Origin of the sequence: Roseibium sp. FZY0029, assembly GCF_036350355.1 — a bacterium.
Taxonomy (GTDB): domain Bacteria; phylum Pseudomonadota; class Alphaproteobacteria; order Rhizobiales; family Stappiaceae; genus Roseibium.
The window spans coordinates 1-115,103 of the sequence record NZ_JAZDVZ010000009.1 but is presented as its reverse complement, the minus strand read 5'-3'; the positions used below and the strand labels follow the sequence as shown (position 1 = coordinate 115,103).

Sequence of the window (115,103 nt, the reverse complement as noted above, 5' to 3'; positions counted from 1 at the left end):
GCTCATCGACAGTGAAGTCATCAGTGCGCGCATGCTGGTGGCGGAGCTTGCGACGCGCAATGTCCACATCACCATGGACTATGTCGCCCACCATTTCCTGGGCCGAAGCTATCCGGTGGTTCTGCAGCAGATCCGGCAGGAATTCGGCGTCGACCTGCCGCCGGAGTTCGAAGCCGCCTACCGGGCAAGTCTTCTCAGCGCCTTTGAAGCGGAACTCCGGCCGGTCGAGGGGGTGCGGGAGGTGATCGAGGGCCTTGCCGTCGACTATTGCCTAGCCACCAGTTCCAGCCCGCCGCGCCTTGCCAGATCGCTGGAAATCACCGGACTGACAGACCTCTTCGCCGGGCGCACGACGACAGCTTCCGAAGTTGCCCACGGCAAGCCCGCCCCGGACCTGTTTCTGTTGGCCGCGGAAAAACACGGCGTTGCGCCCGAGCGCTGCCTCGTGATCGAGGACAGCGAAAATGGCATCAAGGCAGGCCTTGCCGCCGGTATGGAAGTCTATCGTTTCATTGGCGGATCGCATCTCACAAGCCTTGCGACCTCCAGCACTGCTGCGGCCGGTTCCGCGCAAGTGTTTGCATCTTTCAGCGAATTCTTTCAGCTTAGGCCGGATCTGAAGAAAAACGGCAACTAAGATGAAACATAAAATCCCTGCCGAGGCCTCCCGTCTCGACGATGCCGCCCGCGCCGGCTGGTTATACTATGTTGCCGGCAACACCCAGGACGAGATTGCCCGCAAGCTCGGCGTTTCCCGGCAGTCGGCACAGCGGCTGGTGTCGCTTGCCGTCAGCGAACGTCTGATCAAGGTACGGCTCGATCATCCGATTGCCCATTGCATGGAATTGAGCAGCCGCCTGACCGAGCGTTTCGACCTGCAGAGCTGCGAAATCGTGCCGAGCGACCCGGACGCGCCGTCCTCCACCGTTGGCATTGCACTGGCCGCGGCAGCCGAGATGGAGCGTCACTTCCGGTCCCAGACACCGAAGATCATCGCCTATGGCACAGGCCGTGCCCTGCGCGCCTCGGTCGATCAGTTGCCGATGATGGATTGTCCGCAGCACCGCATCGTCTCACTTCTGGGCAACATGATGTCGGATGGCTCGGCCTCGGCCTATAACGTCATCATCCGGCTTGCGGACCGCATCAACGCCCGCCATTACCCGATGCCGCTGCCTGTCTTTGCCCGCTCCCGAGAGGAACTTCAGCTTCTGCATAACCAGGAAGCGGTGCACAATATCCTCGATCTCATCCGCCAGGCCGACGTCACCTTCGTCGGTATTGGCAATATGGGGCCGACGGCTCCGCTGACGGTTGACGGATTCGTCAGTCACGACGAAATGCGCGCCCTGGAAAAAGCCGGTGCCATCGGCGAGATCACCAGCTGGGTGTACGACCGGAAAGGCGCGCTTGTCGAAGGACTTACCAACGACCTTGTGGCCAGTGCGCCCCTGCTGCCGGCGGGGGAAAAACCGGTCTACGGAATTGCAGCGGGCGAAGGCAAGGTGCCGGCCATGCTGGGGGCCTTGAACGGCAAATTCATCAACTGCCTGATCACCAACGAGACCACGGCTGAGCAATTGCTCAAGCTCTGAGCTATTACCCACTTCAATCAACTATCTGTTTTAAAAAGGCTTTTCGCAGTGCAGCGAGAAGCCTTTTTAGTTTTAGGCGATTCACGTCTTGACTCGTGTCGCGAAATTGGGCGAATATTTGCCCGCAAGAATGGCAAATGCCCAATCTCGCTTGGGAGGAAAATATGGCATTTCATACTCGTGCGCTGCTCAGCGCATGTGCAATGGCGGCTCTGTGCGCATCCGCATCTGCAGAAACCATCACCATCGCAACTGTGAACAACGGCGACATGATCCGCATGCAGGGTCTGACGAAGGACTTCACGGACAAGAACCCCGACATCGAAGTCAAATGGCTGACCATGGAGGAGAACGTCCTCCGCCAGCGCGTCACCACTGACGTCGCCACCAAAGGCGGTCAGTTCGACGTCATGACCATCGGCACCTACGAGGTTCCGATCTGGGGCAAACAGGGCTGGCTCGTGTCCCTGAACGACCTGCCGGAAAGCTATGACGTGGACGATCTCCTGCCGGCTATCCGCGGCGGCCTGACCGTTGACGGCGAGCTCTATGCTGCCCCGTTCTACGGCGAAAGCTCCATGGTCATGTATCGCACCGACCTGATGGAAAAAGCCGGCCTGGAAATGCCGGAAGCCCCGACCTGGGACTTTATCGTCAAGGCCGCAAAGGCAATGACGGACAAGGACAACGAAATCTACGGCATCTGCCTGCGCGGCAAGGCCGGCTGGGGTGAAAACATGGCGTTCCTGACGGCCATGTCGAACTCCTTCGGCGCGCGCTGGTTCGACATGGACTGGAACCCGCAGTTCAACACGCCGCAGTGGAAAGAGACCATCACCACCTATCTTGACGTGATGAACGAAGCAGGCCCTCCGGGCGCTTCTTCCAACGGCTTCAACGAAAACCTGGCTCTGTTCCAGACCGGCAAATGCGGCATGTGGATCGACGCCACCGTGGCGGCCTCCTTCGTGACCAACCCGAAGGACAGCCAGGTTGCCGATAAGGTCGGCTTTGCACTGGCACCGGACAACGGTCTCGGCAAGCGCAGCAACTGGCTGTGGGCTTGGTCCCTGGCCATTCCGGCAGGCACCCAGAAGGAAGCCGCGGCGAAGAAGTTCATCGAGTGGGCAACTTCCAAGGAATACCTGGAACTGGTCGCAGCCGAAGAAGGCTGGGCGAACGTCCCTCCGGGAACCCGGACGTCTCTCTATGAGAACCCGGAATACCAGAAGGTTCCCTTCGCCAAGATGACCCTGGAGAGCATCAACTCCGCTGACCCGAACAACCCGACTGTCGACCCGGTTCCTTACGTCGGCGTGCAGTTCGTGGCTATTCCGGAATTCCAGGGCATGGCAACCGTCACGGGCCAGGCATTCTCCGCCGCCCTTGCAGGTTCCATGGACGCTGACGCCGCCCTGGCCGCAGCACAAGCTGCGACCGAACGCGAAATGAAGAAGGCCGGTTACCTCAAGTAGAAGCCTTCGCGGACCGGCGGGTGCCTGCCCGTCCCGCCGGTCTCCTCCTCTTCCGCGTGAGCTCTGACCGAGCAAAGGTCACACCATGGCTACCCAACACTCACGGGCGGCGGCCCGTTTGATGATCTCCCCGGCAGTTCTGCTGCTGCTGGGCTGGATGATCATCCCGCTGTCGATGACCCTCTATTTCTCTTTCCTGCGCTACAACCTGCTCATTCCGGGAATGGAAGAGTGGACCGGCTGGACCAATTACGAGTTCTTTCTCACCGATCCGGCCTTTTTCGCAGCACTGACCAACACCCTGCTGCTTGTCGCCGGCGTCCTGCTGATCACGATCATCGGCGGTGTGCTGCTGGCCTTGCTCTTGGACCAGCCCTTCTGGGGCCAGGGGATCGTGCGCATTCTGGTGATTGCCCCGTTCTTCGTCATGCCGACGGTTTCCGCGCTGGTGTGGAAGAACATGTTCATGAACCCGGTCAACGGCCTGTTCGCCTATTTTGCGAAGTTTCTCGGGCTGGAACCGTTCGACTTTCTCTCCCACGCACCGCTCTTCTCGATCATCCTGATCGTCGCCTGGCAGTGGCTGCCCTTTGCAACGCTCATTCTGCTCACCGCGCTTCAGTCGCTGGACAGCGAACAGCTGGAAGCGGCCGAAATGGACGGCGCCAACTTCCTGAACCGCTTCGTCTTCATCATGGTGCCGCATCTGGCCCGCTCGATCACGGTCGTGATCCTGATCCAGACGATCTTCCTGCTGTCGGTCTTCGCGGAAATTCTCGTCACCACCAATGGCGGTCCAGGTTATGCCTCGACCAACCTCACCTACCTGATCTATGCCCAGTCGCTGTTGCAGTTCGACGTCGGCGGCGGATCGGCCGGCGGTGTGGTCGCCATTATCCTCGCCAACATCGTTGCGATCTTCCTGATGCGGATGATCGGCAAGAACCTGGAGGCCTGACCCATGGCGCGCGCAGTCTCCACCCGCCGCAAGGCCCTCGTCACCATCTGTGCATGGGCTGTCGGCATCGCCATCTTCTTCCCGATCCTGTGGACCGTGCTGACCAGCTTCAAGACGGAAGCGGAAGCCATTGCGTCTCCTCCCAGCTTCCTGTTTTTCGACTGGACTCTGGAAAACTACAGCACGGTCCAGGAGCGCTCGGACTATTTCCGGCACTTCTCCAACTCGGTCATCATCTCCTTCGGCTCCACCTTGCTGGGCCTTCTGATCGCGATACCGGCTGCCTGGTCCATGGCCTTCGTGCCGGGCAAGCGCACCAAGGACGTGCTGATGTGGATGCTATCCACAAAGATGCTGCCGCCGGTCGGCGTGCTGATCCCGATCTATCTGCTGTTCCGGGACACGGGCCTTCTCGACACACGTGTCGGCCTCGTGATGGTGCTCACGCTCATCAACCTGCCGATCATCGTCTGGATGCTGTTCACCTACTTCCGTGAAATTCCGGGCGAGATCCTGGAAGCCGCGCGGATGGACGGTGCGGAGCTCTGGTCCGAGATCATCTACGTGCTGACGCCCATGGCGGTGCCCGGCATTGCCTCAACCCTGCTTCTCAACATCATCCTGTCCTGGAACGAAGCGTTCTGGACCTTGAACCTGACGGCCGTCGACGCCGCCCCCCTCACCGCTTTCATTGCCAGCTATTCCAGCCCGGAAGGCCTGTTCTACGCAAAGCTGAGCGCTGCCTCGACGATGGCGATCGCCCCGATCCTCATCATCGGTTGGTTCAGCCAGAAACAGCTCGTGCGCGGCCTGACATTCGGCGCGGTTAAATAGGAGACCTGAAAATGGGTCAGATAACCCTCAACCAGATTACCAAGAGCTTTGGCGACGTTCAGGTTATCCCGCCGCTGGACTTGCAGATCGATGATGGTGAGTTCGTGGTGTTCGTCGGCCCATCCGGCTGCGGCAAGTCCACGCTCCTGCGGCTGATCGCAGGCCTGGAGGACGTTTCCTCCGGCGACATCAACATCGACGGCAGGAATGCCACCGAAGTGCCGCCGGCAAAACGCGGCCTTGCCATGGTGTTCCAGTCCTATGCGCTTTATCCGCATATGTCGGTGCGCAAGAACATCGCCTTCCCGCTGCGCATGGCCGGCATGGACAAGGCGGCACAGGACGCCAAGGTAACCGCGGCCGCCAAGGTGCTGAACCTGACGGATTATCTGGACCGGCGCCCGGGCCAGCTTTCCGGCGGTCAGCGCCAGCGTGTTGCCATCGGTCGTGCCATCGTGCGCGAACCGGCCGCCTTCCTGTTCGACGAACCCCTGTCGAACCTCGATGCGGCGCTGCGCGTCAACATGCGCCTCGAAATCTCCGAGCTGCACCAGTCTCTCAAGACGACCATGATCTACGTGACCCATGACCAGGTGGAAGCCATGACCATGGCCGACAAGATCGTGGTGCTGCAGGCAGGCCGGATCGAGCAGGTCGGCTCGCCGCTGGAGCTTTATCACACGCCGCGCAACAAGTTCGTGGCCGGCTTCATCGGCTCGCCGAAGATGAACTTCCTGACGGGTTCCTTCGCTGGCGAATATGATGCCGCCACCATCGGTGTGCGGCCAGAACATCTGACCGTTTCGCAAAGCGACGGCAAATGGGTCGGCAAGGTTGGCGTTTCGGAACACCTTGGCTCCGACACCTTCCTCTATGTCGACATGGACGGCGTCGATGAACCGATCACCGTGCGCTCGTCCGGCGAGATCGGTTTCCGCCACGGCGACATCGTTCACCTGACCCCGGCCCCGGACAAGATCCACCGCTTCAACAATCAGGACTTGAGAATCGCATGAGCCGACTTGCAGGAAAATCCGCGCTGATAACCGGGTCTGCCCGGGGTATCGGCAAGGCCTTTGCCGTGCGGTTTGTGGAAGAAGGGGCCCAGGTGGCGATTGCCGATATCAACCTGGAGGGCGCCGAGGCCGCAGCCCGGGAAATCGGCCCGAACGCCTATGCTCTGCAGCTGGACGTTACCGACCAATCCTCCATCGATGCAGCCGTTGCGGCCGTGGAGGAAAAGACCGGCGGGCTCGACATCCTGGTCAACAATGCGGCGCTGTTCGATCTTGCACCGATTGTCGAGATCACCCGCGAAAGCTACCAGCGCCTGTTCGACATCAATGTCGCCGGAACCCTGTTCATGATGCAGGCCGCGGCGAAATCGATGATCAGGCGCGGCCAGGGCGGCAAGATTATCAACATGGCCAGCCAGGCGGGCCGGCGCGGCGAAGCGCTTGTGGGTATCTATTGCGCCACCAAGGCCGCCGTCATCAGCCTGACCCAGTCGGCCGGCCTCAACCTGATCGAACACGGCATCAACGTGAACGCCATCGCCCCCGGCGTTGTCGACGGCGAGCACTGGGACCACGTGGATTCGATGTTTGCAAAATACGAAGGCCTGCAGCCCGGCGAAAAGAAGGCTCAGGTTGGAGCCTCCGTGCCGTTCGGGCGCATGGGCACCGCGGAAGACCTCACGGGTATGGCTGTTTTCCTGGCGTCGAAGGACGCGGACTACATCGTATCGCAGACCTACAACGTCGATGGCGGCAACTGGATGAGCTGACCAATGACCCAGAAACTAGATGAAACTGTGCTCTCCTCTCTTCCTGAAACCGTCAAGGCGCCGGCTTACCGCCGGTCGGACCTTTCCCCCGGCATTCTTCACATCGGCGTCGGCAATTTTCACCGCGCGCATCAGGCCATCTACCTGAGCAAGCTGTTCGATCTTGGCGAAGGCCATGACTGGGCCATCGTCGGCGCAGGTCTGAAGCCCTACGACAAGGCCATGCGCGAACGCCTTCAGGGCCAGGACTGGCTGACAACCGTGGTCGAGCTCGATCCGGACGGCCTCAGCGCGCAGGTCTGCGGTGCCATGATCGACTTTGTCGATGTCGACCCGCAGGCTCTGATTGCGCGCCTTGCCGACCCTGACATCCGAATCGTCTCCCTGACGATCACGGAAGGCGGCTATTTTGTCGATCCGAACACCGGCGGCTTTGACGTCAACCACCCTGAAATCCAGGCGGATCTGGCGTCTCCCGATGCCCCGCAAACGGTTTTCGGCGTGCTTGTGGCCGCCCTGCTGGCGCGCCGCGACAAGGGCCTTGCCCCCTTCACCGTGATGTCCTGCGACAACCTGCCGGAAAACGGCCACATGGCGAAACAGGCCGTTGCCGGGTTTGCCAAGGCGCTGTCGCCGGAAGCGGGAAGCTGGATTGCCGACAACGTCGCCTTTCCGAACGGAATGGTCGACTGCATCACGCCGGCGACCGGCGACCGCGAACGCAGCCTGGTGCAGGAGCGTTTCGGCCTGACCGATGCCGCGCCCGTCGTCTGCGAACCGTTCCGCCAATGGGTGCTGGAGGATCATTTCCCGGCAGGCCGCCCGGCTCTTGAAAAAGTCGGCGTCGAATTCGTTGATGATGTAGCGCCGTACGAACTGATGAAGCTGCGCATTCTCAACGGCGGCCACGCGGCCATCGCCTATCCGGGTGCATTGCTGGGGCATTACTTCGTTCATGATGCCATGGCCGACCCTCTGATCCGCGCCTTCTTGCGGAAGCTGGAAGAAGACGAAATCCTGCCGACCGTTCCGGAAATCCCCGGCGTCAGCTTTCAGACCTATCTCACCACTGTGATGGAGCGGTTTTCCAATCCGGCGGTGGGTGACACGATCCCCCGTCTTTGCCTTGACGGCTCAAACCGGCAGCCGAAGTTCATCCTGCCGTCGATCCAGGACCGTCTCGACAAGGGACTGCCGATTGCCGGTCTCGCTCTCGAAACGGCGCTTTGGTGCCGCTACTGCCTCGGTCAAAACGAGGCTGGCGAGCCGCATGTCATCGAAGACAACAACGCCGGCCTTCTCAAGTCCTGGGCGCAAAGCGTTTATGCCAGCAAAACGGATCTGATCGAAATGCCGGAACTCTTCGGCAACCTCGCCTTCGACGGCAACTTCCTGAGGGCGTTCAGCTACGCCGCGGAGATGATCTCTGCCGAGGGCGTTGCCGAAACCCTGAAGGCCTATATCGACGGCCGGTTCCAGAGCGGCGTGGCCTCGCTTCAGGCCAGAGCCCACTAGGGTGTGGACCCATAAATGACAGGGGATCACGCTCGCGCCACCGTGTGCGCAATGTGATCCCTTTTGCCTTTCAATTTGCCCTGCCGCGCTTACCTTTGCCATCACTGGCAGGCGAGGTTTTGACCGTTGCCTGTACGACAGATCGCGGCTAGGCGGGAATACGGGCATGAGACACTTGAACCGACGGGACTTTCTGGCAGGCAGCGCGGCAATGGCGGTGATGCCGGGAACCGCGTTTGCGGCAGGCAACGACTTCTACCGGCTTGGCCTGGCCGAACCGGCATTTGCCATCGAACCCAAACTCGACCTCCCCGATCTTGGCGGCACGGTCCACACGCTCTCCGACTATTCCGGAAAGATCCTGCTGGTGTCGTTCTGGGCGACTTGGTGCCCGCCCTGCCGAAAGGAAATGCCTGGGTTGGCGCGGCTCAACCGGGAACTTGGCCCCGAAGGTTTTGCAGTGCTTGCCGTCAACGTCGGCGACCGGCAGGACCGGATCGAAGGGTTTCTGGATGAGATCGACGACGACGGCCTCACCATCCTGATGGATACGGAAAAGGCGATGCCGAGTACCTGGTTCCTGCGCGGCTTGCCGGTGACCTACATTCTGGATGGCTCCGGCAAGATCGTTCTTGCCGCCATCGGAGACCGGGTGTGGGATTCGGACGAAATGATCGCCGCGCTGCGCACCTTGAAAAGCACCTGATGGCAAGGCTGCGACCCTAGGTGACAGGTGACGGGCGTCAGCCGTTATCCAACGGCACGATCACCGGCCGTCCCCCGCCCGGACGCGTCAGGATCTCCAGCGGAAAATCGTAGGCCTTCGACAGCAGCCCGGCCTGCATCACCTCGTCACGCGCGCCGAAGGCGAGACGCCGCCCGCCCTGCATGACCAGCACACGATCGGCGAAAGCAGCGGTCAGATTGAGATCATGCATCACAGCCACGACGCCGCCGCCGCGCTTGGCGTAATCGGCCGCAAGCCGCATGATCTGGACCTGATGCTTGATGTCGAGACTGGACACCGGCTCGTCCAGAAACAGCCAGCGTGGCAGGCCATCCTGCGGAATCGGCTCCCAGACCTGACACAAGACGCGCGCGAGTTGCACCCGCTGCTGCTCTCCGCCGGAAAGGTCCTGATAGCTGCGCCCTTCAAAGCCCGAAAGGCCCACCTTTGCAAGCGCCTCGGCGATGCGACGGGCACGAAAGTGTCTGTCCCGGCGTCCGCCGGTGACGCCCAGTCCGACCACTTCGGCCACATTCAGCGGAAACGAGATCTGGCTCGCCTGCGGCAGCACCCCGCGCATGGCTGCCAGAACCTCCGGCGACAGGCCGCTGACCTCGAGCCCGGCAAGGGCGATCCCCCCGGAATAGGGCATGTCCCCTGTCATCGCCTTCATCATGGTGGTCTTGCCGGAGCCGCTCGGCCCGATGATCGCCAGCACCTCGCCTGCCTTTGCATGGAAGGAGAGATCCTGCACGATCCAGGTCTTGCCCGCTGAAACAGAAACCTGTTCGACAACAAGATCCGCCGTCAATGCCGTTCCGGTTTCAATTGTACTGTGCAACATGAGTCCACCCCCTAAAGGCCGGTCAAGCCGCGCTTGCGCAGCAGGATCCAGAGGAAGAACGGCGCGCCTGCAAAGGCGGTGATGATGCCGATGGGCATTTCCGCCGGTGCCACGATGGTTCGCGCCAGCGTATCGGCGGCAATCAGCAGACAGGCACCAAGAAGCGCTGCGGCAGGCAGCATGAAGCGGTGGTCCGGACCGATCGTGAGGCGCAGCAGATGCGGCACGACAATGCCGACAAACCCGATGCCACCACTGACCGCCACGCAGGCCCCCGTTGCGGCTGCCACCAGCAGAATACTGAGGTTCTTGAGCCGCTGCACCTTGATGCCGATGTGAGAGGCTGCCGCCTCGCCCAGCGTCAGAGCGTTGAGACCCCGCGCCAGAAACGGCACACTGACCAGCATGGCCAGGATGATGGGCGCGGCGGAAGCGACCTTTTGCCAGTTGGAGCCGGCGAGCGAGCCCAGGCCCCAGAACTGCAGGTCGCGCAGTTCCTGATCATCCGCCACATAGACCAGCAGACCGGTGATCGCGCCGGTGAGCGCCCCAAGCGCAATGCCCGCCAGAAGCAATGTCGCCACCGAAGTGATGCCGCCGCGCGTGCCGATCCGGTAAAGGATCAGCGTCGTCACCAGACCACCGCCGAAGGCCGCCAGCGGAACCGCGTAAATGCCCAGAAGCGCCATGACCGGGGCAAGCAGCGAATTTCCCAGAACGATGAACACCGCAGCGCCAAGCCCCGCCCCGGCGGAAACGCCCACAATACCGGGATCCGCCAACGGGTTGCGGAAGAGACCCTGCATCACCGCACCGGAGACAGCCAGAGCCGCCCCGATCAGCGCACCCAGCGTGACGCGTGGCAGGCGGATATCCATGAGCACGATCCAGTCTCTGGCCGAAACACCGTCCGGAACCTGCTCCCCTGCCCCCACGATATAGGACGGCACATGCGGGAGAAGCTCCAGAACGGGGATCGAGATCGGGCCGATGGCAAGGCTTGCCAGAACGACAAGACAGGTGAACGCCGCGAGCAGCACAATGACCGCCCGCGCGAGGGGGGCCCGGTCTCCGTGTTTGAGATCGGCAAGCCCGAGCAGCGCGGAAAGCCGCCCGTTTCTCCCGGCCATCGTCGTTTCACTCAGCAAGGCCATCAGCTTGCCGTGTCCGCCAGGTGGTTCGACAGTTCGCGGACAGCTTCGGCCGTGCGCGGACCGAACCCGAGAAGGAGCTGGCCGTTCATCCGGACCAGCCGCTTGTTCTTGCCGGCCGGCGTTTGTGCCAGCGCCGGATGATTGAACAGGGCTTCGCCGCTGGCATCTTCGTCACCATCGCCGTGCCGGTCCATCATCAGCACCACATCGGGCGCCGCGCTGATGATGGCCTCGTCACTGAGGATCTTGTAACCGGAAAATCCGGACGTGGCGTTTTCCGCACCTGCCAGTGTCAGAATGCCGTTGGCAGCCGTATCCGATCCAGCCGCAAGAATACGCCCGGCTTTTGTCGACAGAACAAACAGGACGCGCACCCCTTCGGTCCTGCTTTCCGCAGCACGTTGCGCCTCGGCGAGATCCTCTTCAAGCTTGGCCGCAAGAGCGTCGGCTTTCGGCGAAACCCCGAGCACCTCGCCAACGACACGCACCTTCCTGAGGATACCCTCGGCGGTGTAGGCCTCCGGCACATCCGCCAGCGCCACACCGGACTTGTGCAACACGTCCAGCGCTTCCTGCGGACCGCTGCCTTCCAGCATGAGGATCAGATCCGGATTGACGGACAACACGCCTTCCGGTGATAGCGCGCGCATGTAGCCGACGTCCGGCAGGCTTGAAGCTTCTGCCGGGTAGATGCTCGTGCTGTCGCGGGCAATCAGCCTGTTGTCCTCACCGAGGGCATAGACGATCTCCGTCACCGAGCCGCCGATAGTCACGATCTGGCGGCTATCCGGATGGTTTGTCCCTTCGGCGAACAAGGGTTTGCCGGGCAGGACTAGCGCCGCGGCAGTCAGAATGACAGCCGCGGAAACGCTGCAAATACGCGAGACAGACCCGATCATTCTGCTGCTCCCAGCCGGACGGCACGGTCGAGTTTCGGCATGTTTTCGGCAAGCCCGCGCCAGTCGGTCCGCTCCCGGTTGCCTTCACCGCGCACGCCGAAGAACTGGATGATCTGCTGGCCTTCGCTGTCATAGGCCTCGATGGAGGTGACGTGCCCGATGTCCGCCGGCTTGCGCACCGCCCAGACCTCGTAGATGTGATCGGTCCGCAGATGCAGATGGAAGGTCGGATCCATGACGTTGATCCAGGGGCCTCTGTCCATCACGGTTTCCACCGGGCCGGAGTGGATCTGGATGCAGCCGCGGTTGCCGACGAAGCACATGATCGGGATCTTTTCCGAAGCGGCCAGACGCAGCAAGGCCGGGATCGCACCGCGATCGAGCGGCCAGGCCCAGGCGTCTCCCGCAAGCTCGAACGCGCTGACCCGGTCGATGTCCAGATCCTCCAGAAGTCCGTGGAACTGATGCGGATCGGTCATGGCCTGCCAGCGGTCGCGCAGCACCGTTTCAGCACCCTCGGACGGTGGCTTGCGGCGGAACGGGTCTGCCTTGGTCACCTCTGGCAGCACATCCGGCGTCTGGTCTTCCAGGACCAGTTTCTCGACCAGAGCGTTCCAGGCGTCCAGGTTCGTTTCCGCACGGGTGTGGATCTTCATCACCGCGTCGCCATGGGCATCGAAGAACTGCAGCGACCGGCGGATGTCGTTGCCATCAGCCTTTTCGACGGCAAAGCCATGAACCCAGTTGGCCGGGAACATGCGTGTGTCGATCTGCTCGCCCAGCATCAAGGCGGCCCGCTTGCCATTCACGAATTTTTCGAACGCTCCGATCTTTTCGTGCACCGCACTCTCGTTGCGGGTCAACGCCATGACGGTGCCAACGCTCTGCAGCCCCGGAAACAGATCTTCGAATCGCGGCGCGATCCGGCGGACTCCATGCCCCACGAAGCTGGCGACAAGCTCCGCTTCCGTGATGTCGAGGATCTGCGCCAGATCCCGTTCGCGCATCTTCGGATTGTTCGCACGTGCTTCCCTGATGCTGGCTGCGCTTTGCCTGGGTTCAGAAGAAATCTGATCGGCATTCATGAGTTTTGCCCCTAATCGCTATGGTCTTCCTGCTGCGCGTCTTCAGTTTGCCGCCTCATCATCCCGTTGCGTAACATTCTGGGATCATTGGGTATTTTGGATTCATTCCAAAGAAACGGTTTTCCTCAAGCGACGCAATCTAATACTTGACTCCTATATTCATATTTCATTAGGAACACAATACCTGAGTCAATGACTCATGTTTATAACGCTGTGTGAGAGGCAGCGAAAAGGACGCGAACAACGCGCACTCTTGGAGAATTTTTATGGGGCTAAAGAAGACCGGTAACTCCCGCTTGATGGGGGGTGTTGCCCTTTGGGTTCTGGCTTTTAACTGCGGGGCAACCGCGCAGGATCTGGCACCGGACGCTGCGTCGTCGGCACCTGCCGCCGGACAGGATCAGTCGGTGTCGGTGTTGCAGCAGATCGTGGTCAGTGCAGGCGTTCCGAAAGTCGCCATCGACACGCCGCAGGCCGTCACGGTGCTGGACCAGGAACGCATAGACGATCTGCAACCGCGGTCGATCGGCGACGTATTCGAGGAAATTCCGGGCGTTACGCCCATCGGCAGCAACTCGATCCTTGGCGAAAGCATCAATATCCGCGGTATCGGCGAGGCCCTTTCGGGCGACGAGACCCGGATCATCATGCAGGTCGACGGGGTCAACAAGTTCTTCGAACAGTACCGGATGGGATCGTTCTTCTCCGATCCGGAGCTTTACAAGCAGATCGAGGTCCTGCGCGGACCGGCGTCCTCGACGCTCTATGGTTCCGGCGCCATGGGCGGTGTGATCACCTTCACCACCAAGGACGCCAGCGATTTCCTGGATCCGGGTGACCTGATCGGCGGACGGCTGAAAACCTCCTGGGACTCCAACGGCAACGGCTGGCTTGGCAGCGCGATCATCGCGGCAGAACCGGTCAAGAACCTCGAGTTGCTCGGTGCCCTCAACTACCGGCAGTCTCAGGACATCACGGACGGCCAGGGCAACGAAGTTCCGGACACCGATTTCAACTCCATCAACGGCCTGATCAAGGCCCGTTACACCTTCGGGGAGAACGACGACCAGTCCGTTTTCGCCAGCTACCAGAACTGGTCGAGCGACGAGGACAACCAGAACTACGACCAGATATCCTGGGAGAACACTTTTGGAGACGTCGACCGGACGGTTACCGACCAGACCGCGATCATCGGCTATCAAAACGCCTTCACCGGCAACGATTTGCTTGATGTGAAGGCCCAGGTCAGCTGGTCAGACACCCGGGTTGAACAGAAAAACCAGGACCAGATCTGTTTCGGTCCCTTTACCTGCACCTACCCCTTCGGCATCAGTTCGGAATACTCGTATGAAACCTGGCAGGGCAAGGCGGACAACGTTGCCACGTTCCAGTTGGGTGAAGACTGGATGGCCTATGTGACGACCGGGATCGATGGCCAGTATCAGGAGCGGCTCAATCCACGCCATTTTGCGAACTATACTCAATCCGGCTCGGGCTCTCACCCGGAAGGCGAAACGGTCAATGTCGGCGGCTATGCGCAGGCCGAACTGGTCTGGAACGACCGCATCACCCTCATTCCCGGCATGCGGATCGACTACAGCAACGTGTCTGTCGGCAGCTATGTGAACAGCAGGGGTGCGACCGTCGACCTGAACGAAGACAAAAGCGCCGTCGGCTATTCTCCCAAGCTTGCAGCCATGATCAAGATGTCCGACTGGCTCGGCGTCTTCGGCTCCGTCGCCCATACCGAGCGCCTGCCATCTCTCGACGAGGTGTTCTCGAATTATGTCGTCAACGACCTCGACAAGGAACTGTCGAACAACTTCGAAGCCGGTGTCACGCTGTCCTTCGACGACCTGATCATGGGTGGCGATGCCTTTCGTCTGAAGGGAACGGCGTTCCGCAACAACGTCACCAACTATTACGCCAGCTACTGGAACGGCTCGACGGTTGTGACGGAAATCATTCCGAAGGCCCGATACGAAGGGCTTGAACTGGAAGCCTCCTACTGGACGGAAAGTGTTTACGGATCGCTTGGCGCCTCGCTGATCCGGGGCAACAACGTCAGCACCGGTGGCTACATGAATGCCGTTCCTGCCGACAGTGCGTTCCTGAAGATCGGCTACGTCTACCGTCCCTGGAACCTCGACTTCGGCTGGAAGGGCGACTTCTACGCCGCCCAGGACCGCGTGGGGTCCGACGAACAGGAAACCGCCGGTTATGTGCTGCATAACCTTTATGCCGCCTGGAAACCGGAAGAAGGCTTCATGGCGGACAGCGAGGTCCGCTTCAACGTCGACAACGTCTTCGACAAGTCCTACCGGAACCACCTGAGTGAAGACGAAGGTGCCGGTCGCAGCTTCAAGCTGAGCTTCGCCAAGAAGTTCTGACTCATGACCCGCCGCCTGTGGGCACAGGCGGCGGGTTTCAAGCCGGGCTTGGGCGAACGCCTACACCTTAAAAAGCGCCACTTCCACAATTTGGAAACGCTTTCATCAAAGTGACATCGACGCCCTGTATTCAATCTTGGAAACGTTTCCAAGATTGAGGGAGCCAGGGGTGAGATCGCGACCACCGACGATCAAGGATGTTGCCGAGCAGGCCGGCTGCGGCATTGCAACGGTGAGCCGCGTTCTCAACGGCACCGGCTCCGCAAGCGCCGACACACGCCGAAAGGTTCTTTCGGCAGCAGACGCGCTCGGCTTCGAATTCAGCGCGCTTGGCCGGTCCCTGCAAAGCAGCTCGACCAAGACCATCGGCTGCATCGTCCCCTCCCTCGCCAATCCCGTATTTGCCGAAGTCGTGCAGGCTGCCCAGCAGGAAGCTCACCGCGAGGGCTACCAGCTCATTCTGGCCTGTTCGGAATACGACGAGACGCAAGAACTTCAGGCTGCGCGCACCCTGATTTCCAAACAGGTCGACGGCCTGGTCCTGACCGTCAACAACGCTTCGGACAGCGAAGCCCTGGAACTGATCCGGGCGCGGCAGCTTCCCTGCTGCCTTGTCTACAACCGTGCGTCTTTCGGCCTGCCCGCATGGGCCGTCGACAACCGAGCGGCAGCACGCGAGGTTGCTCAGGCCTTCCATGACCAGGGGCACGTTCAAACGGGCTTCCTCGCCCTGCGGTTCCACCGCTCCGACCGCTCGCGCGAACGCTACGAAGGCTTCGCCGCCGCCTGCCGCGAGTTCGGCATGGCGGACCCGCTCCTGCTGGAAATCGAGGAGCAGGACGGCAACCTTCTGGAATTGCTCGGCACGCTTCTGGCCGAACATCAGGCCCTGACCGGCATTTTCGCGTCGAACGATTTTCTGGCCCTTGCCGCCATGAAAGCAGCACGGGCCCTCGGCAAACGTATTCCCGACGATCTGTCGCTGGTCGGCTTCGACGGCATTTCAACCGGCCTGCTGGTCGACCCTCATCTGGCGACCGTCGAAACCGATCCGCGCACAATGGGTCAGGGCGCGGTCCAATCCGTCCTGGCAAGGCTGCTGGACCGGCCAACACCTGAGCTGCCGTCCGCCGCCGCCACATTCAGTTTCCGCACCGGAGGCAGCCTCGGGCCTCCCGTTCGCGGAAAAGCCGATGGCAGAGAAGCTGCCACTTCCCTGCCATCCCATGAGTAACCCCGAGACCTGCTTGAGATCGCTTAGGAGTCACTGACATGAAACGTACACTTTTCGCATTGGCCATGACAATGGCGGCCGTCGTGCCGGCAAAGGCCGAAGATGCCGTTTGCTACAACTGCCCGCCGCAATGGGCCGACTGGGCATCGATGCTGGAAGCCATCAGCGAAAAGCTCGGCATTGCCATGCCGCATGACAACAAGAATTCCGGCCAGACCCTCAGCCAGCTTCTGGCCGAGAAAGCCGCTCCGGTTGCCGACGTTGCCTATTACGGCGTGACCACTGGCATCAAGGCCGGCAACGAAGGTGTCGTCACCGCCTACAAACCGGCCGGCTTCGATGACATTCCCGAAGGCCTGAAGGACCCGGAAGGCAAGTGGTTCGCCGTTCACTACGGCACGCTCGGCCTGTTCGTGAACGTTGACGCCCTCGGCGATGCACCGGTACCGCAGTGCTTTGCCGATCTGAAGAAGCCGGAATACCGCGGCATGGTCGGCTATCTCGATCCGTCATCCGCATTCGTCGGTTATGCAGGCGCGGTTGCCGTCAACCTGGCCTTCGGCGGTGATCTGGAGAACTTCGATCCGGCCATCAGCTACTTCAAGGAGCTGGCCGAAAACGACCCGATCGTTCCCAAGCAGACTTCCTTCGCACGCGTCGTTTCCGGCGAAATCCCGATCCTCTTCGATTACGACTTCAACGCCTACCGCGGCAAATACGAAGAAGACGGCAACTTCGAATTCGTGCTGCCGTGCGAAGGCTCCGTGCGCGTTCCCTACGTGATGAGCCTGGTGGCAGGTGCGCCGCATGAAGAAGCCGGCAAGAAGGTTCTGGACTTCATCCTCTCCGACGAAGGCCAGGCCATCTGGACCAACGCCTATCTGCAGCCGTCGCGCCCGGTGGAACTGCCGGCTGAAGTCGCCGCGAAGTTCCTGCCTGCAAGCGACTACGAGCGCGCGGTCGCCGTCGACTATGCCCACATGGAACGCGCCCAGGCCGGTTTCGGCGAGCGTTACCTGAACGAAGTCAAATAACGTCCTGACCTTGCGGGCCGAAGCGCATCGGCGTTCCGGCCCGTTTTCCCGAAGGCATCCTTCATGTCCGACAGAACATTCGTGACCGCCTGCCTTGTGCCGCTGGCGGTCTTCGCTCTCGCTTTTCTGGCACTGCCACTGGTGCGTCTGGTTCAGGCTTCCTCTGAATCGGAAGCCGGTTGGCAGATCTACCTGCAGATCCTGCAAACGCCGCGTTATCTGGAAACCCTCGTCAATACGGTGCTGGTGTCGCTGGCGGTCAGCCTTGCCGCGCTGGTGCTGGCGACCACCGCCGGTCTTTTCCTGGCGCGGAACCGGTTTATCGGACGCGGCCTGCTGCTCTCCGTTCTCACGCTGCCGCTCGCCTTTCCGGGCGTTGTCATCGGCTTCCTGATCATCCTCCTGGGGGGACGTCAGGGGCTGTTCAACCAGCTTTTGCCCGGGCACATTGTCTTTGCCTATTCGCTGACCGGCCTCTTCCTCGGCTATCTCTATTTTTCCATTCCGCGCGTCCTGCTAACGGTGATGGCGGCGGTGGAAAAACTCGACCCCGCGCTGGAAGAAGCTGCCCGCACCCTGGGCGCGTCGCCGTGGCGCATCGTCGTCGACGTGATCCTGCCCGGTCTTGCGCCGTCCCTGGTCGCCGCCGGCGCCATTGCCTTCGCCACTGCCATGGGCGCCTTCGGAACCGCCTTCACGCTGGCCACCAACATCGATGTGCTGCCGATGGTGATCTACACCGAGTTCACCCTGTCGGCGAACATCGCCATGGCGTCCGCCCTCTCCGTTCTGCTGGGCGTGGTGACCTGGGCCCTGCTATATGTCGCCCGCAGTTTTGCGGGAACGACGGTTGCGGCGGGAGGCTGATATGAAAAGATCTCTCGCCTGGTGGCTGCAAGGCGCGGTCACGCTTGTCATCGCCGCCTTTCTGCTGGTCCCCGCCGTCCAGTCGATCCTGGCCGGGGTGACAGTCAACTATTTCCGAGGTCTTTCCTCCGGCCTGACGCTGAAATGGATCGAGCGAGTCTGGGAGCTTTATTCCGCCAGCATCTTCCTGTCACTCTGGCTCGCGATTGCCTGCCTTGCAGTCACACTGGTGATCGGCGTTCCGGCCGCTTACGCCCTTGCCAGAAATCCCGGCCGTCTGTCGCGCATGCTGGAAGAATTCATCTCGCTTCCCCTCGCCATTCCCGGCCTTGCGCTGGCGCTCGCGCTCCTTCAGCTTTACGGGACCTTGTCCGGCTTCCGCACGTCCTGGACCTTCATCCTGGTCGGCCACGTTCTCTACACGCTGCCGTTCATGGTACGCTCCGTCCTGGCCGTTCTGATGGCCATGGATTTCCGCAGCCTTGAGGAAAGTGCAGCTACGCTCGGTGCATCCGCCTTCACGCGGTTCCGAACGGTGATCGTACCCAATGCCATGCCGGGCATCCTGGCAGGCGCCCTGACCGTGGTGACGCTCTCCATCGGCGAGTTCAACCTCACCTGGATGTTGCACACGCCCTATCTGAAAACCCTGCCCGTCGGCCTTGCCGACAGCTACGCCTCCATGCGGCTGGAGGTTGCCTCCGCCTATACGCTGGTCTTCTTCGCGATGATCGTGCCGCTGTTGATGGCCATGCAATGGGCCTCCGCCAGAGCGCAAAGGATCGCTCAATGACCCTGACAATCGAAAACGCCGCCAAGACGTTCGCCGACGGCACGCGGGCGCTGTGCCCGACCAACCTGACCGTCGGTCCCGGTGAAATCCTGTCCCTGCTCGGCCCCTCCGGCTGTGGCAAGACGACCCTGCTGCGCATCATCGCCGGACTGGAACGCCCGGATGCAGGCAGCCGGATCCGGTTCGACGAGACCGACGTCACCGGACTTGCCGTGGAACACCGCAATGTCGGCATGGTGTTCCAGTCCTACGCGCTCTTTCCCAACATGAGCGTGCGCGCGAATGTCGGCTACGGCCTCAAGGTACGAAAAGTCCCGGCGGAGGAACGCCGGCAACGTGTCGACGAGGTGTTGCGTCTCTGCCGCCTCACCGACTATGCTGACCGGCCGACACATGCCCTGTCGGGCGGCCAGCGCCAACGCGTCGCCCTGGCACGGGCCGTGGCACCGCGCCCGAAGATCCTGCTGCTGGACGAACCGCTGTCGGCCCTCGACGCTGCCTTGCGCGACAGCCTGCGCGACGAACTTGCCGCCATGCTGCGCCAGTTCAGGATCACGGCGGTTTTCGTGACCCACGACCAGAGCGAAGCCATGGCGATAGCGGACCGGATCGCGGTAATGTCGAGCGGAACCATGCTGCAGGTCGGCCGCCCTGAAGAGCTCTACCACGCACCGGCGAATGCCTTCGTCGCCCGGTTCATCGGCAACGCCATGCCTCTGGCAGGACAGATGGAAAACGGTGTCCTTCATCTGCCGGGTGGACGCCTGCAGCTTCCGGCAAGCGCCGCCGGCAAGACGGCCTACATACGCTCGGAAAACATCCGGCTCGACCGGTCAGGATCACTGGAAGGGAAGGTTGAAACCGTTACCTTCTCCGGCGGTCATTTCCGTCTCGCTGTCGGCGGCGTCCTGCCGGACGGCAGCCTTCTCTATCTTCAGCACCCCGGTAGAACAGCCCCTGAAAGTGGCAGCACCGTGCGTCTCACCATCGACCCATCCGACCTCATCTATCTCGCAGACCAGACATCGACACATTCATGACCAAGATCATTCAGATTTCCGACACCCATATCGTTCCAGAAGGTTCCCTCGCCTACGATCAGGTCGATACTGCCGCAGCCCTTTGCGAGACAGTCGCCACAATCAATCGCCTGCTGCCTCGGATCGGGTCTGTCGATCTCGTGATCGTCACCGGCGATCTGACGGAACATGGAACACCACAAGAATACGACCTCTTCAAAAACCTGATGGCAGATCTCGAACTGCCCTATCGGGTCTTGCCCGGCAACCACGACCGGCGCGAACCGATGCGGGAAAGCTTCTCCGGCGAGACCTGGATGCCCCGGACAGGCCCCATCAACTGGCAGATCGATCTTGAGGACTTTGCCGTAGTCGGGCTCGACAGCCTCACGGAAAATGCTGCACACGGCACCCTGGAGCCGGCAACCCTGTCGTTCCTGACGGACGCATTGTCAGATCTTCGCGACAAACCGGCCCTCGTCGGCTTTCATCATCCTCCCTTTGCCGTGGGCATAGAGGCGATGGACGCGCAGAATCTGCACGATGCGAACAGCCTCGGCAGTGCCCTCTCCCTGCACTCCGGGCAGGTCCGGCTTGTCTGCGGCCATCTGCACCGGTCAATTGCCGGACTTTTTTCCGGCAGCCTGTGTCAGGTCTGCCCCGGCACCTCGCATGCAGTCACGCTGGACCAGCGCGCCAATGCCGGCAACAGCTTGACCATGGAGCCCGGTGGCATGCTGCTTCACGAATGGCGCGACGGCGGTTTTCTGACCCACCTCATTCCGGTCGGGACCTATCCGGGGCCTTATCCCTTCCTGGGCGTCTCCTGAGAGACTGCAGCAGAGACAATCCGACCTTAGCTCCGATGCCTCATGGCCCCGGAAACGTCGATCGCCAGCGGCGCAGAAACGTTTCCCGGGTCAGGGCATCGAGCGCGACCATGAGAGCGGGTGACAGCCCGATGGGCCGCAGCGCGGTCGAACTCAGCCCCTCGCCCTCATTGCCTTCTTCCGTTTCCAGAAGCGGACTGATCAGCAAGGCCGTCCTGAGCGCAAGCGTGCCTTCCGACGACAGAAGGAAATCCAGGAACGCTTTGGCCTCTGCCTGATTTTGCGCCTGCTTCGGGATCATGAAGGTACGTGACAGAACCAGCGTGTAGTCGGATGGCAGCACGATGCCGATCCGGTCGTCGTTGAGCTGATAGCCCTGGGCGTAGGAGCCAAGCACGTTGTAGGCAATCAGATAACGCCCTTCGGCCACGCCCCTGATGATGTCGACCGAGCAGCAGGTGGAAATGGCCTGCGACCGGCCGAAGGATTCCTGCAACGCGCCGAATGTGGTCGCCTCCTGCGCATCGGCGAACGCAAACAGATAGCCGAGCCCGGATTGCTCGATGTCGTAGGTCGCGACCCGCCCGGCATAGGGGGTGCCGGACGGTCTCAGAAGATCGAGCAGGTCGAAGCGGGTTTGCGGAATATCCTCCACGGGCACCAGCTCACGGTTATAGACGATCACCGCAGGTTCCCGGGTGATGCCCCACAATTCGTCGCGCCAGCGCAGCGCCTCCGGCAACTGTTCGGTCAACCGCGAGCTGTAGGACGCCGCGCAGGCCTCGTTGACCAGTTGCACCATCTGGTGAACACCGGAGCTGATGACGATATCGGCACCCGCAACGCCGTCACGGCACTCTCGCCGTGTCAGCCGGTAAAGCTCGTTCGAGCCCCATTGTTCGTAGCGCACCTGCAAACCGGGCCGGGTTTGCAGGAAGCTTTCGACAACGGGCCCGAAGATGGCGATATCGGTGGTCGACCGCAGCACCAGCATCCTGTTGGTCGCCTGGGGTCCGAAAACCTCCACCAGCTCCTGAGCCGACACGGGCCGAGCGGTGGTGAAGAGAACGGCCAATGCGGCGAGGCCCTTCAGGACAGATACAAGCTTCATGCGCGTCCCTCCGGGAGGGCTGCAAAAACCAGGGCGGCTCGAAAGCTGCCGCTGGCGGTTTTTTCCAGCCGCAATTCACCGTCGAAGGAACGGGCGACAGAATGGGCAATCGCAAGACCGAGCCCGGAACTGCTTTGCCGTGACAAGGTGCCCTTGTTGAAGCGGGACCCAAGCTCCGCAAGAACGCCATCCACCGGCCCGCTGCCCGCATCTTCCACCCAGATGCAGGCTCTCTCACCTTCCAGCGAAGCCCCGATGCGCACCGGCGAGCGACCGTATCGGAGCGCGTTGTTCAAAAGGTTCTTCAAGGCTTCCTTGAGCGATTGCACATCGGCCAGCATTTCGACGGGGTCCTCGCCGATATCAAGTATGACGTCGAACTCCGGATTGAGAACCGCGTGATCGCCTTCCTCGAAGACGTCGAGCGCAATATCCCGCAGATCCACTCTTTCCCGCCGGGCGCTGTCGCCCCGGTGGATCACCAGAGCCTGGCTGAGAAGCTGGTCCAGCAGACGGCCGAGACTGGCCGTGCGGGTCTGGATCCGCTCGACGATCTTTTCCTTGCGGGCCAGCTCCGGTTCGTCGGTGAAGAGATCGGCCTGCGCCCTCAGGGCCGCGACCGGAGTTCTCAGCTGATGCGCGGTGTCGGAGATCAGATGCCGCATGGAATTCATCTGTCTGTCGAGCCGGGCCATGAAGCCGTTGAGGGCATTGATCATGACCGCCGTTTCCCGCGGCACCGAGGTATCGAGCGGCGTCAAGTCGTGCGGATCACGCGCGGTGAGGCCACCGGCGATCCGCTCCAGAGGTTGCAGCACCGAGCGCACGACGACCACCGACAGAAGCACCATCGCAAGCCCCGAGGCTGCCAGCACGTAGAGCGCCTTGCGGGTGATGTCATAGGCCATTTCATTGCGGGCGCGGAGCGTCTGGCCGACCACCACCTTGACCGTGCCATTCAGTGTGCGCTCGGCGAACCGACGCGAGACGACGGCAAAACGGGCTGGTTCGCCAAAGAACACACCGTCGAAAAACCCGCCCCGGATATCCCGCCTGCCCGTCGGCAGGGCGATTTCGTCATAGCCGGTCAGGGTTTCGCCCTCCACACCGATGATGCGGTAGCCGATCCTGTCGTCGGGAGCGAGGGCCAGCAGCTCGAACGCGGAGACCGGCAGCTCGATGACGGGCCGGCCATCCTGCACAGTGATTGATGAGGCGATGCCGGTCGCTGCTCCCAGAAGCAGCCGGTCGTAGGCGCTTCGGGCGGCTTCCCGACCATAGGCAAAGGCGGCGATGGAAACGATCACCCCGCCGGAGATCAGCAGAAAGGCGATACCGAAGGCGACACGCGCGGTGAGCGAGGAGGACGCCAGCCTGCGGATGAGATCAGTCATCGACTTCCAGCTTGTAGCCAAGCCCTCTCTGGGTCTCGATCCTGACAGACCCGCCCGAGAGTTTCTTGCGCAGCCGCGCGATATAAAGCTCCAGCGCGTTCATGCTGACATCGGTATCCTGAAAACTGAACACGCCCTCGAACAGTCGCTCCTTGCTGACGGTCTTGCCGCGATTGCGGACCAGGATCTCCAGCAGCGAGAATTCGCGTCGGGTCAGAGTGATCGGGCTGCCGTCCTGCCGGACAACCCGCGCGGAGGCATTGAAGGTGAGGCTGCCGAGCGTCAGTTCCTCCGCCTTGTCGCCCTGCTCGCGGCGATAGAGCGCACGGATGCGCGCTTCGAGCTCGCGGTGGTCGAACGGCTTGACCAGATAATCGTCCGCGCCGGAATTGAGCGAGGACACCCGGTCATCGACGGAAAACTCGGCTGTCAGCATCAGCACCGGCGTGCGCTCGCCCCGGGCCCTGATCTCTTTCAAAAGCTCGGTGCCCAGACCATCCGGCAGATTGATATCGAGAACGATCACGTCGTAGCGCTGGACGGTGACGCAGGCCCGCGCCTCTTCCAGCGTCTTGGCCAGATCGCAGGCGATGCCGGACCGGCCCAGCCGGATCATGATCGCCTCGGCCATGTCAAACGTGTCTTCAACGAGCAAAAGACGCAAAGATACTTTCCTCCTGGCCCCAGTCTTGCCCCGCAAATTCGCCGCTTGCAAGCAATGTGCGCTCTGTTGACAGGTTGGTGACAGGGTTTGGCGCTAGGCTCCCTGTCACGTCCGTTGGGAGGGCCCGCACAAGGGCAGCACAACGGATATCAAGGGCTACCCAAAAGCCTTGCACATGTGGAGGAAACACAACATGGCATTCAAAACGACCCGCCTTCTGATGGCGGCCGCATTCCTTGGCGCGTCCGCGTTCGGCGCAACCGCTGCCGATTTCTCTCCGGAAAACCCGGAATGCATTGCACCGGCCAACCCGGGCGGTGGCTGGGATTTCACCTGCCGCCAGGTCGGCAAGTCCCTTCAGGACCTGAAGCTTCTCGACAAGACCATGCAGGTAGTGAACCTGGCCGGTGGTGGCGGCGGCGTGGCCTACGCTGAAGTGGTCAACAAGCGCGGCGACGACAACGACCTGATCGTGGCAGCGTCCTCGGCCACCGCGACCCGTCTTGCCCAGGGCGCTTACCCGGGCAACACCATGGACCAGGTCCGCTGGTTGGCATCCGTTGGCGCTGACTACGGCGTCATCGCTGTTGCCGCCGACAGCCCGATCAATACGCTGCCGGAACTTCTCGACCAGATGAAATCCGATCCGGCATCCATTTCCGTTGCCGGCGGCTCCGCCGTTGGCGGCTGGGACCATCTGAAGGTTCTGATCGCGGCCAACGCTTACGGCATCGAAGACGTCCGCACCGTGAAATACATCGCCTTCGACGGTGGCGGTGAAGCCGTGACCCAGCTTCTGGCCGGTTCCGTTCAGGCCTTCACCGGCGACATTTCCGAAGCCAAGGGCTTTGTCGACAGTGGTGACATCAAGGTGATCGCCGTTCTGGCGCCCGAGCGTCTGTCCGGTGAATTTGCCGACTTCCCGACCGCAAAGGAACAGGGTGTCGACGCGATCGGCGCCAACTGGCGCGGGTTCTATGCACCGGGCAACATGTCCGACGACGCCTATAACGCGTGGGTGTCCAAAATCTCCGAACTCTACGCAAGCGAAGAGTGGAAAGGCATCATGGCTGCAAACGGTCTGGCTCCGCTCGACCTGCAGGGTGAGGCGTTCCAGGAATTCGTTGCCAACTCGGTTCAGCAGATCCAGGACATCTCGAAAGAAATCGGCATCATCAAATAAGAATGCCGCTTTTCCGACTGGGGGGCGCAGTCCATGTGCCCCCCTCTCTTTTACAATTTCCGACTGACCGATCCACATTCACACCCTCATCCCGAGGTGCGGCGCAACGCGTAGCCTCGAAGGATGGGTCTTGAATTCTGCATCCGCCGACCATGCTTCGAGACAAGCTTCAGGCCGTCGTCAGCATGAGGGAGGTGGTGTGGCGCGTCAGAAAACCGGGCGGCACTGCAGTGCCGTGACCGATACACCCCGTTTCAGGCGACCGCCGGTACCGGCGAGGACCGCCTGAAGGAAGGTACCCATGAGCGACCGTATCTTTGGCGCGGTCGGGCTTTTTCTCGCGCTGGGATATGCCTGGGCCGCTCTTGTCATCGAAGAAAGCTTTCTGTCCGACGCCGTCGGCCCGAAGGCCTTTCCCCTCATCATCGCGGCGGTTCTGGGCCTTGCCTCCGTTGCAATTTTCCTGAAGCCGGACACTGCGCCGGAATGGCCGTCGCTGCCGCGCCTTCTCGAAGTCGCCATGGCTGTCCTGGCGATGATCCTCTACGCGCTCCTGCTGCCGGAGGCCGGTTTCATCCTGGCAACCGCCGTCGCCGCAGCCTACCTCACCTGGCGCCTCGGCTCCTCGCCCATCGGCTCGATTGTCACCGGCTGCCTGACGTCGGTCGGCATCTACGCCGTCTTCCATCTCGTTCTTGGCCTGTCTCTGGCCAAGGGCCCGTTCGGTTTTTAACGGAGCATCGCCATGGAAACTCTCTCTTCACTGGCCGACGGCTTCGTCATCGCGCTGACCTGGCAGAACCTGCTGCTGGCCCTGCTCGGCTGTTTTCTCGGCACCATCATGGGCGCGCTGCCGGGCCTGGGCCCGTCGAATGGCGTCGCCATCCTGATCCCGCTGGCCTTCACGCTCGGCCTTGGCGCGACGCCCTCGCTGATCCTGCTGACCTCGGTCTATTACGGTGCCATGTACGGCGGGCGTATCTCGTCGATCCTTCTGAACATTCCCGGTGACGAACCGGCGATGATGACCTGTCTCGACGGCTATCCGATGGCCCAGCAGGGCCGCGCAGGCGAAGCCCTGTCCCTGTCGGGCGTCGCCTCCTTCGTCGGTGCGTTCATCGCCACCTGGGGCCTGATCCTGCTGGCACCGCAGCTCGTCAAGATCGCGCTGCTGTTCGGTCCGGCGGAATATTTCGCCCTGTTCACGCTCGCCTTCGCGACCCTTGGCGGCGTTGCCTCGACCAACCAGGCCAAGACCGCCTTCGCCGCCGCGCTCGGCATTGGTCTGGCCACCGTCGGTGTCGACACCCAGACCGGCGTTCCGCGCTTCACCTTCGGCGAAGTGCACCTTTACGACGGCATCGACTTTCTGGTTGCCATCGTCGGCCTGTTTGCGCTGTCCGAGGTCTTCCTGTTCCTGGAACACCGCCACGGCAACGCCGAAGCCAACTCCAGCAAGATTTCCGTCGGCCGGCTGATGCCCAGCTTCGCGCTCCTGAAGTCCTGCACCCCCACCATGCTGCGCACCAGTCTGCTCGGCTTCATTGCCGGCGTTCTGCCCGGTGCCGGCGCATCGCTCGGCTCGTTCATCTCCTATACCTTCGAGAAGAAACTCGTCGACAAGGAAGGCACCTTCGGCAAGGGCGACCCGCGCGGTGTCGCAGCGCCGGAAGCCGGCAACAACGCCGCCGCCGGCGGCGCATTGGTGCCGATGCTTGCGCTCGGTGTTCCCGGCTCCGGCACCACCGCCGTCTTGCTGGCGGTCCTGCTGGCGCTCAACATCACCCCGGGCCCGCTGCTGTTCACCCAGCAACCGGATGTGGTCTGGGGCCTGATCGCGGCGCTCTTCATCGCCAACTTCATGCTGCTGGCGATGAACATTCCGATGATCGGCCTGTTCACCCGCGTGCTCCTGATCCCGCCGCGCATCCTGATGCCCATCGTCGCCATGGTCAGCTTCGTCGGCATCTACGGCATCTCCGGCTCCTCCTTCGACCTCATGGTCATGGTCGGATTCGGCGTGCTCGGCTGGGTGCTGCGCAAGCTCGACGTGCCGCTGGTCCCCATCATCCTCGGCACGCTGCTCGGTAACGCCATGGAAAACAACCTGCGCCGCGCCATCAGCATCAGCAACGGCGACTGGTTCACCCTGATCGACAGCCCGCTCTCCATCGCGCTGTGGAGCCTGGCGGCCATCGGATTCATCCTGCCGATCGTCTTCGGCAAGGTGCTGAAAGCCCGCATGCGTCACATGAAGAAGGACGAGGAAGGCTCAACCATCGACTGATTGTTGCCAGCATCGCAAACAACGAAAACGCCCTCTCCCGCCGGACGAGGGCGTTTTTGGTTTGAACCTCCGCGACGGTCATTCCGCAAAGTTGCACGGCCAGAGCCGGAGCTCCTACCCGGACCCCGACGTCTGTTCACACCGCAGGTACGTCCATTTCAAAACCTAGGATCAATGATCCGTTTTGTGCTCGCTCCCGCGCGTCCTGACCCGCAGGCTTGCGGATCAGCGCGCAGCTGCACTGCACTTGTTCGGAACAACGTGCAGCGGGTGTGGTAAGGGATGTCAGCTTGCGCCTTCATTTGGAGAAAGTTCGCAAGATTTCTGCGACGCCAACTAAGCGGCCGTCCATTGTACGGCGAGCAAGCAGACCAGCCCATACCTCGGTCGTAATTTCGAATTGCACGGACCGTCCAGTCTTCTGCTGAATGACCGTCGCGCGCGTTCGAATATCGTGGCTCGTGACGAGGGTCCCGATCTTCAGTTTTACCAGATCGCAACCGCGGAGCTTGCTGTCGATGGCAAGATCAAAAAGCGCACCGCCCAGATTTGACGCTGCTTCAGGGGGTTTGTGGCACCAACTTGCTTGCCTGCGTTCCAAGGGGGCCGACCCGGTGCGGCAGGATCATATTTTGAAATATCCATATCAGTTCTCCTATGACCACCACTGGCCGGACGAAGAACGTATAGCCCCCGGTTTTATGGCTGAGCCGTCAGCAGATAAGTCGATCAAGATCGGCAATGTGGGAGATCTGAAGACGATGGGGACAGGGTCCTCCTAGTTTACGATCGATAGCCGCCACCCTCGATCAAATTTCCGCTGATCGTTAGCCTGGATCACACCGTCTTGCATGGGATTGGCGTCAGGCTGCCAGACAGTTTTCCGGCAGCGATATTGGGTGACAGGCTAAACTGTCCAACGAGGGAGATCTTAACTGCTTTATGGCCCTTTCATCGCTACAGTAGTTCCAAATTGCCGGATCATAGGCGATCTTCAACGATCCTGCCGTCCTCCAGCGTGATGATGTGATCCGCGAGATCGAGGATGCGGGAGTCGTGGGTTACCATGACGGTCGTGGTTACGCGGGCACGGCCGAGTTCCTTGAACAGGCTCACGGCCGCCATTCCGCTCACCTTGTCGAGTGCTGCGGTTGGCTCGTCGGCGAAGATGATGTCGGGATTAGACACCAGAGCCCGCGCGATGGCCACCCGCTGCTTCTGCCCTCCAGACAGGTTTCCAGGAAGATAGTCCATTCGTTCGCCCAACCCCAGCATGCCCAGAAGGTGATCTGCCGCATTGGCGTGCCTCTTCGGATCGCCCCGGCCATGGACCTTTAGGCCCATCATGACATTTTGACGGGCGGTCAGGCTATCATGCAGGTTGTGAGCCTGGAAGATAAAGCCAAGGCGCCGGCGCATATCAGTGCGAGTGATCTCGTCTGCTGCAAATAACTCCTGGTCCAGAAGTCGTATGCTGCCGGCGTATGCCCCACGCAGACATCCCATGATGGTCAGCAACGTGGTCTTGCCTGAACCCGACGGCCCCATGAGGATCGTCAGCGATCCGCGCCGGATCTCCAGGTTGATATCAAACAGGGCTTGCTTGCGGGCCTCGCCTTCGCCAAAGAAGTGGTCGAGACCTCTGACTGAAATGGCTGCATGTGTCATGAGGCCTCAGAACAGGTCAGCCGGCTGGGCGGCGGCGAGTTTGCGCATGGCGAAAAGGCCGGACAGTGTGCAGGCCATGATCGTTCCGAAAAAGACCGCGACGGCACGCGCCGGCGTCATAAAGATCGGGATATTCGTGAGATAAGCTAGCGCCTCATAAAACAGGTGAGAAAACGCCAAACCGGGCCAGAAGCCGATGGCCGCAAGGATGATCGCCTCTTCCAGGATGATCCCGACGAAGAAGACTTGACGGAAGCCCATGGCCTTGAAGGTCGCATATTCGCGGATGTGATCGGCAACGTCGGCCGACAGCACCTGATAGGCGATCACGATGCCGACAACGACGCCAATGGCCACGCCAAAGGCGAAGATCAGGCCGGTCGGACGCTCGGTCATCTGGTAACGAATCTCGTGTTCCATCGCTTGCGTGACCGCGCGGATCCGAACCGTGTCGGGCGGGTAGAGCTGCATCAACTCGGCAGCGACCCTTCCGGGATCTGCGCCGGGAGCAAGCGTCAGCAAAATATGGCTCGGCGTGGCGGAACTCCGCTGTGGGAACAGATGGAAGAAGGTCTGATCCGATACGAGGAAGACGCCGTCACCGCCGAACCCGCCACCGATAGACACGGTTCCGATCGCACTGATCTGACGGTTTTGCATCTCGAAAGAAACAGGCGCCTCCGGGCTTGCCTCGGAAAAGCTGCGCATGTCGACGAAGCGGGTCAGCGTGTCGACAAGCGCCGTGTCGGACAGGGATAGGCTGATGAGGGGATCGACCAGTGCGTTGTGGACGAAGGATCCGGCGTCGGGCGCGAGACCGAAGAACTGGATTGAGGATGAGGCTTCATGACCCGAGATCCAGGTCGAGCGCCCCATATAAACAGGCGTACCGCCCGTCACATCCGGGTGCACCCTCGCCTGGAATAATCTTTGTCGCGGCAGTGTGGCCGCATCGGACAATGTCTCGGATTCGACAGGTGACATGATCAGAAGATCCGGCTTGAAAAGCCGGTAGGGAATTGCCACTGATTCCGCCATCGATCCGGCCAGACCGAGCTGAACAAAGACGAGCACATTGGCAAAGGTCACACCGGCCAAAGCAGCCATCAGCCGCCCCGGGTGATGTATGAGCTGAAGATACCCGATGGGGAGCCGACCAAGAAGGCTTGAGAGTACACTCGTCATTGTCAGCCTCACTCTTCAGGGGCGTCCGACGTGACGGCAATCCGGGCAACGACCTCGAGGTTGACGTAAGATGCGGCACGGAGACTCGAGGCCTCGTCGAGCGCCACCGTGACCCGCAGAACACGCGCATCGGTATTCGCGGCCGGATCGTCCGCCGTAACGCTCTGCCGCCCGACAAGCGTGCCGATGCGCGAGACCGTTCCCGTCAACTTTTCCTCACCAAGCACGCCGGAGACGAGCGAAACAGCCTGACCGACCGCAACCCTCGGGACCATGGTCTGGAATACTTCGAGTTCCGCCTCCATTTGGGCCGTGTCGCCCATCCGCAAAAGCCCGTCGGCAGGAGGCCGCTCTCCGGCGCGGGCCGCCACTTCGATGATCGCCCCATCCTGCGGTGCCAACACCCGGGCCCTGTCGAGGTCGCGGCGCGCCTGTTCGACTGCGACTTCTGCCGCAGCAAGATCCGCAGTCGCCACCGCGATGTCTACCTGCTCTTCGTCCGGCCCGGGCTGATAACGGGTCAGTGACGCCCGCAGTCGGTCGAGATCGGCACGGGCCGTGTCGGCGGCCTGTTCCGCCACCTCGAGGGTCGCCTGGGTCGAGACACCCGTGCCCATCAGGGAGGTCACGCGAGCCAACTCGCGTTCGGTCCTCGTAAGCGACGCCTCTGCTCCGCGGATCTGCGCACGAAGCTCGGCTTCGGACGCTGCGACCTGAACCTTTACCTGGTAAAGTGCCGCACGCCGGATTGTAAGCGTGCTTTCCGCGCTGGTCAGAGCGGATTCAAACAGCATGAGACTGTCTAGCACGGCCAATACATCTCCTTTGGCCACGACATCTCCATCATCGACCAGTATACGGTCGATGCGCGCGTCGCCAGCACCCTGCGGAAGCGCCACAGAGACGATCCCGCCAGCTGGCTGAAGACGTCCGAGTGAAACAATATCAGTGGTTTTCATCTCAGCGACGCGCTCGGGGGAAGGCACACGGTCAACGGGAAGCGCGATCGGCTGCCGAGCACCAGCACCAGGCTCAAGTTTCGTCCAATCGAAAACGGCGCGTATGGCGGGCCTCTGAAAATAGAGACCGATGACACCACCGATCAGGAGAAGCGATACAGCGATGAGGGCCTTCAGTGGCCAACTCGACTTCCGTCTTCGGGCGATTGTCGACGAAGACTGGTCCTTGCCATTGTCGAGCAGTGGCAAGGTGATGGATACGGTCGCGTCTTCCGGGGGCCGACTAGCGGAATTCATCGCGCCTGTGCTTGCAATTCTTGCTGCGTCACCAGGCCGTTCCGATCGGCGTCGATCCGGGTGAAGGCCATGTCCTGGCGGCCAAACTTAAGGATCTTGCCAGCCTTGCCGATGTTGTCCTGAGCGTTAAGCAACAGAAGATTGTGAAACTCGGAGCGCGTCAGAGCCTTGTCGCCATCGGCATCTGCCTGGATATAGTTTTCAGCCAGTTTCTGTCTGTCGGCATCAGACATCGTCTGGGCCTGGACGCCGGACAGCGGCAACGCGACGGAAGCGACAAAAACCAGCCATGCCAATACATTATGTTTCATGTCTCTATTTCTCCTCAGCAGATGGATTGCAGTTTGTAGTAGCTGGCGCGCCCACTCCGACGGACAGAGGGAGGGCCATGACCGCCGTTCTGAACACGGCGTTCCAACTCCGGTGGCGGGCTGTCCCACAGGCGCCGCGTTGATCGAGGCGCCTGACGCCTCAGCGGCTGAAGATACGTGTTCTGGTCGCAGTACCACCGGCCGGTCCGGTGCGCGTCACGGTGCAGCTGCGGTCATTGGCGCTGCAGTTGCGGACGCGGGAAGCGGAATTGCCGAAGCGTCCGGTGGTCTCACGCGTCGCGCTGCATTCACCACCTGAGCAATTGCGGGTCTGGCTCGTCGTTCCACCATAAATTCCGGTCGCGGTACGCGTCCCCGTACAGGTGCCGTCAACGCAGGTCACGCTACGATTATAGGTCTCAACCCGTGGTGCGACCGGGGCATAGGGACGATAGTAAGACGCCCAGGACCTGTACCAAGGCTGGGCCACATAATGGGTGTTCCAGTAGGCACGGTTATAGGTCACCACGCTCACACCAACGGTGGGAGCGACTGCGGCGGATAAGACGACGAGGCCGCCTTGGTAGACTACCTGAATGTAGCTGGCGGACACCCAGCCCCGGTACTGACCGAATGCAACATCGCACCATGCATAATCAGCAACGCAGCCATGGGTGATGATACGTGAGCCCTGGGGCAATACGGTCACCACCGGATAGCTGGTCGCCGGTCCGGCGCGCAGATTGACGTTTGCCGTCGACACAGCAACGGTGGCAGCTGTTGCGGTCGTTACCCCGCCCGCCAACAGGGCCAAAATCACAAAAATCTTCTTCAGCATAATCTGCTCCATCTCCGACGATGCAATTTTTTCGTCTCGTGAGCAGTGATTTGCAGGAGCTGAATTTCAAGGGTGTTACGTATTTCGAGCGAGATGTGACAAGGTGTTTCATAGGAACCAATCTGTCGTGTTTCGACATAACTCGATCTTGCGCTACTTCTCCGATACGTGACACGATTGCTGTCATGAACAGCAAATCAGACAGAGTGATTGTCGTTGACGACGACACTGAACTCCGTGCGCTGCTGCGCCGGTTCCTTTCAGAGCATGGCTTCGAGACCCGTGCTGTGGAAAGCGGTACCGCGCTGGACAGGGAGCTGTTACGGAACCCCGCAGATGTCATCGTTCTCGATCTCATGATTCCAGGCGAAGACGGGCTTGCCATCTGCAGACGGCTTCGAGCTGCCGGTGATCAAACGCCGATCGTGATGCTCACGGCACGTGGGGATCCGATCGACCGCATTGTCGGCCTCGAAACCGGCGCCGACGACTACCTGCCCAAACCTTTCGAACCCCGCGAACTCGTGGCCCGTTTGTCAGCAGTACTCCGCCGCACGCGGGGCATGCGGGCAGTTTTGTTGGACGACGCCGTGACGGTCGGTTCCCTCGAAATCAATCTCTCGACCCGAACGGTGAAACGTGACAGCACGTCACTCAAGCTTTCCAGCCGCGAATTCGCACTGCTGGAGGCCCTGTTGCAGAGCCGCGGACGCCCGCTGAGCCGGGCTCAATTGATCGAACGCGCGCTTGGACGCGATGCGGAGGTCACAGACCGCGCGGTGGATGTTCACATTGCGCGGCTACGGCGTGCGATCGGCGACCGAGCCGGTACGCCCGAGTTGATCAAGACGGTCTGGGGCGTGGGCTACGTGCTGGTGTCCGACGGTGTTTGACTCCCTCCTGAAGCAGAACATCGCGGTCCTTGCCGCGACTATCCTTGGCGCACTTCTGGTGTCCCTGCTTCTGATCACCGCATACGTAATCCGGCCCCAAATCGAACGTTCGGCAGCAGACACGGCACAGACGATCCGGAATCTCCAGCTTTCTCTCAGACAGATGGATCCGTACCAGCAACTCCTCTTCACCGAGGCGCTGCGCGGGGACGATGAGCCCGGCCCGCTTCTTTCCGAAGCTGCGCCTGATGAGGCAGGCGGACTGCGCAGTTGGTTTACGGCATACTTCCTGCAGATACTATCAGAGGAGCACGGGATTGCGGACCCCGATGTCCTTATAGATCGTGAGGGACGGGTTTGGGTTCGCCTCGTCACAGAGGATCAACCCTATTGGCTCTCAGTCAGGACATTGCCTGCGACCGATCCAGTGGTTGGCGTGCTCTTGGCATCCGCAGTCGCATTGCTTGCTTCTCTCGCTGGCGGGATCACACTGCAACGAAAGGTCGCTCGACCGCTGAAGCGTCTGGAGGACGCGGTCGGACTTATGTCCAGCCCGTCCTATATCTACGAGAACGCCATCCAGAGTCCGCGCGAGATCGCTGCGGTCTCCGGCGCGCTCAAAGATATGTCGCATCGGTTACAAACGGCAGAGGCTGACCGCGCGCTGATGCTGGCTGGCGTCAGTCACGATTTGCGGACGCCCCTGACCAGGCTGCGCCTGTCACTTGCTATGATGAAGAATGCCGATCCCGATCTCGTTTCTGGTGCGGAGCGCAACGTGATCCGGATTGAAACCATGCTGCGTCAATTCCTCGACTTCGCCCGAGGATTTGAGGTGGAAGAGACGCGGGCAGTTCCATTGCGACCGCTTCTGGCGCAAGCAATCGAGTCAAGTGATCGGCCGGACGCCGTAGCACTCGATGCGCCGACCGATCATGTGGTTTGGGTTCGGGATGCAGCTCTTCTCAGAGCTGTCGAGAACCTTCTGACCAATGCACTCCGATACGGAAAATCCCCGGTCAGCGTAAGCGCACGCACTGATGGCGGAGACCTGCTGATCGAGGTACGAGATTCGGGGCCAGGCATCTCACCTGGAGAAGCACCAGACCTCATGCGCCCGTTTGCACGAGGCGATATTGCACGCGGTGGAGAAGGCACAGGCCTCGGATTAGCCATCGTCGATCAGGTGGCAAGGACCCACGGTGGAAACCTCGAATTCGTACAAGCGGAAAGGGCCTTCACAGTCCGTTTGCGCATTCCGCAACGGATCAAGGCCTGAGCGGGCAGTCGCTTGTCCATCGCGCACAGTCTTCCGGGTGGACGAACCACAACGTTTGAGGATGCATGTCTTAATTTGGAGGGTACCGAGCAAGAAGTTTCGTCGCTTACACGTGACGATAAGGGTTTAGCTGGAGGTAGCCGTCCAAGCGCGGACCGAAACCTACGTCCGCTTCCCAATACACATATGAAGACCTTTACGACCGAGATGGGGACGCGAAGCCGCCATTTTTTGAAACCACGACCAATGCCCGCTCCGGGGCCGGAAGCCGACTGAACTCGCGCGGAACAAGCTTGTCCGCTTTCCCAGCAGCTGGGTCTAACCCGCCAGTCCGCACCAGGCCCCTACCCCGCCATCTCAACAATAGCAAACAACCCAAAAGACCGCCCCACCGGGTTCCCTCACCCATAATCAAGGTCGATCAGTTCCACCTTCGGCACCTCGTCCTTGTGAGACACCAGGAAATTCGACTGGAGGCCGAAGACGTTGCCTTGAAGGAACCGCGGCACCACAAAGCCCGGGCGGAACGCCGCCTGCCGGTTCCACCCGGCATAAAGAAACAGATGATGGCCCGTTGCCGCGCAGAGTTTTGACACGAGGGCACGGGTTCGGCCGGAGCCAGGTGATCGGGTCTCCCGCTGGAGACTTGCCGTGATCAGCAGCACCTTGACACCCCGGATCCTGCGCGGTGAAGCCAGCAGCGCATAGCTGCCGTCGCTTGCCATGAGATAGCGATGAACGGGAGAGCTGATACGCCGCCGGAACTGCACCTTGCTCCACAGCAGACCGTCCTTCGACCGCTCGCCCGCAATCCTGTCATACGCTGCCACCATCTCATCGAGATCGCTCATGACGGATATTGCCGCTGCTCCCGGTCTCCACGCGATGCCCGAGGAGACCCCGACGCGCATCGGCAGGACCTCATACTGGTTCAGCCTGAAAAAGCGCCGGTTGAGAAGCCGCGCGCCCGGATTCGGGTACGTGTAGATGCGCGTGATCTGCTCGGCGCCCAGAGCCGCCTTCAGTTTCCGGTAGATCGCACTGACGGTCGCAAAGTCCCTGTGGTCCGGCGAAACGAAGAGATCGACCAGTTCAGCCGCCCGTTCAACCTTGCCGTTGCAGGCGAAGCGTTTGAGAATTGCGGCGGCCTGGCCGATCTTTTCTCCACCGGCAAAGGCCGAAGCGACGATGACCCTGTCGTAGCCGTTTTCAACAGTCCATCTGAACCGCTCGAAAGACAATTCCGCGCCTGATTTCCCGAACGCACGGCACGCGAGCGCGGATGTTTTCTCAGCGTCGAACTCATCCGCCAGCTCAACTTTAAGCTTTAATTCCAACGTGTATTCACCTAGGTTTTAAAAAGTTGTATTTTTTCACGACTTTCGCGGAAATTGAAAGGACATTCGATATGAGCGTCGCCGATTTTACCTTTGGCATGCACGTCCTTAACAACAGCTGGAACACCTCCGGTGCGCCGGCTCATTCCGGGCTGTCGACCGACGACATGATCGACCTTGCCGTTCAGGGCGGGTCGGGCATTCTGCGTATTCCCGTGGATCTTTCCATGGTCACCGCCAGTGGGCCGCCCCAGTGGCAGCTCGATATTTTTGCAGATGTGCTTCAGAAAGCTGCGCAGAACAACGTCAAGGTGATTTTCGAACCGGGCCAGACGCCCCTGGACCTGCTGCCGCCGGGCTCAAACGTCGGCGACGTGCCAAGCGCACAATGGGCGATCGAGGCTCTGGCCGACCGCTTCGCGAGCCTGGTCGAAGCGGTTCACAGCAGCTTCCCCGCCTATGCCGACACCATCGCCGGCTGGGAAGTGGGGAACGAGCCCAACCTCAGCTATCAATATACCGGCACCTATTATGGCGGCCAGGGAGACCCGAACAACCCACGGTTCTACGCCGTCAGCACCGAAAACGCGGAATATTACGCCCGCTACTTGTATGCGGTGAACGAAGCGGTCAAGGATGTGGAAACCAGCCTCACCCAGGACATCAAGGTCATCGGCGCAGGCATCGCCCATAACGACTACGCCTATATGGACACGATGTTCGCCACGCTGAAAAACCTCGGCGCGGACATCGATGGTTTCACCATCCACCCCTACACAATCTACGACTACAACGCGACGACGCCGCAGTCCGGTCGCCCGACCGACTGGGTGCCCAACCCGACGGACGCAGCCTCCTCCTGGGACTACTACCACAGCTTCCAGGGCGCGCTTTACAGCGTGCAGTATCTGAAGGACTACCACGGCTTCGGCGACGCCGAGCTCTGGATCACCGAATTCGGCGTGCCATCCTATGCCGGTTATCGCGGCGCCGGTGCGGCCGGCGAAATCGATCAGGCCAACTTCTTCGCCGAAGCCATCGGCGTTCTCGACAGCTGGGACAACGGCGACCTCAAGGGCGTCATGGCCCATATGGTGCTCGACAACTACTACAAGGAAACCAACGACGGCTATAATGCCTATGACGGCAACAGCAGCAACGACGGCAACACCTCCATCGCGGAAGGCTCCTTCGGCCTTTATGGCCGCTATGCCGACGGCACGATCTACGCCAAGCCGGTGGTCGGCTTCCTGCAGGCGGTAACCTCCGGCACCGATTTCTCCAATCCCAACATCCGCATCCTGAACGTCGTAAGCTCCAATTCGGTCGACATTTCAGGCTGGGGGTCGAACGGTGTCGGTTACATGGACGGCTATGTCGTCCTCACAAATGACGGCGACGACAGCCTCCAGGGCTCCGCCTTCAGCGACAGCCTGTTTGCCGGCAACGGCAACGATACGGTGAACGGCAACGGCGGCGACGACCGCATCTACGGCGGCCAGGGCAACGATATCCTCTCCGGCAACGCCGGCGACGACGACCTTTACGGCAACACCGGCGACGACCGGCTGAACGGCGGCACAGGCAGCAACCGCATCGATGGCGGCACCGGTTGGGACACCGTCGTCGTTGACGGATCGAGCAGCGCCTACACCTGGTCCGGCAATGGCTGGTACGTGTCGCTCAGCGCCAACAACGGCTCCCAATTCACAGCTGCAATCAATGTCGAGGAAATCTATTTCGCCGGAGACAACGTCACGGTGACACTCACCGACACGGACATTGCCCGCGGCAACGGCGGCGTTGCCGGAACGTCGGCGGACGCGACGGCACCGACACCCGTCGATGACACAACCGCGGTCGCCCCTGGCGGCTCTGTCACGATCAACGTCCTTGCCAACGACACCGACCCGAACGGCGACACGCTGACCATCACCCAGATCAACGGCGTCAACATGCAGCCAGGCTGGCAGACATGGGTCGCCGGCGCGGATGGCCTCGCCATCTACAACACCGACGGCACGCTGACCTACCAGCCCTCAGCCTCGGCAAGCGGGATCAAGACCTTCACCTACACGGTGTCCGACGGCAACGAGACCGCAACGGCAACCGTTACTGCGACGGTCGCGCCGATCGCAACGACACCCACCCCTTCGAACGATGCCGCCCAGGTCGCCGCCGGTGGTTCGGTGACGATCGACGTCCTGGCCAACGACACCGACCCCAACGGCGACACGCTGACCATCACCCAGATCAACGGTGTCAACATGCAGCCGGGATGGCAGACATGGGTGGCCGGAGCGGACGGGCTGGTGATCTACAACACCGACGGCACGCTGACCTATCAGCCGTCGCCTTCTGCGACGGGCACCAAGACCTTCACCTACACGGTGTCCGACGGAAACGAGACAGCGACGGCAACCGTCACCGCGACCATCGTTCCAACGACGCCGACACCCGCAGACGACACCGCCAATGTCGCCCCTGGTGGCTCGGTGACCATCGATGTTCTGGCGAACGACACCGACCCCAACGGCGATACGCTGACCATCACCCAGATCAACGGCGTCGACATGCAGCCGGGATGGCAGACATGGGTGGCCGGCGCGGATGGTCTCGTCATCTACAATACCGACGGCACGCTGACCTATCAGCCCTCCGCCTCCGCAACCGGCACCAAAAGCTTTACCTACACGGTGTCCGACGGCAACGAGACCGCAACGGCAACCGTCACGGCGACGGTCGCGCCGGTGGCAACGGCCCCGGCACCGGCCGACGACACGGCACAAGTGTCTTCCGGCGGCTCCGTCACGATCGACGTCCTTGCCAACGACACCGATCCCAACGGCGACGCGCTGACCATCACCCAGATCAACGGTGTCGACATGCAGCCCGGCTGGCAGACCTGGGTGTCCGATGCGGACGGGCTGGTCATCTACAACACCGACGGCACGTTGACCTATGAGCCATCCTCATCCGCAAGCGGGACCAAGAGCTTCAGCTATACCGTTTCGGACGGCAACGAGACCTCGACCGCAACCGTCTCGGTGACCATCGGAACCGCACCCCAACCGGCGGCGGTGAAATACACCGGGGTCAACCTCTCCAGCATGGAGTTCGGAAGTGCCGATATCGGCCAGCTCTGGACCGATTACGGCACCAACGGCATCGAGCATTACAATTACTGGGCCAATGCCGGCGCCAACACTGTCCGACTGCCCTTCACCTGGGAGCGTGTGCAGCACACCGCCAACGGTCCGCTGGACGCGGGGTATCTGCAGCTCATCAAGGATTCGGTTGCCCACGCGCAGGCCAACGGGCAGTTGATCATCCTCGACATGCATAATTTCGGATCCTATTTCGACCAGGAAATGTCGAACGGCTCGCAAGGCCTCAAGACGGCTTTCATGGACGTATGGACGAAACTCGCCAACGAGTTCAAGGACGAGCCGAATGTCTGGTTCGACATCATGAACGAACCCCATGACATAGCCGCCGCCACCTGGATGGAATACGCCCAGGCCGCGACGGACGCGATCCGGGCGACGGGCGCGACCAACAAGCTGCTGATCCCGACCGTCGACTGGTCCGGCGCACACCGCTTCAACGATCCAGGCTACCAGAACGAGGAAGCCATCTACGAGGCCTTCCACGATCCGGCCGGCAATTATGCCTTCGAGGTGCATCAGTATCTGGACAGCGACAGCAGCGGCACGTCCCCTGACGCGGTCGACGGAAAGGGCGCGGTGGTGCTGCAAGGGGCGACCGCCTGGGCGCGCGCGAACGGGTTCGAGCTGTTCCTCGGAGAGTTCGGCGTGGCGGCGGACGGTGCCAACGCCGATGAATATGTGGATCTGCTGAACCACATGAACGCCAACGGGGATGTCTGGCTCGGCTGGACCGCCTGGGGTGCAGGCGAATGGTGGCCGACCACTTATCACTATTATCTCGGCGCCAACGACGGCACGGGAACGGACATCCTGGACGACTTCTTCAATGCCGCTCCGGTGGATTTCGAAAACGGCGTGGCCGGGCTTGACGGCGTCGCGTCCCACTTCTCGGGTAACGGCAACAACACCTTCGTCGCAACAGCCGGGCATGACGCCTTTTTCTTCGGCTCTCCGGAAACGGGCCACGACACGATCACCGGCTTTGCGGCCGGTGCAGGATCCGACGATGTGCTCGTATTCGACAGCTCCGTCTTTGCCGACGTCGACAGCCTGATCGCTGCCACCTCCGACAACGGCACCGACACGACTATCACGATCGATGCGAACAACAGCATCGTTGTGACAGGCCATGTGCTGGCCGACTTCCACAATGACGATGTGATCTTCGTCTGAGCGAAGGTCATTTCGTCAGTCAAAATCAGCGTCGCTCGGGCCGCGGCCCGGGCGGCGCATCCGGCTTCCGGTCGCCGCCGATACGTCGACGCACGACAATGCGCAGATTTTACACTAGCGAAAGGTCCCCACGGTAAACTGGCCGAAATCTCCAATAGACGAGAGCCAGATGCCCTCTTCCAGTACCGCTGCCATCGAAATTCTCGATCTTCACAAGCGCTTCAGCGAACCTGCCGTCAACGGACTTTCACTGCGCGTGCGTGAAGGCGAATTCTATGCCTTGCTGGGCCCGAACGGTGCGGGCAAGACAACGACGCTGCGGATGGTGGCCGGATTGCTTCAGGCCGATGCGGGCACTGTCAGGATCTGCGGCATCGACGCCTTTGCGGACCCGATTGCCGCCAAGCAGGTTCTGGCCTGGGTGCCGGACGAACCCATGGTCTATGACAAGCTGACGCCGCTGGAATATCTTGAATTCGTGGCAGGCCTCTGGAGCATGTCGCCGGACCTCGCGCGCTTCAAAGCCGATACGCTGCTCGACTCCTTCGGGCTTGGTCCCCAAGCCAATGAACGCTGTGGCGGGCTCTCGAAGGGAATGCGCCAGAAAGTGGCGCTTGCCGGAGCCCTGATCCATGAACCGCGTTTGATCATCCTGGATGAGCCGCTCACCGGACTTGATGCGGGATCTGCACGGCAGGTGAAGAAGGTGCTATCCGGTCTTGTTGCACAGGGAGTGTCGATCATCATGACGACACACATCCTTGAAGTCGCGGAGCGCATGGCCGACCGGATCGGGATTATCGCACGCGGACAACTCGTTGCCGAAGGAACGCTGGAGGAGCTGCGCGAACGCGCGAGCGCCGGTGGCAATTCGCTTGAGGATATTTTCCTCGAAATCGTGGGCGGCGCCGAAGGCGAGGCACTTGAGCGCGAGGCCGACCGCCTTGACGAGAAGGTGGCATGAGAGCGATAGCGGCACCGGCCGCCCTGATGCGTTTTTCACGGCATGAATTGCGGCTCGCCTGGCGCGACTGGGCCTGGATCTTTTCTGGCTGGCGCAACACGAGCCTGCGCCGCGCGCTGATTGGCATGGGCCTGTTCTATGCGATCATGCATCTGATCGCATACGCCGTGCTTTCCCCCCATTTCGCCTCGGGACTGGAGCTCGATCAGACCGCACTGGCAGTGCTTTCGGTCACGGTCCTGCTCAGCTTCACCATGATGCTGTCTCAGGCAATGGAATCCGTAACGCGCGCGTTCTACGCCCGGGATGACCTCGACCTGATATTGTCTTCTCCAGCACCTTCCCGTGACTTGTTTCTCGTGCGCATCGTGATGATGGCTTTGACAAGCTGGGCAATGTCGGCGCTGGTCATTTCTCCATTCCTCAACGTTTCGGTGGCGCTTGGCGGAGAGCGCTGGATTGCCGGATATGTGGTTCTCCTGGCGGCGTCTCTGACGGCAACCGGCGCCGGTGTATTGATCACACTCGCGCTGTTTCGCACGGTTGGCGCACAGCGCACGCGCTTCTACGCGCAAATATTGGCTGCGGTTGTCGGCGCCACCTTCCTGATCGGAATGCAGGTGGTTGCGATCCTTTCCTTCGGGTCGATGTCCCGGTTCACGCTCTTTGATCCAGCCTTCCTGGCAAACCACGCGCCGGATGCAGGTTCGCCATGGTGGTTCCTCTCCCACGCGGTGGCCGGACAGACCAGTGCAACGTTTCTGGTCTTCGCGGTTTCCCTGGTGTTTTTTGCAGTCGGCGCTTGGCGCGGCGCGGTCCAGTTCCGCAGCATTGTTGTGCTGGCACTCGGTGTCACGGAAAAGACCCCGCGCGGACGCACATCAGAACGGGCCTTCCGCGGGTATTCACCGCTCGGGGCACTCGTTCACAAGGAACTCAAGCTGATCGTGCGCGATCCCTGGCTGGTTTCCCAGACGTTGATGCAAGTCCTCTATCTCATCCCGCCGGCTGTTATGCTCTGGGTCAGTTTTGGACATAACGTTGAGATTTCCGTGACAGTCGCCCCGGTTGTTGTCATGGCCGTCGGACAGCTTGCCGGTGGCCTTGCCTGGCTGACCATATCCGGTGAGGACGCGCCCGATCTGATCGCAACGGCCCCCATCTCAGCATCGACCCGCCTGTGGGCGAAGGTCTTGTCGGTCCTGACACTCATCGCAGCGATACTGCTGCCGATTGTTTTGTGTCTGGCGCTCATTTCCGCATGGGGCGCCCTGGTCACCGCAGTCGGCGCCCTGACCGCGGCAGCAAGTGCAATCCTGGTTCAACTCTGGTTTCGCGCGCAGGCCAAACGCACCAATTTCCGGCGCCGGCAAGTCGCCTCAAAGGCCTCGACGCTCGCGGAGGCCTCGGCGTCCATTGCTTGCGCCGCTGCCACAGCACTTCTCGCGGCAGGAAGCCCGTTGGCACTCCTGCCAGTTGTCCTGCTCCTGTGCGTGCTTGGGGTCGCCTGGAGCATCCGTCCGAAGCACAGCGCAGCAGCCTAGGGCACGTACGGTTCCCTCTTCCAAACGGACGAAAGAGTGCCTTTTCGCTTTAGATCTCGGTCCGCATCCGGTAGCCGGGTGCGAAGATCAGGCGGACGTGGGTAATCGGCAGGGCGCCGGACCAGGTGATGCGTTCCATGGCAAAAAGGGCGGCGCCCGTGGTGGCATCGAGTTTGCGGGACAAGGTCTTGTCGGCACTGACGGCGAAGAAGGAAATGTCGCCGTGGCTGTAGGGCGCGTTGTGAACCAGCCACTCGTTGGCGCTGACGTCCTCAAACGTCATGTCGCGGGCCGCGGGGGCCGCTTCCAGGTTGATGTAGCGTTCCTCGAAGACGTAAGGGCGGTCATCGGCAAAGTGCAGCGTCTTTAAGAACAGGACGTCCGCGCCGAGCGACACCTGGAATGCGCCATGCAGCATTGGCGGCAGGGGGCGAAAGTCCCTTTCCAAAAGGCTGTGCCGGTAGGTGCGGCCGAGGGCTTCGACCTCCTCGCGCATGATCGGGATGGTGAGCGTCGCACGCTGGGGCGGGTTGAGCGCGACCCGCGTTCCCGCCCGTCGCTTGCGCACCACAAGGCCGCTTGCGGCCAGATCCCGCAGCGCCCGGTTGACGGTGGTGCGGGCACAGCCAAACTCTTCGGCAAGATCGGCCTCATGGGGAATCTGCTCTCCCGGCTGCCAGATCCGGTCATGGATGCGGCGAAGAAGTTCTTCGCGTATCCCCGTCCAGGAATTTGTGTCCGCCAGCGCCAAGTCGTCTTACCTGTTCAAGTCGTTCTTAAAAGCCAGTCTTTTAAAGCCGGGCGCGCAGCGAGGCCATGGTGGCCCGGTATTTCGCGCGGATGGCGTTGCCTTTTACATGGTTTCCGCCGGAAACAACATGCCGGCCCGCGGACCAGACCTCGGTGACCATCCGGTCGTCACCGGCAAAGATCCAGGCATCGAGGATTTCATCGCCTTCCCGGCCTTCCAGATCGATGGCCGTGCCATCCAGCGCGACGAGATCGGCAAGCGATCCTTCCGATATCCTGCCTGCTGCACGGCCGGCTGCCTGCGCGCCACCAGCCACCACGCCGTCGAACAGCACCCGTCCGGTGGATTTTTCCTTCGTGGCGACAGAAGCCCGGCAGGTGTCGCGCAGACGCTGCGAATACTCCAGCGTGCGCAGCTCTTCCGATAGCGCGATGCGGATGTTGGAATCAGAGCCGACGCCAAAGCGCCCGCCGGCGGCCAGATAATCGACACCGTCGAAGATCCCGTCGCCAAGGCTGGATTCCGTGATCGGACACAGGCCCGCAACGGCGCCGGTCGCAGCAAGGCCTGCAGTTTCCTGAGAGGTCATCTGCGTGCAGTGGATCAGGCACCAGTTTTCGGACACCGCGTGGTTGGCGAGCAGCCATTCCACCGGGCGCTGCCCCGTGGCCGCCAGAACCTCGTCCACTTCCGGGATCTGTTCGGCAAGATGCATGTGCAGCGGATTGCCGCTGGCAAGGGAAACGGCGTTCTTCAGGCTGTCTGCGTCCACCGCCCGAAGCGAATGCGGCGCAACGCCGATGACCGCGTCATCCGGCAGGGATTTGAGCGCCTGGGACGCAAGCTCGTGCAGCTTCTGGAAGCGGTCGAAATCATTGCCGAAGCGGATCTGCCCGGCCGCCAACGGGCGCCCGTCGCAACCGCCGAACTGATAATGAACCGGCAGATGCGTAAGGCCGATGCCGGTGTCGCTTGCCGCCGCCATGATGCGCTCCGACATTTCCGCCAGATTGGCGTAGGGCGCCCCGCCCGGCTGGTGATGCAGATAGTGGAACTCGCCAACGGCGGCATAGCCTGCCTCCAGCATTTCCATCTGCACGAAGGCGGCAATCGCTTCCACGTCTTCCGGCGTCAGAGCATCCAGGAAGCGGAACATGATCTGGCGCCAGGTCCAGAAACTGTCGCGGTTTTCGCTGCCGCGCCGCTCGCTCATGCCGGCCATTGCCCGCTGAAAGGCATGGCTGTGCAGATTGACCGGCGCCGGCAGAAGAATGCCAACACGCGCGCCCTGAGGGGCAGCACCGCGTTCAACGGAGGCGATCCGGCCGTCCGACCCGATCGAGACAGCGACATTTTTCGCCCAGCCATCGGCCAGTAGCGCCTTTTCCGCAAAAACCGTCGCGCCCGAAACTGTCGACATGTCGTCTTTTCCTCCGTTGACACCTTAATATGTGCATGCATATTATCTTATATCGCAATCTAATCAAGCCGGAGATGGACGTGCTGAAACGCCTCCTCACGAACGCCAAGCTGGCAACGCTCACCGCCAACGGAGAGCCCTACGGCCTGATTGAGGACGGTGCGCTGGTGATTGAGGGCGGCCGGATCTCCTGGATCGGCAAGACCGCCGATCTGCCGTCTCACTATGCCTCGCTCAACGCAGATGATCTCGGCGGACGGCTGGTGACCCCGGGGCTGATCGATTGCCATACTCACGTTGTTTTCGGCGGCGACCGGGCACGCGAATTCGAAATGCGCCTTGAGGGCGCAAGTTACGAGGAAGTCGCCCGCGCCGGCGGCGGCATCGTTTCCACGGTCAAGGCAACGCGCGCGGCCAGCGAAAAGCAGCTTCTGGAAGCCGCCCTGCCCCGCGTCGATGCGCTGATCGCCGAGGGCGTCACCGCCATCGAGATCAAGTCAGGCTATGGCCTCGACCGGGAAACAGAGCTGCGCATGCTGCGCACCGCCCGCAAGATCGGCAAGCTGCGCCCGATCACCGTCAAGACCAGCTTTCTGGGCGCCCATGCCATCCCGGCCGAATACAAGGACAAGGCCGATACCTATCTGGAAAAGGTCTGCCTGCCGGCGCTGGAAGCCGCCCACGCCGAAGGTCTGGTGGATGCCGTAGACGGTTTTTGCGAAGGCATCGCCTTTTCGCCGGAACAGATCGGCAAGGTGTTCGACAAGGCCAAACAGATCGGGCTGCCGGTGAAGCTGCATGCTGAGCAGCTTTCCAACCTGAACGGCGCGGCGCTGGCGGCTTCCTACGGTGCGCTTTCCGCCGACCATCTGGAATATCTCGATGAAGCCGGCGTCAAGGCGATGGCCCAAAGCGGGTCTGTTGCCGTGCTTTTGCCAGGCGCCTTCTACACTTTGCGTGAAACGCAGTATCCGCCGCTCGATCTGCTGCGCAAGCACAAGGTGCCCGTCGCGCTGGCAACGGACTGCAATCCGGGATCCTCGCCGCTCACGTCGCTGCTCCTGACCATGAACATGGGCTGCACCTTGTTCCGCATGACACCGGAAGAAGCGCTGGCCGGCGTCACCCGCGAAGCCGCCCGGGCGCTTGGTCTTGATGATCAAGGCACGCTGGCACCCGGCAAGCGGGCGGATCTGGCCGTGTGGAACGTCAGCCACCCGGCGGAGCTTTCCTACCGGATCGGCTTCAATTCCCTCTTCAAACGCATTTTCGGAGGCTCTGAATGAGCGCCCTCACCCTGACGCCGGGTTCTGTCACCCTGGCGGATCTGGAACGCATCTACCGGGAAGAGCTGCCGGTGCGCATCGATCGTGCGGCGGAAGCTGCGATCAACCTTGCCTCCGAACGGGTTGCCAAGGCGGCCCGGGGCAGCGAGGCCGTTTACGGCGTCAACACCGGCTTCGGCAAGCTCGCAAGCGTCAAGATCGCCCCGGAAGACACGGCAACCCTGCAACGAAACTTGATCCTCTCCCATTGCTGCGGCGTCGGCGAACCGCTCGACAAGACCACCACCCGCTTGATGATGGTGCTGAAGCTGCTCTCGCTCGGTCGCGGCGCTTCTGGCGTGCGCTTCGAAGTGATGAAGCTGATCGAGGAATGCCTGGAAAAGAACGTCACGCCAATGGTGCCCTCGCAAGGGTCCGTCGGCGCTTCCGGTGATCTTGCCCCGCTGTCCCACATGACCGCCGTCCTGATCGGCGAAGGCGAAGCCGACTTCGATGGCACCCGCATGCCCGGCGGCGAAGCCCTGGCCAAGGCGGGATTGACCCCGGTCGTGCTTGGCCCCAAGGAAGGCCTTGGCCTGATCAACGGCACGCAGTTTTCGACCGCCTGTGCGCTCACCGGCCTGTTCGACGCCTGGCGTCTGGCCGAGGCGACCCTGATGACCGCCAGCCTTTCCACCGACGCCATCATGGGCTCGACGGCGCCGCTTCTGCCGGAAATTCATGAACTGCGCGGCCATCGCGGCCAGATCGAAGTGGCAAGCGCCATGCGCGCGATCATGGACGGCTCGGAAATCCGCGAAAGCCACCGGGAAGGCGATACCCGCGTGCAGGATCCCTACTGCATCCGCTGCCAGCCGCAGGTGGCTGGCGCCTGTGTCGACCTTTTGCGCATGGCGGCCTGTACGCTCGAGATCGAAGCCAATGCGGCAACCGACAATCCGCTGGTTCTGATCGATGCCGACCGGATCGTTTCCGGCGGCAACTTCCACGCCGAGCCCGTCGCCTTTGCCGCCGACCAGATTGCACTGGCGATTGCCGAACTCGGCGCGATTTCCCAGCGCCGTGTTGCGCTGATGGTCGACCCGACGCTTTCCTTCGATCTGCCGCCCTTCCTTGCCAAGGATCCGGGCCTGAACTCCGGCATGATGATCGCCGAAGTGACCACTGCCGCCCTGATGAGCGAGAACAAGCATCTCGCCAACCCATGCTCGACGGACTCCACCCCAACCAGCGCCAACCAGGAAGACCATGTCTCCATGGCGGCCCACGGCGCCCGCCGCCTTGCCCGCATGAACGCCAACCTCAGCCAGATCCTGGGGGTTGAACTGCTGTGTGCTGCCGAGGGCATCGAGCACCGCGCCCCGCTGAAGACCAGCGCATCCCTTCAAACGGTGATGAGCGCTCTTCGTGGCGTCGTCCCCCCGCTGGAAAAGGACCGCTACATGGCACCGGATCTGGAAACAGCGGCCACCCTGATCCGCAGCCGCAAGCTAATGTCCACGGTTTCGGCCGACCACATGATCACGCTGGGAGACGCTCATGCAGCCGGTTGACGTCATTCGCGGAGACGGCCCGGTCGTTCTCGGCGTGCCCCACGCAGGCACCTTCGTGCCGGAGGACATCAAGGCCCGCTTCAACGACATCGGCCTGAAGCTGGCCGACACCGACTGGCATGTGGACCGGCTTTATTCAGGTCTCCTGCCCGGTACGACCATGGTGAAGGCCAACTTCCACCGTTACGTGATCGACGCCAACCGCGATCCGGAAGGCGCCAGCCTTTATCCGGGCCAGAACACCACGACCCTTTGCCCGACAATCGATTTCGACGGACGCCCCATCTACCACGCCGGCAAAGAACCGGAGACCGACGAAATCGAAGCGCGGCGCCTGGCCTGGCACGCCCCTTACCACGCTGCCCTTCTGGCGGAACTAGAACGGGTGCGGGCCAGACACGGCGTCGCCATTCTTTACGACTGCCACTCGATCCGCTCGGTCGTGCCATTCCTGTTCGAAGGTACGCTGCCAGACTTCAACACAGGCACCAACAATGGCACAACCTGCGCCAGCGCGATCGAAGCTGCCGTCGTCAGCCGGACGGAAGCCGCGGAAGGCTATGCGTCGATCCTCAACGGCCGCTTCAAGGGCGGCTGGACGACACGGTATTACGGCCGGCCGGCCGAAGGCTTTCACGCCATCCAGATGGAACTCGCCCAGAAGACCCATCTTGCCACCGAAGACACGCCCTTTGCCTATGACGAGGTCAAGGCCGACCGGCTTCGGGTCCATCTCAAGGACATCCTGAGCGCGCTGGAAACCCTCGCGCCTGCCTTATTCCAGAACAACACCCAGGGAGCGAACAATGACTGATCGCCGCCACAACGCCCGCGACGTTTTCCCGCCCACCGGCACCGAGCTCAACACCAAGTCCTGGTTGACCGAAGCTCCGCTACGCATGCTGATGAACAACCTTCATCCGGATGTGGCTGAAAACCCGCATGAGCTGGTTGTCTACGGCGGCATCGGCCGCGCCGCGCGCACCTGGGACGATTTCGACCGCATCGTCGCAAGCCTGAAGACTCTTGAGGAAGACGAGACGCTGCTGGTGCAGTCCGGCAAGCCTGTCGGTGTCTTCAAGACCCACAAGGACGCTCCGCGCGTTCTGATCGCAAATTCCAACCTGGTGCCGAACTGGGCCAACTGGGACCATTTCCACGAGCTGGATAAGAAGGGCCTGGCCATGTACGGCCAGATGACCGCCGGGTCCTGGATCTATATCGGCACGCAGGGCATCGTGCAGGGCACCTATGAAACCTTCATGGAAGCCGGCCGCCAGCACTACGAAGGCAACCTGAAGGGCCGCTGGATCCTGACCGGTGGTCTCGGCGGCATGGGTGGCGCCCAGCCGCTGGCCGCCGTCATGGCCGGCGCCTGCTGCCTTGCCGTCGAATGCGACGAGAAAAGCGCCGACTTCCGCCTGCGCACCCGCTACGTCGATGAAAAGACCCATTCTCTCGACGAGGCCCTCGCCCTGATCGACCGCTGGACCAAGGCAGGCGAAGCCAAGTCCGTGGCCCTGATCGGCAACGCCGCCGATGTTTTCTCGGAACTGGTGAAGCGTGGCGTGAAGCCGGACATCGTCACCGACCAGACCTCCGCCCACGACCCGGTCAACGGTTACCTGCCGCAGGGCTGGACCGTTGCCGAATGGCGCGCCAAGGCTGAGACCGACCCGAAGGCCGTCGAAAAGGCCGCGCGTGCGTCCATGAAGGTGCATGTCGCCGCCATGGTCGATTTCTGGAACATGGGTGTGCCGACGCTCGATTACGGCAACAACATCCGTCAGGTGGCCAAGGAAGAAGGCCTGGAAAACGCTTTCGCCTTCCCGGGTTTCGTTCCCGCCTACATCCGCCCGCTGTTTTGCCGCGGCATCGGCCCGTTCCGCTGGTGCGCGCTCTCCGGCGATCCGGAGGACATTTACAAGACCGACGCCAAGGTGAAGGAACTGATTCCGGACGATCAACACCTGCACAACTGGCTGGACATGGCGCGCGAGCGCATTTCCTTCCAGGGCCTGCCGGCACGCATCTGCTGGGTCGGCCTCGGCCAGCGTCATCGCCTCGGCCTTGCCTTCAACGAAATGGTCCGCAACGGCGAGCTGAAAGCGCCGATCGTGATCGGGCGCGACCATCTGGACAGCGGCTCGGTCGCTTCGCCCAACCGCGAAACCGAAGCCATGAAGGACGGTTCCGACGCCGTTTCCGACTGGCCGCTTCTGAACGCCCTGCTCAACACCGCTTCCGGCGCGACCTGGGTGTCGCTCCACCATGGCGGCGGCGTCGGCATGGGCTTTTCCCAGCACTCGGGTATGGTCATCTGCTGCGACGGCACGGAAGATGCTGACCGGCGGATTGGCCGGGTGCTGTGGAACGATCCGGCAACGGGCGTGATGCGTCACGCGGATGCCGGCTACGAGATCGCGCTCGACTGCGCGAAAGAACAGGGGCTTAACCTGCCGGCCATACTGGGTCATCCTGCATCCTGATGGACGCAGATAGATGACCCGGCAACTATCGTGCGTTCAACTTTCTGCTTTCATGGTCAAACATCAAAGCAGGTTGATCCTGGGAAAACAATCAAGCACGGCGGGACGCTTCGATCCTTGAACCTGACTGAGGGGTAATACCATGAAGAGACGTGATTTTCTGAAAGCCGGCGCTACCGGCACGGCCGCCGTTGCGGCCTCCACCCTGGCCGCACCTGCCATCGCGCAGGACGTGCACCAGTGGCGCATGGTCACCGCATGGCCGAAGAACCTGCCCGGCCCGGGTGTCGCTGCCCAGATGCTCGCAGACCGCATCACCGCGCTGTCTGGTGGCCGCATCGAGGTGAAACTCTTTGCCGCCGGCGAAATCGTTCCGGGCAACGGCGTGTTCGATGCCGTCGGCCAGGGCACGGCGGAGCTCTATCACGCGGTTCCCTCCTATTGGGGTTCCAAGTCCAAGGGCATCCTGCTGTTCGGTTCGCAGCCGTTTGGTCTGACTGCTCCGGAACAGGCCGGCTGGATGATCCATGGTGGCGGTCAGGCCCTCTATGACGAAATCTATGCCCGCTTCAACCTGAAGCCGTTCCTGTGCGGCAACTCCGGACCGCAGTGGGCCGGCTGGTTCCGCAACGAGATCAACAGCGTTGACGACCTGAAGGGCATGAAGTTCCGCTCCACCGGTCTGGCTTCGGAAATGTGCTCCAAGCTCGGCATGGCGGTTCAGGCCATGAGCGGCCCGGCCATGTTCCAGGCGCTTCAGTCCGGTGCACTCGATGCCGGCGAGTTCATTGGCCCGTGGACCGACAGCGCACTCGGCTACTATCAGATCGCCAAGAACTACTATTGGCCGGGTGTCGGCGAGCCGTCTTCGGCAGAAGAATGTGCCGTCAACCTGGAAGCCTACAACGCTCTGCCGGACGACCTGAAGGAAGCCGTACAGCGTGCCTGCGCCAGCCTCTACAACGACGTTCTGACGGAATACAACACCAAGCATGCCCAGGCGCTGACCCAGCTGGTCAACGATCACGGCGTGATGGTGAAGAAGCTTCCGGACGACGTCATTGTCGCCATGGGCAATGCCGCCGGTGAAGTCATCGCCGACCTCCGTGCGGACGAAGACGAACTGGTGAAACGCATCACCGAAAGCTTCCTCGCCTACCGCAAGCTGATGCGCGAGTACATGCCCTACGCCGACAACGGCCAGATGAATGCACGTATGCTCGACTACAACTACGACTGATCGGGCACTCGTCACACCCACATCGGGGAAACGTGCTTTCCTCGATGTGGCCGCGTTTCATCATCCCTGTCTTTCGCCTGAGGGGAACCAGTGGCCTGTCTGACAGATCGTCACCTTGTTCCGGCACGCGTGGCCGATCCTTCGAGACAGCGCTTTGCGCTTCCTCAGGATGGGGCTCTGGGTGGGGATGGGTCTTCCTCGTGACTTGGCAAATGGACAAATCACGTTGCCCCTGCTTTCGTCATCCCATGGCTCGACCATGGGATCCATTCCGTTTCCTCTCCACCCCTGAGGTCGTTTCGAGGTAACGGCATGGTTTGCAGGGTCGAGCCCTGCAATGAAGAATATCCGGCAGGTTTGAAACTGCGGGGAGGCCAGGAGGTTTGAAGGTGCCTATCAATGACCCCCCTCCACTTGTCATCCCGGACGGAGCGAAGCGCAGATCCGGGATCCAGTACACCGCAGCCGAGCGGTGTTCAGCGTTGGGGTCAACGGTTACTGGTTCCCCGCCTTCGCGGGGATGACAATAACAGAGACTTCGACACCTTACCCCGCAGACGGCAGCCGGGCCGCAAGCGGATCGAGAAAGCAGGACAGATTGCGATGGAAAAACTGGCGGGCGCGCTGGAGCGTGTCAATTCGGTGATAGGCAACACGCTGTGCTGGGCGGCGCTGTTGATGCTGCTGCTGCAATTCACCATCGTTCTGCTGCGCTATGTCTTCGGCTACAGCTTCATCTTTCTCGATGAGGGCGTGCTGTATTTCCACGCGGCGATCTTCATGCTCGGTGCCGGCTACACGTTCCTCGTCAATGCCCATGTCCGGGTCGACATCTTCTATGCCAAGGCCAGCGAGCGTGCGAAGGCGTGGATCGATATCTTCGGTCACCTGTTTCTGCTGACGCCGGCGCTCGTCGTTCTGATCTGGTTTTCCTGGCCGTCCGTGCGCGGTAGCTGGGCTATTCTGGAAGGACCGATTTCGGTTGGCGGCATCCCGGCCTCCTTCCTGTTGAAATCCCTCATTCCCGCCTATTGCGTGCTGCTGCTGATCCAGGGTGTGGCCGCCTTCATCCGCGATGTTCAGAAGCTGAAAGGCGCCAGCGCATGAGCCTGCCTCTCGATCTCATCATGTTCGGTGCGCTGATCGCCTTCATCCTGATGGGCTATCCGGTTGCCTTCACCATTGCGGGCGTCGCCACGGGCTTTGCCCTTCTCGGCTGGATGATGGGCGACTTCAACATCCAGCTCATGGGCGCCATGGGCCAGCGTTTCTTCGGCGTTCTTACCAACCCGGTATTGACGGCGATCCCGCTGTTCGTCCTGATGGGCGTCATCCTGGAAAAGAGCCGTATCGCCGAGGATCTTCTGGAAACCATGGGCCGCCTCTTCGGCCGCATGAAAGGCGGCCTCGGTGTTTCGGTCATGCTGGTCGGCGCTTTGCTCGCAGCCTCCACCGGCATCGTCGGCGCAACAGTGGTCGCAATGGGGCTGATCGCTCTGCCGACCATGCTGCGCAACGGCTACGACCCGAAGCTTGCCTCCGGCATGGTTTGCACCGCCGGTACACTCGGCCAGATCATACCGCCGTCCACGCTGTTGATCATTCTGGCCGATGTCATGTCGAACGCCTTCCAGCAAGCGCAATACGCGCAAGGCAAGTTCACCATCGAGACGATCTCGGTCGGTCAGACCTTTGCCGCCGCCATGATCCCCGGCCTGCTGCTTGTCGCGGTCTATTGTGCCTATATCGTCGGCCGGGCCTACCTGTTCCCGAACGACGCACCGGCCATGTCGGAGCATGTCGACCAGCCGTCGGGCCGTGAGATTGCTGCGGCCATCGTGCCACCGATCCTCTTGATCATCGCCGTGCTCGGCTCGATTCTCGGCGGCATCGCCTCGCCCAACGAGGCGGCAGCCGTCGGTGCTGTCGGGGCAATCCTGCTGGCAGGGCGCCGTCTCGGCGTTTCCACAGGCCTGATCGTGCTTGCAACGGCAGCCCTGCTGACGCTTGCGGTTGCCGCGTCTCTCCTGCCGATACGCCTGCAGCGCTCCGACATCAGCACCGGTGGCTATATCATCGCAGCCGTCTATGCGGGTCTTGCGCTGTTTTCCATGGGCGTCGTCCTGCACATTCTGAAGAAGGCTTTCGCGGACGGACTGTTGAAAGCCTCCATGCTCTCGACGCTGACGGTAACCTCGATGATCTTCGCCACGATCCTGATGGCCAGCTTCTTCTCGTTGGTCTTTGTCGGCCTCGGCGGGGAAGACCGGGTGCACGCCATTCTTCAGGAAATGCCGGGCGGCCCGACAGGCGCGCTGATCTTTGCGATGCTGTTTGTCTTCGTTCTCGGCTTCTTCCTGGATTTCGTCGAGATTTCGGTCATCCTGCTTCCGGTCCTGATCCCGCCGCTGATCCTGATGGGCATCGACCCGATCTGGCTGACGGTACTGATTGCCATCAACCTGCAGACCTCGTTCCTGACCCCACCCTTCGGCTTCTCGCTGTTCTATCTCAGGGGCGCCGCACCGAAGGAAATCACCACCGGTCAGATCTACCGGGGCGTCGTGCCCTTCATCGTTCTGCAGATTGTTGCCGTTGCCATCCTGTGGACCTTCCCGATGTTCGCGACCTGGCTACCACGTTGGCTTTACTAGGATTTCCGCGCACCGGTAAAAATCTCTAGCCCGCAGAAAAGCCGCAGCTCAGCCCGCTGCGGCTTTTTTGTACCCATCTATGTCGGACATGGAGTTTCATTCTCTGACGTTTTACGTTATTTTTTCCCAAAGCGAGGGAGAAACGCAAAGAATGGACAGCTTCTGGGGCGCATTTGCCGGTGCTCTTGGCCTGGTTATAGCGCTGGATCCGGATCTGATGGAGATCATCGGCCTGTCCATGCGGGTTACCCTGACGGCTGTCTTCCTGGCCTGCGTGATCGGCCTGCCTCTTGGCGCTGCGGTCGGAACTTTCAACTTTCCCGGAAGAACGCTTGTCGCCGTCATCCTGAACGCGCTGATGGGTCTTCCACCTGTCGTGGTCGGGCTGCTCGTCTATCTGGTGCTATCAGCCTCGGGCCCGCTCGGCCCGCTGCGCCTGCTTTACACACCGACGGCCATGATCATCGCCCAGATGGTGCTGGTGACACCGATCGTCGCCGCGTTGACACGTCAAGTGATCGAGGATCTGAACCGGGAATATGCCGAACAATTCGCCTCGCTCGGCGTCGGTGCCTTCGACCGGCTGACGGCCATGCTCTGGGATGCCCGTTACAGCCTGCTGACGGTCGCGCTGGCCGGGTTCGGCCGCGCGGTTGCCGAAGTGGGGGCGGTCATCATCGTCGGCGGCAACATCAACCACGTCACCCGCGTGATGACCACGACAATCGCGCTGGAAACCTCCAAGGGCAATCTCCAGCTTGCCCTGGCGCTTGGCGTCATCCTGCTGATGATTGCCTTTGCCGTGAATGCCGGTGTCATGGCCCTGCGTGCCTCAGCCGCGAGGGCCGCCTATGCGTGACGCTGCCTTCGACACACCAGGTGCCGCTTCCACGCTGTCGCGCAGCCCTGCAGGGCACGATCCCTTGCTGGATGTCAGAAGCCTTGGCTTTTCGGCGGGCGGCGAAAAGCTGCTGCACGGCGTCGACGTCGCCATTCGCCGTGGATCGCGCACCCTCATCATGGGACCGAATGGGGCCGGCAAGAGCCTCTTGCTCCGGTTGATGCATGGTCTGCTTCAGCCGCAGGAAGGCGCCATCCTGTGGCAAGGTGGCCGGATGGACGCCACCGCCCGGCGCGCTCAGGCCATGGTCTTCCAGCGTCCCGTGCTGCTGCGCCGGTCGGTGATCGCCAACCTCAAGTTCGCCCTGAGCGTCCGCGGCCTGCGCGGCAATGAGCGGGCTGAAAAGGTCAAGAACGCTCTGGAAACAGCCGGCCTCAGTCACCTAGCCCGGCGTCCGGCACGCGTCCTGTCCGGCGGTGAGCAGCAGCGCCTGTCTCTGGTGCGCGCGCTCGCCTGTGAACCAGACCTTCTGTTTCTCGACGAACCGACTGCCAATCTCGACCCGGCCTCCACCGCCGCCATTGAATCCCTGATCCTGGAAGCCAATGCCCGTGGGGTCACCATCGTTCTGGTGACCCATGACGCCGGGCAGGCAAAACGCCTCGGCGAGGATCTGGTGTTTTTGCAGGATGGCACCGTTGTCGAAACGGGACCCGTCGAGAAGGTGCTGACCAACCCGAGAAGCGAACCCGTTCGCGCCTGGCGGGACGGCCGGCTTTACCTTGGACCCAACACCCAATCCCTAAATAATTACCCCGGGAGAAAAAATTGATCAGAAGAGCATTTCTGGCGCTTGCCGCCGCAGTCCTGACGACCGTATTCGTCGGTCAGCCGAGCTTCGCGGAAGACAAATTCATCGTCGTCCAGTCCACCACCTCGACCCAGAATTCGGGTCTGTTCGACTATCTGTTGCCGATTTTCAAGGAAAAGACCGGCATTGAAGTGCGTGTGGTTGCCGTCGGCACGGGCCAGGCCATTAAGAATGCCGCTAATGGCGATGGCGACGTCCTGTTCGTTCATTCCAAACCGTCTGAAGAAAAATTCGTCGCCGACGGTCTCGGCGTCTCCCGCTCCGACGTGATGTACAACGACTTCGTCATTGTCGGTCCGGCTGATGATCCGGCAGGTGTTGCCGGCTCGAAGGATGTTGTCGCCTCGCTGAAGAAAATCGCCGATGCGAAGGCCCCTTTTGCCTCCCGCGGCGATGACAGCGGCACGCACAAGGCAGAGCGTCGCCTTTGGAAAGCCGCCGGCATCGATCCGACCGAAGGCTCGGGCGACTGGTACCGTGAAACCGGTTCCGGCATGGGCGCGACCCTCAACACCGGCACCGGCATGGGCGCCTATGTCATGACCGACCGCGCCACCTGGATCTCTTTCGGCAACAAGGGCGACTACAAGGTTGCCGTTGAAGGCGACCCGATCCTGTTCAACCAGTACGGCGTCATTCTGGTGAACCCGGAAGTTCATGCCCATGTGAAGGCCGAGCTTGGCCAGGAATTCATCGACTGGGTCCTGTCCAAGGAAGGCCAGCAGGCAATTGCCGATTACAAGGTCGACGGCCAGCAGCTGTTTTTCCCGAACGCTGACAAGGGTTCGAGCTGAGCCAGCTCAGCCGCGATCTAAATTTCCGAAGTGAGCGGAGCCAGATAAATTTCTGTGTCGCATGCTCCGCTCATACCTTCCCCCTTCTCTCAAGAGGAGGGGGATTTTTTATGGCCAGGCCCAAGGCATATGGACCTGCCGAAGAGTTCAGCCTCACCCCGGCCGAGCACAAGCGAAGATCAGGGGCCTACTCATTTTCAGGTAGCTGCCTGGAACGGACGGAACGTCTTCAGGAAACCTTGCCTGGGTCAGCAAGCAGCACAGCGAATGCCGCCCGAATCTGCGCTTCACTTATCCCGGATGACCCTATCGAAAGGATTTGTAAAGTGCCGATCATGTGCCTTTGATCAGCCCATTGTGCAGAGAGGCTGGCGGCGGGAACCTCCTGTACCAGTCGTGGTCAGAATTTCCGTTATTCCCCCAATCGCACGGATGAGCTGGAGGTGAAGTCGGCGCTGGAGAAGCGCAGGTGGTCCAGAAGCTGATTGGCACCGATGGCAATCACGAAGATGGCGGCAAACGCGATGAGCATGGCTTTCATTGGGTATCTCCTTCGGATGGCGCCGTCGCCGATTTCAGATAGTCGATCAGGTCGTCGCGGTCTTGCTGTTCCACAATCCGCTGCATCGGCATCTTTGAGCCGGGAATATAGTGGTCGGGCCCGTCGAGGAAAAGCTGGTCGATCGTCGTTTCCGACCAGATGATATCAGATCCCGACAGGGTCGCCGAATAGGGATAGTCCGGCACCGTGCCTGCTCGCCGGCCGAAGATATTGTGAAGCGTCGGTCCGGCCTTGCGCGCGGTGTCGCCGGTCAGGGCATGACAAATGGAGCATTTGCGGGCGAACTGCCGCTCGCCGTTGGACATCTCTTCCGGCTTCTTCAGGAATTTCGGTGTCTCTGTCGCCATCGGATCGGACGAGGCAAGATCCGCCAGAGGCCAGGAATAGACGATGTTCTCGATGCCGCCCGCATGCAACACGTCGCCCTCCTTCGAAAAGGCGAGCGCCCAGATCGGCCCTTTCAGGGCAGCGCGGAAATCCGTTTCCAGCGCCCAGGACTTTGTGTCGAACACCGTAATGTAGCCGTGTCCGTCACCGGTCGCGAGGCGGGAGCCGTCCGGGCTGACGGCCATGGCCAATATCGGACGCCGCTCGAAAGTGAAGTCGTGCAGCCGCTCCCCGGTATCGATATCGACGACCCGCGTCACCCCGTCCTGGGAGCCATAGGCGATCCAGCTCTCCCGCTCGCCCTCGCCGCCAACGGCAATGACGTTGATGCCGAACCCGTTGCGATCGATGACCCGCTTCTCACTGCCGGTTGCGATATCCCAAAGCTTGATCGATCCATCGACCGAAGCGGAATAGAGCTGGCGCCCATCCCGTGAAAACGCAACGGCGTTCACACCGGCAGTGTGCCCGGCCAGATATTGCGGTGCGTCGCCGTCGACCGGCCAGAGGCCGACGCGCGCATCCCAGCTTGCGCTGGCAATCATCGTCTTGTCCGGAGAAACCGCGAGACCCATGATCTTGGCCGTATGCCCTTCCAGAAGTTGGTGGGATCCATCACTTGTGTTCCAGAGGATGAGATCGTTGTCGTCTCCCCCCGAAACCAGGTGACTGCCGTCCAGAAACTGCACCACCTTGACCGCGGCCGCATGGCCTTCCAGCCATTGCGGTGTCCGGCCCGTCCAGAGACCGACCGAATTGTCGAAACTGGCGGTCGCCACCTGCCCGGTCTCGAGCGACACATCGATATCCATGATCGGACCGCCGTGGCCTTTCAGGGTCTGGAAGTCGGCAGCAAGACCCGTTGCTGAAAGGGTGAGCGAAACAGCCAGGGCGGACAACAGGCGATGAAAGCACCTGCGTCCCCACATTCGCGGGAATGACAGCTCGCAAGTGGAGCCACCGCACGAAGCGCCTCCAGCCTCGCGGCCGAAGCACCCATGCGGCAGGTTTTGCGTTCCAGCCGACAGTTCTTTCCTGCAGACCGATCCGATCATGTCGGGCTGGGCCTATTCGGCCGGAACCGGCTTGTCACCGCTCGGATGTTTGGCGGCAGCGAGCTTTTCCGCTTCCCTCATTTCCTCAACCCACAGGCCGTGGTGTTCCTTCGCCCATTGCAGCTCAACCTCGCCGGAGCCCATGGCGTCGAAAGCGCCTTCCATCCCGATGGAGCCGATGTAGATATGCGCCAGGATCAACGCCATCATCACGAAGGCAACAATGGCGTGCCAAAGCTGCGCGAACTGCATTTCCTCATGCGGTGCAAGTTCGGTCGGCAATGTGCCGAGCCCGACCAGTTGTGGCAGACCCAGGGTGTTGAGCTTTTCGAAGGTGGCCGCGAACATCGGCATTTCGAAGGGGAACAGCAGCGACAGCCCGGAAACGGAAACCGATGCGCCCAGCACGATCACACCCCAGAACACCAGCTTCTGGCCAAAGTTGAACTTCTTGGCCGGCGGATGCACGCCCTTCTTGAAGAGCCCGCCCCCGACCGCGATCCATTTCAGGTCCGTCTTGTTGGGAATGTTGTGCGCCACCCACATCACGAACACCATGATCAGGCCCAGCATGAAGGCCCAGCCAACATTGTTGTGGATCCATTTGGAGAAATGGGCGACAGGCGCGAAGGCTTCCTTGCCGATCAGCGGGATAATGACAAAGCGTCCGAAAAGCGTCAGCAGGCCGGTGATCGCAAGCAGAACAAAGGAGCCTGCCACCAGCCAGTGCCCGAAGCGCTCGATAGCCTTGAAGCGAGTGATGGTGTAGCCGGTCTTTTCTCCGTCGATGCGGATGCGGCCACGAATGAGATAGAAGAGCGCCAGCAGAACAATTGTTCCACCCAGGAGCCAGGCACCATAGGTCGCCAGCGGCCCCTTACGCCATTCCAGCCAGCGCATGCCGCCATCCTGCATCAGCACGGTTGCCGCGAAGCCGCCGGACGTCGTAGTCACGTCGGCAGAGCCGTATCTCAGCGCCCGCCAGAGTTCCGGATCCGATACGCCGCCGAGCGTGCCGAGCTGAGAGGACATGGCCGCCGCATCGTTCGGATCGCCGGTGTTGTTGCGGCGGAAGTCGTAGTCGACGTTCTCGCCGCGCTGGCGTTTCATGATGTCTTCCAGGGTCTGCGCGCCGCCGGTCGCGGACCGGTCGGCGGACGTATCCTGTGCAAGCCCGGTCCCCAGACCTGCCCCGAGAAAGGCCAGAAGAACAAGCAAAGCCATAGTCACGCGTTTCATGACCGCAAACCTCTTTGTCGATTGCAACCGGAGACGAGCAGGGCGGCCTAAAGCCGCCCCGCCTACGTTTCTTTCAGGCTTGACCCGAGAGGTGACGGACAGTCCGATAATCCGGACCGCCCTCACCCTTCAGGATCAGCCGCCTTTCTGGCCGTAAGCGGTGCCCCAGCCCCAAGCGCCCGAGCCGAAGCCGCGAGCCACCACGCGTTCACGGTAGATGGCCGACACGACGTCGCCATCGCCCGCAAGCAGGGCCTTGGTGGAGCACATTTCCGCGCAGAGCGGCAATTTGCCTTCCGCGATACGGTTACGACCGTATTTCGCGAACTCTGCGGTGGAGTTGTTTTCTTCCGGACCACCGGCACAGAAGGTGCATTTGTCCATCTTGCCGCGCGAACCGAAGTTACCCGCTTGCGGGAACTGCGGTGCGCCGAACGGACAGGCGTAGAAGCAGTAGCCGCAGCCAATGCACAGGTCCTTCGAGTGAAGAACCACGCCTTCTTCGGTCTGGTAGAAACAATCCACCGGGCACACCGCCATACAGGGTGCATCCGAGCAGTGCATGCAGGCCACGGAGATCGACCGTTCGCCCGGTTTGCCATCGTTGATGGTCACCACCCGGCGGCGGTTGATGCCCCACGGCACCTCATGCTCGTTCTTGCAGGCCGTGACGCAGGCATTGCACTCAATGCAGCGTTCAGCGTCACAAAGGAACTTTGATCTTGCCATTTGTTGTCCTCCTTACGCTGCCGAGATCTTGCAGAGAGTGGCCTTGGTCTCTTGCATCTGAGTCACCGAGTCATACCCGTAGGTCTGAGCGGTGTTGGCACTTTCCCCAAGCACATAGGGGTCGGCGCCTTTCGGATACTTGGACCTGAGATCCTCACCCTGGTAATGACCGCCGAAGTGGAACGGCATGAAGGCAACGCCTTCGCCGACACGTTCGGTCACCATTGCCATGACCTTGACCTTGCCGCCTTCCGGGCCTTCGACCCAGACCTGTGCGCCGTCCCGCACCCCGAGATTGTTGGCATCCCGCGGATTGATTTCGACGAACATGTTCTGCTGGAGTTCAGCCAGCCACGGGTTCGACCGGGTTTCGTCCCCGCCGCCCTCGTATTCGACCAGACGGCCGGACGTGAGGATGATCGGGAAGTCCTTGGAGAAGTCGTTCTTCTGGATCGACGCATAGAGCGTCGGAACACGCCAGAACGACTTGTCGGCATAGGTCGGATAATCCGCGACCAGATCCCGACGGTTGGAGTACAGCGGCTCGCGGTGCAGCGGCACCGGATCCGGGAAGGTCCACACGACCGCACGAGCCTTTGCGTTGCCGAAAGGCGCGCAGCCGTGTTTGATCGCCACCCGCTGAATGCCGCCCGACAGGTCGGTCTTCCAGTTGAGTGTGGAAGTCTTCTCGTTGAAATCGGAGGGAACGGCTGTCATCGACTGTTCGCCGACTTCCTCGTTCTTGCCCGATGTCGCGTCACCACCGCCATCATTGGCGCTGGACATTTTCTGCTGCATCTCCAGGCCGACGATCTTCGCCATGACCTGCCGTTCTTCGTCGGTGAGATCGCCGTCCCAACCGAGATCGACCAGCATCTGCATGGTGAATTCCGGATAGCCGTCCTGAATTTCCGCACCCGGGTTGGAGACGCCCTCTGCCAGAAGGTTCTGGCCGTCACGCTCCACACCGAAACGGGCACGGAAGCACAGACCGCCTTCGGCCACCGGCATGGACATGTCGTAGAGGTTCGCGGTGCCCGGATGTTTCATTTCCGGAGTGCCCCAGCACGGCCACGGCATGCCGTAGAACTCGCCGTCGTTCGGGCCGCCAACCGCCCTCAGGGTGGTGCGGTCGAACGTATGCTGGTTGGCCATATGCGACTTCAGCCGCTCCGGCGACTGGCCGGTATAGCCGATGGTCCACATGCCGCGGTTAAACTCGCGCGTCAGGTCCTCGATGTTCGGCTCGTCACCATCCATCGCAATGTTCCGGAAGAGACGGTCGTCGAAACCGAACTTCTTGGCAAACATGGCCATGATGACGTGGTCGGGCTTGGATTCGAACAGCGGTGCAACCACCTGTTCGCGCCATTGCAGCGACCGGTTGGACGCGGTTACCGACCCGCGGGTCTCGAACTGGGTCGAGGCCGGCAGCAGGTAACAGCCGTCCGTGCGATCATGCAGGATTGCTGAAACGGTCGGATAGGGATCGACCACGACCAGGAGGTCGAGCTTTTCCATTGCCTGTTTCATTTCCGGCAGACGGGTCTGGGAGTTCGGGGCATGGCCCCACAGAACCATCGCACGGGTGTTGTCCGGCTGTTCAAGGTTTTCCTTGGCTTCCAGCACGCCGTCGATCCAGCGGCTGACCGGGATACCCTTCAGGTTCATCATGGCCTTGTCTTTGCCGTCAGCACCCTTGATGGTGCCGAAGCGGCCTTTCAGCCAATCCAGATCTTCTTCCCAGACGCGGGCCCAATGTGCCCAGGAGCCGGCCGTCAGGCCGTAGTAACCCGGCAGCGTGTCGGCGAGAACACCAAGGTCGGTCGCGCCCTGCACGTTGTCGTGGCCACGAAAGATGTTGGTGCCGCCACCGGCGGTGCCCATGTTGCCGAGCGCAAGCTGCAGGATGCAGTAGGCGCGGGTGTTGTTGTTGCCGTTGGTGTGCTGGGTGCCGCCCATGCACCAGATCACGGTGCCCGGACGGTTGTTGGCCAGCGTCCGCGCCACGCGCTTCACCTGGCTTTCCGGCGCACCGGTTACACGCTCGACTTCCTCGGGCGTCCAGTTGGCGACTTCCTCGCGGATCTGGTCCATGCCCCACACGCGGGTGCGGATGAACTCCTTGTCTTCCCAGCCGTTTTCAAAGATATGCCAGAGAATGCCCCAGACGAGGGCAACGTCCGACCCCGGACGGAAGCGGACATATTCGTCGGCATGGGCCGCGGTGCGGGTGAAGCGCGGATCACAGACGATCAGCGGTGCGTTGTTCTGTTCCTTGGCGCGCAGCACGTGCAGCAGGGAGACGGGGTGTGCCTCCGCCGGATTGCCGCCGATGATGAAGATCGCCTTGGAATTGTGGATGTCGTTGTAGCTGTTGGTCATGGCGCCGTAGCCCCATGTGTTGGCTACGCCGGCAACCGTCGTGGAGTGGCAGATACGTGCCTGGTGGTCGACGTTGTTCGTCCCCCAGTAGCCTGCGAACTTGCGGAACAGATAAGCCTGCTCGTTGCTGTGCTTGGCAGAGCCGAGCCAGTAGACGCTGTCCGGACCGCTTTCGTCGCGGATCTGCAGCATCTTGTCGCCGATCTCGTTGATCGCCTCTTCCCAGCTGATCCGCTTCCACTCGCCGCCTTCCTTTTTCATCGGATATTTCAGGCGGCGTTCGCCATGGGCGTGTTCGCGGACGGAAGCTCCCTTGGCGCAGTGAGCGCCCAGATTGAACGGGCTGTCCCAACCGGGCTCCTGCCCGACCCAGACGCCGTTGGAAACTTCGGCGATGACGGTACAGCCAACCGAGCAGTGCGTGCAGATCGATTTAACGGTCTTCACGGCGTCGCCGGTGGATTGTGCCTTGGCTTTGGTGACCGTTCCCCCGGTCACGGTGATGGCGGCCAAGCCACCTGCGGCAAGACCGGATCCTTTAAGGAACGTGCGGCGGTCAACCGACTTGTGTGCAGCGTCTTTCAGGATACTTGCACCTTGGGGGCGTCTCGCAACCCCATTGGTCTTTTTCCTAAGCATATTGCCCTACCTTGCTTGTATCAGACCCTGATACGGCTGGGTGATGTGTGAACCGGCGTCCGGGCGTTTCGCAACCATGGCCGGGTAAATCGTAACAAGGTCCGGCTAGAACCGGGCGCTGTCGTAGTAGGCACGGGTATGAACCGTGTCCTGCATCTTGTTGGAAGCCAGGTCGGGCTCAGCCGCTTCAGCGGTGGTTCCGGCGGTAACCGTGGTAACGGCGACCGGGGCGGAAATTGCCGCCAGCTTCAGGAAGTCCCGGCGGCCTGTCCCCTCTTTCGGGTGTGCCGTTTCGGGTTGTTTCATTGTCGCATTCCTCCTTTAGTCAGAGAGATGGCGCAGCCACCCCGTTTCAGATGCAATCGTCAGTTCGAGATCATCTCGAAGCCCTGTGCCTCGATTTCCATGAACTGGCGCCCCAACGATCCGACAGCGCCGTAGAACACGGAGGTTCCGGACGCTTCCAGATCGGTAAAGAAGTGTATCGCCCACGGTTCGATGTGGGCATTGAAGAACGTTTTCTGCTCGCTGAGGGATGTCACCTTGCCGAAGCGGCCGAGAATCATGCCGGCCATCATCTCCATCAGCGAGGCAATGTTGTCTTCCGGTTCGTGCTTGTCTTGGGCACGTTCGATCCCCCGCTCCGCCATATCCTGACGGAGCCTGGCCAGCGGCTTTTCATTGAGAAATCCGGTCAGATAATAGCTGGCGTAGGGCAGCAGTTCTCCGCGCCCGAGGCCGATAAAAAGGGCGTTGAACTCACGCTCGGCTGTTTCCGGTGTCGTTACCGCGGCAATTTTTGAGAGCGCGCCAAGGGCGCTGCCAAGCGGCGTGTCGCCGACCTGCAATCCTGCAATCTGCTCAAGCAGCTCAGCCCCGGCCGGGCGCGCGAGCACCAGTGCCAGAAAATCGTACAATTCGGACCGGGCCTGATCTTCCGGTTCGATAATGAATTCCCTCGCCACAACGGCCATTCTAGCCTTTATCCTCCCACACGCACGCGGTGCTTATCTGGCGCAACATCTTCTTAGACTTTAGTATTAATCGAAGTCGAATCGCATTCGGCGCCGCTTCGGCGCGTGCTCTTCTTTGGCTTCGACCAGTGCTGTTTCTTCGGCCACAATAGTTCCAATTTCGCTAATTTGCACCGCCTCGTCTGTTTGCGTCAATCGAATAGATGTTTTTCCATTTTCGTCATCAGTATGTTGCGTTGCGTCAAGTTCTTCTTGTTGCGGCGCAGCAGAATCACTTTGCTCGCGAAGCATTTCACTGCGCGCGGCCGATGAGGTCTCCGGGTTATCTGACGTAGCGGTTTCAGCGACTTTTTTCAAAAATCCACGGCCAACCTGATAGGCGGTTTTCACCACCTGACCGGCAGTCGCGGCATCGGTATAATCGTCTTCGTAATCGTTCAGGCCGTCGAGATTGGCCAGCACGGGGTTGGACAGCCAAAGGCGTCGCAGCGCCCGCCGACGCAGCCGTTCCGGCACCGTCTTGGCAAGGAAGCGGGTAAAATCGTCATCCTTCTGAAGGCTGTCCGGATCCGGCAGGCCCAGCTCTTCCAGGATTTCCGCGTCAGTCTTTTCTTCCAGTTCGACTCGCTTTGCGGTTTCAAGCTCCGCGTCGCGGCGCTCGGTCTCGGCAGCTTCGGCTTCGCGCACCGCGGCCTTGCGCCTCGACCAGAAATCCAATGGCTTGTCGTCGCCGGAACTCACTGCAAAGTATCCTTCTTGCGAGCCCCCGGCGCCCGGTACACATCGGCAAGCTGCCGGATGCGCGGGTCGCCGACACCTTCTTCCTCAAGATCGATACGGTGCATGTCACGCTGGCGCTTGTAAAAGATTTCCTCTTCGTGGTGCATATCCACAAATTCCCGGATCCAGGCAATCAGCCCCGGTGGCATCGGCACCTTTTCAACGAAAACCTCGGCGGAATCCGTATAGTCCAGGCCTTCGTGAGCCGACGCCGTCATGTGAAGCACTTCGACGGGGATCCCCGGTTCGAGTTCCGGCGCGGGCCGCATCACGACGTAGACCGAGGGAACCTTGTCGGACAGTGCGATCAGATAGGCTTCGGTCTGGGTATGGTGCAGCTCCAGGCTCAAGGTGACAGCATGATATTCAACCGTGTCTCCCTCTGCCCGCAGCATTTTCCAGTCCGCCGGCGCAGCCCCCGGCAACAGGGACACAGGCAGCCAGGTCCATTTCTGCCAGCGTGTCACGCCAGGCCGCCTGCGCACCACCACGCCAACAGGCATGACGCGCGTTCTTTCCCTCGTCACGGACAACCTACCTTCCCGTCCACCGGTTCGCTCCGGCCCTCTTCTGAAGTTCACCAAGATGCTGTAGCACGCAACTGTAATTTCAACCCCCGCGGAAGTCGAACTTGACGCACGCGCTTCAGCGCCCTTGATATGTGGTTCGGATATGTCTGACAAATCACTGAAGAATCGGTTTCGGACGATCCGGGAGAGGACGCGCACGCTATGACGCAACCAAGGCTGCTGCTTTGCGATTGCCTGAACACACAGGCTATCGACGCAGGGCAGATCGAACAGGCGACAGGACTGTCCTGTTCAAAGATCCACACAGAACTTTGCCGCGGCGAAGCACCGCAGGCCGCCGAGGCGCTGCAGGCGGGCAATGTGATCATCGCTTGCCAGCAGGAACGCCTGGCGTTCGAGGATCTGGCTGCCGACCTCGAAGCGGAAGAACCTCTTTTCGTCGACCTGCGCGACCGCGCCGGCTGGACCGCCGATAGCCGCAGCGTCTCTCCCAAGATGGCCGCGCTGATCGCAGAAGCTATCCTGCCCTCCCCAGGCGCAAAGGTTGTCGACGTCACCTCTGAGGGCACTTGCCTCATCCTTGGCGACGCGGAAGCAGCGCTCGCCGCGGCGGACCATCTGTGCGAGCTCCTGAGCGTTACCGTGCTGCTCGACCCCGCCGACGAACCGCCCTTGGCCGACGACCGGCGTTTCGACATCGTTCGCGGTCGGCTGACAACGGCGACCGGGGCGCTTGGAAAGTTCAGGATCGGTTTCGACGCGTTGCAGGAGCGCATTCCCGGTGGACGGGGGGCCTTCAACTGGACCGATCCCAAGAGCGGCGGACGCACGGAATGCGATATCCTGCTGGATCTGCGCCGGGCGCAGCCGCTTTTCCCCGCACCGGAAAAGCGCGAAGGCTACCTGCGGGCAGACCCGGGCAATGCAGCCGCCTTCACCAAAGCGCTGCTTGAAGCCTCTCAACTTGTCGGCACTTTCGAAAAACCTCTTTACGTCCGCCTGGACGAGCAGCTTTGCGCCCATTCCAGAGCGCGGAAAACCGGCTGCACCCGCTGTCTCGATCTCTGCCCGACCGGTGCCATCACCCCGGACGGCGACCACGTGTCGGTTGATACGATGGTCTGCGCCGGATGCGGAAGCTGTTCGGCCGTCTGCCCGTCCGGCGCCATCAGCTACGACGCGCCGCCAGTCAGCAACACCTTCCAGCGTTTGCAGACGCTGGCGGCCACCTGGCGGAAACTGAGCTCCGATAACCCACGTCTTCTCGTTCACGACGGCAACCATGGTGCGGAATTGATCCGCCTAGGTGCGCGCTACGGCAAGGGCTTGCCTGCGGACGTCATTCCGCTGGAAATGGAGGCTCTCGCCAGCTTCGGCCACGCGGAAAGTCTGGCAGCACTTGCCTGCGGGTTCAGCGATGTGACCCTGTTGCTGTCGCCCGCCACGGAAAAGGAAGGCATGCCCTTCCAGGCCGACCTCGCCAATAAAATCGCCGGCAATGAACGCGTGTCGCTGATTTCCCCAACCGATCCGGACGAACTGGAAGAGTTTCTCTACCGCGACCCGCAACCGGTTGCGGGCGTGCAGCCGATCCTGCCGCTCGGCTCCCGACGGCAAATCACGCGCCTTGCGGCCAAGGCGCTCAACGAACCGGGCAAGGTCATTCCACTTCCCGCGGGTGCTCCCTACGGCGCGGTCGAACTGAACCAGGATGCCTGCACGCTCTGTCTGTCCTGTGTCTCCCTCTGCCCGTCAGGGGCGTTGAAGGAAAATCCCGACGCGCCGCAGCTTCGCTTTCAGGAAGACGCCTGCCTTCAATGCGGCATCTGCACGACGATCTGTCCGGAAAAGGCCCTGTCTCTGAACCCGCGTCTGGACCTTTCGGACGACGCGCTGCGGGCCAAGGTTCTGAAGGAAGAAGAGCCGTTCAACTGCATTGAATGCGGCAAGCCCTTCGGCGTCCGTTCGACCGTGATGCGGCTGACGGAAAAGCTCGCCGGCAAGCATGCCATGTTCCAAGACAACAAGGCCATCCAGCTTATCCAGATGTGCGACGATTGCCGTGTGAATGCCGTCTACCATTCGGAAAACAACCCGTTTGCCTCCGCGGAACGCCCGCGCGTGCGCACGACGGACGACTACATCAGCAAGCGGCGCGATCATTGAACCGGATGAGACAGGATCACTGGTACTGGATCGGCGCTCCGAGGTCTGCAGGAGGAATGCGGGAGACAAAGGCCAGGATCGCATCGAGGTCTTCAAGCGTCATCTCCACCGGAACGATGGGCGATGGCCGAGTGATGTCGAAGGGTTCGGTCACGCCGTCGATCACCGTGAAGGCCGGATGCGGGTTGAGCGCGAAAAACGCCTCGAACCGCATTTGCCAGTCCGTGAAGCTGCGCATCACCGCAAAGGAAGGTGACGAGCCGATGGTCGACAGGCGCGTTGCCTCATTTACCATGTGGCAGCGCCCGCAATGGAGCACGGCCAGCTGTTCGCCGCGAATGGCATCACCCGAGAGCAGCACCGGGCCGGAATCGTCGTCCTGCTTCAGCGCGGCGGTGAACACCTGTTTTCCATTCGCCTCAAAGGCATCGACCGTCCGCCGTCCAATGTCGCCGGTCAGCCAGTCCCGAAAGCGGACGGCATGCTCATTGGCATCGTCAAGGGTGCTAAGAACCCACGTCTTGCCCAGCCCGGAGAACACCGCCCGTCCCGAAGGATCGTCGGAAAGGCGCAGTTCGGAAGGCTCGGTGTCACCGACGATTTCGATGCGGACACCGGTCTTGAGCGAAAAGCGCGGCAACAGGTATTGGAGGAAGCCGGTTTCCACGATCGCGTCCGGCACGCCAAGCCGGAAGGACCGTGACTGGGCTGTCACCGGGGTGTGCAACAGGATGCCGGTCAAAAGGGCAACGGCGAGAATGATCAAGGCACGGCAGCCCACGCGCTTCCTCCCTCACGTTGCTGGCCACATGCGCTAGGGTAGGTTTCAATTTGGCGCGCAGTCAATGCGCACCGCATTCAACAGGAGAACAAGATGAGCGACGATTTCAACATGTCCATGCGCAAGTTCCTGAAGCAGGTCGGCGTGACCTCGCAGCAGGCCATTGAAAAGGCAGTGCGCGAAGCTGGCCCCAGCGCCGGAAAAACCTACAAGGTGAAAGCCGTGGTCACGATCGAGGAACTCGGTCTGGAGCATGTGGTCACCGGTGAAATCGAAGGGCAGGACTGACGTGCCACTAACGCGTGAAGCCGCCCTGTCGGTTCTGAAAACGATCAAGGACCCGGCCAGCGGCGAGGACATTGTCGCCTCCGGCATGATGCGCGCATTGCGGGTGAACGGTGGCTCGGTCCGCTTCGTTCTTGAGGTCGATCCACGGCGCATGGACGAGATGGAAACTCTCGCGTCCGAAGCGGAAAGAAAGCTTGGAGCCCTGGAAGATTGTGAGAGCGTTCAGGTGGCTCTGACCTCCCATTCGGACCAACCGGCCGCGCAAGCCGTCCCACCCGCAGCGCCCAAACCGAACGCGCCTCAACCGATTCGGGCGAAACCGGCCGCCCCGGGAGCCACCGGGCCGCAGAAGGTGCCGGGCATCGACCGGGTGATCGCCGTAGCTTCTGGCAAGGGCGGTGTTGGCAAGTCGACCGTTGCGGCCAATCTTGCCTGCGCACTGGCCGCCGAAGGCCGCAAGGTCGGACTGCTGGATGCCGATGTCTACGGGCCGTCTCAGCCCAAGATGCTGGGCATCTCAGGGCGGCCGACCTCGCCGGACGGCCAGATGATCCTGCCGCTGCGCAATCACGGCGTCACCATGATGTCCATCGGCCTGATGACTTCGGGCGACGAAGCCGTCGCCTGGCGGGGACCGATGCTGATGGGCGCATTGCAGCAGATGATGACGCAGGTGCAATGGGGCGCGCTCGATGTGCTGATCGTCGACCTGCCGCCCGGCACAGGTGATGTCCAGATGACGCTCTGCCAGAAATTTGCCGTCGACGGGGCGATCATCGTTTCGACACCGCAGGACGTTGCCCTGATCGATGCGCGCAAGGGCATCAGCATGTTCAACCAGATGCAGGTGCCGCTCATCGGCATGATCGAGAACATGTCGACCCACATCTGCTCCAACTGCGGCCACGAGGAACATGTCTTTGGCCATGGCGGCGTAGCCGAGGAAGCGGAAAAGCTCGGTGTTCCCCTGTTGGCCGAGGTGCCTCTTCATCTCAACATCCGCCTTGCCGGCGATGGCGGCACGCCGATTTCGATCAAGACGCCCGAAGCCCCGGCAGCTTCCGTGTTCCGCCAGCTCGCGCGGACCCTGATCGCGGAGGGCAACGCATGAGCGAGGTGCAGTTTCCGCCGCTGTTTCAGGGGGAAGCGCTGACCGGCCAGGCTGATCCGTTCGAACGTGCCCTGGCGCTTGCCATCACCGGCACGGACCCCGGCACGGTTGTCTATAACCTTGGCGGGGAACGCCTGCGGGCCGCGCTGATCTTCGCGCCGGAAGTACCGCTGGAACAGGCCATGGCTGTCCTGCCAGTCTGCGGTCTGGGGTTTCAGGCAGCCCTTGGCACGCTTGCACCGCCGGAGGTTGCCGTTCACCTGGAGTGGGATGGCCGGATCCGCGTCAACGGCGCGGTTTGCGGACGCATGCGCGTCAGGGCCTCCACAGAGGATCCGGAGGCAACGCCGGACTGGTTGATCCTCGGTCTGGAACTCAACATGACCAGCCGTAAATCGAGTCCTGGCAAGGACCCGGACCGGACGTGGCTGTCCGAAGAAGGCTGCGGTGAGATCACCGCCGCCCAACTTCTGGAGTGCTGGGTGCGCCACAGCCTCTACTGGCTCAACCGCTGGCTCGACGACGGCCCGCGCCCTGTTCACGCCGAGTGGCGCGGCCTTGTCTGGGCCATTGGCGAAACTGTGGAAGTCGACGGAACCTCCGGCACATTCGTCGGCGTCGATGAAAATTTTGGTATGCTGCTGCGAACGGATGCGGACACGGTCCTGATCCCGCTTTCCAGCCGTCTTGAGGATTAACCGGATGAAACTCGCCCGCGCCATTCACCTGGATGACAGCGACCGCAACGTCTTCTTTTCGCCGGCCCGCACCGGCGAATGGTGCCTGTCCGGCGGTTTCGAATTTTCCGACTGGACCGAAGCCGACCTGACCGGCAAGGCCCGCCAGGCCTTTGCCAACGGCTGGCTGGGGCTGGAGACGTTCGGCAGAGCAACCTTCGTCGCCGTCACGCCGATCGAGGAAAGCGAGTATGCCGCCCTTGCCGAGCGGCTTGCTCAACATTTCGTCGACATTTACGGCGCGCCTTCCGTTGAGGCGGCGCTCGGTGTTGCCCAGCAGGAGCTGGACTATATGGCGGAGCTCTGCGAGGAGCATCCGGAAAACACGCTGATTGCCGTTCAGCGGGACCTGACCGAAGACGGCGTGCGGGAAGCCTTCAGAACCATTGCCGCTCCTGAAGCGAAGCTGGACATGGTCGCCGTTCACGGCGACATCGACTAGAGTGTGGCCTCCGCTATCTGCCCGTCTGCCGGAGACGATTGCTTAACCAATAAGTTTCAACATACGCAGATTACACGTCGATAAGTTGATCTGCCCGATGCGTTTCGCGCATCATGCAGACGCTTGTTTTCATTTCAGTATCCCCCAAGGAATTTGCGTATGTCCCGGCACACACTCTCCCGACGCCTGTTTCTCGGCACTGCGACCGCCGCCCTGACCGCCTTGCCGCTGCGTGGGTTTGCGCAGGAGCTATCCCCCGCACAGACACCTGGCGTTGAAGCCCCGCCCGAGCAGATTGCAAAAGCCATCGCCGAGCTTGACGCAATCGTGGCCGACGTGATGGAGCGCAGCAAGATTCCGGGGCTGGCCATTGCCGCCGTTCACCGCGGCGAAACGGTCTATTCCAAGGGCTTCGGCGTGCGCCGCCTTGGCGGCTCAGACCCCATCACGCCGGACACGGTGTTTCAGCTTGCGTCCCTTTCGAAACCGGTGGGGTCGACCGTTGTCGCGCGCCAGGTCAGCAAGGGCGTTGTCGCCTGGGAGAGCCGGATGCGCGACTTGCTGCCCTGGTTCGAATTGTCCGATCCTGACCGGTCCGAAAAGCTGACCATTGGGGACCTCTACAGCCATCGCTCCGGCCTGCCCGACCATGCCGGCGACGATCTGGAGGATCTCGGCTTCGGCCGCAAGGAAATTCTGGAGCGCTTGAGACTGCTGCCGCTGGCGCCGTTCCGCATTTCCTACGCCTATACCAACTTCGGACTGACCGCCGCCGCCGAAGCCGTTGCGGAAGCCTCCGGCACAGATTGGAGTAGTCTCTCGGAAGAAGCGCTCTACAGGCCGCTCGGCATGACCTCGACCAGTTCGCGCTTTGCCGATTACATGGCGGCCGGCAACCGCGCAATCCCTCACAGCCGCGACGGTGACGGCTTTGCCCCGCTGTTCCAGCGCGACCCGGACGAGCAATCACCTGCCGGCGGGGTCAGCTCAACTGTGAACGATCTGACCATCTGGCTGAAGATGCTGCTGGCAAACGGCGAACATGCCGGTACCCAGGTCATCGCACCGGAAGCGCTTCTGCCGGCCATCAGCCCGCAAAGCTTTTCCGACCGTCCCCACAGTCCCGATGCAAGATCCGGGTTTTACGGTTACGGCTTCAATGTCGGCACAGACCCGTCCGGCCGTGTCCGGATCGGCCATTCCGGTGCATTCCTTCTGGGTGCGGGCACCTGTTTTGCGATGATCCCCTCACTCGACCTCGGCATTGTCGTTCTCACCAACGCAGCCCCAGTCGGGGCCGCCGAAGCCATCGCCGCCTCCTTTGCCGATCTGGCCCAGCTCGGTCACATCACACGGGACTGGTACGCTGGATATTCGAGCAGGTTCGAAGGCTTCTACACCAAGCTCGGCAGCACCGTGGGTCAGGAACGTCCGGCAGATGCTGCCGCGACGCCCCTGCAAGACCGTCTCACCGGCACCTATTCCAACCCGTATTTCGGCGAAGTCGAGGTCAAGCCCGAGGGCGAAAACATGGTGCTGACGATAGGACCGAAACAGATGCAGTTTCCGCTGCAGCCCTGGAACGGGCCGGTGATGGTCTTCGATGTCACCACCGAAAACGCACCCGCAGGGTCCCGCTCGACAGTCGTCTTCAACGATGTTTCGAATGGCCCGGCCGAATCCATCGAGGTCGAACTCTTCAGCGAAACGGGCCCCGCGCTTTTCGAAAGGATCTGACGTCACATCAGACCAGCGGGTTTCACAGATGAAACGCGCCCGTCAGCCGCAAGGCCGCGTAGCCACCGACGGAAACGCCGGTGACCTCGCCTCCTGCCGTGCTCAAGACCGTTCTGACAATGCTGGGCCGGCCCATCTCGAAACCCTGCTCGGCCACAAGAACCGCTTGCCCGACACTTCCCGGCAGAAGTTTTTGCGAGCGAACCAATTCGCAGGCCAGCGCGCCGTTGGTGGTGCCGCTGGCCGCCTCCTCCGGATCACCGACGCCGTGGCAGAGATCCCGCAGGCGGACTTTCGCCTTGCCCAACCCGTGCCCTGTCCGGCACCAGACACCCATCGTGTCGATGGACCTTTCCTGGCTGAAACGGCGCAGCCCGTCATCATCCGGACGAAGGGTTGCCAAAGCTTCGGTATCTGCCACTTCGACGAAAACATGCCGAAGGGCCGTTGAGGACGCCGAAACGGTGACAACACCTTCCAGCTCAATGCCGAGCAGCGGCGCAATCTCGTCTGCGGTTGCATGGTTCAAGCCAAACTTCGGCAGGGGCTGATGCAGCGTGACCGCACCATCCGAAGCAAGATCGACGTTGATCTCGCCCGCGGGCGTTTCCTGAACGTAGCTTCCAGGCCCAATCCGCCCGTCGGCCAGCATGGCCGCGAAGATGGCGACAGTCACATGGCCACACATGTCCATTTCCACACGGGTCGAATGAAAGCGGACCTCGATCCTCTTATCCGATGTCTGCCGCACGAACCCCGTGGTCGGCGCGCCAAGATCCGCCGCGATCCGCTGACGGGCATCCGGCCACAACGGCGTATCTTCGAAGACAACGCCGCCGATGTTGCCGCCCCGTTCGTCGGCTGCAAAAGCGGCATAGAGGCGGACGGGCAACTTATCCATTTCGGAAGTCTCACACTGCGGGTGCTGGAAAGAGAGCGCATCGGACCACGCTGGAAGAGGTGGAGCAACACCGGCGGCGCGTTATCCAAAGATTGGAAACAGCCGCTGCGAGGCGTCAATTTTTCATCACGAATTCGTCACGCGAGACCCGCGCCATTTTATTTCCATGTGATCGCGTTCGGAGCCAAGTATCTGCCAGCAGAAAAGCCAATCTCAGGAAAGTGATCCCGTCATGAATACGATTTCCGTTCAGAACCAAACCGCCGGGGCCCTGCCCGCCGTGAGCGTCCAAACGCTCGGCCTGATGTTCATCTCGGGGTTCTTTGCAACCAACGCCTTCGACCTCTGGGGCCAGATGATCAGCCCCGCCCTCGGATTTGCGACCCTTTCACCGCATGGCCTCGCCAAGAGCCTGCTCGGCAGCTTCGGCCTTCCAAACGGCGATTTCGCCGGATACTTCGTCCATTTCTACGCCGTCGGCCTGATCGGCTATCCGGTTGGCTGGATGTTCATTTTCGCACCGTTGTGGCAGCGCTTTGTCGGCACCACCCACTGGCTTCTGCCGTCCGCAATTTACGGCTTCGGCCTCTGGGTCTTCGCCATCGGCGGCATCACATCGGTGGCCGGTCTGCCCTTCTTCCTGAATTTCACCGGCATCGTCTGGGTCGCCCTTGTCGGCCACGTCCTTTACGGCATCGTGCTGGTGGCGGTACTGAAGCTGATCGAACGCAGCCAGGGCGCCTGACCGCGATACAAGAGACACACCCGCAGTCTCTCTCGCCCGAATGTGCGGGAGCCTGCGGGTCACGTCGGCAACAACTCGACCTGGAACGCCGCTCAGTTGTCAGTTTCCGGTCTTCAGATCAGTCCGGAACGCCTCGACAATCAGGTCAGCCATCTGATCGTGAAGTTCCGGGCGGGGCCGGCCGCCGCCATCGGTGCACAGCGTGTCCGTTTCGCCTACTGATTTCATGAAGGCAAGCGCATCGGCCTTGCACACGGGCAGAAAGCTGAAATGGACGGCATCCGCGATGTGATCCAGTTCGGCGTCCGGGGCAGCCTCAGCCAGATGCGCGGAGCGCACGCCCACGTCAATCTGTCCGGCGACACCAAGGTTGAGAAAATGCAGTGGGATGTCGATACCGGCGAAACTCTGCTCATTAAAAGCATCTGCAACCGATGGATCGACCGCGACAACCGATGTGATCCTTGCATCCCTTCGCTCTTGTTCAAACAAGGCCTTGTCGACCGTGCGCAGATCTAGCGGCCCGACCTTGATTTCCTCCCCGTCACGAAACGCCCGTCCGCCCTTGAACCAATAGCAATCCGGCATTTGCGGGTTGGTGTCGCAATAGTCGGCATAAGCCTCCAGACTGGCCGTTGCACCTGCGCTTTCCAGAACGGCGGCTCCGCCGAGCGAAAATCCGAGCAGGCCGATTTTCCCCGGATCGATTGACGATGACCAGTCCGGATCGGCAAGCAGTCTGTCGATCACCGTTGCAAGATCATCCGTCCGCTGCCAGAGCTTCGGCGTGTCTTCCGGTGTGGAATTGCCACTGGTGGTGCCTGGATGGTTGGGACCGGCCACGATGAAACCGTCGCCAGCAAGTTCGCTCGCGATCCAGGCCATCTTTTGAACCGAAGCTCCCGACCCATGCGAAAGCACGATCAGCGGAAACCTCCCGTCCACCTTTTCAGCATTGGCCAATGCTGGCGTACCTTGAAAGATTCTGTCATCGCCAATGAGCACCTGCTCACCGCCTGCTTTGGCCGGGTACCACACCAGGACGGTGAGATCCTCACCTCTGGCTTTCGAATTTACCGAGATCTTTTGAACACCCACCGGCTCCTGAGCCTTGGCTGGTGTGGTGATGGCCAGCGTGAGAACCAGCGGCAAGAAAAGAGATTGTATTTTCATGAGGGGTCTTTCAGTCAGTGGAGCAATGACCGAATTCTTGCTAAGGCCGTGATGGAAAGCGTCCTCTTTCACGATTCAGTCATGCCGGATCGCGATAAAGGTCCCCGCCATCGCCCCATCGAGGTGCCTTGCCCGTGCTGTTTGTTCCTCTCCCCTTCGTCAACGCATTGCTTCTGGCACTTGTCTTTGTGTTCCTGAAGAAAAGCAACGGAGCAACAGCCACACGCGCCTTCCTGATGCTGATTGCCCTGTGCTGCCTGCAATCCATCGTCCTGGGCCTGCGCTGGGGATATAACGTCGACGCTTTGCGCTTCGTGCAGCCGCTGCTGGCCGCTCTGCTTCCCCCTCTTGCCTATGAGAGCTTTCGAGGTCTCGTCGATCAGGCCGCGCCCGGACGGTTTCGCCTTGCAGCGGCGCCACTGGCTGCACTCGTCATTCTGGGTCTGATGCTTGCGGCGCCCGTCTTGCTGGATAGTGCCCTGGTGCTGCTGTTCCTGGCCTATGCCATGGCCCTGGCACGGATCGCCTGGCGCGGACCGGACGGCCTCGGACTTGCCCGTCTGGACGAAGCTGCCGCTGCCCACCGGGCCCTGTGGCTCGCCGCCTTCTGCCTGTGCCTGTCCGTCCTGTTCGATCTGGTGATCCTGTTCGATTTCGAACGCTCGGGCGGCAGCCATGCAGCCATTCTGGTCAGTAACGCAAATATTGTCAGCCTGCTGCTGATCGGTCTTGCCGCCCGCACGGCAGGCCATGCCCAGACGGAGACAAACACCGAGCCGGAACCCGCGGCCCAGACCGCCACCTCCGAAGACGCGGAAATCGTCGCGCGGGTCGACGCCCTGATGATGGCACAGCACCTTCATCGCGACGACACGCTCAACCTCTCAAGGCTGGCCCGGCGTGCCGGTCTGCCCGCCCGTCAGCTCTCGCAGGCGATCAACCGGGTGCGCGGCATGAATGTCTCGCGGTATGTGAATGATTTCAGGATCAAGGACGTCTGCGCCGTGCTGCAGCAGGAAGACGTCACCGTGACCGAAGCCATGTACCGGGCAGGGTTTTCGACCAAGTCGAACTTCAACCGCGAATTCCTGCGCGTGACCGGCATGACGCCGGATCAGTGGCGGAAGGCGGACAACAGCGGTCGCGGTCAAGCGCTCTAGAAGCAGATCTCAGTCTCACCCCGCCGTTCTTGCCCTCCCGAACGCCGCGAAACGACGATCCGGAATCGGAAAGTCTCAAGACTGTCAGCGCTTGCCCTTAAAAACTGGCGAGCTACTCCTTAACCTCTTAGGCTGTAGACCCACATTGCACGCCGACGCCGATCGAAGATCTGGGTCATCAATTTGAATTCGCGATCCGTTGAGGCCGCACGCAAAAGGGAAGATGAAGATATGTCGAAAACCGTAGCGAAAATCGTCGTCGATGCTCTTGAAAAGGCGGGCGCAAAGCGCGTCTACGGGATCCCGGGAGACACCATCAACTATTTCACCGATGCGATTGCAAAATCCGATCTGCGCTGGATCACCGTTCGCCACGAAGAGGCGGGCGCTTTTGCGGCAGGTGGCGAAGCTTATATGACCGGCGAACTGGCGGTCTGTGCGGGCACATGCGGTCCCGGCTCGCTGCACTTCGTCAATGGCATTTATGAAAGCCATCGCAACGGGGCGCCGGTGCTGTTGATCGCCTCGGACGTCGCCCGCACGGAAGCGGGATTCAACTTTCCGCAGGAAGTCGACCAGAAGAAGATCTACGAGCAGCATTCCCATTTCTGCGAATATATCTCCCACCCCTCGCAGGCGCGTCGCATCGTGACCAAGGCCGCGCAGGCGGCCCTCACGAAGAAAGGCGTGGCGGTGGTGATCGTCAACGGCGATATGTTCCTCGAAACCGATGACGACAAAATGGACTGGGAAGTCTACCGGCCGCAGCCGGTCTGCCGCCCCAACGATGCAGAAATGGCGGACCTGGCCGCCATGGTCGATGCTGCGGACAAGGTGTCGGTCTATGCCGGTATCGGCGCGCGGGACGCGCGCGAAGAGATCATGGCCTTTTGCGACAAGGTGAAGGCACCCATGGTCCACACCACGCGCGCCAAGGAGTTTCTCGAACCGGACAATCCCTACAATGTCGGCGTGAACGGGATCCTCGGCAACCGGGCTGGCGTAGAGGCGCTGGAGGATGCGGATCTGGTGATCGCACTAGGGTGCGACTTCGCCTACACCCAGTACTATCCGGAAGCGAAGAAGATCGCGCAGATCGACATCGATCCCACGCATCTGGGGCGCCGTTCGGCCATTCATCTCGGGTTGGTCGGCGACGCAAAGTCGACCATGGCCGCGCTGCTGCCGCTTGTCGCGGCGAAATCCGACGCGAGCCACCTCGAAAGCCAGCGCAAGCAGTGGCAAAAGGACCTTGAGAGCTATGTCGAGGAGGGCGAGGAAAGCGATCCGTCGCTGATCCACCCGCAATTTGTCGCCAACATGCTTGATGAGAAAGCGGACGACGATGCGATTTTCGTGTCTGATGTCGGCACGTCGATGGTGTGGATGCTGCGCCACCTGAAGGCCAACGGAAAACGCAAGTTCCTCAACAGCCTGCTGCACGGCACGATGGCAAACGGCATGCCCCAGGCGATGGGCGCTCAGCTCGCCTATCCCGACCGCCAGGTAATCGCCATGTGCGGCGATGGCGGACTGACCATGCTGATGGGCGAACTCTTGACGCTGGCGCAGGAGAAGATCCCGCTCAAGCTTGTGGTGTTCCACAACAACTCGCTCGGTTTCGTCGAAATGGAGCAGCGCGTCGAGGGGCTGGTCGATCACTTCACCGGCCTGCAAAACCCCGACCTGGGCAAGCTCGCCGAAGCTTGCGGCCTCGCGGGCTGGCATGTCGAAAACAGCAACGATCTCGCGGGCGCCATGGAGGCCTGGCTGCGCCACGAGGGGCCGGCCCTGCTCGACGTCAAGGTCAACCACATGGAGCTGGTGATGCCGCCCAAGATCGAGGCCTCGCAAGTCGCCTCGACGGCGCTGTTCGGCGTGAAAGCGGTGCTCGACGGCAGGACGCGGGAAGTCGTGGATCTGCTGCGGAACAACTTCCTGCGCTGAAGCGGCTTGCAATCAAGCTTGTCTGCAGCCGTGCATGTTTTTAAGGCGCGCCAATGGCGCGCCTTTCTTCAACGGGTATTCGCTGAACCTTAGACGGTGCCCTGCTGAGCCTTGTCGAAGATTTCCAGGGCGCCGTCCTTGGTCAACGGAACCGGGTTGCCGCCAGCAGTCGGGTCAACGATGGCCATTTCCGCGATCAGATCGCGCTTGCTGTCATCGACGTTGAGCCCTGCGAGCGTGTGCGGCACGCCAAGGTCTTCACGCAGTTTCAGAATCGCGTCGAGCACACCCTGATACCCGCCCGAGATGCCGAGGAAGCCGGCAAGGCGCTCGAATTTCTGTTCGATGGCCAGTTTGTTGAACTGCAGCACGTAAGGCATGAAGACTGCGTTGGTCATGCCGTGGTGAGTGTCGTACAGCGCGCCGACCGGGTGGGACAGCGAGTGGATCGCCCCGAGGCCCTTCTGGAAGGCAACGGCGCCCATGGCTGCTGCGCTCATCAGGTGGCCGCGAGCTTCAAGATCGGAGCCATCGGCTACGACCTTCGGCAGGTTTTCGAACACCAGCCGCATGCCTTCCAGCGCGATGCCTTCGGACATCGGGTGATACATCGGCGCGGAATAGGCTTCCAGGCAGTGCGCCAGAGCGTCCATGCCGGTGCCCACGGTGATGAAGCGCGGCATGCCGACGGTCAGCTCCGGATCGCAGATCACGATGGCCGGCAGCATCTTCGGGTGGAAGATGACCTTCTTGGTGTGGGTCGCCTCGTTGGTGACGACACCGGCACGGCCGACTTCAGAGCCGGTTCCCGCCGTGGTCGGCACGGCGACGATCGGGGCGATGCCGGCCGGATCGGCGCGGGTCCACCAGTCGCCGATGTCTTCGAAGTCCCAGATCGGCCGGGTCTGGCCGGACATGAAGGCAATCAGCTTGCCGGCGTCAAGGCCCGAGCCACCGCCAAAGGCGATCACACCGTCATGGCCACCGGCCTTGTAGGCGGCGACACCGGCCGAAATGTTGCTGTCGACCGGGTTCGGCTTGACGTCGGAAAAGACCGCAGCCTTCAGGCCGGCTGCTTCCAGGCTGGCAATCGCCTCAGCGACCATCGGCAGGCCGGCGAGGCCCGGGTCGGTAACCAGCAGCGGATTGGACATGCCTGCGGATTTGACCGCTTTGGGAAGTTCCTTGATGCGCCCGGCACCGAAACGAACGGAGGTCGGATAAGACCAGTTGACGGAAGGAAGTGAGCTCATGGGTGTCTCGTTGTCTTGAAACTCAGGTTCTTTGATAAGGCCGCGCCCTGACGGAGCAGCCATGCAATTTCGGCACTTTCCCCTGCTCCCCTCTCCCCCCTTGAGGGGGAGATGTCCGGAAACCGGACCGAGGGGCAACGGGTGGTACGTCCTATTCCGGTGCCATGTTTTCGGAGGGGTTACCCCCTCTGTCTCCTGACGGAGACATCTCCCCCTCGAGTGGGAGAGAGGGGAGCAAGCCCGAAAGCTCCTGCCAACAGAGGCCTAAGGAGAACCGGGCTCGCTCGGTCGTTCGTCAGACCGGTCTCAATGCTCCAGACGGAAGTGGAACGATTTCGGCCGGGTCAGGTTGTGGAAGCCGATTTCGGAAAGGGCAGCGCCTTTGCCGGTGTCCTTGACGCCGGTCCACACCAGGGCCGGGTCGAGATAGTCGCAGCGGTTCATGAACACGGTGCCGGTCTCGATCTTGTCGCCAATTTCGCCGGCAGCCTGAGCATCCTCGGTCCAGATGGACGCCGTGAGGCCATAAGGGCTGTCGTTCATGAACTGCAGCGCTTCCTCGTCGTCCTTCACCTTCATGATGCCGACAACGGGGCCGAAGCTTTCTTCGCGCATCACCGACATCTGGTGGTTCACGTCCGTCAGCACCTGTGGCGCCAGATAGGGCGTGCCTTCCTTGTCGGCTTCGAACTTGGACGTGTCGATATGCGCCTTCGCGCCCTTGCGCAGAGCTTCCTGCGTCTGCTCACGGATCCAGGCTGCAAACCGCGCCTGGGCCATCGGCCCGAGGGTGGTTGCCTCGTCCAGCGGATTGCCCAGCTTGTACTGGCTGGTCAGATCAACGAAACCTTCGACGAAACGGTCGTAGAGGCTTTCATGCACATAGACGCGCTCGATGCCGCAGCAGCATTGGCCGGCGTTGTAGAATGCACCATCGACCAGATTCTCGACCGCATAGTTCAGATCGGCATCGGCCCGCACATAAGCCGGATCCTTGCCGCCCAGCTCCAGGCCAAGCGTTGCGAAAGTGCCGGCCAGGGCCTTTTCGATGGCACGTCCACCGCCGACGGAACCGGTGAAGTTGACGTGGTCGATCAGGCCCGAGCCAAGCAGCTTTTCCGTGCCCTGGTGGGTCAGAACGATGTTCTGGAAGACGCCCTTCGGCAGACCGGCGATCTCGAAGGCCTTGGCCAGGCGTTCACCGACCAGAAGCGTCTGGGCTGCGTGTTTCAGGACGATCACATTGCCTGCCATCAGCGCCGGCATGATGGTGTTGATCGCCGTCATGAACGGATAGTTCCAGGGCGCGATCACCATGACGATGCCGAGCGGCACACGGCGCAGGTAGCGCTTGAAGCCCGGCTTGTCGGTGCGCTCCACATCGGCCAGCGCCTCAGCCGCGATCTTGGCGCAATACTCGGTGCGCTCGATCGTGCCGCCGAGTTCGCCGCCGAAGCGAACCGGCCGGCCCATCTGCCAGGCCAGTTCCGGCACCACTTCATCGTTCATGGCCTTCAGCGCTTCCAGCGCCTTCAGGCAGTAGGCAACCCGTTCGGCAACCGGCAGGGCTGCCCAGCCCGGCTGCGCGGTCCGCGCGGCGGAAACAACCCGATCGACCGCGGCATCGTCCAGCGCCGGGCGTTCGGCATAAACCGAACCGTCGATAGGGGAAATCAGCTTGATGACATCTGACATTTTGAACCTCTCAGAACCGTCTCTACGGGCGGCTTGTTGAAAGTGGTTGGCTCTGTGGCTTTCTGAACTTCTTTCATCCGCCCCCTCGTCCTGTGGAAACGCTTCAGCGTTGTCTCGAAGGATGGGCGGCACACTCTTGAGCAAGTGGCCCATCCTTCGAGACGGACCTTTCGGTCCTCCTCAGGACGAGGGGAGCGGATGCTGCTTCTTCGCCTCTTACGCCCGCTCGAAGCCGCGGGCAATCTCGTAATCGGTGACCACGCGGTCGAACTCTTCCAGCTCCCATTCGGCAGCGCGGGCGTAGTGGTCGATGACCGCATCGGAGAAGGCCTCACGGAGGAATTTCGACTTGCGCAAGGTCTCGCGGGCATCACGCAGGGTGTGCGGAATTTCCTTGGCCTTGCGCGCATCGTAGACATCGCCGGTGGTCGGCGCATCGAGTTCAAGCTTCTCTTCCATGCCCTTGATGCCGGCGGCAATCTGAACCGCGAGTGCCAGATAAGGGTTGAGATCAGACCCGCCGATGCGGCATTCCACGCGCAGAGCCTTGGTGCCTTCACCGCAAAGCCGGAAACCGGCAGTGCGGTTGTCGACGGACCAGACGGTCTTGGTCGGTGCGAAGGTGCCCTTCTGGAAGCGCTTGTAGCTGTTGATGTAGGGCGCCAGGAAATAGGTGTAATCCGGCGCATATTTGATCAGACCGGCCATGTAATGGCGCATGGTCTCGGACATGCCGTATTCGCCCTTGGCATCCACAAACACGTTGTTGCCGTCCTTGTCGAACAGCGACTGGTGCACGTGGGATGAGGAACCCACGCGTGAATGATGCCACTTAGCCAGGAACGACGCGGACCGCCCCTTGGCCCAGGCAATTTCCTTCACGGCGTGCTTGGCGATGGTGTGATATTCGGCCGTGTCGAGGGCCGGTGCATATTTGATGTTGAGTTCTTCCTGCCCGGCTTCGGCTTCCCCCTTGGTGTTCTCCACCGGAATGCCGGCGGCATAGAGGTGATTGCGCACCGGGCGCAACACGTCCTCTTCCTTGGTGGTCTGCAGAATATGGTAATCTTCGTTGTAACCGGAGATCGGTTCCAGATCGCGGTAACCACCCTTGCGCATGTCCTCAAAGCTCTTCTCGAACAGGAAGAATTCCAGTTCGGTCGCCATGATCGGGGTCAGGCCAAGCTCGGCGAGACGCGCGACCTGCGCTTTCAGCATGGCACGCGGGGAATGCGGCACTTCCTTGTGGGTGTGATGGTCGAGGACATCGCACATCACCATGGCAGTCCCCTCCAGCCACGGCACCCGCCGCAAGGTGGTGAGGTCCGGCTTCATGACATAGTCGCCATATCCGCCCGACCAGCTCGTCGCCGCATAGCCTTCGACCGTGTACATCTCCAGGTCGGTTGCCAGCAGGTAGTTGCAGCAATGGGTCTCGTGATAGGCGCTGTCGACGAAATGCTGGGCGTGGAAACGCTTGCCCATCAGCCGTCCCTGCATGTCGACGATACAGGTCAGCACCGTGTCGATCTCGCCGGACGAGACGAGTGTCTTCAGTGCGTCAAAGGTCAGGTTGCCAGGCATTTTACGAGTGTTCCAAGGTTGAGCGGGGCGTGAATTGAGTTCCGGAATATCCCGGACCGGAGCGAAAACCCCGGACCGGGTCTGTTTGACCGTGCCTGCATGAGGCCGGCACAGTCAGATTGGCTATCAGGAATAGCGGTAAGGGCGGCCGGCCTTCTTCATGTCCTGATTGTACTTCTTGAAGATCTCCACGACCTTGGCCTTGGTCGGGGATTCAGCAGCGATCTCGTCCCAGAAGGCCATCGCGGCTTCTTCAACCGTTGCCCATTCGGCGTCCGGAATGGAGGTAAGTTCCATCTTGGTGCCGTTGACGCGCAGGTTGGCTTCACCGCCCCAGTACCACCACTGGCGATAGTAGTGCGAGGCATCCATGGCGAGCTGCAGCATGGTCTTCAGGTGGTCGGGAAGCTCGTTCCAGCGCTCCTGGTTGGCGAAGAAAGACCCGGCCCAGGCACCGGAGATGTTGTTGGTCAGGAAGTAGTTGGTCACATCCGCCCAGCCGACGGTGTAATCCTCAGTGATGCCCGACCAGGCAATACCGTCGAGTTCACCGGTCTGAACGGCAACTTCGATGTCTTCCCACGGCAGGGTGACCGGAACGACCCCGAACTGGCTCATGAAACGGCCTGCGGTCGGGAAGGTGAAGACGCGCTTGCCTTCCAGATCCTTCAGCGAGCGGATCGGGTCCTTGGTGGCGAAGTGGCACGGATCCCAGGAACCGGCGGAAATGTGCTTCACGCCAACCTTGGCGTATTCCTCTTCCCAGATTTCCTTCAGGCCGTACTGGTTGAACAGCACCGGCACGTCGAGAGAGTAGCGCGAGGCGAACGGGAAGTAACCGCCGAAGACGGTGACTTCGGTCGGGGACGCCATGCTGTCGTCATCCGACTGCACCGCATCGATCGTGCCCTGCTGCATGGCGCGGAACAGTTCGCCCGTCGGCACGAGCTGATCGGCTGTGTAGAGCTCGATCACCATCTCGCCATTTGCGGCCTTGTTGAAGGCATCGATATGCGGCTTGATCACATGTTCGGCAAGCGCCGGACCGGCATAGGTCTGCAGGCGCCACTTGATCTGCGACTGGCCATGAACGGCCGGGGCCGCAAGGGTGGTTGCTCCGGCGGCGGCGGCAGTGCCGAGACCGGCTTTTTTCAGAAAATCACGTCTGTTGGTCATCTCAAGTTCCCCTAAGTTTCACATTCAGCTTAAGCGGTGCGGCCGTTTTCCGGCTCTCGTAACCCCGCGGTCCAACTCCGTTTTCCTCCGGACGTTGTCTTCTTGTCCCGTTCCTCGCTACCTGTCGTACACCAGATCCGGCAACCACAAGGCAATTTGCGGGAAAACCATGACGAGGACGAGCGCCAGGACCATCACCGCGACGAACGGCGTGATCGAGCCGTAAATGTCGCGCATGGTGATTTCCTTGGGCGCCATCGCCCGCATCAAAAAGAGATTGTAGCCAAAAGGCGGTGTCATGTAGGCGATCTGCGTGGTGATCGTGTAGAGCACCCCGTACCAGATCAGCACCTCGCCCGCCGGCATGCCCAGATCGAGGCTTGCCACCAGCGGCACATAGAGCGGCGCCACGATCACCAGCATTGCCGTGTCGTCCAGGAAGGTGCCCATCACCAGAAACGACAGCTGCATCATGATCAGGATCATCCAGGGCGACAGGCCCAGCTGTTCGGTGAACAGGCTTTCGATGGCCTTGACCGCGCCCAGTCCGTCGAACACCGCGCCAAAGCCGAGAGCCGCCAGAATGATCCACATGAACATGCACGAAATGCCGAGCGTGTTCTTCAGGCAAAGCTTCAGGATCTCCCAGGTCATCCGGCGGCGGATGATGGCAGCCACCAGAGCCGCCAGCGCGCCAATGGCCGAGCTTTCCACCAGGCTGGTGTACCCTTTCACGAACGGCACCATCATCACCGCGAAGATGATGATCGGCAGAATGCCCGCCAGAAGCAGGTGATACTTCTCGTCCTTGGAGGCTTCACGTTCTTCTTCGCTCAAGGCCGGGCCGAGTTCCGGCTGAAATTTGCAGCGGATCGCGATGTAGACCACGAACATGGCCGCCATCATCAGTCCCGGTACGACACCCGCAAGCCAGAGCTGGCCCACAGGGGCACGCGCGATCATGGCATAGAGCACCAGCACCACGGACGGGGGCACAAGAATGCCGAGCGAGGACCCGGCCTGGATCACCCCCGTGACCATGCGCTTGTCGTATTTCCGCTTGAGAAGTTCCGGCAGCGCGATGGTCGCGCCGATGGCCATGCCGGCGACCGAAAGACCGTTCATGGCAGAGATCAGGACCATCAGCAGGATGGTGCCGATGGCCAGCCCGCCGTTGAGCGGACCCATCCACACATGGAACATCTTGTAGAGATCGTCGGCGATCTTGGTTTCCGACAGAACGTAGCCCATGAAGATGAACATCGGCAGCGTCAACAGCGGATACCATTTCATCAGCTTCATGGCCGCGGAGAACGGAATGTCGCCACCACCGGTGCCCCAAAGGGCAAGAGCGGCAATGGCGGCAATGCCACCGATCGCGCCGAAGACGCGCTGTCCCGTCAGGAGCATCAGCATCATCGACGAGAACATCAGGAGAGCAATCATCTCATAGGACATCAGAGCGTCTCTCCCTTGATCAGGGCAATATCCTTGAGGAATTCCGAGATGGTTTGCAGCAGCATCAAGACGAAACCGATGATCATGACGACTTTGACCGGCCAGAGATACGGCCGCCAGGCCGTCGGGCTGCGCTCGATATAGCCGAGCTTTTCAGCTGCAGCATCCGGACCGCCGGTAATGAAGGAGACGAACAGGTCCCACCAGAAGCTGAGAGAATCCTTGCCGAAATAGCCGAGCGAATAGGCCGTGGAATTCAGCGCGCCGTAGAGCAGCACGCCGAGATAGAACATCAGCAGCAGCACGGTGAAGGCATCGAACCACGCCTTCTTCTTGGCGCTCCACTCGGCATAGAACAGGTCCATGCGCACATTGGAACCGAGCTGGATGGAATAGGGCCCACCCAGAATGTAATAGCCAACCATCGCGAACTGGGCGACTTCCAGCGTCCAGAGCGAGGGATTGAAGAATGTTTTGGAGATCGAGGACCACAGCAGGATCCCCGCCATGACGAAGACCCCCCACATGATGATCTTGCCCAGGCCCCGGTTGAAGCCATCGACAATGCAAACATAGACGCGGGCGGCCTTAAGCATGAGCCCCTCCCACCGATTGCGCGACCGCTGCCTCGGCCGCCTGCGCCAGCAATGGCGCAAGAAGGCCGCTCCAGCGCGCCTCCTCTTCCGGCGTTCTCACTTCGTCATTGCGGATTTCGATCATCAGGCAAGGCAGCTTGCGGTCTTCGCCATGACGGCGGATCGTGTAATAGACACCATCCGAAGGGGCATAGGGCTCGTTGTCGCCAACGGTCAGGCCGCCATGCGCCTTCAAGGCTTTCAGAACCGGATCCGCAAGACGCCGGTCCCGGTCGGAGATAAGGCCGATTTCCCAGGGTCGGGACACGCCCTTGTAGACCGGCGTGAACGAATGGACGGAGACCACCGCCGTCGGCAGCCCGCGCTCGAGCCTCCCGCTGATCACCTTGTCGATGGCGTCATGAAACGGACGGTGCGCAAGGCCGATACGGAAGGTCTTCTCATCGGCCGACAGATTCTGGTTGCCCGCAATCTGGGTGGTTTCGCTGAGGCATGGGATCAGATCAGGCCGGTTTTCCTCACGGTTACAATCGATGATCAGGCGCGAAACAGTGGTATGCACCAGCGGTGCATCGAGGCTTTTGGCCAGTCCCTTTGCGACACCGAGTGCCCCCGGGTCCCAGGCGATATGCGCAATCTTGTCCGCGTCGGTGATGCCGAGAGATGTGTCGTAGGGAGGTGGAAAGAAGTTGGATGCGTGGTCGCACACAAAAACGAAGGGCCCCGCTCCCTCCGCATTTTCCACGGCGACAGCCCGCGCCATTTCTCCGGTCTGGGGATTTGAACCCATTCCCAACTCCCTGAAAGATCGGCCCTGCGGTTTTGTAATGTTTATTACAGGATTGCCGACTTAGATAACTTCTGTAATATTTGATACGCAGATTGCAGCGGCTGTCAAATGAAAATCGGCACCGCGGACCGTCATAAAGGCCGACGCCCATGGAACGTCCCCTCCTGGAAGATATTCGCGACCGTCTGGACGAATTCACCGCGACGGAAAAGAAGGCGGCGCATGCTTTGATGGCCAATTACCCGATGCAGGGCTTGGGCACCGTGGCCCAGTTTGCCGAAGCGGCCGGGGTCAGTTCTCCCACCATTTTGCGCTTCGTCGGCCGCCTGGGGTTCCCCGGATTTGCCGAGTTCCAGCGCAAGTTGCGTGGCGAGCTGGAAAGCCAGCTCAATTCACCGCTCGCCCGCAGCGCCAACATGGAAGAGAACCCGGTCGGCGACCCGCACGTCAGCCAGCTACTGGACAATGTGCGCGAGACATTTGCCCACCTGCCGAAGGGCGAACTCACCGGCCTCATCAAACTGCTGTCGGACGAGCGCAAGCATGTGCATCTGATCGGCGGCCGCTTCACAGATGGCCTCGCCCGCTACATGGCGGCCCATTTGCGGATCGTGCGGGCCAACGTCAATCACGTTGCCGGACAGCAGGGCAACTGGCTCGACCAGCTTATCGGCATCGGCCCGAAGGACGTTGTCGTCGTCTTCGATATCCGGCGCTATCAGGCTGAAATCATCCAGTTCGCCGAAGCCGCCGCCCGCCAGGGGGCCACGGTGGCGCTTGTAACCGACAGCTGGATGTCACCGGTCGGCCGTATCGCCAGCTTCGTTTTGCCCGCCCGCGTCGCCGTCCCCTCTCCCTGGGATTCCTCGCTGGCGCTGATGGCGATTGCCGAAGTGCTGATCACCGGTGTGACCCGCGAGAATCAGACCCGCGCCCAGGAGCGCATGCGTGCGCTGGAAAAACTGCGCAACGAGATCGATCCCTCGACCGAAGGCCGCGCCATGGGGCCGGATATCTGACCAGGCTCCAGCCGCTTGAAAGCGTGCACAGTCGAAGATCGGTTCGCTTGCTGGAACCGACTCACCTATACTTGCCTTCATCACGGCCCGGCTGAAAGTCGAAGCGGGCCCCTGACAGAAGCTGCGCCAGCCGGTCTGGCAGGCCCTGAACCGGCTGGCCTGAACAGGGAGCGAGATCCATCGCAAGTGACGCGCCGCCGAAAGGTGCCGTTTTCCGGCCCATCATCCGCTCGACGCCACGCGCCTTTATCCGGCAGGGAGACAGGCTGCTGGTGCAAGACAAGCGCCATCCTGTCAAAGGCCGCTATTTCACCCTTCCCGGCGGCAAGCAGGACCCGGGCGAAACGCTGGAAGCCTGTCTGAAGCGGGAATGCGCGGAAGAAATCGGTGCTGAAATCACCGTGTCGCACCTGATGCATGTGGCGGAAGTTCACCGGCGGAAACAGACGGCAAGAGACCTTCAGCACCAGCTCGATTTCATTTTCGCCTGCAGCGTTTCGGCAAACTACGAACCGGTTCTGGGCCCTCATCCGGACCCGCATCAGGTCGGGACACGCTGGATAGGCTTTGAAGACGCTCAACAGCTACGTCCGCTTTATGTCACAAAACTGTTTTCACTTGGCTGTACGCGAGAGCCCGAAGTCTATCTCGGACCCCATAATGATTAATGCCCCAAGGACCATCCGGGAAAATCTCCGTTTTCTGTGCGCGGAAATCGATGGTCAGCTCATACAGCTTGAAGCTTTCTTCAAGGAACCGGCAGCGGCCACGGCACGGCGGATCACGGATCGGGCCGGCTATGCCCACAATCTGAAGAGCCGGATCCTGGCTGCCTGTGTCCAAGAGATGGCCGGCGCTAAAAAGACCGACCGCAAGCGCCCTGCCTTGCGCAGCCTGGAGTTTGTCGCCACCGACCTTCAGCGCATCGCAAATCTGGTGCGCCAGTCCTTGCGCCATGCGGAAAGTCTTGAGACCTTCGCCACCCTGGAGCCTCACCGCTATCCGGCGATGGTCAGCCGGGTTCGGGAAGGTGTCGCCCGCATTGAGGATGCCTGCATCAGCAGAGACAGCGAAAAAGCCATCGAAATCGGTCAGCTTCAGAACAGGATCGAGGCCGACTACCGAAAGCTTTTCAAGGTCTACACGCGCGGCATGCGCGACCCGGACCGCTCGCCCGCCGACATCGCCAACAGCCTGCTTGTAGCCAGCGAGTTTCAGCGCATGGGCGAATCCCTGCGGTCAATCAGCGAAGCGCTGATTTCCGCCAACCTGGGCCAGGCAGTCAATTTCGAGCGCTATTTCACGCTGCAAAACCTGATGTCGGATCTGGGAACGGCACGCGAAGACCTCACCATCGAAATGCTCGCCGAAACCCGGTCGGGCAGTTCGATCTCCGCCATCAAGGACAAGAAGACCGAAACGGTTGCAGCCGTCTTCAAGGATGGTGACAAGAGCAAGGTCAAGGAAGAGCGCCAGGGCGTGAAAAGCTGGCATTCGATCTATCCGGGCCTGGCGCCGAAAATCCTTTCTTACCGAAAGCGCAACCAGTCGGCAGCGCTTCTGATTGAACATCTACCCGGATTGACCTTCGAACACATCATGCTGAACGAAGGCGACGCTTTGCGGGACAGGGCGCTCACCAGTCTCTCGCGCACCCTGAAGGACATTTGGAAACAGACGCGCACAGCGGAACCTGCGGAACTCGGCAGCATGCAGCAGCTTGGCAAGCGCCTTGAGGAGGTGCGAAGGGTTCATCCGCACTTCAGGAATACCGGCATCCGCTTCGCCGGTGAGACCCTGCCTTCCATCGACAGCCTGATCGACGAGGCAGCCGCCCGCGAGGCCCAGGTCACTGCGCCCTTTTCCGTCTATATCCACGGCGACTTCAACGTCGACAACATCCTCTATGATCCGGGTGAAAACCGGATTCACTTCATTGACCTCCATCGCTCCCGTTACATGGACTACGTCCAGGACGTTTCGGTTTTCATGGTCTCGAACTACCGGCTTCAGGCACTCGATCGGGAAACACGCCGCCGGATCAGCGAAGTCACGCTTGCCTTCTACAAGTCCGTGCGGGGCTTCGCCCGCAAACAGGGCGACGACACATTCGAATTCCGGCTGGCGCTCGGCCTTGCCCGGTCCTTTGCCACATCGACGCGGTTCATCCTGGACAAGTCTCATGCGCGACGCATGTGGCTGCGGGCCCGATACCTGATCGAACAGGCGCTCGCCTGCCCGCCCGGCGCCGAGGCCCGGTTCCGGCTGCAGATGAAGGAGATTTTCGTTGACTGACCTCAGGATCGCAGTTGTCGGCATTCCCGGCAAATGGTCGACGGAAGTTCTGGCGGATGCCCTGGAAGCGCAAACCGGCTACTGCTGCGTTGTCGACATGGCCGATGTCGTTCTGGACCTGGACAAGAAGGCGCTCGTCGCCGGTCAAACCGACCTTTGCGGCCTCGACGGTATCGTGGTCAAGAAGATCAGCCAGACTTACAGCCCGGCAACGCTGGACCGGCTGGAAATGCTTCGCGTTGCCGAAGGTGCCGGCACCAGGGTCTTTTCCAGCACCAGATCCATCCTTGGCCTGGTCAACCGGCTGAGCTGCACCGTGACCCTGGCCAATGCCGGCATTCCCATGCCCGCAACCTGCGTGACCGAAAACGCAGAAGACGCTCTGGCCGCCGTCCAGCGGTTCGGCGGTGCAGTTTTCAAACCGCTGTTTTCGACAAAGGCACGCGGCATGACGCTGATGGATGCAGCCGAGGGTGAAGCCGCCCTCCGTCAAAAGATCGCCGCCTTCAAGGCCGAGAACCCGGTCATGTACCTGCAGAAGAAGGTCAATCTTTCCGGCAGGGATCTCGGCATGGTGTTTCTCGGCGGGGCCTATCTGGGCACCTATGCCCGTGTGGCACAGACCGACAGTTGGAACACGACCATTCTTCACGGCGGTAAATACGAGGCCTTCGAACCGGAGGAAGAGCTCATCGAGCTGGCGCGCCGCGCACAGGAACCGTTCGATCTCGACTTCACCACTGTCGACGTCGGCCTGACGGACGCGGGACCGATCGTGTTCGAGGTGTCTGCTTTCGGCGGCTTCAAGGGTGCGTTGGAAGGCGCAGGCATCGACGCCGCCACGCTTTATGCCAACCATGTAATTGAAAAGGTGCGCGTATGACCGGCATTACTGTTCAGGACATTGTCGATGCCCTTTCGCCGGAGCGGGAAACGCTGAACTGCGATCCGGTCTGTCTCACGGTCGGCGGCCATGTGGTTGAAGTCAGGTGCAAGTCCGCGTCGCTTCTGGCCGAATTGCTGCGTTACTTTCAGCATGTGATTTCCGCCCCCAGCACACCGGACCGGATCGTCCACGTGCTTGGACCGGCGGAACTCCCGTTCGGCCCACGATACACCGATTGGGAGCGGGAAACGGGAAAATCCGGCCGCAAGGATGCCGTCTGCGATCTTGAAAACGGCCGCCTGATCCTGAAGGTGCGCACGGGTCTTCAGTTCCTGCAATCCCCCGACTGGGCAATCGCCTTTGGCCCGACGGACGATCACCCCAACCAGGTGATCAACTTCATCAACACTCAGTTTCTCAATCACTTCCAGCGACAGGGCTGGGTCGCCTGCCATGCGGCAGCCGTCCGCACGCCCAACAAGGGGCTTGCGATTTCCGGCCTGTCCGGCGGCGGCAAGTCCACCTCCATGTTGCGGCTGATGGAACTCAGCGGCACGCAGTATGTCACCAACGACCGCCTTCTGGTGCGCAATGCCGGCAACAGCACCGATGCGCTCGGCATTCCGAAACTTCCGCGCATCAACCCGGGCACCATCGTCACCAACGCCCGGCTCACCGGTCTCATCGACGAAGAACGTGAGGAAGAACTCCGCAACCTGGAGCCGGACGAGCTCTGGCATCTGGAGGAAAAATATGACCTCTTCATCGATGACATCTATGGCCCCGGGCGCATTTCCCACGACGCGCACCTGACCGATTTCTGGGTACTGAACTGGTCCCGCGACAGTGCCGATGCGACCGAAGTCAGCAAGACGGATCTGAAGGACCGGCCGGACCTCCTGTCGGCGATCATGAAAAACCCCGGCCCTTTCTACCAGACCCCGCAAGGCCCGTTCTGGCCGATGAAGACGCCGCTCGACACAGCGACCTACCTGGACGCGCTTGAAGGCGTTCAGGTGTGGGAAGTGAAGGGACTGATCGATTTCGATGCCCTGTTCGCGGCAGGTGCCGAGCTTCTGGGGCAGACACCATGACGGCCCGTTTCGCCATTCTGGTGCGCCACGGCGCCTATCATCAAAAGCCGGACACGCCGAGCGCCCTGCAACCCTATGCCCTGACCGACGCCGGCAAGGCGCAGGCCCAGGAGGCCGGAAGCGAGATTGCGGACATCGCCCAACAGGAAGGCTTCCGGCTGGCGCCGGAGATCCTGTGCTCCCGTCAGCTCAGGGCCTGGCAGACCGCAGCGCTTCTCGGTCAGTCGCTAGGCGAAAGACTTGGTTCGGACTTCACCATCACCGAGGACGAAGCGCTTGCCGAACGCAGCGTCGGGGCCCTTGCCAACCTGACCCTTCGGGAGATCGAGCAGGTGATCGCGGACGACCCGCGCACCGCGCCGCTGCCGGGAGATTGGAAATCGAACAGCCATCACAGACTGCCGGTCCAGGGCGCGGAAAGCCTTATGGATGCCGGGCAGCGTGTGGCTGCTTTCCTGGAGCAGAAGATGGCGGACCTCAACGACGGCGCAGGACCCAATGCCCGGATCTTCGTCGGACACGGCGCGTCCATGCGCCATGCCGCCCACTGCCTCGGCGTTCTGTCGTTCGACCAGATCCGCCAGCTCAGCATGCACCACGCCCGTGCCGTCGTCCTGAAACTGGATGAGAACGGCACCTGGGCGCACCACGGCGGCGACTGGAAACAGCGCCAGCCACTTGAAACCGCAACGGATTGAACCGGATTGCTGCCATGATGACCCATCTGCCACTGACCCCGCTTCTGCCGCCGATGGATAAGGCTGAGGCCATTGATCTCGGGCTGCCGGAAAGCTGCGTTCCCTGGCCGCTGGCGCTGGTCGAGAGCCTGCCGTTTGACCGGCCAGGAACCCGAAACGCCTCCCGCTGTGTTGTCGGCAGTCTTGCCCGGGCAAATGCCCTTGGCCCGTGGGACTGGCCGGACAAGCCGGTGATCTTCATTTCCGACCTGCATGCGGATGCGGAAAGCCTGTTGAGGTCCCTGACGGCGGCCCGCGCAATCCAGCGCACCGGCGACGGCCTGACCGACTTCCACCTGACACCCTTCGGGCGGAGCTGCCAGGTCATCATCGGCGGCGATTGCCTGGACAAGGGCCCGAGCAATCTGGACCTCCTCGACAGTCTCGGTGCGCTTTTGAAAACCGGCGCCGACGTCATCCTCCTCGCCGGCAACCACGATCTGCGTCTTTACCTTGGCCTTGAAGCCCTGACCGTGAAGCGCAGCTCACTCAACGCCCATATGTTCGTGCGCATGGGCAAGAAGGTGATGCCGCTTCTGAAGGAAGTTCATGACCGGTATGTCGACGCTACAACGGATCTCGACACGCTGCCCGACGAAGAAACCTGCTTCTCGCTGATGGTTCCGGGAAAGAAGTGGACCAGACAGTTTCCGAAGGTCGCTTCCCGTTATCTGAGCGACGCGGCCATCCGCAAGGAAATGCAGCGCCTCAAGAAGAAGACCGACAAGTTCGCGGAGCATGCCGCCGAGGTCGGCCTCACCGTTCGTCAGCTTTACGCCGCCGCGCTCAAGTGCCGGGAGCTGTTCGTTGAGCCGGGTGGCCGCTACGCCTGGTTCTTTCAAAGCCTCAAGGCAGTCCACCAGAGCGGCTCGCTGCTGTTCGTGCATGCCGGTGTAGACGACCAGATGGCCGCCCAGATCTCGGCGAAAGGCGTTGCCCACGTGAACCGCCGCTTCCGGAAGGAAAGCCGGAAAGACCCCTTCGTCTTCTATTCCGGCACCATCGCCAACCTGATGCGCACGAAATACCGGGATGTGGACCATCCCCTGACCGAAAACGGCGTTGACGACCTCCACCTTGCCGGCATCCGGATGCTGGTGCAGGGGCACGTCAACAGGCACAGCGGCCAGGAGCTGACGTCCAAACACGGCCTCTTGCACCTGGAAGCGGACATCACGCTCGACCGGCATTCGCGCAGCTCCGAAGGCCTGGACGGCATCGGCACCGGGGCCACGATCATCTGTCCCGATGGCAATATTCTCGGGATCAGCCGGGACTATCCTCATGCCAAGCTGTTCAACCCGGCGCATATCCTCCAGCAACATGGGGTGTCGTCATGATGGAACGCAAGGGCCGTTTCCGACACCAGTCCCTGCAGGACAAGAAATCGATCCAGAAACTACTCGACGCGGTCAAGCGCGGCATCGCAAAGGGTGAACTGCAATTCGGCGATGACACCGGCGAGATCACCCTGCACCCGAAAGGCCTTCTTGCCCTCAGAGTGACGGCCACCACGGAAGACGACCAGTCCCGCCTGGACCTTCGCATCACCTGGACCAACGACGGCCTGGACAAGAAGGACAACGGCAAGCTGAAGGTGAAGGGCGGCTCGTAAAGCCAGGCCCGGACCAACCAGATGTGCCAAATGCCGACATCCACCCGCTGATAGTGTGCTGCGACGCAACCCGTCGAAGCCGCCGTACATTGCATCAGCGAAGACGATTGGCCATCAGATGCCGGCACTGCGGACTTTTCTGCCGTTCGGCCTTTTTTCAGGTCAGCCCCGTCATGACAGCCTTGCGATAGGCCGAGCGTTCAGAGAGGCGACCATACCATGCCTCAAGCGCAGGATGCTCTGGCCGTTCGATTGACATGCTGAACCAGGCATAGGCGATGCAGCCCAAGGGAATGTCGCCGAACCCGAACTCAGCGCCTGAAAGCCATTCGCTTTCTGAAAGGGCATCATCCGCAATGCTCATGAGAGTGGCGCACTGCGCGAGACCCCGTTCTACGGCCACATCATCACGCTGTTCCGGCGTAGAGCGCACCAGATTCCAGAACAGATCGCGGAAAGGCACTGCGAAAGAAAGCGATGCCCAGTCCATCCACTTGTCGGCCACCGCCCAGATGCGCGGGTCCGAAGGTGCAAACGGGGTCGTCCCATATTGTCTTGCAAGATATCTGACGATGGCGTTCGATTCCCAAAGCACCAGATCCCCGTCCTTGAGTGACGGCACCAAGCCGTTTGGGTTGAGCGCGCGAAACTCCTGAGAATTTACGACACCGAACGCACCTCCAGCAGGGATATGTTCGTACTTCAGTCCAAGTTCTTCGGCACACCACAGTACCTTGCGGACATTGGTGGAATTGTCGCGGCCCCAGATTTTCACACTTCGTCTCCTGTCAGATCACGCCTAGAATACCGACTGTCAAATCAGGAGAAAAGGGCTCGTAGCGGACTTACTGCAGCGCGGCGGGTCGACTGTATCCAATCAGGTTCTCCGGCGATACTTCCTGCCCCACCCGTCGCCGTCCCTCCCGCAGAAGGAAGGGAAAGCCGCCTGGCGATCCGGAAACCAATTTCCGACCGGGAGAAGAAAGTCCCTCTCACAAAGAGACGCAAAGGCTGGCGTCTACTGGATCCCGGTCTTGGCGACGCCAAACCGGGATGACAAGGGGCGTGATTTGGCGTGCCGAAGACGCCAGTGCGAGCTCTTGCCTGAGGGCGACTGCTGGTTATGCCGCGGCACCCTTGGCGGTGGCCGCAACCACCTCAGCCTTGCGGCCGTAGCTCCAGTAGGCGGCGCAGGCGCCTTCCGAGGACACCATGCACGCCCCCATCGGATTGTCCGGTGTGCAGACCGTGCCGAACAGCTTGCATTCGGTCGGCGTTTTCACCCCGCGCAGGATGGCCGGACACTCGCAGGATTTGACCTCGCGCGACTCCTTCGGGCTGAGGGCAAAACGCTTTTCGGCATCGAAGGCAGAAAAAGCCTCCCGAATTCTCAAGGCACTGTCTGGAACATAGCCAAGACCGCGCCATTCAAAGGTTCGGCGCAACTCCAGCACTTCGTCAACCAGCCTCTGCGCCTTGCGATTGCCTTCCCGGGTCACGACGCGGGTGTATTGGTTTTCCACCTCGTGCCGACCTTCATTGATCTGACGGATCAGCATCAATGTCGACTGCATCACGTCGAGCGGTTCAAAGCCGGCAATTACGACCGGCTTCCTGAAGTCCCGCGCCGCCGGTTCATAAGGAGCCCAGCCGATGACCGAGCTGACATGGGAGGGACCCAGGAAACCGTCGATCTTCACCGGTCGCTCGCCCGGTTCCGCCGGAGCGTTGACGATGTGGGCGATGGCCGGAGGCGTCAGAACATGATTGCAGAAGACAGAGAAATTCTTTAGCCCCTCCGCTTTTGCCTGCAGGATCGCGACCGCCGTCGGCGGCGTCGTTGTTTCGAAACCGATGGCAAAGAACACCACCTGCCGCTGCGGGTTCTCCCGGGCGATCCGCAGCGCATCCTGGGTCGAATAGACCATCCGGATATCGGCCCCTTCGGCCTTGGCCCGGATGAGGCTTTTCTGCTTGGTTCCCGGCACGCGCATCATGTCGCCGTAGGTGGTCAGGATCACGTTCGCCTTCAGTGCCAGCTCCACGGCGTCGTCGAGACGGCGAACCGGCAAGACGCAGACCGGACAGCCCGGCCCATGCACATACTCCACATTTTCCGGAACCAGGTCCTGCACCCCGTAACGAAAGATCGCGTGGGTATGACCACCACAGAATTCCATCAGATGATAACGCCGATCCGGATCGGCTTCCTGCCGGATGGCAAGTGCAAGCTTTTCCGCCAGCTGTCCGTCCCGAAATTCCTTGATGTACTTCATGCGTCCGCCCCCGCCACCGGTTCGCCTGCCATATCCGCCAGCTCTTCTGCGAGGACGCCGGCTTCCGCCATCAGCTGCAAGGTGCGTTCGGCTTCCTCTTCGCTGAGCTTGTGCAGGGCATAGCCGACATGGACGAGAACATAGTCGCCGACGGCAACCTCCTCCAGCAGAGCGGTCGAGACCGGTTTGCGGATCCCCTCCAGGGCAACGGTTGCCATGGCATCGCTGTCTATGGAAACGACCCTGGCGGGAATGGCAAGACACATGAACCGGACCTCCTATTCCGCGGCAAGGCCGCGCGCGTGCGCCACCTGCATCTTCAGGGCACCGTCCAGCCATGTCAGCCAGCCGTTGACGCCCTCGCCCGTGCGGGCAGACACTTGCAGGACCTGGATCTTGCGATTGACCCGCCGCGCGTTCTTGATGGCCGCCCCGACGCAGAAATCCACGTGCGGCAGAAGGTCGGTCTTGTTGAGGATCATCAGATCGGCATTGGCAAAGATATCCGGATATTTCAGCGGCTTGTCCTCGCCTTCCGTCACTGACAGGATCACCACCTTGAAGGCTTCGCCGAGATCGAAGGCCGCCGGGCAAACCAGATTGCCGACATTCTCAATGAAAAGCACTCCGCCTTCGTCAAGCGGCAGCCTTTCCAGGGCGTGGCCAACCATATGCGCATCCAGATGGCAGCCCTTGCCGGTGTTGATCTGAATGGCGGGAGCACCGGTTTCGCGGATCCGGTCGGCGTCATTCGACGTCTGCTGATCGCCCTCGATGACCGCGGCAGGGGTCTTTCCTGCCATCCGCTTCAAGGTTTCAACGAGCAGCGTTGTCTTGCCAGAGCCGGGGCTGGAGACGAGATTGAGCGCCAGAACACCTTTCGCAGTCAACAAGGCCCGGTTGCGATCTGCGTAGGAATTGTTCTTGCCCAGAATATCGGTTTCGATCTGGATCAGCCGTGCCTGGCTCATGCCCGGCACAGTCCCACCGGCTTCGCCCTCGCCGAAATGGACATGACCGACATCGTGTGTGTGCCCATGCGCGTCAGAATGCCCGTGATCAGGGTCATGGTCTTTTTCATGGGAACCGCTACACCCGCATACCGTACACATCAAACCACCTCCAGTTCCCGGATCTTCAGTTCTTCACCACTGACGACCTGCAGGGCTTCGGAACCGCATTCCGGGCAGCAATCGAACCGCGCTTTTACCGGCACGGTCTTGAAACAGGACAGGCACAGCGCTTCGGCTGAAGGCCGGGAAATTTCCAGAACAGCGCCATCCGCCAGTGAGCCTTTCATGACGACGTCGAAGCCGAACTTCAGCGCTTCGGGTTCGACGCAAGACAAAGGCCCGATGTCGACGGCAACCCGCTTCACCTTGGTGAAGCTGTCCTTCGCCGCCTGGTCCTTCAAAATGTCGAGGATGCTCTCGCAAAGGGACATTTCATGCATCGGCAGCCTTCCTCTGGTGACCTGCTGTTTGCAGCCAGTCCAGAAAGTATGCCTCGGCTTCCGCCAGATTGGCTGTCGCCCTTACAGAAAGGCCTTCCTTCACCTCGCCAAACTCATAGCCGGAGATGCCCAACACGAAGGCCTTCGGCGTAGCGCCGTATAGCGTTTCACACAGCGCCAGTACGGTCTCTGGAACAAGACTGTGACTGCCGAGAACTTCCGGTGCGCCCGGTGCGATCTCCCGAAACGAAAAAGCCCCCTCCCCGCCGATCTCCGCATCGGCGAAGATCACCACATCTTGGCTAGAGACCTCCAGCGCGTGTTCGGCAACGAGCTGGTAATCGGTATCCACTTCCAGCCCCGGAAGATCGCGCGCGGCAACGGCTTCGGACAAGGCCGGCCCAAGCCCGTCATCGCCCCTTCCCGGATTGCCATAGCCGATCAGAAGCATGCAGGTGTCCTCTTTTCAGAGTTCCTACAAAAACCCTTTCCATCGTCATCCCGGCCAGGCGCAGCACGAGCCGGAATGACTATCTGAGAAGTATTCATTCCGCTGAATCTCCCCACCTTCAAACACACTGCGTCCGGCTGTCAACCAGCGCACCCTCGGCATTGAACAGCTCCACCTGCAGCGGCATCTGGCCGAGGGCGTGGGTGGCGCAGGAAAGGCACGGGTCATAGGCGCGGATCGCGACTTCGACATGGTTCAGCATGCCCTCGGTAATCTGCTCCTTGCCGGACAGATGCTTGACGGCAACGTCCTTCACCGCCCGGTTCATGCCCTCGTTGTTATGGGTGGTGGAGACGATCAGGTTGCAATAGGTGACCTGATCATGCTCATCGACCTTGTAATGGTGGATGAGGTTGCCGCGCGGCGCCTCGATCACGCCGATGCCTTCCTCGCGCCGGTCACCCTTGGCAATCAGATCCGTCCCTTGCAGATCCGGGTCGTTCAGCAGCTCCCTGATCTTTTCCACGCAATGCAGAACTTCGATCATCCGCGCCCAGTGATTGGCCAGCGTGGAATTGTTCGGCGTACCACAGGTCACGGCCTTCAGGTCCTTCAAGGCCGCGTTGGCCAGTGGCGTATCGATGAAGGCCGCCGTGTTCATGCGTGCAAGCGGCCCGACCCGGTACCAGCCTGCGTCCGGTCCAAGCGACTTGATGAAGGGAAATTTCATGTAGGACCAGGAGCGCACGTCTTCCACGATCAGCTCATGATACTTGATGTAGGGCACCTGATCGAAGATCATGTCACCGGTGGAACTGAGAGCGCGCAGATTGCCGTGATAGAGATCGAGCGCACCGTCGCTCTCTCGCACCAGCGACATGTAGTTGGACGGAAAGGAGCCGAATTCGGCGACCAGATCTTCATGCTCCAGGGTGTAGTCCCGGGCAAGTTTCACGGCATCAAAGGACCATTCGATCATCTGGTCCACTGAGGCCAGGAAATGATCCCGCCGTTCAATGGGCAGGTTGCGGTTGATCCCGCCCGGAATGGCCCCGGTGCCGTGCACCTTCTTGCCCGCCGTTGCCTCGATGATCTCCTGACCGTATTTGCGCATCAGGATGGCGCGTTTGCCGAGTTCCGGATTTTCCTTGATCACCTCGAAGATGTTACGTTTTTCCGCAGGCGCACCGAAGCCGAACAGAAGATCGGGAGCCGCCAGATGGAAGAAGTGCAGAACGTGGGACTGCATCACCTGGCCGTAATGCATCAGCCGGCGCATCTTTTCCGCCGTCGGCGTCAACTTGTCGACACCTGCGATCATGTCCATGGCTTTCGCCGCCGCCAGATGGTGGCTGACCGGGCAGATGCCGCACAGCCGCTGCACGATCACCGGCACTTCCCACATCAGGCGCCCGCGGATGAACCGCTCGAAGCCGCGGAATTCGACGATATGCAGCCGGGCTTCATCCACCTCGTTTTCCGCATTGAGATGGATCGTCACCTTGCCGTGGCCTTCCACGCGGGTGACGGGGGAGATTTCAATCAGTCTGGATTCAGCCATTGTGATCGCCCTCAGTCGAACTTGATCATGTCACGCTCAAAGCCCCTGAACTTGCCGGTCAGCAGCTTGGAAAGCGTGTCGAAAATGATGTCCCCGCTCGGTGCGCAGCCCGGGATCTGGTAGTCGATCTCCACCACCTGGGAACACGGATAGACCTCGTCCAGCAACAAGGGCAGCGCCGGGTCGTTGGGCACGTTGTGGGTGGTGTTGCGGATGTATTTGCCGGTGATATAGGCCTCGTCCAGACATTCGCGCAGCGGCGCGTCGGAATGCATGATCGCGTTGCGCATGGCCGGCAGGCCGCCCATGATCGCACATTGACCGAGCGCGATCAGCACATCGCAGTTGCGGCGGAAATCATGCAGCACATGCACGTTCTCCTCGTTGCAGCAGCCACCCTCGATAATGCCGATGTCGCAGCGCTGGGTGAACCGCTTCTTGTCGGTCAGCGGAGACCGGTCGACATCGACAAGCTGCATCAGATCGATCAGGCGTTCGTCGATATCCAGGATCGCCATGTGGCAGCCGAAACAGCCGGCAAGAGACGCGGTCGCGATCCGGGCTTTGGGCAGCTCGCTCATTTGCGCTTCTCCTCGATGTCATGACCGATCAGCCCATGATCGAATTCCCGTTCGCCGATGGGAACGGCAAAGCCGACGCGCTTGCGGATGATGCAGCCGACCGGGCAGACTTCGGCTGAAATGGCGTGATCGCTCACCTGCGCATCCGTGTCGGCAAGGTTCTCGCCATTGACCGCGACCCGCCGGTGAATGCCGCGGCCGACATAGCCGAACACACCCTTGCCATCGACGTCCTGGGACGCGCGGATGCAGCGCCCGCAGGAGATGCATCTGTTGGTGTCCAGCGCGATGTCGGGGTGCGAGGCATCCAGCGCCCGGCACGGTTCCAGATAGGGGAACCTGGTGGCTTCGGTCATGTCCAGCCGATAGGCCATGGCCTGAAGTTCGCAATTGCCGCTGGCTTCGCAGATCGGGCAAAGGTGATTGCCCTCGTGAAACAGCATCTCCACCAGGTCCCGGCGCATCTTGGTCAGATGCGGGGTCTCGTTCTCCACCGCCTGCCCTGGTGCCGCCGGCTGCGTACAGGCCGCCACGCTGCGCCCGCCTGCCTTCACCGTACACACCCGGCAACTGCCCTGGTGGCGCAGGCCTTCGTGGTCGCATAGCCGCGGAATATAAACCCCGGCCTCGTCGGCAGCTTCCATGATGGTCTGACCTGCATAGGCGGTGATCTCCACCCCGTCGATGGTGAAGGTAAAGCCGGTCTCTCTCTTCGTGCCGCTCATTGGGTGAAATCCTTGTCGAAGATATAGGAGCGGCGCTTGGCGATCTTGCGCGCACCGTCGATGGCCGACTGGATGTCGAACGTGTCGCGAATGCCGTCCTTGCTCGGCTTGATCACAGCCGAATAGACCAGCGGGAAGTTCTTCAAGGTGGTGAGAACCGGATTGGGCGACGTCATACCGAGGCCACAGCGGCTGGTCTCGATGATCGTTCCGGAGAGATCCTTGAGGTAGTCGATGTCTTCCGGGTTCGCGAGGCCCTTGCGGAACTTCTGGATCGCCTTCTGCAGGAAGACGTTGCCGACCCGGCAGGGCGTGCAATAGCCGCAGCTCTCATGCACGAAGAAGGACATGTAATATTCGACGATCTCCAGAACGTTGCGCTCGCCGTTGAAGACGATGATCGCACCACCGGTCGCAAGGTCGTCAAACGTCAGTTTGCGGTGAAAGCTGTCGCGGGCAATCATCGTGCCGCTCGGTCCCCCGACCTGCACCGCTGCGGCATCCTCGCCGCCAACCATCGCCAGCAGTTCCCAGACCGTGTGCCCATATGGCAGTTCATAGATGCCAGGGTTCAGGCAATCGCCGCAGACGGAGAACAGCTTGGTGCCGTGCGACCCTTCCAGGCCCATCGCATTGAACCAGGCCGCGCCCTCGTCGAGAATACGGGCGGCATGACAGAAGGTCTCCACGTTGTTGACCACCGTCGGATACCCGAGATAGCCGCGATTGACCGGAAACGGCGGCCGCGTCTTGGGTTCGCCCGGCAGGCCCTCACAGGAGCTGATGAGCGCACCTTCCTCACCGCAGATATAAGCACCCGCGCCGAGCTGCAGGCGGATATCGAAATCGAAGCCCTTCACGCCCAGTATGTCCGTGCCGAGCAGGCCCCGCCGGCGGCGCTCTTCCAGCACCTGTTGCAGAAGCTCGCGCAGATAGACATATTCGCCGCGCAGATAAAGGATGCCCTCGTGCGCACCGACGGCTCTTGCCGCAATCGTCATGCCTTCGATCAGGAGATGCGGCCGTTCGGTCAAAAGAACACGGTCCTTGAAGGTGCCCGGTTCGCCTTCATCCGCATTGCAGATGACGAAGTGCTTTTCGGCACGCTCGCTGGCGGCAAAACGCCATTTCCGGCCGGTGGTAAAGCCCGCGCCGCCACAGCCACGCAACCCGCTTTCCTCAATAGCAGATATGATCTGCGTCGGGGTTATCGTGGCCGCCTTTGCAAGCCCGGCGTCTTCCGGAACGGGACCGAGCAACACTTCACCCGCATGGCGAATGTTGTTGTCGACCATATGCAAGGCGCGTTCGGAGGGTGTCAGCTCCTCGAACCGTTCGCTGATCAGCTGCTCCGGACGCTGGCCAGCCTTCAGCGCCTGTGCAGCGCTGCGCGCCGTTTCCGGTGTCAGCTTCGTCAGGATGATGTCATTGACCATCGCAGCCGGCGCCTGATCGCACATGCCGATGCATGGGGTGTATTCCAGCGAAAAAGCGCCATCATTGCTGGTCTCGCCGACCTTCACCCCAAGCACCTCTTCAAAGGCACAGGCAACTTCCGATAAGCCGGAGAAGCGGTCGACGATATCATCACACAGCCGGATGGTGACCCTGCCCTTCGGCGTCAGCGAGAGAAACGAGTAGAAACTGGCAACACCTTCCACCTCGATCCGCGTGAGACCGGTGGCAGTGGCGATATGATCCATGGTCGCAGGGGCAATGCAGCGGTAGCGGTCCTGCACCTCGCGCAGGATGTCGAGCATGCGATGCTTGTCATTGCCGAACTGCGCGCAGATCGCGTCGATCTCTTCGGCGGGAACAGGTGCGGTTCCGCAGATGGCCGTCGAGATCCCGTTTCCGGTCTTCTGCCCGTTATCCATGGCCCCTCCCTTCCGATACTCGATGCTGACTGCCTCGGGCAGGCACGAAACATGCCCCGCCCCCTTCCGGAACCGATCGCGGGTTTCGCCCTGCCCTAAATCGATTTGAGGCCGAACCGATCTGCCGCACATGATGGCAACGACCCGCGACAGACTTGTGAAATTTCCCGGTGGCCTCACGCTCCCAGACTTGCAGGGCAACGTCTTTGAGGAAGATCAAGCTGCATAAAATCGGGGCAGCCTGTGCCCTCACCTTGCGTCAGCCGAATACGGTTTCGGCACCGGTCTCATGGGCACTTGCCTTCGGCAACCACGCGATTAGCGGAATGTTCAATGTCGAATGCCGTGAAGATACCGGGAGAGAAAGCGCCATCTGCGCAAGCAGTGCCGTACGCAAGCACGTGCTTGCGTCATCTCACGAGAGCGTGGTGGGACCTATGTCCCTGCTCCGGACGGCGGGACGGCCGGAGCAGCGCGAAATCTCTTAGCGCAGCGGGCGCTGCGCGAAGGTGTTATAGGCCTGCAACTGCCCGTTCGAACCGTTTCTGGTTTCCAGCCGTTCCAGGTTGATGATCGCAGACAGCATCAGCCGGTCCTGGCTCCAGTCGGCCGGTTTCTGGATCGACAGAGCCGACAGAAACACCACTGCCACCATGGGCAAGACGGCCAGACAGGTTACGCCCCAATGCGGGCGCACCCGGTTGGTTTCCAGGAGCGCTTCCACCCGGCGGCGCAGTTTCGCTGCCGGTGAGCGGCGCAGCAGCTTGTCCTGCACTTCCAGAAGGGCAACGGCAGCAATGCCAACGGAACGCTTGCGGGCTTCCCTGTCCTGGCGCTTGCGGATTCCCGCCTGGGCAGCCCGCAGCAGGCACATGCAGTAGGACCTAAGATCCACATGCGCGTTTTCCGCGACCTTCTGATCGCAGGCCAGTTCACGCAGACGCTCGACTTCGGACTTCCACATGTAGAAGAACGGGTTCCAGAAAAACAGCGGCCGCAGCAACTCCAGTCCGATTTCCCAGGTGACGTCACCCTGGCGCAGATGCTGGAACTCGTGCTTGAGAACCAGCTTCAGGTCCTCCGGCTCGGCCAGAAGATCGGACGGGATGACCACATAGTGACGCTTCAGGCCGCGTGCCGAGAACGGCACCATTGCGCGGTCCGACAAGAGCAGTTGCACACGGCCGTTGCTCCGCCATTCATGGCAGGTGGCCAGCACCCGGTACAATCGGACGAAACTGAGAACGAGCTTCAATGCGAAATAGCTGAACCCGACCAACAAGGCGAAGGCAATTCCGGCTCCGACGCCAGTAGACAGGGTCAGGATCTTTTCACTGAGCTGCGCACGCAGGCCCAGCAATGACTGAAAGTCTTCCGCTGGAATGGCAATGCCGCCACGCAGATACTGCGACACGGCATAATCAGCCAGATTGACGGACAGGGTCCGGGGGACCACTTCCGCCGACAGCATGTGCTGGTAGCCCATAACAGCGAAAGGCGTTAGCAGGATCAGGGCGAACAAGCCGTTCAGCAGCCCGAGCTGCACGGAAAAATCGACCTTTCTGCCGGAACGGGCCAGCAGAAGTTTGGCGCCCAGCCACACCAGTGCGGTGATGGCCAATGTGATGTTCAGATCGATATAGATATCGAAAATCTGGTTAAGTAGCGTCATCTGTCCTCCTCCTGTCCAGCAACGCTCTGATTTCCTCCAGATCGTCTCCCGTGAGTTCGTATTCATCGACAAGCCGGGCCACGAGGGACGCAGGCGTGCCGTCGAACAGTTTTTCTGACAGATTTCGGAGAGATCGGGACTGGTAGGTATCCCTGGTCAGCCGAGGGGAATAGATGAATGTCTTGCCTTCTTTGCGGCTGTCCACGAAGCCTTTTTCATCCAGAATTCGCATGATGGTGGCGCAGGACGTATAGGCGAGTTTTCTCTCCGGCGGCAGACATGCAAGGATGTCCCGCACGGAGCCTTCGCCGAGTTTCCAGAGTTCGGTCATGAACTCCAGCTCGACTTCGGTCAAAAACTCGTTGCTCTTACGCTTTCTCATTACAGTCCTGTACCGATCACGGAAAATGAATGTGGCTTACAACATCTATTCATGCACCAGAATATCGGAAATTACTATGTCTTTAGTCGACGAAGAGGTTCGGGTTTCTCGCATCATTGAGTTGTCCTAATGGACCAAAGGCGCACGGGAAACCCGCGCGCCTTTGGTCACATCAGACTTTCCAGAAGCAGAACACGCCCCAGCCGATGCTCAGGGCAAGCGGCCACCAGAGCGGGTTGCCCACCAGGCCGAGCCAGGCCAGGAAAATATAGGCCGTTCCGAGCAAGGTGATGAAGAGGCGGTCACCGCGGGTCGTTTCCAGTCCCAGGACGCCCCTCCGGGCAGCCCCGCCGGGAAACTTCACTTCCAGGGCCGTCAGCACCCCGATTGCAGAGAAGATACCGACGAACAGCAGTGCCGTCGGCAGGGTCCAGGCCATCCAACCGAGCATCATACCCTCCCCAGGGCAAAGCCCTTGGCAATGTAGTTACGGACAAAATAGATGACGATGGCGCCGGGAATGATAGTCAGGGTCCCGGCGGCCGCCAGCAGACCCAGTTCGTAACCGGCGGAGGAAGCGGTTCGGGTCATCACGGCGGCAATGGGTTTCGCCTCGACGGCGGTAAGTGTCTTGGACAGCAGCATTTCCACCCAGGAGAACATGAAGCAGAAGAAGGCTGCCACCCCGACGCCGGACTTGATTGCCGGCAGGAAGATCGTCATGAAGAAGCGCGGGAAGGAATAGCCGTCCACATAGGCGGTTTCGTCCAGTTCCTTCGGCACCCCGCTCATGAACCCTTCCAGGATCCAGACCGCCAGCGGCACGTTGAACAGGCAGTGCGCCAGGGCGACGGCCAGATGCGTGTCGAACAGGCCGACGGCGGAATAGAGCTGGAAGAACGGCAGCGCGAAGACGGCGGCCGGCGCCATGCGGTTGGTCAGCAGCCAGAAGAACAGGTGCTTGTCGCCCACGAAGGAATAGCGGGAGAACGCATAGGCTGCCGGCAGCGCAACGGTGATCGAAATGACCGTGTTGATGGTCACGTAGATGATCGAGTTGATGTACCCCCAATACCATGTCGGATCAGTGAAGATGTCGATGTAGTTGGCAAAGGTCCAGGTCTGCGGGAACAGGGTGAACCCGGACAGGATCTCGTTGGTGGTCTTGAAGCTCATCGCGACGAGCCAGTAGATCGGCAACATCAGGAAGAGAATGTAAAGGATGGGAACCAGGCTTTTCAGGCGCATGACGGTTCTCCTCAGGACTTGTTATCGTTCATCGTCATCAGCGTGTAGAACAGCCAGGAGGCGAACAACGTGATGGCGAAGTAGATGAGGGACATGGCGGCTGCCGGTCCAAGGTCGAACTGACCCAGCGCGATCTTCACGAGATCGATCGACAGCAGTGTCGTGGAGTTGCCCGGACCGCCGCCCGTCAGGACGAAAGGCTCCGTGTAGATGTTGAAGCTGTCCATGAAGCGCAGCAGCACGGCAATGGTCAGCACCGTTTTCATCTTCGGCAACTGGATGAAACGGAACACGGCCCAGCGGGACGCCCCGTCGATTTCCGCCGCCTGATAATAGGCGTTCGGGATCGAGACCAGGCCGGCATAGGCCAGCAGCACCACCAGCGACGTCCAGTGCCAGACATCCATGACGATGATCGTCACCCAGGCCGCAATCGGGTTCTGGGTCATGTCATAGGAAATGCCCAGGGTGTGGTTCAGGAAGTAACCCAGCAGACCGATGTCCGGCAGGGTAAAGATGTTCCACATCGCGCCGACCACGTTCCAGGGGATCAGCATCGGCAAGGCCATGGTGACCAGGCAGAACGGCACCCAGAAGCCCTTCTTGGGCATGGACAGCGCAATCGCGACGCCGAGCGGCACCTCGATGATCAGGATCAGGAAGGTGAACAGGAACTGCCGTCCCAGCGCATTGTGGAAACGCTCGGAACGAAGCACCTGCTCGAACCAGTCCAGCCCCTGCCAGAAGAACAGATTGTCGCCGAAGGTTTCCTGCACGGAGTAGTTCACCACGGTCATCATAGGAATGAGCGCGTTGAAGGCGACGAGAAGGAGCACCGGGGTTACAAAGAACCAGGCGCGTTGATTTTGCGTTTTCATCGGGCCCCTCCCTCAGGCTGGCTCGCCAGCCACCCGTCCTTGTAGAGACGGGTCTGGGATTGTTTGAAGTCGAGCATCACGTCGTCTCCGGCATTGGGCGCTTCACCCTCCAGGATGGCGTTGATGCGCATGTCGTGCGCGACCGCCTCAACCACCTTGTGGCGACCGATGTCGGCAACCTTGCGAACCTTCGCTGCAATGCCCGCACCACCGGCGGAAACCTTGACAAATTCCGGCCGGACGCCGATTTCCGCCGCGCCATTGCCGGCAGAGGCCACCGGGCCTTCCAGAGCGACCCTTTCGCCGCGGAAGAAGGCCGCTCCGTTCTGGACCTCGCAGGGCAGGACGTTCATGCCCGGAGAGCCGATAAAGTGACCGACGAAAGTGTGGGCGGGACGTTCGAACAGATCCACGGGCGTGCCGATCTGCACGACCTCGCCGTCCTGCATCACCACCACCTGATCAGCAAACGTCAGCGCTTCGGTCTGATCGTGGGTCACATAGATCATGGTCGCCTTGACCCGCTGGTGAAGCTCTTTCAGCTTGGACCGCAGCTTCCATTTCAGATGGGGATCGATCACCGTCAGCGGTTCGTCGAACATCACCACGTTGACGTCCTCGCGAATGAGGCCACGGCCCATGGAGATCTTCTGCTTGTTGTCCGGCGAAAGATTTGCCGCCCGGACCTTCAGCATTTCGGTGACTTCCAGCATTTCGGCGATCGCGGCGACCCGGCGCTTGACCGTGTCCTCGTCGCGCCCCCGGTTCCTGAGCGGAAAGGCCAGATTGTCGTAGACGGTCATCGTGTCGTAGATGACCGGGAACTGGAACACCTGCGCGATATTGCGCTTTGCCGGCGGCAACGACGTGACATCCTGGTCGTTGAACAGGATCTTGCCTTCAGAAGGCACCAGCAGGCCCGAAATGATGTTCAGCAGCGTGGACTTGCCACAGCCCGACGGGCCAAGAAGGGCGTAGGCCCCGCCGTCGTCCCATGTCAGGTCGATCTTCTTCAGGGCGTAATCCGCATCGCTCGCCGGGTTGGGCTGGTAGCTGTGGCGCAGATTGGAGAGTTTGATTTGTGCCATGATGTCCTCTCCTCAGGCAGCCAGCTGGCCGTCAGGCGCAAAGAAGAAACAATGGCTCGGATCCAGGTAGAAGCTGTGGACCTCGCCGACGGAATAGGGATGAACCCCGGGTGACAGCGACACCCAGGCATTGCCGTCCATGTCAAAGTGGGCGCTGCTTTCCGATCCGCTGAGCTCCGTCACCAGAACGTGGCCGTCCAGCTTCACCGTGTGATGGGCACTTTCCACCGGCATGACATGATGGGGTCTTATCGCCAGGGTGTATGTGCCGTCCTGAAGCCCGGAGGCGACACCCGTCGCCTGCCAGCGCGTGACCTCGTTGAGGACAACCATGTCCCCTTGTTTGGTCACCTGGGCAATATTGATCGGCGGGTTGGAGAATACCTTGGCTGCATCCAGGTCTTTCGGCTTGCGGTAGATATCAGCGGTCGGGCCGAACTGCACCACATTGCCATCGGTCATAAGGGCCGTGTGGCCGCCCAGAAGCAGTGCCTCCTCCGGCTCTGACGTTGCGTAGACGACAACCGCGCCGCGACCTGCGAAAAGCTCGGGAAGCTGATCGCGCAGTTCCTCACGGAGCTTGTAGTCAAGGTTGGCAAGCGGCTCGTCGAGGAACACCGCGTCACTTTCCTTGACGATGGCGCGCGCAAGCGCGGTGCGCTGCTGCTGGCCGCCGGAAAGTTCATGCGGATTGCGCTTGAGATAGGGCTTCAACTTCATCAGTTGGGCCGCTTCTTCCACCCGACCCTCGATCTCCGACTTGGCAACGCCCGCGACCTTCAGTGGCGAGGCGATATTGTCGAAAACAGACATATGCGGGTAGTTGACGAAAAACTGATGCACCAGGCTGATGTTGCGCTTTTGCGCGGACAGGCGCGACACGTCCTTGCCGTTGAGCACGATCTGCCCGCTAGCCAGACTGTCAAGGCCCGCCATCAGCTTGATCAGCGAGGTCTTGCCCGAGCCGGTTTCTCCAAGCAGCACGTTGAAGTGACCGGGATGCAGCGTGAGGCTCGTTTCCTTGACATGGGTGATGCCTGCAACGCGCTTGCTGACGTTCTTGAGTTCTAGAGACATTTATTTTTCGCCCGCGTCCGGACAGGTGCAAGTGGCGAAACAACGATTTCGCGCCCTGTCGCTTCGGATCGGTGGTGGACCGGGGAGACGCCCCGGTCCGGCTTGTTGGGTGATGGGTGCCCGGGCACCGCGCGCCGCATGGCGGACACGATGCCCCTGCATGTCGCCAAGGCTTATTTTTCAGCCCAGCGTGCGACCAGTTCGTCGTAGTTCACGGTCTGGCCCTGCGGCTTCTCGTTTTCGAGCTTGGCCTTCGGTGCGCCCGGTTTGTCGAGCCATACCTGCGGGTCGGACTCTTCGTTCAGACGTGGGCCGCACCCGCCATAGACGTTGGCGCGCTCGTCAGCCTGCTGCATGCGAGCCATGACGATGTCCATTTCCTCGGCAAGACGGTCCATCGCTTCCTGCGGCGTGAAGGCGCCGGAGTTCACGTCACCGATCTGCTGCCACCAGATCTGGGCCAGCTTCGGATAGTCCGGAACGTTGATGCCGGTCGGGGACCAGGCCACACGGTCCGGCGAGCGATAGAACTCGACCAGGCCGCCGAGCTTCGGAGCACGCTCGGTGAAGGACTCGTGACGAACGGTACTGTCGCGGATGAAGGTGAGACCGACATGGCTCTTCTTCACGTCAACTGTCTTGGAGACCACGAACTGCGCATAGAGCCAGGCGGCTTTCGCACGGTCCACCGGAGTGGAATTCAGGATCGTCCAGGAGCCCACATCCTGGTAGCCGACCTTCTGGCCTTCTTCCCAGTAAGGACCATGGGGGCTCGGCGCCATGCGCCACAGCGGCGTGCCTTCGTCGTCAACCGTGTTGTTGCCTTCGGACTTCGGCTTCACCATGTCCGCGGTGAACGCGGTGTACCAGAAGATCTGCTGGGCAACGTTGCCCTGGCTGAGAGCCGGCAGCGACTGGTAGAAGTCGAAGCTGGCAGCCCCTGGAGGCGCATAGTTGCGCAGCCATTCGTCCCACTTGCGGATGGCGTAGACGGCCGCCGGGCCGTTCGCAGCACCGCCGCGGGAAACCGAAGCACCAACCGGGTTACAGGTGCCGGCTTCCATGCGGATGCCCCACTCGTCAACCGGAATGCCGTTCGGCTCACCCTTGTCGCCCGCGCCCGCCATGGACAGCCAGGCATCGGTCATGCGCCAGCCGAGGTCCGGTGCGCGCTTGCCGTAGTCCATGTGACCATAGATCTGAACGCCGTCGACTTCCTTCACGTCCTTGGTGAAGAACTCGGCGATGTCCTCATATGCGGACCAGTTGACCGGCACGCCGAGGTCGTAGCCGTATTTGTCCTTGAAGGCCTTCTTCAGGTCTTCGCGGTCGAACCAGTCCTTACGGAACCAATAAAGGTTCGCGAACTGCTGGTCAGGAAGCTGGTAGAGGTCGCCGTCCGGACCGGTCGTGAACTGAGTGCCCATGAAGTCATCCAGGTCGAGACCCGGGTTGGTGACATCCTTGGCATCGCCGTTCATCCAGTCGGTCAGGTTGTAGGCAAGCTGCAGACGGGAATGGGTGCCGATCAGGTCGGAGTCGTTGACATAGGCGTCATAGAGGTTCCGGCCGGTCTGCATCTGGGTCTGCACGGCCTGAACCACTTCCCCTTCGCCGAGGATCTGGTGATTGACCTTGATACCGGTGATTTCTTCGAAGGCCTTGGTCAGAACTTCCGACTCGTAGGAGTGCGTCGGAATGCCTTCTGACAGGACGTTGATTTCCATGCCCTTGAAAGGTTCGGCCGCCTTGATGAACCACTGCATTTCTGCAAGCTGATCGTCTTTCGACAGAACGGATGGCTGGAATTCCTGGTCGATCCACTTTTGCGCCGCTGCTTCATCGGCAAAAGCGGACCCTGCCCCCGCAAGCACAGCACCAGCTGCGACTGCGGTGAGTAGATACTTACGCATCTGCATCTCCTCCCGTGAGATAATATTCGCCGTCTTTATCCGGCTAGGGATAGATGGTCACAGCATCGCCATGATGTCAAACTAAATTTTTAGTAGATAATCAAACCGCCTCTACAGAGAGGCAATGCATTGTTTTTAAATGCTTTTCCAAGAATATACCCTCGATCGGATGCGATCCGGAACCCCGACTTCTTGTCAAGCAATGCCCGTAGTGTGGCATAAATTTGACACCATATGTAGCACGAAATCGGGTTTCGAGTCTTTCATATTTTTCATCAGGACGCTTCCATTGACGTTCGTTTTGCATCGCAAAACGAAATCTGAATTAATATTTTGCACTGCGGCAAAGAGTATTAGGTCACATGCGGGCGCTGCGCGGAGCCCGATGATAGTCCCCTGCCCTGCCCCTGTGATGAGATGACCCCAGCCGCGGCACAGATAATCTCTTGCATTGACGCGTCCCCTCCAGTGGCTATGTCTCATGGCGAACGCACCGCCAGCGCCTTCACGGCACTTCAATGCAGGGACGACAGCAGCCAATGACCACTTTTTCAACCGATGACCCGGTGCTGGTAACGGGGGCCACAGGCTACGTCGCCGGCTGGCTGGTGAAAGAATTGCTCGATGCGGGAATAACGGTGCATGCTGCCGTCCGCGATCCGGACGACACCAGTAAGACCGCGCACCTTAAGGACATTGCAGCCACAGCACCCGGCACCTTGCGCTTCTTCAAGGCCGATCTGCTGAACGAGGGCTCCTACGCCGAGGCTATGGCAGGCTGCGCGCTCGTGTTCCACACAGCCTCGCCTTTCACCACGTCGGTCAAGGACCCGCAACGGGAACTGGTCGATCCGGCCGTGAAGGGGACACGGAACGTTCTGGAGACAGCTGCCCGGACACCTGGTGTCAAACGCGTGGTCGTCACCAGTTCCTGCGCGGCCATCTACACAGATGCGATCGATTGCTCGAAAGCGCCCGGCGGCGTTCTGACCGAAGACGTCTGGAACATCACAGCGTCCCTCGACTATCAGCCTTACAGTTATTCCAAGACACTCGCGGAACAGGAAGCCTGGAAGATTGCCGAGGCGCAGGATCGCTTCAAGCTGGTCACCGTCAATCCGTCGCTGGTGATCGGCCCTGCCCTCAATGAAAGGCCAACCTCGGAAAGCTTCAACATCGTCCGCCAGATGGGCGACGGCACCATGAAAAGGGGGGCGCCGAAACTCGGCCTGGGGGTTGTGGATGTACGCGACCTGGCCAGGGCGCACATGGAAGCAGGTTTCAGGGAACATGCCGAGGGCCGGCACATCATCTCCGGCCACAACACCAACATTCTGGAACTCGGCAAAACCTTGATCGCGAAATACGGCGACCGCTACCCTGTGCCGCGTCAGTCTCTGCCGAAGTGGGTCGTCTGGCTGGTCGGGCCAATTGTCGGCGGTATTTCCCGGAAATTCGTCGCCAACAATGTCGACGTGAAATGGCGCGCCGACAACACCAAGAGCAAACGTGCGCTCGGGGTGACCTACAGGCCGATGAAGACTTCCATGGAAGAGATGTTCCAACAGATGATCGACGCCGGGGCCTTCGGAAAGTAGCTCGCTTCAGATTACACCCACTCCGTTCGCTGAGGTCACGGCATGGATTGCAGGGTCAAGCCCTGCAATGACGGAAGCTGGGCAAAGTATCGCCGTATCCATGCCCTCTTTTCTCCTACTGACTCCCCGTCACCCCATGGCTCGACCATGGGATCCATGCCGTTGTCCTTCAGCCAGACGTTAGCCCCGGCTGTCATGGTCCACGTACGATTTACTGGGCCAAACCCTGTGACGACCGAAGTCAGGTGAGGTGTAATCTCGCGAGCAAAAGCTATTGAACCCAGGCCCCTGATTCCAGTGAAACGCGAGCCTGGACCGGGGAGTCCCAGGTTTTTCAAAAAAACAAAAGGCGCAGCCGGAAGCCGCGCCTTTCCTGATGAAGAAAACCCGAAGCGGGTCTTACATCTTGCACTCGGATGAATAGGCATCGCCATGATCGGACAGGGCCGTTCCGACGATCTT

The 115,103-nt window shown here is 61.0% G+C and carries 105 protein-coding genes (1 of these 105 running past the window's edge); 52 read left to right on the top strand and 53 right to left on the bottom strand.

All coding sequences use genetic code 11. The features are described from left to right. The 9 genes from V1T76_RS23340 to V1T76_RS23300 all read left to right on the top strand — a co-directional run. Positions 1-637: the 3' portion of an HAD family hydrolase gene (locus tag V1T76_RS23340; protein ID WP_330563089.1), read on the top strand. 44 nt of this gene lie to the left of the window's left edge; 637 of the gene's 681 nt are visible here — the last part of the coding sequence; its start codon lies off the left edge, out of view; its stop codon occupies positions 635-637. Between the two features lies 1 nt (position 638). Next, the gene (locus V1T76_RS23335; protein WP_330563088.1) at positions 639-1,595 is read left to right on the top strand and encodes a sugar-binding transcriptional regulator; all 957 of its coding nucleotides are present in this window, start codon (positions 639-641) and stop codon (positions 1,593-1,595) included. A gap of 164 nt (positions 1,596-1,759) precedes the next feature. Next, positions 1,760-3,070: an ABC transporter substrate-binding protein gene (locus tag V1T76_RS23330; RefSeq protein WP_442970164.1), complete on the top strand. Its 1,311-nt coding sequence runs from the start codon at positions 1,760-1,762 to the stop codon at positions 3,068-3,070. 85 nt (positions 3,071-3,155) lie between these two features. Then, positions 3,156-4,028 (top strand): carbohydrate ABC transporter permease, encoded by an 873-nt coding sequence (locus tag V1T76_RS23325; protein WP_330563087.1) that lies wholly within the window; start codon positions 3,156-3,158, stop codon positions 4,026-4,028. Between the two features lie 3 nt (positions 4,029-4,031). Next, a complete protein-coding gene (locus V1T76_RS23320; RefSeq protein WP_330563086.1) occupies positions 4,032-4,862 on the top strand; it encodes a carbohydrate ABC transporter permease in 831 nt (276 codons plus the stop codon). 11 nt (positions 4,863-4,873) lie between these two features. Further along, complete coding sequence (locus V1T76_RS23315) at positions 4,874-5,878, top strand: ABC transporter ATP-binding protein (RefSeq protein WP_330563085.1); 1,005 nt, start codon at positions 4,874-4,876, stop codon at positions 5,876-5,878. Continuing rightward, positions 5,875-6,648 carry an L-iditol 2-dehydrogenase gene (locus tag V1T76_RS23310; RefSeq protein ID WP_330563084.1) on the top strand — a complete coding sequence of 258 codons (774 nt, stop codon included), beginning with the start codon at positions 5,875-5,877 and terminating at the stop codon, positions 6,646-6,648. Before V1T76_RS23315 ends, V1T76_RS23310 begins: the two co-directional genes overlap by 4 nt. A 3-nt stretch (positions 6,649-6,651) precedes the next feature. Further along, positions 6,652-8,163, top strand: coding sequence for a mannitol dehydrogenase family protein (locus tag V1T76_RS23305; RefSeq protein WP_330563083.1), 1,512 nt, complete (start codon positions 6,652-6,654; stop codon positions 8,161-8,163). Between the two features lie 166 nt (positions 8,164-8,329). Continuing rightward, on the top strand, positions 8,330-8,869 hold the full coding sequence (locus V1T76_RS23300) for a TlpA family protein disulfide reductase (RefSeq protein ID WP_330563082.1): 540 nt from the start codon (positions 8,330-8,332) through the stop codon (positions 8,867-8,869). Between the two features lie 37 nt (positions 8,870-8,906). Here the strand turns inward: V1T76_RS23300 and V1T76_RS23295 are convergent, their stop codons facing one another. The 4 genes from V1T76_RS23295 to V1T76_RS23280 are packed head-to-tail and all read right to left on the bottom strand — an operon-like array spanning position 8,907 to position 12,857. After that, the gene (locus V1T76_RS23295; RefSeq protein WP_330563081.1) at positions 8,907-9,734 is read right to left on the bottom strand and encodes a heme ABC transporter ATP-binding protein; all 828 of its coding nucleotides are present in this window, start codon (positions 9,732-9,734) and stop codon (positions 8,907-8,909) included. 11 nt (positions 9,735-9,745) lie between these two features. Next, on the bottom strand, positions 9,746-10,888 hold the full coding sequence (locus V1T76_RS23290) for a FecCD family ABC transporter permease (RefSeq protein WP_330563080.1): 1,143 nt from the start codon (positions 10,886-10,888) through the stop codon (positions 9,746-9,748). Next, on the bottom strand, positions 10,888-11,787 hold the full coding sequence (locus V1T76_RS23285; protein WP_330563079.1) for a heme/hemin ABC transporter substrate-binding protein: 900 nt from the start codon (positions 11,785-11,787) through the stop codon (positions 10,888-10,890). Before V1T76_RS23285 ends, V1T76_RS23290 begins: the two co-directional genes overlap by 1 nt. Continuing rightward, the gene (locus tag V1T76_RS23280) at positions 11,784-12,857 is read right to left on the bottom strand and encodes a hemin-degrading factor (RefSeq protein ID WP_442970168.1); all 1,074 of its coding nucleotides are present in this window, start codon (positions 12,855-12,857) and stop codon (positions 11,784-11,786) included. Before V1T76_RS23280 ends, V1T76_RS23285 begins: the two co-directional genes overlap by 4 nt. A gap of 281 nt (positions 12,858-13,138) precedes the next feature. Here V1T76_RS23280 and V1T76_RS23275 point away from each other — a divergent pair, with 281 nt between their 5' ends. From V1T76_RS23275 to V1T76_RS23245, 7 genes are all read left to right on the top strand, one after another. Then, positions 13,139-15,262, top strand: coding sequence for a TonB-dependent receptor domain-containing protein (locus tag V1T76_RS23275; RefSeq protein WP_330563077.1), 2,124 nt, complete (start codon positions 13,139-13,141; stop codon positions 15,260-15,262). A 169-nt stretch (positions 15,263-15,431) separates the two neighbouring features. Then, positions 15,432-16,496 carry a LacI family DNA-binding transcriptional regulator gene (locus tag V1T76_RS23270; RefSeq protein ID WP_330563076.1) on the top strand — a complete coding sequence of 355 codons (1,065 nt, stop codon included), beginning with the start codon at positions 15,432-15,434 and terminating at the stop codon, positions 16,494-16,496. A gap of 38 nt (positions 16,497-16,534) precedes the next feature. Further along, on the top strand, positions 16,535-17,530 hold the full coding sequence (locus V1T76_RS23265; protein ID WP_330563075.1) for an ABC transporter substrate-binding protein: 996 nt from the start codon (positions 16,535-16,537) through the stop codon (positions 17,528-17,530). Between the two features lie 63 nt (positions 17,531-17,593). Further along, positions 17,594-18,397, top strand: coding sequence for an ABC transporter permease (locus tag V1T76_RS23260; RefSeq protein WP_330563074.1), 804 nt, complete (start codon positions 17,594-17,596; stop codon positions 18,395-18,397). A gap of 1 nt (position 18,398) precedes the next feature. Continuing rightward, positions 18,399-19,190 carry an ABC transporter permease gene (locus V1T76_RS23255; protein WP_330563073.1) on the top strand — a complete coding sequence of 264 codons (792 nt, stop codon included), beginning with the start codon at positions 18,399-18,401 and terminating at the stop codon, positions 19,188-19,190. Continuing rightward, positions 19,187-20,230 (top strand): ABC transporter ATP-binding protein, encoded by a 1,044-nt coding sequence (locus V1T76_RS23250; protein WP_330563072.1) that lies wholly within the window; start codon positions 19,187-19,189, stop codon positions 20,228-20,230. Before V1T76_RS23255 ends, V1T76_RS23250 begins: the two co-directional genes overlap by 4 nt. Continuing rightward, positions 20,227-21,039 (top strand): phosphodiesterase, encoded by an 813-nt coding sequence (locus tag V1T76_RS23245; protein ID WP_330563071.1) that lies wholly within the window; start codon positions 20,227-20,229, stop codon positions 21,037-21,039. Before V1T76_RS23250 ends, V1T76_RS23245 begins: the two co-directional genes overlap by 4 nt. Positions 21,040-21,079: 40 nt before the next feature. Here V1T76_RS23245 and V1T76_RS23240 read toward each other — a convergent pair whose 3' ends face one another. The 3 genes from V1T76_RS23240 to V1T76_RS23230 are packed head-to-tail and all read right to left on the bottom strand — an operon-like array spanning position 21,080 to position 24,208. After that, on the bottom strand, positions 21,080-22,150 hold the full coding sequence (locus tag V1T76_RS23240; protein ID WP_330563070.1) for an ABC transporter substrate-binding protein: 1,071 nt from the start codon (positions 22,148-22,150) through the stop codon (positions 21,080-21,082). Further along, positions 22,147-23,544, bottom strand: coding sequence for a sensor histidine kinase N-terminal domain-containing protein (locus V1T76_RS23235; protein WP_330563069.1), 1,398 nt, complete (start codon positions 23,542-23,544; stop codon positions 22,147-22,149). The genes V1T76_RS23240 and V1T76_RS23235 overlap by 4 nt, the downstream gene beginning before the upstream one ends. Further along, complete coding sequence (locus tag V1T76_RS23230) at positions 23,537-24,208, bottom strand: response regulator transcription factor (RefSeq protein ID WP_330563068.1); 672 nt, start codon at positions 24,206-24,208, stop codon at positions 23,537-23,539. The genes V1T76_RS23235 and V1T76_RS23230 overlap by 8 nt, the downstream gene beginning before the upstream one ends. Positions 24,209-24,401: 193 nt before the next feature. Between V1T76_RS23230 and V1T76_RS23225 the strand changes: the two genes are divergently transcribed. The 3 genes from V1T76_RS23225 to V1T76_RS23215 all read left to right on the top strand — a co-directional run bounded on the left by V1T76_RS23225 (position 24,402) and on the right by V1T76_RS23215 (position 27,678). Next, complete coding sequence (locus V1T76_RS23225; protein WP_330563067.1) at positions 24,402-25,391, top strand: Bug family tripartite tricarboxylate transporter substrate binding protein; 990 nt, start codon at positions 24,402-24,404, stop codon at positions 25,389-25,391. Between the two features lie 301 nt (positions 25,392-25,692). Beyond that, on the top strand, positions 25,693-26,124 hold the full coding sequence (locus tag V1T76_RS23220) for a tripartite tricarboxylate transporter TctB family protein (protein WP_330563066.1): 432 nt from the start codon (positions 25,693-25,695) through the stop codon (positions 26,122-26,124). Positions 26,125-26,136: 12 nt separating this feature from the next. Continuing rightward, positions 26,137-27,678, top strand: coding sequence for a tripartite tricarboxylate transporter permease (locus V1T76_RS23215; protein WP_330563065.1), 1,542 nt, complete (start codon positions 26,137-26,139; stop codon positions 27,676-27,678). 981 nt (positions 27,679-28,659) lie between these two features. Here the strand turns inward: V1T76_RS23215 and V1T76_RS23205 are convergent. The 5 genes from V1T76_RS23205 to V1T76_RS23185 all read right to left on the bottom strand — a co-directional run bounded on the left by V1T76_RS23205 (position 28,660) and on the right by V1T76_RS23185 (position 32,918). Beyond that, positions 28,660-29,346 (bottom strand): ATP-binding cassette domain-containing protein, encoded by a 687-nt coding sequence (locus tag V1T76_RS23205; protein WP_330563064.1) that lies wholly within the window; start codon positions 29,344-29,346, stop codon positions 28,660-28,662. A 6-nt stretch (positions 29,347-29,352) separates the two neighbouring features. Next, a complete protein-coding gene (locus V1T76_RS23200) occupies positions 29,353-30,453 on the bottom strand; it encodes an FtsX-like permease family protein (protein WP_330563063.1) in 1,101 nt (366 codons plus the stop codon). A gap of 86 nt (positions 30,454-30,539) precedes the next feature. Further along, complete coding sequence (locus tag V1T76_RS23195) at positions 30,540-31,787, bottom strand: HlyD family efflux transporter periplasmic adaptor subunit (RefSeq protein ID WP_330563062.1); 1,248 nt, start codon at positions 31,785-31,787, stop codon at positions 30,540-30,542. Continuing rightward, positions 31,784-32,098, bottom strand: a complete 315-nt coding sequence (locus tag V1T76_RS23190; RefSeq protein ID WP_330563061.1) for a hypothetical protein — start codon at positions 32,096-32,098, stop codon at positions 31,784-31,786. The genes V1T76_RS23195 and V1T76_RS23190 overlap by 4 nt, the downstream gene beginning before the upstream one ends. A gap of 160 nt (positions 32,099-32,258) precedes the next feature. Then, positions 32,259-32,918: an SH3 domain-containing protein gene (locus V1T76_RS23185; protein WP_330563060.1), complete on the bottom strand. Its 660-nt coding sequence runs from the start codon at positions 32,916-32,918 to the stop codon at positions 32,259-32,261. A gap of 203 nt (positions 32,919-33,121) precedes the next feature. On the opposite strand from V1T76_RS23185, the gene V1T76_RS23180 reads away from it, so the two are divergent. Next, on the top strand, positions 33,122-33,829 hold the full coding sequence (locus tag V1T76_RS23180; protein WP_330563059.1) for a response regulator: 708 nt from the start codon (positions 33,122-33,124) through the stop codon (positions 33,827-33,829). A 58-nt stretch (positions 33,830-33,887) separates the two neighbouring features. After that, entirely contained in the window at positions 33,888-35,108 is a 1,221-nt protein-coding gene (locus V1T76_RS23175; RefSeq protein ID WP_330563058.1) for an ATP-binding protein, read from the top strand. Between the two features lie 401 nt (positions 35,109-35,509). Here V1T76_RS23175 and V1T76_RS23170 read toward each other — a convergent pair whose 3' ends face one another. Then, positions 35,510-36,445 carry a hypothetical protein gene (locus tag V1T76_RS23170; RefSeq protein WP_330563057.1) on the bottom strand — a complete coding sequence of 312 codons (936 nt, stop codon included), beginning with the start codon at positions 36,443-36,445 and terminating at the stop codon, positions 35,510-35,512. A gap of 71 nt (positions 36,446-36,516) precedes the next feature. On the opposite strand from V1T76_RS23170, the gene V1T76_RS23165 reads away from it, so the two are divergent. From V1T76_RS23165 to V1T76_RS23155, 3 genes are all read left to right on the top strand, one after another. Beyond that, complete coding sequence (locus tag V1T76_RS23165) at positions 36,517-40,788, top strand: Ig-like domain-containing protein (protein ID WP_330563056.1); 4,272 nt, start codon at positions 36,517-36,519, stop codon at positions 40,786-40,788. A gap of 169 nt (positions 40,789-40,957) precedes the next feature. Further along, the gene (locus V1T76_RS23160; RefSeq protein WP_330563055.1) at positions 40,958-41,752 is read left to right on the top strand and encodes an ABC transporter ATP-binding protein; all 795 of its coding nucleotides are present in this window, start codon (positions 40,958-40,960) and stop codon (positions 41,750-41,752) included. Then, on the top strand, positions 41,749-43,296 hold the full coding sequence (locus V1T76_RS23155) for a permease (protein WP_330563054.1): 1,548 nt from the start codon (positions 41,749-41,751) through the stop codon (positions 43,294-43,296). Before V1T76_RS23160 ends, V1T76_RS23155 begins: the two co-directional genes overlap by 4 nt. Before the next feature lie 49 nt (positions 43,297-43,345). Here the strand turns inward: V1T76_RS23155 and V1T76_RS23150 are convergent, their stop codons facing one another. Beyond that, on the bottom strand, positions 43,346-44,047 hold the full coding sequence (locus V1T76_RS23150) for a GntR family transcriptional regulator (RefSeq protein ID WP_330563053.1): 702 nt from the start codon (positions 44,045-44,047) through the stop codon (positions 43,346-43,348). A gap of 40 nt (positions 44,048-44,087) precedes the next feature. Then, positions 44,088-45,467, bottom strand: coding sequence for a formimidoylglutamate deiminase (locus V1T76_RS23145; RefSeq protein WP_330563052.1), 1,380 nt, complete (start codon positions 45,465-45,467; stop codon positions 44,088-44,090). A gap of 74 nt (positions 45,468-45,541) precedes the next feature. On the opposite strand from V1T76_RS23145, the gene hutI reads away from it, so the two are divergent. From hutI to V1T76_RS23095, 10 genes are all read left to right on the top strand, one after another. Further along, entirely contained in the window at positions 45,542-46,753 is a 1,212-nt protein-coding gene (hutI, locus tag V1T76_RS23140) for an imidazolonepropionase (protein WP_330563228.1), read from the top strand. After that, entirely contained in the window at positions 46,750-48,306 is a 1,557-nt protein-coding gene (gene hutH, locus V1T76_RS23135) for a histidine ammonia-lyase (protein WP_330563051.1), read from the top strand. The genes hutI and hutH overlap by 4 nt, the downstream gene beginning before the upstream one ends. Then, a complete protein-coding gene (gene hutG, locus V1T76_RS23130) occupies positions 48,293-49,120 on the top strand; it encodes an N-formylglutamate deformylase (RefSeq protein ID WP_330563050.1) in 828 nt (275 codons plus the stop codon). Before hutH ends, hutG begins: the two co-directional genes overlap by 14 nt. Further along, positions 49,113-50,795, top strand: a complete 1,683-nt coding sequence (gene hutU, locus V1T76_RS23125) for a urocanate hydratase (RefSeq protein ID WP_330563049.1) — start codon at positions 49,113-49,115, stop codon at positions 50,793-50,795. Before hutG ends, hutU begins: the two co-directional genes overlap by 8 nt. A gap of 142 nt (positions 50,796-50,937) precedes the next feature. Continuing rightward, positions 50,938-52,035, top strand: coding sequence for a TRAP transporter substrate-binding protein (locus V1T76_RS23120; protein WP_330563048.1), 1,098 nt, complete (start codon positions 50,938-50,940; stop codon positions 52,033-52,035). Positions 52,036-52,638: 603 nt separating this feature from the next. Then, positions 52,639-53,142 (top strand): TRAP transporter small permease subunit, encoded by a 504-nt coding sequence (locus tag V1T76_RS23115; RefSeq protein WP_330563047.1) that lies wholly within the window; start codon positions 52,639-52,641, stop codon positions 53,140-53,142. After that, positions 53,139-54,689 carry a TRAP transporter large permease gene (locus tag V1T76_RS23110; protein WP_330563046.1) on the top strand — a complete coding sequence of 517 codons (1,551 nt, stop codon included), beginning with the start codon at positions 53,139-53,141 and terminating at the stop codon, positions 54,687-54,689. The genes V1T76_RS23115 and V1T76_RS23110 overlap by 4 nt, the downstream gene beginning before the upstream one ends. Before the next feature lie 151 nt (positions 54,690-54,840). Continuing rightward, positions 54,841-55,548, top strand: coding sequence for an ABC transporter permease (locus V1T76_RS23105; RefSeq protein ID WP_330563045.1), 708 nt, complete (start codon positions 54,841-54,843; stop codon positions 55,546-55,548). After that, the gene (locus V1T76_RS23100; RefSeq protein ID WP_330563044.1) at positions 55,541-56,362 is read left to right on the top strand and encodes an ATP-binding cassette domain-containing protein; all 822 of its coding nucleotides are present in this window, start codon (positions 55,541-55,543) and stop codon (positions 56,360-56,362) included. The genes V1T76_RS23105 and V1T76_RS23100 overlap by 8 nt, the downstream gene beginning before the upstream one ends. Then, the gene (locus tag V1T76_RS23095; RefSeq protein WP_330563043.1) at positions 56,359-57,195 is read left to right on the top strand and encodes a substrate-binding domain-containing protein; all 837 of its coding nucleotides are present in this window, start codon (positions 56,359-56,361) and stop codon (positions 57,193-57,195) included. Before V1T76_RS23100 ends, V1T76_RS23095 begins: the two co-directional genes overlap by 4 nt. Before the next feature lie 412 nt (positions 57,196-57,607). Here V1T76_RS23095 and V1T76_RS23090 read toward each other — a convergent pair whose 3' ends face one another. The 9 genes from V1T76_RS23090 to V1T76_RS23050 all read right to left on the bottom strand — a co-directional run bounded on the left by V1T76_RS23090 (position 57,608) and on the right by V1T76_RS23050 (position 66,448). Then, entirely contained in the window at positions 57,608-57,736 is a 129-nt protein-coding gene (locus tag V1T76_RS23090) for a hypothetical protein (RefSeq protein ID WP_330563042.1), read from the bottom strand. Continuing rightward, positions 57,733-59,043, bottom strand: a complete 1,311-nt coding sequence (locus V1T76_RS23085) for a c-type cytochrome (protein WP_330563041.1) — start codon at positions 59,041-59,043, stop codon at positions 57,733-57,735. Before V1T76_RS23085 ends, V1T76_RS23090 begins: the two co-directional genes overlap by 4 nt. A 168-nt stretch (positions 59,044-59,211) precedes the next feature. Continuing rightward, positions 59,212-60,438 carry a formate dehydrogenase subunit gamma gene (locus V1T76_RS23080; protein ID WP_330563040.1) on the bottom strand — a complete coding sequence of 409 codons (1,227 nt, stop codon included), beginning with the start codon at positions 60,436-60,438 and terminating at the stop codon, positions 59,212-59,214. A gap of 135 nt (positions 60,439-60,573) precedes the next feature. After that, positions 60,574-61,167, bottom strand: a complete 594-nt coding sequence (gene fdh3B / locus V1T76_RS23075; RefSeq protein WP_006937368.1) for a formate dehydrogenase FDH3 subunit beta — start codon at positions 61,165-61,167, stop codon at positions 60,574-60,576. A 12-nt stretch (positions 61,168-61,179) separates the two neighbouring features. Next, on the bottom strand, positions 61,180-64,191 hold the full coding sequence (locus V1T76_RS23070) for a formate dehydrogenase subunit alpha (protein WP_330563039.1): 3,012 nt from the start codon (positions 64,189-64,191) through the stop codon (positions 61,180-61,182). A 105-nt stretch (positions 64,192-64,296) separates the two neighbouring features. Continuing rightward, on the bottom strand, positions 64,297-64,497 hold the full coding sequence (locus V1T76_RS23065; protein WP_330563038.1) for a twin-arginine translocation pathway signal protein: 201 nt from the start codon (positions 64,495-64,497) through the stop codon (positions 64,297-64,299). Positions 64,498-64,556: 59 nt separating this feature from the next. After that, the gene (locus V1T76_RS23060; protein WP_330563037.1) at positions 64,557-65,165 is read right to left on the bottom strand and encodes a TorD/DmsD family molecular chaperone; all 609 of its coding nucleotides are present in this window, start codon (positions 65,163-65,165) and stop codon (positions 64,557-64,559) included. Positions 65,166-65,231: 66 nt separating this feature from the next. After that, entirely contained in the window at positions 65,232-65,906 is a 675-nt protein-coding gene (locus V1T76_RS23055; protein ID WP_330563036.1) for a DUF3306 domain-containing protein, read from the bottom strand. Next, a complete protein-coding gene (locus V1T76_RS23050; RefSeq protein WP_330563035.1) occupies positions 65,903-66,448 on the bottom strand; it encodes a DUF3305 domain-containing protein in 546 nt (181 codons plus the stop codon). Before V1T76_RS23050 ends, V1T76_RS23055 begins: the two co-directional genes overlap by 4 nt. Before the next feature lie 228 nt (positions 66,449-66,676). Between V1T76_RS23050 and V1T76_RS23045 the strand changes: the two genes are divergently transcribed. Further along, positions 66,677-68,641: a 4Fe-4S binding protein gene (locus V1T76_RS23045; RefSeq protein ID WP_330563034.1), complete on the top strand. Its 1,965-nt coding sequence runs from the start codon at positions 66,677-66,679 to the stop codon at positions 68,639-68,641. Between the two features lie 16 nt (positions 68,642-68,657). On the opposite strand, the gene V1T76_RS23040 is transcribed toward V1T76_RS23045, so the two are convergent. After that, complete coding sequence (locus V1T76_RS23040; RefSeq protein ID WP_330563033.1) at positions 68,658-69,422, bottom strand: hypothetical protein; 765 nt, start codon at positions 69,420-69,422, stop codon at positions 68,658-68,660. A 93-nt stretch (positions 69,423-69,515) separates the two neighbouring features. On the opposite strand from V1T76_RS23040, the gene V1T76_RS23035 reads away from it, so the two are divergent. The 5 genes from V1T76_RS23035 to V1T76_RS23015 all read left to right on the top strand — a co-directional run bounded on the left by V1T76_RS23035 (position 69,516) and on the right by V1T76_RS23015 (position 73,737). Further along, positions 69,516-69,710 (top strand): DUF6494 family protein, encoded by a 195-nt coding sequence (locus tag V1T76_RS23035; protein ID WP_006937395.1) that lies wholly within the window; start codon positions 69,516-69,518, stop codon positions 69,708-69,710. Between the two features lies 1 nt (position 69,711). Further along, positions 69,712-70,821 carry an Mrp/NBP35 family ATP-binding protein gene (locus tag V1T76_RS23030; RefSeq protein WP_330563032.1) on the top strand — a complete coding sequence of 370 codons (1,110 nt, stop codon included), beginning with the start codon at positions 69,712-69,714 and terminating at the stop codon, positions 70,819-70,821. Further along, a complete protein-coding gene (locus V1T76_RS23025) occupies positions 70,818-71,519 on the top strand; it encodes a biotin/lipoate--protein ligase family protein (RefSeq protein ID WP_330563031.1) in 702 nt (233 codons plus the stop codon). The genes V1T76_RS23030 and V1T76_RS23025 overlap by 4 nt, the downstream gene beginning before the upstream one ends. A gap of 4 nt (positions 71,520-71,523) precedes the next feature. Continuing rightward, positions 71,524-72,000: a DUF6505 family protein gene (locus tag V1T76_RS23020; RefSeq protein WP_330563030.1), complete on the top strand. Its 477-nt coding sequence runs from the start codon at positions 71,524-71,526 to the stop codon at positions 71,998-72,000. A gap of 159 nt (positions 72,001-72,159) precedes the next feature. After that, a complete protein-coding gene (locus V1T76_RS23015) occupies positions 72,160-73,737 on the top strand; it encodes a serine hydrolase domain-containing protein (protein ID WP_330563029.1) in 1,578 nt (525 codons plus the stop codon). A gap of 22 nt (positions 73,738-73,759) precedes the next feature. Here the strand turns inward: V1T76_RS23015 and V1T76_RS23010 are convergent, their stop codons facing one another. Beyond that, complete coding sequence (locus V1T76_RS23010; RefSeq protein WP_330563028.1) at positions 73,760-74,638, bottom strand: PhzF family phenazine biosynthesis protein; 879 nt, start codon at positions 74,636-74,638, stop codon at positions 73,760-73,762. Between the two features lie 232 nt (positions 74,639-74,870). On the opposite strand from V1T76_RS23010, the gene V1T76_RS23005 reads away from it, so the two are divergent. After that, positions 74,871-75,383: a hypothetical protein gene (locus tag V1T76_RS23005; RefSeq protein ID WP_330563027.1), complete on the top strand. Its 513-nt coding sequence runs from the start codon at positions 74,871-74,873 to the stop codon at positions 75,381-75,383. Between the two features lie 99 nt (positions 75,384-75,482). On the opposite strand, the gene V1T76_RS23000 is transcribed toward V1T76_RS23005, so the two are convergent. Next, the gene (locus V1T76_RS23000) at positions 75,483-76,556 is read right to left on the bottom strand and encodes an alpha/beta hydrolase family protein (protein ID WP_330563026.1); all 1,074 of its coding nucleotides are present in this window, start codon (positions 76,554-76,556) and stop codon (positions 75,483-75,485) included. 134 nt (positions 76,557-76,690) lie between these two features. On the opposite strand from V1T76_RS23000, the gene V1T76_RS22995 reads away from it, so the two are divergent. Further along, entirely contained in the window at positions 76,691-77,716 is a 1,026-nt protein-coding gene (locus tag V1T76_RS22995) for a helix-turn-helix domain-containing protein (protein WP_330563025.1), read from the top strand. A gap of 231 nt (positions 77,717-77,947) precedes the next feature. Continuing rightward, positions 77,948-79,663: a thiamine pyrophosphate-dependent enzyme gene (locus V1T76_RS22990; RefSeq protein ID WP_330563024.1), complete on the top strand. Its 1,716-nt coding sequence runs from the start codon at positions 77,948-77,950 to the stop codon at positions 79,661-79,663. Positions 79,664-79,752: 89 nt separating this feature from the next. Here the strand turns inward: V1T76_RS22990 and V1T76_RS22985 are convergent, their stop codons facing one another. From V1T76_RS22985 to V1T76_RS22955, 7 genes are all read right to left on the bottom strand, one after another. Beyond that, entirely contained in the window at positions 79,753-80,916 is a 1,164-nt protein-coding gene (locus V1T76_RS22985) for an iron-containing alcohol dehydrogenase (protein ID WP_330563023.1), read from the bottom strand. A 306-nt stretch (positions 80,917-81,222) separates the two neighbouring features. Next, positions 81,223-82,611: an aldehyde dehydrogenase family protein gene (locus V1T76_RS22980; protein WP_330563022.1), complete on the bottom strand. Its 1,389-nt coding sequence runs from the start codon at positions 82,609-82,611 to the stop codon at positions 81,223-81,225. Positions 82,612-82,827: 216 nt separating this feature from the next. Continuing rightward, entirely contained in the window at positions 82,828-84,195 is a 1,368-nt protein-coding gene (locus V1T76_RS22975) for a glutamine synthetase family protein (protein WP_330563021.1), read from the bottom strand. A 126-nt stretch (positions 84,196-84,321) separates the two neighbouring features. Next, on the bottom strand, positions 84,322-85,371 hold the full coding sequence (locus tag V1T76_RS22970; RefSeq protein WP_330563020.1) for a TRAP transporter substrate-binding protein: 1,050 nt from the start codon (positions 85,369-85,371) through the stop codon (positions 84,322-84,324). 117 nt (positions 85,372-85,488) lie between these two features. After that, on the bottom strand, positions 85,489-86,829 hold the full coding sequence (locus V1T76_RS22965) for a TRAP transporter large permease (protein ID WP_330563019.1): 1,341 nt from the start codon (positions 86,827-86,829) through the stop codon (positions 85,489-85,491). Continuing rightward, a complete protein-coding gene (locus V1T76_RS22960; RefSeq protein WP_330563018.1) occupies positions 86,829-87,425 on the bottom strand; it encodes a TRAP transporter small permease subunit in 597 nt (198 codons plus the stop codon). The genes V1T76_RS22965 and V1T76_RS22960 overlap by 1 nt, the downstream gene beginning before the upstream one ends. Further along, positions 87,418-88,215 carry an N-formylglutamate amidohydrolase gene (locus V1T76_RS22955; protein WP_330563017.1) on the bottom strand — a complete coding sequence of 266 codons (798 nt, stop codon included), beginning with the start codon at positions 88,213-88,215 and terminating at the stop codon, positions 87,418-87,420. Before V1T76_RS22955 ends, V1T76_RS22960 begins: the two co-directional genes overlap by 8 nt. A gap of 149 nt (positions 88,216-88,364) precedes the next feature. Here V1T76_RS22955 and V1T76_RS22950 point away from each other — a divergent pair, with 149 nt between their 5' ends. Beyond that, complete coding sequence (locus tag V1T76_RS22950) at positions 88,365-89,234, top strand: MurR/RpiR family transcriptional regulator (RefSeq protein ID WP_330563016.1); 870 nt, start codon at positions 88,365-88,367, stop codon at positions 89,232-89,234. Between the two features lie 61 nt (positions 89,235-89,295). Here V1T76_RS22950 and V1T76_RS22945 read toward each other — a convergent pair whose 3' ends face one another. Beyond that, entirely contained in the window at positions 89,296-89,517 is a 222-nt protein-coding gene (locus tag V1T76_RS22945) for a hypothetical protein (RefSeq protein WP_330563015.1), read from the bottom strand. On the opposite strand from V1T76_RS22945, the gene V1T76_RS22940 reads away from it, so the two are divergent. The 7 genes from V1T76_RS22940 to V1T76_RS22910 are packed head-to-tail and all read left to right on the top strand — an operon-like array spanning position 89,507 to position 95,861. Then, complete coding sequence (locus V1T76_RS22940; protein ID WP_330563014.1) at positions 89,507-89,902, top strand: NUDIX domain-containing protein; 396 nt, start codon at positions 89,507-89,509, stop codon at positions 89,900-89,902. The genes V1T76_RS22945 and V1T76_RS22940 overlap by 11 nt on opposite strands. Next, positions 89,895-91,529: a phosphotransferase gene (locus tag V1T76_RS22935; RefSeq protein WP_330563013.1), complete on the top strand. Its 1,635-nt coding sequence runs from the start codon at positions 89,895-89,897 to the stop codon at positions 91,527-91,529. The genes V1T76_RS22940 and V1T76_RS22935 overlap by 8 nt, the downstream gene beginning before the upstream one ends. Then, positions 91,522-92,412, top strand: coding sequence for a GAK system ATP-grasp enzyme (locus V1T76_RS22930; protein ID WP_330563012.1), 891 nt, complete (start codon positions 91,522-91,524; stop codon positions 92,410-92,412). The genes V1T76_RS22935 and V1T76_RS22930 overlap by 8 nt, the downstream gene beginning before the upstream one ends. Then, on the top strand, positions 92,409-93,509 hold the full coding sequence (locus V1T76_RS22925) for an HprK-related kinase B (RefSeq protein WP_330563011.1): 1,101 nt from the start codon (positions 92,409-92,411) through the stop codon (positions 93,507-93,509). Before V1T76_RS22930 ends, V1T76_RS22925 begins: the two co-directional genes overlap by 4 nt. Beyond that, positions 93,506-94,207, top strand: a complete 702-nt coding sequence (locus V1T76_RS22920) for a histidine phosphatase family protein (RefSeq protein WP_330563010.1) — start codon at positions 93,506-93,508, stop codon at positions 94,205-94,207. Before V1T76_RS22925 ends, V1T76_RS22920 begins: the two co-directional genes overlap by 4 nt. A gap of 14 nt (positions 94,208-94,221) precedes the next feature. Further along, complete coding sequence (locus tag V1T76_RS22915) at positions 94,222-95,586, top strand: metallophosphoesterase (RefSeq protein WP_330563009.1); 1,365 nt, start codon at positions 94,222-94,224, stop codon at positions 95,584-95,586. Further along, a complete protein-coding gene (locus tag V1T76_RS22910) occupies positions 95,583-95,861 on the top strand; it encodes an amphi-Trp domain-containing protein (RefSeq protein ID WP_330563008.1) in 279 nt (92 codons plus the stop codon). Before V1T76_RS22915 ends, V1T76_RS22910 begins: the two co-directional genes overlap by 4 nt. 157 nt (positions 95,862-96,018) lie before the next feature. On the opposite strand, the gene V1T76_RS22905 is transcribed toward V1T76_RS22910, so the two are convergent. The 18 genes from V1T76_RS22905 to V1T76_RS22820 form a co-directional block, all read right to left on the bottom strand. After that, positions 96,019-96,636 (bottom strand): glutathione S-transferase family protein, encoded by a 618-nt coding sequence (locus V1T76_RS22905; protein ID WP_330563007.1) that lies wholly within the window; start codon positions 96,634-96,636, stop codon positions 96,019-96,021. A gap of 346 nt (positions 96,637-96,982) precedes the next feature. Then, on the bottom strand, positions 96,983-98,137 hold the full coding sequence (gene hypD / locus V1T76_RS22900; protein ID WP_330563006.1) for a hydrogenase formation protein HypD: 1,155 nt from the start codon (positions 98,135-98,137) through the stop codon (positions 96,983-96,985). Beyond that, positions 98,134-98,403, bottom strand: coding sequence for a HypC/HybG/HupF family hydrogenase formation chaperone (locus V1T76_RS22895; protein ID WP_330563005.1), 270 nt, complete (start codon positions 98,401-98,403; stop codon positions 98,134-98,136). The genes hypD and V1T76_RS22895 overlap by 4 nt, the downstream gene beginning before the upstream one ends. Before the next feature lie 12 nt (positions 98,404-98,415). Beyond that, on the bottom strand, positions 98,416-99,108 hold the full coding sequence (gene hypB, locus V1T76_RS22890) for a hydrogenase nickel incorporation protein HypB (RefSeq protein ID WP_442970162.1): 693 nt from the start codon (positions 99,106-99,108) through the stop codon (positions 98,416-98,418). Between the two features lie 140 nt (positions 99,109-99,248). After that, positions 99,249-99,590 carry a hydrogenase maturation nickel metallochaperone HypA gene (hypA, locus tag V1T76_RS22885; RefSeq protein WP_330563003.1) on the bottom strand — a complete coding sequence of 114 codons (342 nt, stop codon included), beginning with the start codon at positions 99,588-99,590 and terminating at the stop codon, positions 99,249-99,251. Beyond that, positions 99,583-100,041 carry a hydrogenase maturation protease gene (locus V1T76_RS22880; protein WP_330563002.1) on the bottom strand — a complete coding sequence of 153 codons (459 nt, stop codon included), beginning with the start codon at positions 100,039-100,041 and terminating at the stop codon, positions 99,583-99,585. The genes hypA and V1T76_RS22880 overlap by 8 nt, the downstream gene beginning before the upstream one ends. 118 nt (positions 100,042-100,159) lie before the next feature. Beyond that, the gene (locus tag V1T76_RS22875; protein ID WP_330563001.1) at positions 100,160-101,602 is read right to left on the bottom strand and encodes a Ni/Fe hydrogenase subunit alpha; all 1,443 of its coding nucleotides are present in this window, start codon (positions 101,600-101,602) and stop codon (positions 100,160-100,162) included. An 11-nt stretch (positions 101,603-101,613) separates the two neighbouring features. Next, complete coding sequence (locus V1T76_RS22870) at positions 101,614-102,183, bottom strand: NADP oxidoreductase (protein ID WP_148582788.1); 570 nt, start codon at positions 102,181-102,183, stop codon at positions 101,614-101,616. Continuing rightward, on the bottom strand, positions 102,180-102,908 hold the full coding sequence (locus V1T76_RS22865; RefSeq protein WP_330563000.1) for a 2Fe-2S iron-sulfur cluster-binding protein: 729 nt from the start codon (positions 102,906-102,908) through the stop codon (positions 102,180-102,182). Before V1T76_RS22865 ends, V1T76_RS22870 begins: the two co-directional genes overlap by 4 nt. Continuing rightward, entirely contained in the window at positions 102,905-104,785 is a 1,881-nt protein-coding gene (locus V1T76_RS22860; RefSeq protein ID WP_330562999.1) for an NAD(P)H-dependent oxidoreductase subunit E, read from the bottom strand. Before V1T76_RS22860 ends, V1T76_RS22865 begins: the two co-directional genes overlap by 4 nt. A gap of 484 nt (positions 104,786-105,269) precedes the next feature. Next, positions 105,270-106,457, bottom strand: a complete 1,188-nt coding sequence (locus tag V1T76_RS22855; protein ID WP_330562998.1) for a M56 family metallopeptidase — start codon at positions 106,455-106,457, stop codon at positions 105,270-105,272. Continuing rightward, complete coding sequence (locus tag V1T76_RS22850; RefSeq protein WP_006931837.1) at positions 106,444-106,839, bottom strand: BlaI/MecI/CopY family transcriptional regulator; 396 nt, start codon at positions 106,837-106,839, stop codon at positions 106,444-106,446. The genes V1T76_RS22855 and V1T76_RS22850 overlap by 14 nt, the downstream gene beginning before the upstream one ends. A gap of 172 nt (positions 106,840-107,011) precedes the next feature. Then, positions 107,012-107,293 carry a DUF2160 domain-containing protein gene (locus tag V1T76_RS22845; RefSeq protein ID WP_023003070.1) on the bottom strand — a complete coding sequence of 94 codons (282 nt, stop codon included), beginning with the start codon at positions 107,291-107,293 and terminating at the stop codon, positions 107,012-107,014. Then, positions 107,290-108,087, bottom strand: coding sequence for a carbohydrate ABC transporter permease (locus tag V1T76_RS22840; RefSeq protein WP_006931839.1), 798 nt, complete (start codon positions 108,085-108,087; stop codon positions 107,290-107,292). Before V1T76_RS22840 ends, V1T76_RS22845 begins: the two co-directional genes overlap by 4 nt. A gap of 11 nt (positions 108,088-108,098) precedes the next feature. After that, positions 108,099-108,965, bottom strand: a complete 867-nt coding sequence (locus V1T76_RS22835) for a carbohydrate ABC transporter permease (protein ID WP_006931840.1) — start codon at positions 108,963-108,965, stop codon at positions 108,099-108,101. Further along, positions 108,962-110,053 carry an ABC transporter ATP-binding protein gene (locus V1T76_RS22830; protein ID WP_330562997.1) on the bottom strand — a complete coding sequence of 364 codons (1,092 nt, stop codon included), beginning with the start codon at positions 110,051-110,053 and terminating at the stop codon, positions 108,962-108,964. Before V1T76_RS22830 ends, V1T76_RS22835 begins: the two co-directional genes overlap by 4 nt. A gap of 12 nt (positions 110,054-110,065) precedes the next feature. Next, positions 110,066-111,130: an ABC transporter ATP-binding protein gene (locus tag V1T76_RS22825; RefSeq protein WP_330562996.1), complete on the bottom strand. Its 1,065-nt coding sequence runs from the start codon at positions 111,128-111,130 to the stop codon at positions 110,066-110,068. 173 nt (positions 111,131-111,303) lie between these two features. Further along, positions 111,304-113,043 (bottom strand): ABC transporter substrate-binding protein, encoded by a 1,740-nt coding sequence (locus tag V1T76_RS22820; RefSeq protein WP_330562995.1) that lies wholly within the window; start codon positions 113,041-113,043, stop codon positions 111,304-111,306. Positions 113,044-113,582: 539 nt separating this feature from the next. Between V1T76_RS22820 and V1T76_RS22815 the strand changes: the two genes are divergently transcribed. Beyond that, the gene (locus tag V1T76_RS22815; protein ID WP_330562994.1) at positions 113,583-114,641 is read left to right on the top strand and encodes an NAD-dependent epimerase/dehydratase family protein; all 1,059 of its coding nucleotides are present in this window, start codon (positions 113,583-113,585) and stop codon (positions 114,639-114,641) included. Positions 114,642-115,103: the final 462 nt, after the last annotated feature.

What these genes read in the sequence shown, in the direction of transcription:
- V1T76_RS22880 (WP_330563002.1), bottom strand. Translation starts at nt 100,041, where the DNA reads ATGCTTCTGATCGGCTATGGCAATCCGGGAAGGGGCGATGACGGGCTT.
- V1T76_RS22840 (WP_006931839.1), bottom strand. Translation starts at nt 108,087, where the DNA reads ATGCGCCTGAAAAGCCTGGTTCCCATCCTTTACATTCTCTTCCTGATG.
- V1T76_RS23245 (WP_330563071.1), top strand. Translation starts at nt 20,227, where the DNA reads ATGACCAAGATCATTCAGATTTCCGACACCCATATCGTTCCAGAAGGT.
- V1T76_RS23300 (WP_330563082.1), top strand. Translation starts at nt 8,330, where the DNA reads ATGAGACACTTGAACCGACGGGACTTTCTGGCAGGCAGCGCGGCAATG.
- V1T76_RS22860 (WP_330562999.1), bottom strand. Translation starts at nt 104,785, where the DNA reads ATGGATAACGGGCAGAAGACCGGAAACGGGATCTCGACGGCCATCTGC.
- V1T76_RS23015 (WP_330563029.1), top strand. Translation starts at nt 72,160, where the DNA reads ATGTCCCGGCACACACTCTCCCGACGCCTGTTTCTCGGCACTGCGACC.
- V1T76_RS23225 (WP_330563067.1), top strand. Translation starts at nt 24,402, where the DNA reads ATGGCATTCAAAACGACCCGCCTTCTGATGGCGGCCGCATTCCTTGGC.
- V1T76_RS23105 (WP_330563045.1), top strand. Translation starts at nt 54,841, where the DNA reads ATGGACAGCTTCTGGGGCGCATTTGCCGGTGCTCTTGGCCTGGTTATA.
- V1T76_RS23045 (WP_330563034.1), top strand. Translation starts at nt 66,677, where the DNA reads ATGACGCAACCAAGGCTGCTGCTTTGCGATTGCCTGAACACACAGGCT.
- V1T76_RS22980 (WP_330563022.1), bottom strand. Translation starts at nt 82,611, where the DNA reads ATGTCAGATGTCATCAAGCTGATTTCCCCTATCGACGGTTCGGTTTAT.
- V1T76_RS22910 (WP_330563008.1), top strand. Translation starts at nt 95,583, where the DNA reads ATGATGGAACGCAAGGGCCGTTTCCGACACCAGTCCCTGCAGGACAAG.
- V1T76_RS22820 (WP_330562995.1), bottom strand. Translation starts at nt 113,043, where the DNA reads ATGCGTAAGTATCTACTCACCGCAGTCGCAGCTGGTGCTGTGCTTGCG.
- V1T76_RS23035 (WP_006937395.1), top strand. Translation starts at nt 69,516, where the DNA reads ATGAGCGACGATTTCAACATGTCCATGCGCAAGTTCCTGAAGCAGGTC.
- V1T76_RS23290 (WP_330563080.1), bottom strand. Translation starts at nt 10,888, where the DNA reads ATGGCCTTGCTGAGTGAAACGACGATGGCCGGGAGAAACGGGCGGCTT.
- V1T76_RS23155 (WP_330563054.1), top strand. Translation starts at nt 41,749, where the DNA reads ATGAGAGCGATAGCGGCACCGGCCGCCCTGATGCGTTTTTCACGGCAT.
- V1T76_RS23090 (WP_330563042.1), bottom strand. Translation starts at nt 57,736, where the DNA reads ATGAAAGCCATGCTCATCGCGTTTGCCGCCATCTTCGTGATTGCCATC.
- hutU (WP_330563049.1), top strand. Translation starts at nt 49,113, where the DNA reads ATGACTGATCGCCGCCACAACGCCCGCGACGTTTTCCCGCCCACCGGC.
- V1T76_RS22825 (WP_330562996.1), bottom strand. Translation starts at nt 111,130, where the DNA reads ATGTCTCTAGAACTCAAGAACGTCAGCAAGCGCGTTGCAGGCATCACC.
- V1T76_RS23025 (WP_330563031.1), top strand. Translation starts at nt 70,818, where the DNA reads ATGAGCGAGGTGCAGTTTCCGCCGCTGTTTCAGGGGGAAGCGCTGACC.
- V1T76_RS23335 (WP_330563088.1), top strand. Translation starts at nt 639, where the DNA reads ATGAAACATAAAATCCCTGCCGAGGCCTCCCGTCTCGACGATGCCGCC.
- V1T76_RS23205 (WP_330563064.1), bottom strand. Translation starts at nt 29,346, where the DNA reads ATGACACATGCAGCCATTTCAGTCAGAGGTCTCGACCACTTCTTTGGC.
- hutH (WP_330563051.1), top strand. Translation starts at nt 46,750, where the DNA reads ATGAGCGCCCTCACCCTGACGCCGGGTTCTGTCACCCTGGCGGATCTG.
- V1T76_RS23120 (WP_330563048.1), top strand. Translation starts at nt 50,938, where the DNA reads ATGAAGAGACGTGATTTTCTGAAAGCCGGCGCTACCGGCACGGCCGCC.
- hutG (WP_330563050.1), top strand. Translation starts at nt 48,293, where the DNA reads ATGCAGCCGGTTGACGTCATTCGCGGAGACGGCCCGGTCGTTCTCGGC.
- V1T76_RS23180 (WP_330563059.1), top strand. Translation starts at nt 33,122, where the DNA reads ATGAACAGCAAATCAGACAGAGTGATTGTCGTTGACGACGACACTGAA.
- V1T76_RS22975 (WP_330563021.1), bottom strand. Translation starts at nt 84,195, where the DNA reads ATGCCTGGCAACCTGACCTTTGACGCACTGAAGACACTCGTCTCGTCC.
- V1T76_RS22950 (WP_330563016.1), top strand. Translation starts at nt 88,365, where the DNA reads ATGGAACGTCCCCTCCTGGAAGATATTCGCGACCGTCTGGACGAATTC.
- V1T76_RS23195 (WP_330563062.1), bottom strand. Translation starts at nt 31,787, where the DNA reads ATGAATTCCGCTAGTCGGCCCCCGGAAGACGCGACCGTATCCATCACC.
- V1T76_RS22815 (WP_330562994.1), top strand. Translation starts at nt 113,583, where the DNA reads ATGACCACTTTTTCAACCGATGACCCGGTGCTGGTAACGGGGGCCACA.
- V1T76_RS23255 (WP_330563073.1), top strand. Translation starts at nt 18,399, where the DNA reads ATGAAAAGATCTCTCGCCTGGTGGCTGCAAGGCGCGGTCACGCTTGTC.
- V1T76_RS23295 (WP_330563081.1), bottom strand. Translation starts at nt 9,734, where the DNA reads ATGTTGCACAGTACAATTGAAACCGGAACGGCATTGACGGCGGATCTT.
- V1T76_RS23005 (WP_330563027.1), top strand. Translation starts at nt 74,871, where the DNA reads ATGAATACGATTTCCGTTCAGAACCAAACCGCCGGGGCCCTGCCCGCC.
- V1T76_RS23160 (WP_330563055.1), top strand. Translation starts at nt 40,958, where the DNA reads ATGCCCTCTTCCAGTACCGCTGCCATCGAAATTCTCGATCTTCACAAG.
- V1T76_RS22920 (WP_330563010.1), top strand. Translation starts at nt 93,506, where the DNA reads ATGACGGCCCGTTTCGCCATTCTGGTGCGCCACGGCGCCTATCATCAA.
- V1T76_RS22830 (WP_330562997.1), bottom strand. Translation starts at nt 110,053, where the DNA reads ATGGCACAAATCAAACTCTCCAATCTGCGCCACAGCTACCAGCCCAAC.
- V1T76_RS23330 (WP_442970164.1), top strand. Translation starts at nt 1,760, where the DNA reads ATGGCATTTCATACTCGTGCGCTGCTCAGCGCATGTGCAATGGCGGCT.
- V1T76_RS23190 (WP_330563061.1), bottom strand. Translation starts at nt 32,098, where the DNA reads ATGAAACATAATGTATTGGCATGGCTGGTTTTTGTCGCTTCCGTCGCG.
- V1T76_RS23010 (WP_330563028.1), bottom strand. Translation starts at nt 74,638, where the DNA reads ATGGATAAGTTGCCCGTCCGCCTCTATGCCGCTTTTGCAGCCGACGAA.
- V1T76_RS23080 (WP_330563040.1), bottom strand. Translation starts at nt 60,438, where the DNA reads ATGAAACGCGTGACTATGGCTTTGCTTGTTCTTCTGGCCTTTCTCGGG.
- V1T76_RS22865 (WP_330563000.1), bottom strand. Translation starts at nt 102,908, where the DNA reads ATGAGCGGCACGAAGAGAGAGACCGGCTTTACCTTCACCATCGACGGG.
- V1T76_RS23065 (WP_330563038.1), bottom strand. Translation starts at nt 64,497, where the DNA reads ATGAAACAACCCGAAACGGCACACCCGAAAGAGGGGACAGGCCGCCGG.
- V1T76_RS22835 (WP_006931840.1), bottom strand. Translation starts at nt 108,965, where the DNA reads ATGAAAACGCAAAATCAACGCGCCTGGTTCTTTGTAACCCCGGTGCTC.
- V1T76_RS23310 (WP_330563084.1), top strand. Translation starts at nt 5,875, where the DNA reads ATGAGCCGACTTGCAGGAAAATCCGCGCTGATAACCGGGTCTGCCCGG.
- V1T76_RS23100 (WP_330563044.1), top strand. Translation starts at nt 55,541, where the DNA reads ATGCGTGACGCTGCCTTCGACACACCAGGTGCCGCTTCCACGCTGTCG.
- V1T76_RS23325 (WP_330563087.1), top strand. Translation starts at nt 3,156, where the DNA reads ATGGCTACCCAACACTCACGGGCGGCGGCCCGTTTGATGATCTCCCCG.
- V1T76_RS22845 (WP_023003070.1), bottom strand. Translation starts at nt 107,293, where the DNA reads ATGATGCTCGGTTGGATGGCCTGGACCCTGCCGACGGCACTGCTGTTC.
- V1T76_RS23305 (WP_330563083.1), top strand. Translation starts at nt 6,652, where the DNA reads ATGACCCAGAAACTAGATGAAACTGTGCTCTCCTCTCTTCCTGAAACC.
- V1T76_RS23235 (WP_330563069.1), bottom strand. Translation starts at nt 23,544, where the DNA reads ATGACTGATCTCATCCGCAGGCTGGCGTCCTCCTCGCTCACCGCGCGT.
- V1T76_RS22970 (WP_330563020.1), bottom strand. Translation starts at nt 85,371, where the DNA reads ATGACCAACAGACGTGATTTTCTGAAAAAAGCCGGTCTCGGCACTGCC.
- V1T76_RS23250 (WP_330563072.1), top strand. Translation starts at nt 19,187, where the DNA reads ATGACCCTGACAATCGAAAACGCCGCCAAGACGTTCGCCGACGGCACG.
- V1T76_RS22875 (WP_330563001.1), bottom strand. Translation starts at nt 101,602, where the DNA reads ATGGCTGAATCCAGACTGATTGAAATCTCCCCCGTCACCCGCGTGGAA.
- V1T76_RS23050 (WP_330563035.1), bottom strand. Translation starts at nt 66,448, where the DNA reads ATGCCTGTTGGCGTGGTGGTGCGCAGGCGGCCTGGCGTGACACGCTGG.
- V1T76_RS22855 (WP_330562998.1), bottom strand. Translation starts at nt 106,457, where the DNA reads ATGACGCTACTTAACCAGATTTTCGATATCTATATCGATCTGAACATC.
- V1T76_RS23275 (WP_330563077.1), top strand. Translation starts at nt 13,139, where the DNA reads ATGGGGCTAAAGAAGACCGGTAACTCCCGCTTGATGGGGGGTGTTGCC.
- V1T76_RS23145 (WP_330563052.1), bottom strand. Translation starts at nt 45,467, where the DNA reads ATGTCGACAGTTTCGGGCGCGACGGTTTTTGCGGAAAAGGCGCTACTG.
- V1T76_RS22925 (WP_330563011.1), top strand. Translation starts at nt 92,409, where the DNA reads ATGACCGGCATTACTGTTCAGGACATTGTCGATGCCCTTTCGCCGGAG.
- V1T76_RS22895 (WP_330563005.1), bottom strand. Translation starts at nt 98,403, where the DNA reads ATGTGTCTTGCCATTCCCGCCAGGGTCGTTTCCATAGACAGCGATGCC.
- V1T76_RS22935 (WP_330563013.1), top strand. Translation starts at nt 89,895, where the DNA reads ATGATTAATGCCCCAAGGACCATCCGGGAAAATCTCCGTTTTCTGTGC.
- V1T76_RS23000 (WP_330563026.1), bottom strand. Translation starts at nt 76,556, where the DNA reads ATGAAAATACAATCTCTTTTCTTGCCGCTGGTTCTCACGCTGGCCATC.
- fdh3B (WP_006937368.1), bottom strand. Translation starts at nt 61,167, where the DNA reads ATGGCAAGATCAAAGTTCCTTTGTGACGCTGAACGCTGCATTGAGTGC.
- hypB (WP_442970162.1), bottom strand. Translation starts at nt 99,108, where the DNA reads ATGAGCCAGGCACGGCTGATCCAGATCGAAACCGATATTCTGGGCAAG.
- V1T76_RS23020 (WP_330563030.1), top strand. Translation starts at nt 71,524, where the DNA reads ATGAAACTCGCCCGCGCCATTCACCTGGATGACAGCGACCGCAACGTC.
- V1T76_RS23070 (WP_330563039.1), bottom strand. Translation starts at nt 64,191, where the DNA reads ATGCTTAGGAAAAAGACCAATGGGGTTGCGAGACGCCCCCAAGGTGCA.
- V1T76_RS23215 (WP_330563065.1), top strand. Translation starts at nt 26,137, where the DNA reads ATGGAAACTCTCTCTTCACTGGCCGACGGCTTCGTCATCGCGCTGACC.
- V1T76_RS23165 (WP_330563056.1), top strand. Translation starts at nt 36,517, where the DNA reads ATGAGCGTCGCCGATTTTACCTTTGGCATGCACGTCCTTAACAACAGC.
- V1T76_RS22965 (WP_330563019.1), bottom strand. Translation starts at nt 86,829, where the DNA reads ATGTCCTATGAGATGATTGCTCTCCTGATGTTCTCGTCGATGATGCTG.
- V1T76_RS23240 (WP_330563070.1), bottom strand. Translation starts at nt 22,150, where the DNA reads ATGAAGCTTGTATCTGTCCTGAAGGGCCTCGCCGCATTGGCCGTTCTC.
- V1T76_RS23260 (WP_330563074.1), top strand. Translation starts at nt 17,594, where the DNA reads ATGTCCGACAGAACATTCGTGACCGCCTGCCTTGTGCCGCTGGCGGTC.
- V1T76_RS22955 (WP_330563017.1), bottom strand. Translation starts at nt 88,215, where the DNA reads ATGGGTTCAAATCCCCAGACCGGAGAAATGGCGCGGGCTGTCGCCGTG.
- V1T76_RS23320 (WP_330563086.1), top strand. Translation starts at nt 4,032, where the DNA reads ATGGCGCGCGCAGTCTCCACCCGCCGCAAGGCCCTCGTCACCATCTGT.
- V1T76_RS23115 (WP_330563047.1), top strand. Translation starts at nt 52,639, where the DNA reads ATGGAAAAACTGGCGGGCGCGCTGGAGCGTGTCAATTCGGTGATAGGC.
- V1T76_RS23060 (WP_330563037.1), bottom strand. Translation starts at nt 65,165, where the DNA reads ATGGCCGTTGTGGCGAGGGAATTCATTATCGAACCGGAAGATCAGGCC.
- hutI (WP_330563228.1), top strand. Translation starts at nt 45,542, where the DNA reads ATGGACGTGCTGAAACGCCTCCTCACGAACGCCAAGCTGGCAACGCTC.
- V1T76_RS23110 (WP_330563046.1), top strand. Translation starts at nt 53,139, where the DNA reads ATGAGCCTGCCTCTCGATCTCATCATGTTCGGTGCGCTGATCGCCTTC.
- V1T76_RS23265 (WP_330563075.1), top strand. Translation starts at nt 16,535, where the DNA reads ATGAAACGTACACTTTTCGCATTGGCCATGACAATGGCGGCCGTCGTG.
- V1T76_RS23220 (WP_330563066.1), top strand. Translation starts at nt 25,693, where the DNA reads ATGAGCGACCGTATCTTTGGCGCGGTCGGGCTTTTTCTCGCGCTGGGA.
- V1T76_RS23315 (WP_330563085.1), top strand. Translation starts at nt 4,874, where the DNA reads ATGGGTCAGATAACCCTCAACCAGATTACCAAGAGCTTTGGCGACGTT.
- V1T76_RS22960 (WP_330563018.1), bottom strand. Translation starts at nt 87,425, where the DNA reads ATGCTTAAGGCCGCCCGCGTCTATGTTTGCATTGTCGATGGCTTCAAC.
- hypD (WP_330563006.1), bottom strand. Translation starts at nt 98,137, where the DNA reads ATGAAGTACATCAAGGAATTTCGGGACGGACAGCTGGCGGAAAAGCTT.
- V1T76_RS23285 (WP_330563079.1), bottom strand. Translation starts at nt 11,787, where the DNA reads ATGATCGGGTCTGTCTCGCGTATTTGCAGCGTTTCCGCGGCTGTCATT.
- V1T76_RS22915 (WP_330563009.1), top strand. Translation starts at nt 94,222, where the DNA reads ATGATGACCCATCTGCCACTGACCCCGCTTCTGCCGCCGATGGATAAG.
- V1T76_RS22870 (WP_148582788.1), bottom strand. Translation starts at nt 102,183, where the DNA reads ATGAGCGAGCTGCCCAAAGCCCGGATCGCGACCGCGTCTCTTGCCGGC.
- V1T76_RS22850 (WP_006931837.1), bottom strand. Translation starts at nt 106,839, where the DNA reads ATGAGAAAGCGTAAGAGCAACGAGTTTTTGACCGAAGTCGAGCTGGAG.
- hypA (WP_330563003.1), bottom strand. Translation starts at nt 99,590, where the DNA reads ATGCATGAAATGTCCCTTTGCGAGAGCATCCTCGACATTTTGAAGGAC.
- V1T76_RS23200 (WP_330563063.1), bottom strand. Translation starts at nt 30,453, where the DNA reads ATGGCTGCTTTGGCCGGTGTGACCTTTGCCAATGTGCTCGTCTTTGTT.
- V1T76_RS22985 (WP_330563023.1), bottom strand. Translation starts at nt 80,916, where the DNA reads ATGAGCTCACTTCCTTCCGTCAACTGGTCTTATCCGACCTCCGTTCGT.
- V1T76_RS22990 (WP_330563024.1), top strand. Translation starts at nt 77,948, where the DNA reads ATGTCGAAAACCGTAGCGAAAATCGTCGTCGATGCTCTTGAAAAGGCG.